At 72.1% G+C, this 115,343-nt stretch carries 60 protein-coding genes and 1 pseudogene (2 of these 61 only partly in view); 39 read left to right on the forward strand and 22 right to left on the reverse strand.

The features are described from left to right. The 3 genes in view from ACSMTC_RS02205 to ACSMTC_RS02215 are tightly spaced (at most 46 nt apart) and all read right to left on the reverse strand, a layout consistent with a single transcriptional unit that may run on beyond the window. A protein-coding gene (locus tag ACSMTC_RS02205) for an SDR family NAD(P)-dependent oxidoreductase (protein WP_436564574.1) crosses the window boundary here: on the reverse strand, positions 1-7,521 show its 5' portion. 4,257 nt of this gene lie to the left of the window's left edge; only the first 7,521 of its 11,778 coding nucleotides appear in the window; its start codon is at positions 7,519-7,521; its stop codon lies off the left edge, out of view. A 27-nt stretch (positions 7,522-7,548) separates the two neighbouring features. After that, the gene (locus ACSMTC_RS02210; RefSeq protein WP_436557912.1) at positions 7,549-17,139 is read right to left on the reverse strand and encodes a type I polyketide synthase; all 9,591 of its coding nucleotides are present in this window, start codon (positions 17,137-17,139) and stop codon (positions 7,549-7,551) included. Between the two features lie 46 nt (positions 17,140-17,185). Then, positions 17,186-27,946, reverse strand: coding sequence for a type I polyketide synthase (locus ACSMTC_RS02215; RefSeq protein WP_436557913.1), 10,761 nt, complete (start codon positions 27,944-27,946; stop codon positions 17,186-17,188). 466 nt (positions 27,947-28,412) lie between these two features. On the opposite strand from ACSMTC_RS02215, the gene ACSMTC_RS02220 reads away from it, so the two are divergent. After that, positions 28,413-29,432, forward strand: coding sequence for an ABC transporter ATP-binding protein (locus tag ACSMTC_RS02220; protein WP_436557914.1), 1,020 nt, complete (start codon positions 28,413-28,415; stop codon positions 29,430-29,432). Next, positions 29,429-30,250 (forward strand): ABC transporter permease, encoded by an 822-nt coding sequence (locus tag ACSMTC_RS02225; protein ID WP_436557915.1) that lies wholly within the window; start codon positions 29,429-29,431, stop codon positions 30,248-30,250. Before ACSMTC_RS02220 ends, ACSMTC_RS02225 begins: the two co-directional genes overlap by 4 nt. A gap of 73 nt (positions 30,251-30,323) precedes the next feature. On the opposite strand, the gene ACSMTC_RS02230 is transcribed toward ACSMTC_RS02225, so the two are convergent. Then, complete coding sequence (locus ACSMTC_RS02230) at positions 30,324-31,442, reverse strand: agmatinase family protein (protein ID WP_436557916.1); 1,119 nt, start codon at positions 31,440-31,442, stop codon at positions 30,324-30,326. 326 nt (positions 31,443-31,768) lie between these two features. Here ACSMTC_RS02230 and ACSMTC_RS02235 point away from each other — a divergent pair, with 326 nt between their 5' ends. Next, the gene (locus ACSMTC_RS02235; RefSeq protein WP_436557917.1) at positions 31,769-33,298 is read left to right on the forward strand and encodes an ArnT family glycosyltransferase; all 1,530 of its coding nucleotides are present in this window, start codon (positions 31,769-31,771) and stop codon (positions 33,296-33,298) included. A 207-nt stretch (positions 33,299-33,505) separates the two neighbouring features. Here ACSMTC_RS02235 and ACSMTC_RS02240 read toward each other — a convergent pair whose 3' ends face one another. Beyond that, positions 33,506-48,874 (reverse strand): type I polyketide synthase, encoded by a 15,369-nt coding sequence (locus tag ACSMTC_RS02240; protein ID WP_436564575.1) that lies wholly within the window; start codon positions 48,872-48,874, stop codon positions 33,506-33,508. Positions 48,875-49,535: 661 nt separating this feature from the next. On the opposite strand from ACSMTC_RS02240, the gene ACSMTC_RS02245 reads away from it, so the two are divergent. The 8 genes from ACSMTC_RS02245 to ACSMTC_RS02280 all read left to right on the forward strand — a co-directional run bounded on the left by ACSMTC_RS02245 (position 49,536) and on the right by ACSMTC_RS02280 (position 62,468). Then, on the forward strand, positions 49,536-51,473 hold the full coding sequence (locus ACSMTC_RS02245) for an ABC transporter substrate-binding protein (RefSeq protein WP_436557918.1): 1,938 nt from the start codon (positions 49,536-49,538) through the stop codon (positions 51,471-51,473). A 43-nt stretch (positions 51,474-51,516) separates the two neighbouring features. Next, positions 51,517-52,461 (forward strand): ABC transporter permease, encoded by a 945-nt coding sequence (locus tag ACSMTC_RS02250; protein WP_436557919.1) that lies wholly within the window; start codon positions 51,517-51,519, stop codon positions 52,459-52,461. Beyond that, positions 52,461-53,342: an ABC transporter permease gene (locus tag ACSMTC_RS02255; protein WP_436557920.1), complete on the forward strand. Its 882-nt coding sequence runs from the start codon at positions 52,461-52,463 to the stop codon at positions 53,340-53,342. The genes ACSMTC_RS02250 and ACSMTC_RS02255 overlap by 1 nt, the downstream gene beginning before the upstream one ends. A gap of 19 nt (positions 53,343-53,361) precedes the next feature. Beyond that, the gene (locus ACSMTC_RS02260) at positions 53,362-55,401 is read left to right on the forward strand and encodes a dipeptide ABC transporter ATP-binding protein (protein WP_436557921.1); all 2,040 of its coding nucleotides are present in this window, start codon (positions 53,362-53,364) and stop codon (positions 55,399-55,401) included. Positions 55,402-55,584: 183 nt separating this feature from the next. Next, entirely contained in the window at positions 55,585-55,986 is a 402-nt protein-coding gene (locus ACSMTC_RS02265; RefSeq protein WP_436557922.1) for a PPOX class F420-dependent oxidoreductase, read from the forward strand. A 111-nt stretch (positions 55,987-56,097) separates the two neighbouring features. Next, on the forward strand, positions 56,098-59,649 hold the full coding sequence (gene dnaE, locus ACSMTC_RS02270) for a DNA polymerase III subunit alpha (RefSeq protein ID WP_436557923.1): 3,552 nt from the start codon (positions 56,098-56,100) through the stop codon (positions 59,647-59,649). Positions 59,650-59,773: 124 nt separating this feature from the next. Then, the gene (locus tag ACSMTC_RS02275) at positions 59,774-61,417 is read left to right on the forward strand and encodes a CocE/NonD family hydrolase (protein WP_436557924.1); all 1,644 of its coding nucleotides are present in this window, start codon (positions 59,774-59,776) and stop codon (positions 61,415-61,417) included. A 661-nt stretch (positions 61,418-62,078) separates the two neighbouring features. After that, positions 62,079-62,468 (forward strand): aggregation-promoting factor C-terminal-like domain-containing protein, encoded by a 390-nt coding sequence (locus tag ACSMTC_RS02280; protein WP_436557925.1) that lies wholly within the window; start codon positions 62,079-62,081, stop codon positions 62,466-62,468. Between the two features lie 79 nt (positions 62,469-62,547). On the opposite strand, the gene ACSMTC_RS02285 is transcribed toward ACSMTC_RS02280, so the two are convergent. Next, positions 62,548-64,185, reverse strand: a complete 1,638-nt coding sequence (locus ACSMTC_RS02285; RefSeq protein WP_436557926.1) for an ATP-binding cassette domain-containing protein — start codon at positions 64,183-64,185, stop codon at positions 62,548-62,550. Positions 64,186-64,404: 219 nt separating this feature from the next. On the opposite strand from ACSMTC_RS02285, the gene ACSMTC_RS02290 reads away from it, so the two are divergent. From ACSMTC_RS02290 to ACSMTC_RS02355, 14 genes are all read left to right on the forward strand, one after another. Beyond that, positions 64,405-65,601, forward strand: a complete 1,197-nt coding sequence (locus tag ACSMTC_RS02290) for a hydroxymethylcytosylglucuronate/cytosylglucuronate synthase (RefSeq protein WP_436557927.1) — start codon at positions 64,405-64,407, stop codon at positions 65,599-65,601. Between the two features lie 40 nt (positions 65,602-65,641). Continuing rightward, a complete protein-coding gene (blsE, locus tag ACSMTC_RS02295; protein WP_436557928.1) occupies positions 65,642-66,643 on the forward strand; it encodes a cytosylglucuronate decarboxylase in 1,002 nt (333 codons plus the stop codon). Further along, positions 66,631-67,656: a CGA synthase-related protein gene (blsF, locus tag ACSMTC_RS02300; protein WP_436557929.1), complete on the forward strand. Its 1,026-nt coding sequence runs from the start codon at positions 66,631-66,633 to the stop codon at positions 67,654-67,656. Before blsE ends, blsF begins: the two co-directional genes overlap by 13 nt. A gap of 279 nt (positions 67,657-67,935) precedes the next feature. Further along, complete coding sequence (gene blsG / locus ACSMTC_RS02305; RefSeq protein WP_436557930.1) at positions 67,936-69,102, forward strand: arginine 2,3-aminomutase; 1,167 nt, start codon at positions 67,936-67,938, stop codon at positions 69,100-69,102. Next, on the forward strand, positions 69,099-70,277 hold the full coding sequence (locus ACSMTC_RS02310; RefSeq protein WP_436557931.1) for a DegT/DnrJ/EryC1/StrS family aminotransferase: 1,179 nt from the start codon (positions 69,099-69,101) through the stop codon (positions 70,275-70,277). Before blsG ends, ACSMTC_RS02310 begins: the two co-directional genes overlap by 4 nt. Further along, a complete protein-coding gene (locus ACSMTC_RS02315) occupies positions 70,274-71,521 on the forward strand; it encodes an ATP-grasp domain-containing protein (protein ID WP_436557932.1) in 1,248 nt (415 codons plus the stop codon). The genes ACSMTC_RS02310 and ACSMTC_RS02315 overlap by 4 nt, the downstream gene beginning before the upstream one ends. Then, the gene (locus ACSMTC_RS02320) at positions 71,518-72,744 is read left to right on the forward strand and encodes an MFS transporter (RefSeq protein ID WP_436557933.1); all 1,227 of its coding nucleotides are present in this window, start codon (positions 71,518-71,520) and stop codon (positions 72,742-72,744) included. The genes ACSMTC_RS02315 and ACSMTC_RS02320 overlap by 4 nt, the downstream gene beginning before the upstream one ends. A 139-nt stretch (positions 72,745-72,883) precedes the next feature. Continuing rightward, a complete protein-coding gene (locus tag ACSMTC_RS02325) occupies positions 72,884-74,749 on the forward strand; it encodes a hypothetical protein (RefSeq protein ID WP_436557934.1) in 1,866 nt (621 codons plus the stop codon). Positions 74,750-74,801: 52 nt separating this feature from the next. Beyond that, positions 74,802-75,419, forward strand: a complete 618-nt coding sequence (locus ACSMTC_RS02330) for a class I SAM-dependent methyltransferase (protein ID WP_436557935.1) — start codon at positions 74,802-74,804, stop codon at positions 75,417-75,419. A gap of 88 nt (positions 75,420-75,507) precedes the next feature. Continuing rightward, positions 75,508-76,056: a nucleoside 2-deoxyribosyltransferase gene (locus ACSMTC_RS02335; RefSeq protein ID WP_436557936.1), complete on the forward strand. Its 549-nt coding sequence runs from the start codon at positions 75,508-75,510 to the stop codon at positions 76,054-76,056. Positions 76,057-76,112: 56 nt separating this feature from the next. After that, positions 76,113-77,552, forward strand: coding sequence for a M1 family metallopeptidase (locus tag ACSMTC_RS02340; protein WP_436564576.1), 1,440 nt, complete (start codon positions 76,113-76,115; stop codon positions 77,550-77,552). Between the two features lie 112 nt (positions 77,553-77,664). Then, on the forward strand, positions 77,665-78,879 hold the full coding sequence (locus ACSMTC_RS02345; RefSeq protein WP_436557937.1) for an FAD-dependent monooxygenase: 1,215 nt from the start codon (positions 77,665-77,667) through the stop codon (positions 78,877-78,879). Positions 78,880-79,004: 125 nt separating this feature from the next. Beyond that, a complete protein-coding gene (locus ACSMTC_RS02350; RefSeq protein ID WP_436557603.1) occupies positions 79,005-79,847 on the forward strand; it encodes an IS5 family transposase in 843 nt (280 codons plus the stop codon). A gap of 115 nt (positions 79,848-79,962) precedes the next feature. Next, on the forward strand, positions 79,963-81,771 hold the full coding sequence (locus ACSMTC_RS02355; protein WP_436557938.1) for a hypothetical protein: 1,809 nt from the start codon (positions 79,963-79,965) through the stop codon (positions 81,769-81,771). Positions 81,772-81,816: 45 nt separating this feature from the next. Here ACSMTC_RS02355 and ACSMTC_RS02360 read toward each other — a convergent pair whose 3' ends face one another. Next, a complete protein-coding gene (locus tag ACSMTC_RS02360) occupies positions 81,817-83,382 on the reverse strand; it encodes a SufS family cysteine desulfurase (RefSeq protein ID WP_436557939.1) in 1,566 nt (521 codons plus the stop codon). After that, the gene (locus ACSMTC_RS02365) at positions 83,369-84,778 is read right to left on the reverse strand and encodes a family 2B encapsulin nanocompartment shell protein (protein WP_436557940.1); all 1,410 of its coding nucleotides are present in this window, start codon (positions 84,776-84,778) and stop codon (positions 83,369-83,371) included. Before ACSMTC_RS02365 ends, ACSMTC_RS02360 begins: the two co-directional genes overlap by 14 nt. Before the next feature lie 459 nt (positions 84,779-85,237). On the opposite strand from ACSMTC_RS02365, the gene ACSMTC_RS02370 reads away from it, so the two are divergent. Beyond that, entirely contained in the window at positions 85,238-86,635 is a 1,398-nt protein-coding gene (locus ACSMTC_RS02370; protein ID WP_436557941.1) for an amino acid permease, read from the forward strand. Between the two features lie 528 nt (positions 86,636-87,163). Here the strand turns inward: ACSMTC_RS02370 and ACSMTC_RS02375 are convergent. Together ACSMTC_RS02375 and ACSMTC_RS02380 are read right to left on the reverse strand one after the other, a co-directional pair. Next, positions 87,164-88,654, reverse strand: coding sequence for a purine-cytosine permease family protein (locus ACSMTC_RS02375; RefSeq protein ID WP_436557942.1), 1,491 nt, complete (start codon positions 88,652-88,654; stop codon positions 87,164-87,166). A gap of 340 nt (positions 88,655-88,994) precedes the next feature. Continuing rightward, positions 88,995-89,873, reverse strand: coding sequence for a siderophore-interacting protein (locus tag ACSMTC_RS02380; RefSeq protein ID WP_436557943.1), 879 nt, complete (start codon positions 89,871-89,873; stop codon positions 88,995-88,997). A 99-nt stretch (positions 89,874-89,972) separates the two neighbouring features. Between ACSMTC_RS02380 and ACSMTC_RS02385 the strand changes: the two genes are divergently transcribed. From ACSMTC_RS02385 to ACSMTC_RS02415, 7 genes and pseudogenes are all read left to right on the forward strand, one after another. Further along, positions 89,973-90,851: a TetR/AcrR family transcriptional regulator gene (locus tag ACSMTC_RS02385; RefSeq protein WP_436557944.1), complete on the forward strand. Its 879-nt coding sequence runs from the start codon at positions 89,973-89,975 to the stop codon at positions 90,849-90,851. 146 nt (positions 90,852-90,997) lie between these two features. Further along, a pseudogene (locus ACSMTC_RS02390) lies at positions 90,998-91,429 on the forward strand (MarR family winged helix-turn-helix transcriptional regulator); the annotation flags it as partial. A gap of 164 nt (positions 91,430-91,593) precedes the next feature. Then, positions 91,594-92,502 (forward strand): ABC transporter ATP-binding protein, encoded by a 909-nt coding sequence (locus ACSMTC_RS02395; protein ID WP_436557945.1) that lies wholly within the window; start codon positions 91,594-91,596, stop codon positions 92,500-92,502. Then, entirely contained in the window at positions 92,462-93,346 is an 885-nt protein-coding gene (locus ACSMTC_RS02400; protein WP_436557946.1) for an ABC transporter permease, read from the forward strand. The genes ACSMTC_RS02395 and ACSMTC_RS02400 overlap by 41 nt, the downstream gene beginning before the upstream one ends. A gap of 210 nt (positions 93,347-93,556) precedes the next feature. After that, positions 93,557-94,489: a signal peptidase I gene (gene lepB, locus ACSMTC_RS02405; protein WP_436557947.1), complete on the forward strand. Its 933-nt coding sequence runs from the start codon at positions 93,557-93,559 to the stop codon at positions 94,487-94,489. A gap of 589 nt (positions 94,490-95,078) precedes the next feature. Then, complete coding sequence (locus ACSMTC_RS02410) at positions 95,079-95,687, forward strand: GNAT family N-acetyltransferase (RefSeq protein ID WP_436564577.1); 609 nt, start codon at positions 95,079-95,081, stop codon at positions 95,685-95,687. 29 nt (positions 95,688-95,716) lie between these two features. Continuing rightward, the gene (locus ACSMTC_RS02415; RefSeq protein ID WP_436557948.1) at positions 95,717-96,898 is read left to right on the forward strand and encodes a PP2C family protein-serine/threonine phosphatase; all 1,182 of its coding nucleotides are present in this window, start codon (positions 95,717-95,719) and stop codon (positions 96,896-96,898) included. Between the two features lie 30 nt (positions 96,899-96,928). Here the strand turns inward: ACSMTC_RS02415 and ACSMTC_RS02420 are convergent, their stop codons facing one another. Continuing rightward, positions 96,929-97,390, reverse strand: a complete 462-nt coding sequence (locus ACSMTC_RS02420) for a MarR family winged helix-turn-helix transcriptional regulator (protein ID WP_436557949.1) — start codon at positions 97,388-97,390, stop codon at positions 96,929-96,931. Between the two features lie 89 nt (positions 97,391-97,479). On the opposite strand from ACSMTC_RS02420, the gene ACSMTC_RS02425 reads away from it, so the two are divergent. Both ACSMTC_RS02425 and ACSMTC_RS02430 read left to right on the forward strand, forming a co-directional pair. Beyond that, positions 97,480-98,334, forward strand: coding sequence for an SDR family NAD(P)-dependent oxidoreductase (locus ACSMTC_RS02425; protein WP_436557950.1), 855 nt, complete (start codon positions 97,480-97,482; stop codon positions 98,332-98,334). Positions 98,335-98,408: 74 nt separating this feature from the next. Next, positions 98,409-99,338 (forward strand): hypothetical protein, encoded by a 930-nt coding sequence (locus ACSMTC_RS02430; protein WP_436557951.1) that lies wholly within the window; start codon positions 98,409-98,411, stop codon positions 99,336-99,338. A gap of 12 nt (positions 99,339-99,350) precedes the next feature. Here the strand turns inward: ACSMTC_RS02430 and ACSMTC_RS02435 are convergent, their stop codons facing one another. From ACSMTC_RS02435 to ACSMTC_RS02445, 3 genes are all read right to left on the reverse strand, one after another. After that, positions 99,351-99,905: a SigE family RNA polymerase sigma factor gene (locus tag ACSMTC_RS02435; RefSeq protein ID WP_436557952.1), complete on the reverse strand. Its 555-nt coding sequence runs from the start codon at positions 99,903-99,905 to the stop codon at positions 99,351-99,353. Between the two features lie 124 nt (positions 99,906-100,029). Next, entirely contained in the window at positions 100,030-100,905 is an 876-nt protein-coding gene (locus ACSMTC_RS02440) for a hypothetical protein (protein ID WP_436557953.1), read from the reverse strand. Between the two features lie 85 nt (positions 100,906-100,990). Then, entirely contained in the window at positions 100,991-101,836 is an 846-nt protein-coding gene (locus tag ACSMTC_RS02445) for an MFS transporter (protein WP_436557954.1), read from the reverse strand. Here ACSMTC_RS02445 and ACSMTC_RS02450 point away from each other — a divergent pair. Next, positions 101,827-102,120 carry a hypothetical protein gene (locus ACSMTC_RS02450; protein WP_436557955.1) on the forward strand — a complete coding sequence of 98 codons (294 nt, stop codon included), beginning with the start codon at positions 101,827-101,829 and terminating at the stop codon, positions 102,118-102,120. The genes ACSMTC_RS02445 and ACSMTC_RS02450 overlap by 10 nt on opposite strands. A 73-nt stretch (positions 102,121-102,193) precedes the next feature. Here ACSMTC_RS02450 and ACSMTC_RS02455 read toward each other — a convergent pair whose 3' ends face one another. Together ACSMTC_RS02455 and ACSMTC_RS02460 are read right to left on the reverse strand one after the other, a co-directional pair. Continuing rightward, positions 102,194-103,735 carry an FAD-dependent monooxygenase gene (locus tag ACSMTC_RS02455; RefSeq protein WP_436557956.1) on the reverse strand — a complete coding sequence of 514 codons (1,542 nt, stop codon included), beginning with the start codon at positions 103,733-103,735 and terminating at the stop codon, positions 102,194-102,196. Positions 103,736-103,800: 65 nt separating this feature from the next. Continuing rightward, on the reverse strand, positions 103,801-104,448 hold the full coding sequence (locus tag ACSMTC_RS02460; RefSeq protein WP_436557957.1) for an acyl-CoA-like ligand-binding transcription factor: 648 nt from the start codon (positions 104,446-104,448) through the stop codon (positions 103,801-103,803). 397 nt (positions 104,449-104,845) lie between these two features. Between ACSMTC_RS02460 and ACSMTC_RS02465 the strand changes: the two genes are divergently transcribed. The 3 genes from ACSMTC_RS02465 (at position 104,846) to ACSMTC_RS02475 (ending at position 108,787) form a co-directional block, all read left to right on the forward strand. Then, the gene (locus ACSMTC_RS02465) at positions 104,846-106,498 is read left to right on the forward strand and encodes a phospholipase D-like domain-containing protein (protein ID WP_436557958.1); all 1,653 of its coding nucleotides are present in this window, start codon (positions 104,846-104,848) and stop codon (positions 106,496-106,498) included. A 295-nt stretch (positions 106,499-106,793) separates the two neighbouring features. Beyond that, positions 106,794-107,147 (forward strand): beta/gamma crystallin domain-containing protein, encoded by a 354-nt coding sequence (locus ACSMTC_RS02470; RefSeq protein WP_436557959.1) that lies wholly within the window; start codon positions 106,794-106,796, stop codon positions 107,145-107,147. 314 nt (positions 107,148-107,461) lie between these two features. Continuing rightward, positions 107,462-108,787, forward strand: a complete 1,326-nt coding sequence (locus ACSMTC_RS02475; RefSeq protein ID WP_436557960.1) for a ricin-type beta-trefoil lectin domain protein — start codon at positions 107,462-107,464, stop codon at positions 108,785-108,787. A gap of 73 nt (positions 108,788-108,860) precedes the next feature. On the opposite strand, the gene ACSMTC_RS02480 is transcribed toward ACSMTC_RS02475, so the two are convergent. From ACSMTC_RS02480 to ACSMTC_RS02505, 6 genes are all read right to left on the reverse strand, one after another. Beyond that, entirely contained in the window at positions 108,861-110,336 is a 1,476-nt protein-coding gene (locus ACSMTC_RS02480) for a glutamate synthase subunit beta (RefSeq protein WP_436557961.1), read from the reverse strand. Positions 110,337-110,563: 227 nt separating this feature from the next. Then, the gene (locus tag ACSMTC_RS02485; RefSeq protein ID WP_436557962.1) at positions 110,564-111,931 is read right to left on the reverse strand and encodes an amidase; all 1,368 of its coding nucleotides are present in this window, start codon (positions 111,929-111,931) and stop codon (positions 110,564-110,566) included. Positions 111,932-112,044: 113 nt separating this feature from the next. Then, positions 112,045-112,980, reverse strand: coding sequence for an oxidoreductase (locus ACSMTC_RS02490; protein WP_436557963.1), 936 nt, complete (start codon positions 112,978-112,980; stop codon positions 112,045-112,047). Positions 112,981-113,130: 150 nt separating this feature from the next. Beyond that, entirely contained in the window at positions 113,131-114,144 is a 1,014-nt protein-coding gene (locus tag ACSMTC_RS02495) for an ABC transporter substrate-binding protein (RefSeq protein WP_436557964.1), read from the reverse strand. A gap of 11 nt (positions 114,145-114,155) precedes the next feature. Further along, on the reverse strand, positions 114,156-114,932 hold the full coding sequence (locus ACSMTC_RS02500; protein WP_436557965.1) for an ABC transporter ATP-binding protein: 777 nt from the start codon (positions 114,930-114,932) through the stop codon (positions 114,156-114,158). Then, positions 114,932-115,343: the 3' end of a FecCD family ABC transporter permease gene (locus ACSMTC_RS02505; protein WP_436557966.1), read on the reverse strand. The gene runs 698 nt beyond the window's last position; only the last 412 of its 1,110 coding nucleotides appear in the window; its start codon lies beyond the right edge, outside the window — the gene reads right to left on this strand; it ends in the stop codon at positions 114,932-114,934. The genes ACSMTC_RS02500 and ACSMTC_RS02505 overlap by 1 nt, the downstream gene beginning before the upstream one ends.

The raw sequence follows: 115,343 nt of genomic DNA on the forward strand, positions 1-115,343 counted from the left end.
GTGGCTCACCGTCAGCCGCTTGGTCTTGCGACCCTGGGCCGCCAGCTGCTCCGCTGCCGCCAGCACCGCCGACTCGGCACCGGAAATCACCACCGAGGTCGGCCCGTTGACCGCCGCGATCCCCAACTCACCTGTGACGAACGGCAGAACCTCATCCTCCGAGGCCTGCACCGCCACCATCGCACCACCAACCGGCAGCGCCTGCATCAGACGGCCACGAGCGGCCACCAGAGCACCGGCGTCGCCGAGCGACAGCACACCCGCCACGTGCGCGGCGGCGATCTCACCGATCGAATGGCCGGCCAGGAAGTCCGGCCGCAGGCCCCACGCCTCGGCCAGCCGGAACAGCGCCACCTCGATCGCGAACAGCGCCGGCTGGGTGTAGGCGGTCTGATCCAGCTCCTCGCCGCCGAAGACCACCTCGCGCAGCGGACGCTCCAGATGCCGGTCCAGCTCAGCGCAGACCGCGTCGAAGGCCTCGGCGAACACCGGGAACGCCTTGTACAACTCGGCGCCCATCCCGGCCCGCTGGCTCCCCTGCCCGGTGAACAGGAACGCCGTCCGGCCGGAGCCGCCCGCCGTCAGCCCCTCCACCAGGCTGCCTGCCGACTCTCCGCGCGCCAGGGCCTCCAGGCCGCGCAGCAGCTCGACCGTGTCGTCGCCGACCACGGCGGCACGCTGTTCGAGGCCCGCGCGGGTGGTGGCCAGCGACCAGCCGATGTCGGTGGCATCGATATGACGGTAGGTCAGATACTCGTGCAGCTTGGCCGCCTGGGCGCTCAGGGCCTCCCGGGTCTTCGCGGACAGCACCCACGGCACGACGCCGGATCCGGCCTCGGCCCGGTCCTCCTCGGCCGCCTGCGCCGGCGCCTGCTCGATGATCGCGTGGGCATTGGTACCGCTGACGCCGAAGGACGACACACCCGCCCGGCGCGGACGGCCGCTCTCCGGCCAGGAGCGGGACTCGGTGAGCAGCTCCACCGCGCCCGCCGACCAGTCCACGTGCGGGGACGGCTCGCTGATGTGCAGCGTCTGCGGCAGCACACCGTGCCGCATCGCCATCACCATCTTGATCACACCCGCCGCACCGGCGGCCGCCTGCGTGTGGCCCAGATTGGACTTGATCGAACCCAGCCAGAGCGGCCGGTCCTCCGAGTGCTCCTGCCCGTAGGTGGCGAGCAGCGCCTGCGCCTCGATCGGGTCGCCGAGCGTCGTACCGGTCCCATGGGCCTCGACCGCGTCCACCTGGTCGGCCGACAGCCCGGCGTTGGCCAGGGCCTGCCGGATCACCCGCTGCTGCGACGGACCGTTCGGCGCCGTCAGACCGTTGGACGCACCGTCCTGGTTGACCGCCGTACCGCGTACGAGGGCCAGCACCGGGTGGCCGTTGCGGCGCGCGTCGGACAGCCGCTCGACCAGCAGCATGCCCACGCCCTCGGCCCAGCTGGTCCCGTCCGCGTCGGCGGAGAAGGACTTGCAGCGGCCGTCGGCGGCCAGTCCGCGCTGCCGGCTGAAGTCCACGAAGGTGTCCGGCGTGGACATCACCGTGACGCCGCCGGCCAGCGCCAGCGTGCACTCACCGGAGCGCAGCGCCTGGCTCGCCAGGTGCAGGGCGACCAGCGAGGAGGAGCAGGCGGTGTCGACCGTGACCGCCGGCCCTTCCAGGCCGAAGGTGTAGGACACCCGGCCCGAGGCCACGCTGCCGGAGCTTCCGGTGCCGAGGTAGCCCTCGACGCCCTCGGGGATGGCGGGCAGCCGGGAGACGTAGTCGTGGTACATCACGCCCGCGAAGACGCCGGTGCGGCTGCCGCGCAGGCTGGTGGGGTCGATGCCGGCCCGCTCGAACGCCTCCCAGGACGCCTCGAGCAGCAGTCGCTGCTGCGGGTCCATGGCGAGCGCCTCGCGCGGGTTGATGCCGAAGAAGGCGGGGTCGAAGGCGCTGCCGTCGTGCAGGAAGCCGCCCTGCCGCGCGTACGAGGTGCCCTGGCGCTCGGGGTCGGGGTCGTAGAGCGCGTCCAGGTTCCAGCCGCGGTCGGCGGGGAAGGCGGAGACACCGTCGCCGCCCTCGGACACCAGCCGCCACAGGTCCTCGGGCGAGGTCACTCCGCCCGGGTAGCGGCAGGCCATGCCGATGATGGCGATCGGGTCGTCCTCGTCGGTGGCCGTGGTGGCCACGGTGGCCACCGCCTCGACGGCGCCCGTCAGTTCGCCGCCCAGCTGTTCGGCCAGCGCGGCCGGGGTCGGGTAGTCGAAGACCAGCGTCGCGGGCAGCCGCAGACCGGTCGCGGCGCCCAGGCGGTTGCGCAGCTCGACGGCGGTCAGCGAGTCGAAGCCCAGTTCCTTGAAGGCCAGTTGGGGCTCGATGGCGTCCGCTCCGGCGTGGCCGAGCACTCCGGCGACGTGTGCCGTGACCAGTGCGAGCAGCGCCTTCGCCCGTTCGGCGGCCGGAACGGCGGCCAGCTGCTGGGCGAAGGAGTCATCGGTGGCCCCGGCCGCCTGTGCGCTGCGCCGGGCGGGCCCCCGGACCAGTCCCCTGAGCAGGGCGGGCAGTGCCGGGGAGGCGGCCTGGCCGCGCAGCGCGGCGAGGTCGAGCCGCATCGGGACGTAGGCCGCGCCGCCGAGGGCGGTCGCGGTGTCCAGCAGGGACAGGCCTTCGCCGGAGGTGAGCGCGGCGACACCGGCCCGGGTGATGCGGTCGAGGTCGGCGGTGTCCAGGGTGCCGGTCATGCCGCTGCGTTCGGCCCACAGCCCCCAGGCCAGCGCGGTCGCGGGCAGACCCGCGGCGCGGCGGTGGTGGGCGAGGGCGTCCAGGAAGGCGTTGGCGGCGGCATAGTTGGCCTGGCCGGGTCCGCCGAGGGTGCCGGCGGCGGCGGAGAACAGGACGAAGGCGGACAGTTCCTGATGCTTCGTCAGTTCGTGCAGGTACCAGGCCGCGTCCGCCTTCGGGCGCAGCACGGTGTTGACGCGCTCGGGGGTGAGCGAGGAGACGACTCCGTCGTCCAGGACGCCCGCGGTGTGCACGACCGCGGTCAGGCGGTGCTCGGCGAGCAGGGCCGCGAGGGCCTCACGGTCGGCGACGTCGCAGGAGGCGAGGGTCACCTCGGCACCGGACTCGGTGAGTTCGGCGACCAGCTCGCCGGCTCCCGCGGCTTCGAGGCCCCGGCGGGAGACCAGCAGCAGCTTCCGTACGCCGTGCGTGGTGACCAGGTGGCGCGCGACCAGGGCGCCGAGGGTTCCGGTGGCGCCGGTGACCAGCACCGTGCCCTGCGGGTCCGGCGCGAACGCCGGGGCCTGAGCGTCGGCGGCGGTGACCCGGGTGAGCCGGGGGACGTGGACCGCGCCGGCCCGCAGCGCGAGCTGCGGTTCGCCGTCCGCGACGGCGGCCGGGAGGGCCCGGGTGGAGAGCTCGTCGCCGTCGAGGTCCACCAGGACCAGGCGTCCCGGGTGCTCGGACTGCGCGGAGCGGACCAGGCCCCAGACGGCGGCGGCGCCGAGGTCGGCCACGTCCTCGCCGGGGGTGACGGCCATCGCGCCCCGGGTGGCCAGGACCAGGCGGGCGTCGGCGAACCGGTCGTCGGCCAGCCACTGCTGCACCAGGGCCAGTGCCCGCCGTACCGCCGTGTGCGCGGCCTCGGCGCCCTCGCCGGGCTCGGTGGGGATCACGGTCAGTACGGTGTCGACGGACGCCGCACGGTCGGTGTGGCCGGGAAGGCCGAGGCCGAGGGCGTCCTCGCCGAGCAGCGCCCAGCGGTCGAAGGAGGCGTGGGCGCCGGTGGCGGGCGCGGGCTGCCACTCCACGGTGAACAGCGACTCGTGGTGTGCCGCCCGCGCGGCCTGCACCTGGGCCGCCGAGACCGGGCGCAGCAGCAGCTTCTCTACGGTGGCGACGGGTGCGCCGGTGGTGTCCGCGACGGTGACGCTGACGGCGTCCTCACCGGCCGGGGAGAGCCGGACCCGCAGGGTGTCGGCGCCCGAGGCGTGCAGGGTGACGCCGCTCCAGGCGAACGGGAGCCGCCCGGACTCGCTGGGCCGCAGCAGGGTGCCCATGCCGACGCCGTGCAGGGCGGCGTCGAGCAGCGCGGGATGCAGGCCGAACCGGTGGGCGTCGGCCTTGGTCTGCTCGGGCAGTCGGACCTCGGCGAGGATCTCGTCGCCCGACTGCCAGGCCGCGTGCAGTCCCTGGAAGACCGGCCCGTACCCGAACCCGGCCTCGGCCAGGTAGTCGTACAGGCCCTCGGTCTCGACCGGGACGGCACCGGCCGGCGGCCAGCTGTCCGTTCCGAGCCGCTCGCCGGTGCGGTCGGCCGTGGTGGTGAGGGTTCCGGTGGCGTGCCTGGTCCAGGCGTGCTCGGTGGTGAGGGCCGCGCCGGTAGCGGTGTCCTCGGGTTCCGGGCGGGAGTGCAGGGTGAAGGTGCGGCTGCCGGTGGCGTCGGCCTCGCCGACGGCGAGCTGGAGCTGGACGGCGCCGTGCTCGGGCAGTACCAGCGGGGCCTGGAGGGTCAGCTCGGCGAGCCGGTGGCAGCCCACGTGGTCGCCGGCCCGGATGGCGAGCTCGACGAAGGCGGTACCGGGCAGCAGGACGGTGCCCATGACGGCGTGGTCGGCGAGCCAGGGGTGGGTCTGCAGCGAGAGCAGCCCGGTGAACAGGACGCCGTCGGCGTCGGCGAGCGCGAGGGCGGCGCCGAGCAGCGGGTGGTCGGCGGCACCGAGTCCGGCGGAGGTGAGGTCGCCGAGCCAGCCGGTCGGCGGCTCGGGCCAGTGGCGGCGGCGCTGGAAGGCGTAGGTGGGCAGGGCGACCCGGCTGCCGCCCCAGCCGGCGGCCACGGCCTGCCAGTCGGGCGTGGCGCCGTGGACGTGGATCCGGGCGAGCGCGGCCAGCAGGGACTGCGCCTCGGGGCGGCCGGCGCGCAGCGCGGGCACCAGGGCGGCCTCGTCCCTGTCCTCGGCGAGGCAGTGCTGGGCCATCGCGGTGAGGACGCCGTCCGGGCCGAGCTCCAGGTAGGTGGTGACGCCGCTGTCGTCGAGCCTGCGGACCGCGTCGAGGAAGCGGACGGTTTCGCGGACGTGGCGCACCCAGTAGTCGGGTGAGCCCAGTTCCTCGGTGGACAGCGAGGTGCCGGTGACGGTGGAGACGATCGGCAGGCGCGCGGGCTGGTAGTCCAGGCCCTCGGCGACCTTGCGGAAGTCGTCCAGCATGCCGTCCATCAGCGGTGAGTGGAAGGCGTGGCTGACGGTGAGGCGCCGGGTCTTGCGGCCGAGCTCCTCGAAGTGCCGGGCGGCCGCGAGGACTTCGTCCTCGGCGCCGGAGAGCACCACGGCGGTGGGCCCGTTGACCGCCGCGATCCCGAGCTGCCCGGTGAGCAGCGGCAGCACCTCGTCCTCGGTGGCCTCGACCGCCACCATCGCGCCGCCGTCGGGCAGTTGCTGCATCAGGCGGCCGCGTGCGGCGACCAGGGCGGCCGCGTCCGCGAGCGACCAGACACCGGCGACGTGGGCGGCGGCCAGTTCGCCGATGGAGTGTCCGGCCAGGAAGTCGGGGCGTACGCCCCACGACTCGGCCAGGCGGAACAGCGCCACCTCGATCGCGAACAGCGCGGGCTGGGTGTAGCCGGTCCGGTCGAGTTCCTCGCCGGTGAACACCACCTCGCGCAGCGGGCGTTCCAGGTGCGCGTCGAACTCGGCGCACACCGAGTCGAACGCGGCGGCGAAGACCGGGAAGGCCTGGTACAGCTCCTTGCCCATGCCGGCCCGCTGGCTGCCCTGCCCGGTGAACAGGACGGCGGTCCGGCCCTCGGCGGCGGCGACGCCCTGCACCAGCTGGGGGGCGCTCTCACCGGCGGCGAGGGCGTCCAGTCCGGCCAGCAGCTCGGCCCGGTCGGCGGCCAGGACCACGGCGCGGTGGTCGAGGGCGGCCCGGGTGGTGGCCAGTGAGTGGGCCAGGTCGGCCTGGGCGAGTTCGGGGACGGTGTCCAGGTGGGCGCGCAGCCGGGCGGCCTGGGCTCGCAGCGCCGCGGCGGTCCGGCCCGAGACCAGGTGCGGCAGCAGCCCGGCGGCGGGCGGCTGCTCCGGGGTGCCGGCCACGGGCGCGGGGGCCTGCTCGATGATGGTGTGGGCGTTGGTGCCGCTGACGCCGAAGGAGGAGACACCCGCGCGGCGCGGCTCTCCGGTCTCCGGCCACGGCCGGGCCTCCTCCAGCAGGGCGACGCCGCCGGCGGACCAGTCCACGTGCGGCGAGGGCTGGTCCACGTGCAGGGTCTTCGGCAGGACGCCGTGCCGCATCGCCTGCACCATCTTGATGATGCCGGCGACCCCGGCGGCGGCCTGGGTGTGGCCGAGGTTGGACTTCACCGAGCCCAGCCACAGCGGCCTCTCCTGCGGGCGCTCCAGACCGTAGGTGGCGAGCAGCGCCTGCGCCTCGATCGGGTCGCCGAGGACCGTACCGGTGCCGTGCGCCTCGACCACGTCCACCTGGGCGGGGGTCAGGCCGGCGTTGGCCAGCGCCTGGCGGATGACCCGCTGCTGGGAGGGGCCGTTGGGGGCGGTGAGGCCGTTGGAAGCGCCGTCCTGGTTGACCGCCGAGCCCCGGATCACGGCCAGCACCTCATGGCCGTTGCGCTGGGCGTCGGAGAGCCGCTCCAGCAGCAGCATGCCGACGCCCTCGCCCCAGCCGGTGCCGTCGGCGGCGGCGGCGAAGGACTTGCAGCGGCCGTCGGCGGCCAGCCCGCGCTGCCGGCTGAACTGGACGAACGCCCGGGGGCTGGACATCACCGTGACACCGCCGGCCAGTGCCAGCGAGCACTCCCGCTGGCGCAGTGCCTGCACGGCGAGGTGCAGCGCGACCAGCGAGGAGGAGCAGGCGGTGTCCACGGTGACCGCCGGGCCCTCGAGGCCGAAGGTGTAGGACACCCGGCCCGAGAGCACGGCCGCCGAGTTGCCGGTGAGGGTGTAGCCCTCCACGCCCTCGGGGACGTCGAACAGCAGATCGCCGTAGTCCTGGCCGTTGGTACCGGCGAAGACGCCGGTCCGGCTTCCCTTGAGCGAGGTCGGGTCGATCCCCGCCCGCTCCAGCACCTCCCAGGACGCCTCGAGCAGCAGTCGCTGCTGCGGGTCCATGCCGAGCGTCTCGCGCGGCGAGATGCCGAAGAACGCGGCGTCGAACTCCGGTGCGCCGTAAAGGAAGCCGCCCTGCCGGGTGTGGCTGGTGCCCTGCCGGTCCGGGTCCTCGTCGAAGAGCGAGGCGATGTCCCAGCCCCGGTCGGTGGGGAAGTCGCCGATCGCGTCCCGGCCCTCGGCCACCAGCTGCCACAGCTCCTCGGGGGAGTTCACCCCGCCCGCGAACCGGCAGCTCATCGACACCAGGGCGATCGGCTCGGAGTCCCCCGCCTCGGCCTCGCGCAGCCGCTGGCGGGTCTGGTGCAGATCCGCCGTCACGCGCTTCAGATAGTCGAGGAGCTTTTCCTGATCCACTGTTGGAACCTCACCAAAATGTCGATGACTGCGAGTAGTTGCGGGCGGAGCGATGTCCGGGTGGCCGCTGCCGGCGGCCGGTCAGGAGAGGCCCAGCTCCTGGTCGATGAAGGCGAACACCTCGTCGGCCGAGGCGGACTGCAGCTTGTCGGTGACCTCGGCCTCGGCCGCCGCCTCGCGCGGGGTACCGCTCCACCGGGCCAGCAGGGCCTGGAGCCGGGCGGCGACGTCCGCGCGGGTGTCCTCGTCCTCGGCGACCGTCGACAGCGCCGCCTCCAGGCGGTCGAGGTCGGCGAGCGAGGCCCCGCCCGGCCCGCCGTCGTCGGGCAGCAGGTCCGCCCGGAGGCGGGCGGCCAGCTCGGCCGGGGTCGGGAAGTCGAACACCAGCGTCGCCGGGAGGCGCAGTCCGGTCGCGGCGCCCAGGCGGTTGCGCAGCTCCAGGGCGGTCAGCGAGTCGAGGCCGAGCTCCTTGAAGGCCCGGCTCGCGCCCACCTCGTCCACCGTCGCATGCCCGAGCGCCGCCGCCGCGTGGGCCCGCACCAGGTCCAGCACCGTCTGCTCGCGCTCCGGTTCGGCCATCCGGGCCAGCCGCTGCCGCAGGTCCGAGGCGTCGGTGGCGGCGGGCGCGGCGGCCTCGGCGGCCACCGTGGTCCGGCGGACGGCGGGCAGCTCGTCCAGCAGCGCGGAGGCGCGGACGGCCGTGAAGCCCGGCGCGAAGCGCTCCCAGACGATGTCGGCGACCGTGATCACGGTGTCGCCCAGGTCCAGCGCCTGCTGGAGGGCGGCGATCGCCGACTCGGGGGCCATGCCCGGCAGTCCGGCGCGGTCCAGCCGGTCGCCGATCGCGCCGTGGGCGGCCATTCCGCTCTCGCCCCAGCGGCCCCAGGCGACGGAGGTCGCGGGCAGGCCCTCGGCCCTGCGGTACTCGGCGAAGGCGTCCAGGAAGGCGTTGGCGGCCGCGTAGTTGCCCTGCCCGGGGTCGCCCAGCGTACCCGCGATACCGGAGAACAGCACGAACGCGTCGAGGTCCTGATTGATCGTCAGTTCGTGCAGATTGCGCACCGCGTCCACCTTGGGACGGCAGACGGTCGCGATCCGGTCCGGGGTCAGCTGGTCGAGTACACCGTCGTCCAGGACACCGGCGGTGTGCACGACCGCGGTCAGGCGGTGCTCGGCGAGCAGTGTCGCGAGGGCGTCGCGGTCGGCCGCGTCGCAGGCGGCGATGGTGACGGCGGCACCGAGGGCGGTCAGTTCCGCGCGCAGCTCCCGCGCGCCCTCGGCGTCCGGGCCGCTCCGGCTGGTGAGCAGCAGGTGCTCGGCGCCGCTTCGGGCCAGCCAGCGGGCCACATGAGCACCCAGGGCGCCGGTGCCGCCGGTCACCAGGACGGTGCCGTTCGGCCGCCAGCTCTCCACCGGCGCGAGCCCCGAGGGCGCGTGCACCAGGCGGCGGGCGAAGGCGCCGGAGGCGCGTACGGCGAGCTGGTCCTCGGTCCCGGCTCCGGTCAGCACGGCGACCAGTCGGTCCAGTACCCGCTCGTCCGCCTGCTCGGGGAGGTCCACCAGGCCGCCCCAGCGCTGCGGCTGCTCCAGGGCGGCCACCCGGCCGAGGCCCCAGACCAGCGACTGCGTGAAGCCGGTGGGCCGCTCGCCACGGTTCACCGCCACGGCACCGCGCGTGGCGCACCACAGCGGCGCCTCGAACCCGGCGTCACCGAGCGCCTGGACCAGCGCGACGGTACCCGCCAGGCCGGACGGCAGGCCCGGGTGGTCCGGGTGCGGCCGCTCGTCCAGTGCGAGCAGCGACAGCACCCCGGCCGGCTCGACCACGTCGTCCAGCTGCTTGTGGACCAGCTCGCCCAGGGCGGCGCGGTCCAGGTCCCCGGCGGGCACGGTGAGCTTCCTGACCTCGGCGCCGCGCTGACCGAGAGTGCGGGTGAGCTGCTCCGCCCAGGCGTCCTCCGCGAGGTGCTCGGGCAGCACGACGGCCCAGGTGCCGGAGAGGGCGGGCGCGGGGAGGTCGGCCAGCGGCCGCCAGGTGACCTGGTAGCGCCAGCCGTCCACGGTGGACCGCTCACGGCGGTGCCGCCGCCACGAGGACAGCGCGGGCAGTACGTCACTCAGCGGGGCGTCGTCGGCCAGTTCCAGCGATCCCGTCAGCGCGGCCAGGTCCTCGCTCTCGACTGCCGCCCAGAACTCCGCCTCCACCGGGTCGCTGCCGTGCTCGGCCGCGAGATCGTCGGCCTGGGCCGCCTCGGGCCAGTAGCGGCGGCGCTGGAAGGCGTAGGTGGGCAGGTCAGTGTGAGCGGTACCGGTACCGGCGAAGACGGCGGCCTGCCAGTCCACCGCGACACCGCGCACCCAGGCCTCGGCGAACGAGGTGAGCAGACGGCGGGGGCCGCCTTCCTGGCGGCGGAGTGTCCCGAAGGCCACCGCGTCCCGGCTCGTCGCCTCGATGCTCTCCTGCACCGCCATCACCAGGACGGGGTGCGGGCTGACCTCGATGAAGGTGCCGTACCCGTCGGCCAGCAGGGCCTCGATGGCCTCCCGCAGCCGGACGGTCTCACGGAGGTTGGTGTACCAGTACTCGGCGTCCATACCCGAACCGTCGACCAGCTCACCGGTCACCGTGGACAGCAGCGGCACCCGACCCGCACGCGGGGTCACATCCTTCAGAACATCCAGCAGTTCGGTACGGATCGACTCCACCTGCGCCGAGTGCGAGGCGTAATCCACCGGCACCCGGCGAGCCCGGACGCCGTCCGCCTCGCACGAGGCGATCAGCTCGTCCAGCGCGGCCGGCTCACCCGAAACCACCACCGACGACGGCCCGTTCACCGCCGCGACCGAGATCCGCGCCTCACCCCACACCGTCAGCCGCTCGCGCACCGCCTCCACCGGCAGCGCGACCGACACCATCCCACCACGACCCGCAAGCCCACCGGCGATGGCCCGACTGCGCAGCGCCACCACACGCGCACCGTCCTCCAGCGACAACGCACCCGCCACCACAGCGGCCGCGATCTCACCCTGCGAGTGACCGATCACCACCGAAGGCTCAACACCAGCCGAACGCCACACCTCGGCGAGCGAGACCATCACGGCCCACAGCACCGGCTGGACCACATCCACCCGCTCCAGCCACGCCTCACCCCCCTCGCCACGCACGACATCCAGCAGCGACCAGTCCGTGTGGGACTCAAGCGCGGCCGCACACTCCCCCATCCGCTCCGCGAACACCACCGAGCTCTCCAGAAGCTCCACCGCCATCGCCGCCCACTGCGACCCCTGCCCCGGGAAGACGAACGCCACCTTCCCCGCAGCACCGGCCACACCCCGGACCACACCCGCACCCGGCTCACCGGACGCCAACTCTCCCAGCGCGAGGCCGAGTTCAGCGACGTCCCGGCCGAGCACCACGGCCCGGTCCTCCAGCACCGCACGGCCGGTCACCAGCGAACGCCCGACGCCCAGCGCATCCGGCTCCGGCCCACCGGCCACGAAGGCCCGCAGTCGGGCAGCCTGCCCGCGCAGCGCCCCTTCGCCCCGGCCCGACACCACCCACGGCACCACCGAGGCACCGACCACCGGCGCGACCGGCTCACCGACCGGCACCGCCGGCGCCTCGTCGGGCAACTCCTCCGGTGCCTGCTCGAGAATCACATGCGCGTTGGTCCCGCTGAACCCGAACGAGGACACACCCGCCCGACGCGGCCCATCCGTCTCCGGCCACGGCCGCGCCTCGGTCAGCAGCGAGACCGCACCCGCCGACCAGTCCACATGCGGCGAGGGCTCGTCGAGGTGGATGCTCTCCGGCAGGAGGCCGTGCCGCAGGGCCTCGACCATCTTGATCACACCCGCGAGCCCGGCGGCGGCCTGCGCGTGGCCGATGTTGGACTTCACCGAGCCGAGCAGCAGCGGCCGGTCCTCGGGGCGCCCCTGGCCATAGGTGGCGAGCAGGGCCTGCGCCTCGATCGGGTCGCCCAGCTTCGTCCCGGTGCCGTGCGCCTCGACCGCGTCCACCTGACTTGTCGTCAGACCGGCATCGGCCAGGGCCTGCCGGATGACGCGCTGCTGGGACGGGCCGTTCGGCGCCGTCAGACCGTTCGACGCACCGTCCTGGTTGATCGCGCTGCCACGCACCACCGCCAGCACCGGGTGCCCGTTGCGCCGCGCGTCCGACAGCCGCTCCACCAGCAGCATCCCGACGCCCTCGGACGGGGTGAACCCGTCGGCGGCGGCCGAGAACGGCTTGCAGCGCCCGTCCGAGGCGAGGCCCTGCTGCCGGCTGAACTCGATGAAGGTACCCGGTGTGGACATCACCGTGACACCGCCGGCCAGCGCCAGATCACACTCCCCGTTGCGCAGCGACTGCACGGCCAGGTGCAGCGCGACCAGGGAGGCCGAGCACGCGGTGTCCACGGTCATCGCCGGGCCTTCGAGCCCGAAGAGGTAGGAGACCCGGCCCGAGACGACGCTGGCCGCCGTACCGGTGGCGACATGGCCCTCCGCCGAGTGCGCGGCCGTGGCCAGCAGGCCCAGATAGTCCTGGCCGTTGGTGCCCGCGAAGACACCGGTACGGCTGCCGCGCAGTGCGGTGGGATCGATCCCGGCCCGCTCGACGGCCTCCCAGGAGGTCTCCAGGAGCAGCCGCTGCTGCGGGTCCATCGCCAGCGCCTCGCGCGGCGAGATACCGAAGAACGCGGCGTCGAAGCGGCTGGCGTCGTGCAGGAAGCCGCCTTCCCGGATGTAGGAGGTGCCCTGGTGGCCGGGGTCCGCGTTGAACACCGTGTCGAGGTCCCAGCCACGGTCGGCGGGGAACTCCGACAGGGCGTCACCGCCGGCGACCAGCAGCTGCCAGAGGTCCTCGGGGCTCTGGACGCCGCCGGGGAAGCGGCAGCTCATGCCGACGATCGCGATCGGCTCGTCGGCGGCCACCCGCACCACGACCGGACCGGCGACGCCGGTCGCGGCACCGGAGAGCTCCTCGTCGAGGTGGCGTACCAGCGCGAGGGAGTTGGGGTGGTCGTAGATCAGGGTGGCCGGGAGCTTGATCCCGGCTGCGGCACCGAGCCGGTTGCGCAGTTCGACGGCGGTCAGCGAGTCGAAGCCGAGCTCCTTGAACGCCCGGCCGGTGTCCACCGCCTCCGGCCCCGGGTAGCCGAGCGCGGCCGCGACGTGCGAGGTGACCAGGTCCAGCAGAACGCGCTCTCGCTCGGCGGGTGACGCTCCCGCCAGCCGCACGGCGAGCGCACCGCCGCCGGCCTCCTGGTTCTCGGCTCCACCTGCGCTCTCCAGGGCCCGTTGGGCCTCGGGGATTTCGAAGAGCAGCGGCCTGGTCCGGCCCGAGGTGAAGGCGAGCGCGAAGCGCTGCCAGTCGATGTCGGTGACGGTCAGCACCGCCTCGCCCTGGTCCAGGGCCTGCTGCAGCGCCGTGACCGCCAGGTCGGGCGCCATCTCCAGGATGCCGTGCCGGCGCATCCGGTCGCCGATGCCGCCCTCGGCCATGCCGCCCTCGCCCCACGGCCCCCAGGCCACCGAGGTGGCGGGCAGGCCGTCGGCGTGGCGCTGCTCGGCGAGGGCGTCCAGGAAGGCGTTGCCGGGCGCGTAGTTGCCCTGCCCGGGGGCACCGAAGGTGGCCGCGAAGGAGGAGAAGAGTACGAACGCCTCAAGCTTCTGATGCTTCGTCAACTCGTGCAGATGCAGGGCCGAGTCCACCTTGACCCGGAGCACCCGCTCCAGCTGGTCGACCGTCAGGGCCTGGATCACCGCGTCGTCCAGCACCGCCGCGGTGTGCATCACGGCGGTGAGCGGCCGGTCCGCCGGGATCCCGGCGAGGAGTTCCGCGAGTGCCGCTCGGTCCGACACGTCACAGGAGGTGATGGTGACGGCGGTACCGAGCGCGGTCAGCTCCGCGCGCAGCTCCTGCGCACCCTCCGCGTCCGGGCCGCTCCGGCTGGTGAGCAGCAGGTGCTCGGCGCCGCTTCGGGCCAGCCAGCGGGCCACATGAGCACCCAGGGCGCCGGTGCCGCCGGTCACCAGGACGGTGCCGTTCGGCCGCCAGCTCTCCACCGGCGCGGGCCCCGAGGGCGCGTGCACCAGGCGGCGGGCGAACACCCCGGACGGGCGTACGGCGAGCTGGTCCTCGCCGCCGGTTCCGGCGAGGACCCGGACCAGCCGCTCCAGGGCACGCTCGTCCGCCCGCTCGGGAAGGTCCACCAGGCCGCCCCAGCGCGGTGCGTCCTCCAGGGCGGCGACCCGCCCCAGACCCCAGACCAGAGACTGCGCGGGGCTCGCCAGACGCTCGGCGCGGTTCACCGCCACGGCACCGCGCGTGGCGGTCCAGACCGGGGTCTCGAACCCGGCGTCGGCCAGTGCCTGGAGCAGCAGCACCGAGCCCGCCATCCCGAACGGAACGGCCGGGTGGTCGGCGCAGCGCTGCTCGGCGAGTCCCAGCAGCGAGAGGACACCGGCGGGCGCCTCGCCCTGCTCGGTCCGCAGCCGCGCGGCCAGCGCCTCCCGGTCCAGGTCGGCGACGGCGAAGGGCAGTTGGCGGACTTCCGCGCCGTGTCGGGCGAGGGCCTGGGCGACGGCCGCCGTCCACGGGGTGTCCTCGGCCGGGACCACCAGCAGCCAGGTGCCGGAGAGGGCGGGCGCGGGGAGGTCGGCCAGCGGCTGCCAGGTGACCCGGTAGCGCCAGCCGTCCACGGTGGACTGCTCACGGCGCTGCCGCCGCCACGAGGACAGCGCGGGCAGTACGGCGCTCAGCGGGGCGTCGTCGGCCAGGTCCAGCGATCCCGCCAGAGCGGCCAGGTCCTCGCTCTCCACGGCCGCCCAGAACTCCGCCTCCACCGGGTCGAGGGCGGCGTCGCGCTCGACGGCGGGAGCGGTCGGCGCGTCCAGCCAGTAGCGGCGGCGCTGGAAGGCGTAGGTGGGCAGGTCCACGGGCGCCGCGTCGGTACCCGTGAAGACGGCGGCCTGCCAGTCCACCGCGACACCGCGCACCCAGGCCTCGGCGAAGGAGGACAGGATCCGGCGCGCGCCGCCCTCGTTGCGGCGCAGGGTCCCCACGGTCACGGCCTCGCGGCCGGCCGCCTCCACGGTCTCCTGGACGCCGGTCACCAGGACGGGGTGCGCGCTGACCTCGACGAAGGTGCCGACGCCGTGGTCCTCCAGCAGTGCGCGCGTCGCGTCCGCGAACTCCACCGTGGCACGGAGGTTGGTGTACCAGTACTCGGCGTCCATACCCGAACCGTCGACCAGCTCACCGGTCACCGTGGACAGCAGCGGCACCCGGCCCACACGCGGGGTCACGCCCTGCAGAACATCCAGCAGTTCACTGCGGATCGACTCCACCTGCGCCGAGTGCGAGGCGTAATCCACCGGCACCCGGCGGGCGCGAACACCGTCCGCCTCGCACGAGGCGATCAGCTCATCCAGCGCGGCCGGCTCACCCGAAACCACCACCGACGACGGCCCGTTCACCGCCGCGACCGAGATCCGCGCCTCACCCCACACCGTCAACCGCTCACGCACCTGCTCCACCGGCAGCGCGACGGAGACCATCCCGCCACGACCCGCAAGCCCACCGGCGATGGCCCGGCTGCGCAGCGCCACCACACGCGCGCCGTCCTCCAGCGACAACGCACCCGCCACCACAGCGGCCGCGATCTCACCCTGCGAGTGACCGACCACCACCGACGGCTCGACACCCGCAGCACGCCACACCTCGGCGAGCGAGACCATCACGGCCCACAGCACCGGCTGGACCACATCCACCCGCTCCAGCCACGCCTCACCGGCACGGCCGAGCAGCACATCCTCCAACGACCAGTCCGTGAACGGCGCCAACGCCGCAGCACACTCGGCGATCCGCGACCGGAACACCTCGGACTCATCCCACAGCCCAGCCCCCATCGCCGCCCACTGCGACCCCTGCCCCGGGAAGACGAACGCCACCTTCCCCACAGACCCGGTCGCCACGCCCTCGATCACCTCGGCCGCGACTCCACTGGCGGTCAAGGTGTCCAGCCCGCGCCGGAGTTCGTCGATGTCCCCGCCGAGCACCACGGCCCGGTTCTCCAGCACCGCACGGCCGGTCACCAGCGAACGCCCGACGCCCAGCGCATCCGGCTCCGGCGCACCGGCCACGAAGGCCCGCAGCCGGGCCGCCTGCCCGCGCAGCGCCCCCTCGCCACGGCCCGACACCACCCACGGCACCACCGAGGCACCGACCACCGGCGCGACCGGCTCACCGACCGGCACCGCCGGCGCCTCGTCGGACGCCACCTCCGGCGCCTGCTCGATGACCACATGCGCGTTGGTCCCGCTGAACCCGAACGAGGACACACCCACCCTACGCGGCTCACCCGTCTCCGGCCACGGCCGCGCCTCGGTCAGCAGCTCCACCGCACCCGCCGACCAGTCCACATGGGTGGACGGCTCGCCGACGTGCAGGGTCTGCGGCAGCACACCGTGCCGCATCGCCATCACCATCTTGATGATGCCGCCGACACCCGCCGCCGCCTGGGTGTGACCGATGTTCGACTTCAGCGAGCCCAGCCACAGCGGACGGTCGGCCGCGCGCTCCTGACCGTACGTGGCCAACAGGGCCTGCGCCTCGATCGGGTCGCCCAGCGTGGTGCCCGTGCCGTGTGCCTCGACCACGTCGATCTGACTCGGCGTCAGGGACGTTGCCGCCAGGGCCTGCCGGATGACACGCTGCTGGGACGGGCCGTTCGGCGCCGTCAGACCGTTCGACGCACCGTCCTGGTTGATCGCGCTGCCGCGCACCACCGCCAGCACCGGGTGCCCGTTGCGCCGCGCATCCGACAGCCGCTCCACCAGCAGCATCCCGACACCCTCGCCCCAGCCGGTGCCGTCCGCGTCGTCCGAGAACGCCTTGCAGCGCCCGTCCGTCGCCAGGCCGCGCTGGCGGCTGAACTCCACGAAGGTGCCCGGGGTCGCCATCACCGTGACGCCGCCGGCCAGCGCCATGGTGCACTCGCCGGAGCGCAGCGCCTGGACCGCCAGATGCAGCGCGACCAGCGAGGACGAGCAGGCGGTGTCCACCGTGACCGCCGGGCCCTCAAGGCCGAAGGTGTAGGACACCCGGCCCGAGGCCACGCTGCCGAAGCTGCCGGTGCCCAGGTGGCCCTCCACTCCTTCGGGCACCGCGCCGAGCCGGCTGGCGTACTCGTGGTACATCAGGCCGGCGAAGATGCCGGTCCGGCTGCCCTTGAGCGTGGTCGGGTCGATGCCCGCCCGCTCGAAGGCCTCCCAGGAGGTCTCCAGGAGCAGCCGCTGCTGCGGGTCCATCGCGAGCGCCTCACGCGGTGAGATCCCGAAGAACGCCGGGTCGAACTCGCTGGCGTCATGCAGGAATCCGCCCTGGTTGACATAGCTGGTGCCCTGGGCGTCCGGGTCGGCGTCGATCAGCGAGGACTCGTCCCAGCCGCGGTCGGCGGGGAAGCCGCTGATGGCGTCGCCGCCTGCCGCGACCAGCTGCCACAGCTCCTCGGGCGAGGAGACGCCGCCCGGGTAGCGGCAGGCCATGCCGACGATCGCGATCGGCTCCTGGTCGCGCTCCTCCATCTCCCGCAGGCGTCGGCGGGTGTTCCGCAGATCGGCGGTGGCGCGCTTGAGGTAGTCGCGCAGCTTGTCCTCGTTCAGCATGTCCGTCCGCTCCTTGCGGCAGAGAAATGGGGTCGCGCGTGGTCGGTCAGGAGGTTTCGAGCTCGTCATCGAGGAGGTCGAACAGCTCGTCGTCGGTGGCCGATTCGAGATCGCGGTCGTCGTCGGAGGCCCCGTCGGGAGCCACGGTCTCCCGCCACCGCGCCAGCAGGGCCTGCAGGCGCAGCGTGACCCTGGTCCCGGTCTCCTCGTCCGTCGGTGCCGCGGCGAGCGTCTCGGCCAGCCGGTCCAGCTCGGCGAAGACGTTCGGCGCGGCCGCGCCGTCCTGCGGGATCACCGTCCGCAGGTGGCCGACCAGGTCGACCGGACTCGGGTAGTCGAAGATCAGCGTGGCGGGGAGCCGCATTCCGGTGACCGCGTTCAGCCGGTTGCGCAGCTCGACGGCGGTCAGCGAGTCGAAGCCCAGGTCGCGGAAGGCGTGCGCCGGCTGGACGGCCGCCGCACCCGGGTAGCCGAGCACCGTCGCGACCTGCCCGCACACCAGCTCCAGCAGGATGCGTTCCTGCTCGTCGGCGGGAAGGCCGGTGAGCCGCTGTCGCAGCGCGGCCGCGGGGTCGGCCTCCGCCGGCGAGGCCACGGCCCGCCGGGCGGGCGGCCGGACCAGTCCGCGCAGCAGGGCCGGGACATGGCCTGACTCAGCCGCTCGGGCGCGCAGTCCGGCCAGATCCAGCCGCGCCGGCACCAGGACGGCGTCCGGCAGGGCGACCGAGGCATCGAGCAGGGCCAGGCCCTCGTCGATGGTCAGTGCCATCGCGCCGCCGCGTGCCATCCGCTGGACGTCGGCCTCGGCCAACTCCGCCGCCATACCTCCGTCTTCGGCCCACAGGCCCCAGGCGAGCGAGGTCGCCGGAAGTCCGGCCGCCCGGCGCTGCTGGGCGAGGGCGTCCAGGAAGCTGTTGGCGGCGGCGTAGTTGGCCTGACCCGCATTGCCGAAGACACCGGCCGCCGAGGAGAACAGCACGAAGGCGGTGAGGTCGTGGTCCCGGGTCAGCTCGTGCAGGTTCCAGGCCGCGTCCACCTTCGGGCGCAGCACGCTCTCCAACCGCTTCGGGGTGAGGGAGGAGATCACACCGTCGTCCAGCACACCGGCCGTGTGCACCACCGCCGTCAGACGATGCACGGCGAGCAGCGCCGCCAACGCCTCACGATCCGCGACATCACACGCCGCGAAGACCGGCTCGGCACCCAACTCGCGAAGAGCATAGACGAGTTCCTCAGCACCCTCGGCCCGAGCCCCGCGCCGCGAGACCAGCAGCAGCCTGCGCGCCCCGTACTCGGTCACCAGATGCCGGGCCACCACGCGGCCCAGCGAACCGGTTGCGCCCGTGAGCAGTACCGTGCCCTCGGGGTCCAACTCGACCGGCTCGGCCTCGGCGGCCACGGGGACCCGGGCCAGACGCGGTGCGAAAGCCGCCCCGGAGTGGATCGCCAGCTGCGGCTCACCGCTCTCGACCGCCGCCGACAGCAGACCCAGCGAGGCCGGGTCCTCATCGACATCGACCAGCACGATCCGGCCCGGGTTCTCCGACTGCGCCGAACCCAGCAGACCCCACACAGCGGCCGAGGCCAGATCAGACACCGCCCCATCGCCACCGGCCGCCACCGCACCACGCGTGACCACCACCAGCCGGGTGTCCGCCAGCAACTCCTCCGCCAACCACTCCTGCACCAACGCGAGCACACCACGCACAGCGGCATGCGTCGCAGCGGCCACATCCTCAGCCTCAGCCGACCCCGGCAGAACAGGCACCAGGATCGTCCCCGGCACACCGCCGGCCACCAGCGCGCCCAGGTCCTCGAACCGCTCGATCCCACCGACCCCGAGCACATCCGTGCCCAGGATCACCGCACGGTCGAACAAGGCGGTCGACGGCGTGGCGACCTCCGTCCACTCCGGACGGAACAGCGATTCGTGCTGACCGCCCGCACCCGCCAACTGCTCGGCGGTGAAGGGCCGCAGCACCAGCGACTCCACCGACGCGACCGGCGTACCCGCACCGTCCGCCAGGGTCAGCGACACCGCGTCATCGCCGGCCCGCGCCAGCCGTACCCGCAGCTCCGGCGCACCGGTGGCGTACAGCCGCACGCCGCTCCACGCGAACGGCAGCCGGCCCTGACCGGTGTCGGCCAGCAGGCCGCCGAGGCCGACCGCGTGCAGCGCGGCGTCCAGCAGTGCGGGGTGCAGACCGTACCGGCCCGCCTCGTCCCGGCTGCTCTCCTCCAGTGCGACCTCGGCGAACAGCTCGTCACCCAGCCGCCAGGCCGCCCGGACGCCCTGGAACACCGGACCGTAACCGAACCCGGCAGCCGCGAAGCCGTCGTACAGCCCGTCCACCGGGACGGATTCGGCGCCCACCGGCGGCCACTGCACCTGTCCGGTCGGCGTGTCCGCACCGTCCTCGGCCAGGACACCCGTCGCATGGCGCGTCCACGGATCGTCGTCCGCCGCGCCGGCGCCGCGGGCGTGCAGGCTGACGGTACGCCGGCCCGTCCCGTCGGCGGCCCCTAGGCGCAGCTGCAGCTGCATCGGCGTCTTCTCGGGCAGCACGAGCGGCGCTTCGAGGGTGAGCTCCTCCAGCAGGCCGCAGCCGACCTGCTCACCGGCCGCGAGTGCGAGATCCACGAAGGCCGTGCCGGGCAGCAGCACACTGCCCGCCACCGCGTGGTCGGCCAGCCAGGGGTGCGTCACCGTCGACAGCCGGCCCGTGAACAGGTGGCCGTCACCGTCGGCCAGGGCCACGGCGGCACCCAGCAGCGGATGACCGATCGCATCCAGCCCGGCCGAGGCGACATCGCCGACCGGGCCGGTCCCGGTCTGCGGCCAGTAACGCTCACGCTGGAAGGCGTACGTGGGCAGGTCGACCAGCCGCGCGCCGGTTCCGGCGTACAGCGCGGCCCAGTCCACCCGGGTGCCGACGACGTCCAGCCGGCCCAGTGCGGTGGCGACCGCCTCGGGCTCCGGGCGGTCCCGCCGCAGGAGCGGTACGGCCACCGCGGCCCCGGTCACGCACTCCTGCGCCATCGCGGTGAGCGTGCCGTCCGGTCCGAGCTCCAGGTAGGCCCGTACTCCCTCCCGCTCCAGGGTCTGCGCCGCGTCATGGAAACGGACGGCCTCACGGACGTGCCGCGCCCAGTAGTCGGGTGAGCACAGCTCCTCCGCCGAAGCGGTCCGGCCCGTCAGGGTGGACACGATCGGGATCCGGGGCGGAGCGAAGGACAGCCCCTCGGCGACGGTCCGGAACTCCGCGAGCATCGGCTCCATCAGCGGCGAGTGGAACGCGTGGCTGACGGCGAGCCGCTTGGTCTTGCGGCCCTGCGCCTCCCAGTCCGCGGCCAGCTCCAGCACCGAGCGCTCGTCACCCGAAACCACCAGCGAGCCGGGGCCGTTGACGGCCGCGATGCCCAACTCGTCCTCCAGGCCGATCAGCAGCGGCAGCACCTCGCCCTCGCTCGCCTGGATCGCCACCATCGCGCCACCGGAGGGCAGTTGCTGCATCAGTCGGCCGCGAGCGGCGACCAGTGCGGCCGCATCGGGGAGCGGGAGCACTCCGGCGACGTACGCGGCGGCCAGCTCGCCGATCGAGTGACCGGCCAGGAAGTCCGGCCGCAAGCCCCAGGACTCCACCAGCCTGAACAGCGCCACCTCGATGGCGAACAGCGCGGGCTGGGTGTACCTGGTCCGGTCCAGCTCCTCGCCTGTGAAGACCACCTCGCGCAGCGGTCGGTCCAGGTGCCGGTCCAGCTCGGCGCAGACCGCGTCGAAGGCGGTGGCGAACACCGGGTACGTCTCGTACAACTCCCGTCCCATGCCCGGACGCTGGCTGCCCTGCCCGGCGAAGAGGAACGCGGTCTTCGTCCCGACGCTCGCCGCGGCGTCCACCGGGGTCTCCCCGGCCGCCAGCGCGGCCAGCCCGGTGAGCAGCTCGTCGCGGTCCCGTGCCACCAGCGCGGCCCGGTGCTCGAAGGACGCCCGTGCCGTGGCCAGTGAGTAGGCGAGATCCGAGGTCTCCAACTCCGGCCGCCCCGCCAGGTGTTCGAGCAGTCGCTGCGCCTGGCCGCGCAGCGCGGCCGGAGTCCTGGCCGACAGCACCAGCGGAAGGACCTGGTTCCCCTCGGGGCGCGGGTCGGGTACGGCGGACGGCGGCTGCTCGATGATGGTGTGCGCGTTGGTGCCGCTGATACCGAAGGAGGACACGCCCGCTCGGCGCGGACGGCCGCTCTCCTGCCAGGGCCGGGCCTCGGTCAGCAGCTCCACCGCACCGGCCGTCCAGTCCACATGGGTGGACGGCTCGCCGACGTGCAGGGTCTGCGGCAGCACACCGTGCCGCATCGCCATGACCATCTTGATCACACCGGCGACACCGGCGGCGGCCTGGGTGTGGCCGAGGTTGGACTTCACCGAACCCAGCCACAGCGGACGGTCGTCCGAGTGCTCCTGACCGTAGGTCGCCAGCAGCGCCTGCGCCTCGATCGGGTCACCCAGCTTCGTCCCGGTGCCGTGCGCCTCCACCGCGTCGACCTCGTCGGCCGACAGTCCGGCCGAGGCCAGCGCCTGCCGGATCACCCGCTGCTGCGACGGCCCGTTCGGCGCCGTCAGGCCGTTGGACGCACCGTCCTGGTTGATCGCGGAGCCACGCACGATCGCCAGCACCGGATGCCCGTTGCGCCGCGCGTCCGACAGTCGCTCGACCAGCAGCATGCCCGCACCCTCGCCCCACCCGGTGCCGTCGGCGTCGTCCGAGAACGCCTTGCAGCGCCCGTCGGCGGACAGACCGCGCTGCCGGCTGAAGTCCACGAAGGTCCCCGGAGTCGCCATCACCGTGACACCACCGGCCAGGGCGAGCGAGCACTCACCGGAGCGCAGTGCCTGGATCGCCCAGTGCAGGGCGACCAGCGAGGAGGAACAGGCGGTGTCGACCGTGACGGCCGGGCCCTCCAGACCGAAGGTGTAGGACAGCCGGCCCGAGGCGATACTGCCCGCACCACCGCTGCCGAGATAGCCCTCCGCTCCGCTGGGCACGTCCTGCAGCCGGGTGGCGTAGTCGTGGTACATCACGCCGACGAACACGCCGGTACGGCTGCCGCGCAGGGAACCCGGGTCGATACCCGCCCGCTCGAACGCCTCCCAGGAGGTCTCCAGGAGCAGCCGCTGCTGCGGATCGGTGGCCAGCGCCTCACGCGGGCTGATCCCGAAGAACGTCGGGTCGAACTGGGCCGCGTCGTGCAGGAATCCGCCATGGCGGGTGTAGGAGGTGCCGGGGTGGTCCGGGTCCGGGTGGTAGAGGTTCTCGACGTCCCAGCCACGGTCCTCGGGGAAGGCGGAGACCGCGTCGCGCCCGTCCGAGACGAGCTGCCAGAGATCCTCGGGGCTCTGCACGCCGCCCGGGAACCGGCAGCTCATCGCGACGATCGCGATCGGGTCGTCGTCCGTGGACGTGTTCGCGGCGATCGCCGGCAGCTCCGGCTCCCGCCCGCCGACCAGCTCGGCGCGCAGGTGCTCGGCCAGTACCAGCGGGTTGGGGTGGTCGAACACCAGAGTCGCCGGGAGACGCAGGCCGGTGGCCGTGTTGAGGCCGTTGCGGAGTTCGAGCGCGGTGAGGGAGTCGAAGCCCAACTCGCGGAAGGCGCGGGTGGGATCGACCGACTCGGAACGGCTGTGCCCCAGGACGGCGGCCGCCTGGGTGCGGACCAGTTCCAGCAGCACCTGGTCCTGCTCGGCCCGGGACAGGACGGCGAGTCGTCGGCCGAGATCCGACCGGTCGGCGCCAGCCGCAGCGGCCGTCGCGGTGGCCCGGCGCGCGGGGATCCGGACCAGGCCGCGCAGCAGCGGGGGCAGCATCCCGGCCTCGGCCTGCCCGCGCAGACCGGCCAGGTCGAGACGGATCGGCATCAGTACGGCCTGGGCCGCACGAGCGGAAGCGTCGAACAGGCGCAGGCCCTCGGCAGCGGTCAGCGCGGCGACTCCGCCGCGTGCCATCCGCTGGAGGTCGGCCTGGTCCAACTCGCCGGCCATACCGCCGTCTTCGGCCCACAGGCCCCAGGCGAGCGAGGTCGCCGGGAGTCCGGCGGCGCGGCGCTGCTGGGCGAGGGCGTCCAGGAAGCTGTTGGCGGCCGCGTAGTTGGCCTGTCCGGCCGCGCCGAACAGGCCCGCGGCGGAGGAGAACAGCACGAAAGCGGTGAGGTCGTGGTCCCGGGTCAGCTCGTGCAGGTTCCAGGCCGCGTCCACCTTCGGGCGCAGCACGCTCTCCAGCCGCTCGGGGGTGAGGGAGGAGATGACACCGTCGTCCAGCACACCGGCCGTGTGCACGACCGCCGTCAGACGGTGCTCGGCGAGCAGCGCCGCCAACGCCTCACGATCCGCGACATCACACGCCGCGAAGACCGGATCAGCGCCCAACTCACGGAGAGCATCGGCGAGTTCCTCAGCACCCTCGGCCCGAGCCCCGCGCCGCGAGACCAGCAGCAGCCTGCGCGCACCGTACTCAGTCACCAGATGCCGGGCGAACAGCGCACCCAGCGTGCCCGTCGCACCCGTCACCAGCACCGTACCCTCCGGGTCCAGCACCAGCCGCTCGGCTTCATCGGTCGAAGGCACACGGGCCAGGCGAAGCGCGAACGCACCGCCCGTACGCAGCGCCAGCTGCGGCTCACCGCTCTCGACCGCCGCCGACAGCAGACCCAGCGAGGACGGGTCCTCATCGACATCGACCAGCACGATCCGGCCCGGGTTCTCCGACTGCGCCGAACGCAGCAGACCCCACACAGCGGCCGAGGCCAGATCCGACACCGCACCATCGCCACCGGCCGCCACCGCACCACGCGTGACCACCACCAGACGGGTGTCCGCCAGCAGCTCCTCGGCCAGCCACTCCTGCACCACCGCGAGCACACCACGCACAGCGGCATGCGTCGCAGCGGCCACATCCTCAGCCTCAGCCGGCTCCGACAGGACAGGCACCAGGATCGTCCCCGGCACCGACAGCCCGGCCGAGACCGCAGCCCGCAGCTCAGCCAGCTTCCCGAACTGCTCGGCATCGTCCAGCCCGAGATCATCCGCCCCGAGCACGGTCAGGACATCCATGGACTCGATGACCGGCAGCCCGACACCCGTCCACTCCGGACGGAAGAGCGAGTCCTCGCCGCTCGCGCCCGCCAGCTGCTCGGCGTCGAAAGCCCGCAGCACCAGCGACTCCACCAACGCGACCGGCACACCCGCACCGTCCGCCACGGACAACGACACCGCATCCGCACCAGCCCGCGACAAACGCACCCGCAACTCGCGAGCACCCGCCGCGAACAGCGACACCCCAGACCACGCGAACGGCAACCGACCCCGACCCGTGTCCTCCACCAGGCCACCCAGCGCAACCGCGTGCAACGCGGCATCCAGCAGCGCCGGATGCAGACCGAACAAGCCCGCCTCGTCCCGGCTGCTCTCGTCCAGCGCGACCTCGGCGAACACCTCACCATCACGCCGCCAAGCCGCCCGCAACCCCTGGAACACCGGACCATAACCGAACCCGGCAGCCACAAAACCGCCATACAACCCGTCAACCGACACCGGCTCGGCACCCACAGGCGGCCACTCCACCAGATCGAACGAGGCAGCCTGCTCGTCGGCCGACAGGAAGCCTGCGGCGTGCACGGTCCAGGGACGGTCGGACCGGACGGTCCCACCGTTGGCCTCGTCCAACGGGCGCGAGTAGATGCTCAGCGGGCGGCGTCCGGCGTCGTCGGGCTCCCCCACCGCGAGGCACAGTTGCGCTGCGCCCTCCGCCGGGATGACCAGCGGCGCCTCCAGCGTCAGCTCCTCCAGCTGACCGCAGCCGACCTGGTCACCGGCGGCCACGGCGAGGTCCACGAAGGCCGTACCCGGCAGCAGCACTCTGCCCGCCACCGCGTGGTCGGCCAGCCACGGGTGTGTCTCGACCGACAGGCGGGCGACGAGGAGCAGCCTGTCCGAGTCCGGCAGACCGAGGACCGCGCCGAGCAGCGGGTGCTCGACCGAACCGAGACCGGCCGCCGTGACATCACCGTTCTGCAGCGCACCGCTGTCCAGCCAGTACCGCTCCCGCTGGAACGGGTACGTGGGCAGGTCGACGAGCCGCGCACCGGTGCCCGCGAAGGCACTCCTCCAGTCGATGGCCACCCCGTGTACGTGCAGCTGGGCCAGACCTGCGACGAAGTTCTCGGCCTCGGCACGGTCGCGGCGCAGAGCCGGCACGAACACCGACTCCTCGCTCACGCACTCCTGACCCATTGCGGTGAGCGTGCCGTCCGGCCCCAACTCCAGGTAGCTACGGACGCCTTCGCGCTCCAGAGCCTGAACCGCATCGCAGAACCGGACCGCCTCGCGGACGTGCCGCACCCAGTACTCGGGAGTGCGCAGCTCCTCGGTGATCCCACCGGTAAGGGTGGAGACGATCGGGATGCGCGGCTCGTTGAAGGTCAGACCCTCGACGACCGTACGGAACTCGGCGAGCACCGGCTCCATCGACGGCGAGTGGAACGCGTGGCTTACCGTCAGCCGCTTGGTCTTGCGACCCTGCGCCGCCAACTGCTCGGCCGCCGCCAGAACGGCATCCTCGGCACCCGAGATCACCACCGAGGTCGGCCCGTTGACCGCCGCGATCCCCAACTCACCGGTGACGAACGGCAGAACCTCATCCTCCGAGGCCTGCACCGCCACCATCGCACCACCAACCGGCAGCGCCTGCATCAACCGGCCACGCGCCGCCACCAGAGCAGCCGCATCCGCCAGCGACAGCACACCCGCCACATGCGCGGCAGCGATCTCACCGATCGAATGACCAGCCAGCACATCCGGTCGCACACCCCACGACTCGACCAGACGGAACAGCGCCACCTCAACCGCGAACAGCGCCGGCTGCGTGAACCCGGTCTGATCCAGCCCCTCGCCACCGAACACCACCTCGCGCAGCGGACGATCCAGATGCGGGTCCAGCTCAGCGCAGACCGCGTCGAAGGCCTCGGCGAACACCGGGAACGCCTCGTACAACTCCCGGCCCATCCCGGCCCGCTGGCTCCCCTGCCCCGCGAACAGGAACGCCACCCGGCCAGCCGCACCAGCCGCACCGGCAACACCAGCAACACCGGCAGCACCGAGCACCGCCCGCGACGCCGGCTCACCGCTCGCCAGCGACGCCAGTCCGGCCAGGGCCTCGGACCGGTCGCGAACGACCAGTGCGGCCCGCTGCTTGAATGCCGCCCGGGAGATGGCCAGCGAGAAGGCGACATCCGCGACTTCCGCTTCCGGGTCGGCGGCCAGCCAGTCCAGCAGTCGCTGGGCCTGTGCCTGGAGCGCCTCCGCCGTCCGGCCGGACAGCACCCACGGCACCACTGCGGGGGAGCCGGCCGGCTGCTCGGCCACCGCCGCTTCGGCGGCCGGCGCCTGCTCCAGGATGGTGTGCGCGTTGGTACCGCTGACTCCGAAGGACGAGACCGCCGCCCGGCGCGGACGGCCGGTCTCCGGCCAGGGCCGGGCCTCGGTCAGCAGCTCCACCGCACCCGCCGACCAGTCCACGTTGTGCGTCGGCCGGTCCACGTGCAGGGTCTGCGGCAGCACTCCGTGCCGCATCGCCATCACCATCTTGATGATGCCGCCGACACCCGCGGCCGCCTGCGTATGGCCGATGTTGGACTTCAGCGAGCCCAGCCACAGCGGCGCGGACCCGTCGCGGTTCTGCCCGTACGTCGCCAGCAGCGCCTGGGCCTCGATCGGGTCGCCCAGCGTGGTGCCCGTACCGTGCGCCTCGACCGCGTCGATCTGACCAGCCGTCAGTCCGGCCGCCGCGAGCGCCTGCCGGATCACCCGCTGCTGCGAGGGGCCGTTCGGAGCGGTGAGCCCGCTGCTGGCGCCGTCCTGGTTGATGGCGCTGCCCCGGACGATCGCCAGCACCGGGTGGCCGTTGCGCCGCGCGTCCGACAGCCGCTCGACCAGCAGCATGCCCACGCCCTCGCCCCAGCCGGTGCCGTCGGCCGCCGCCGCGAAGGACTTGCAGCGGCCGTCCGCCGCCAGGCCGCGCTGGCGGCTGAAGTCGATGAAGGCGTTGGGGGTGGACATCACGGCGACGCCGCCGGCCAGCGCCAGCGAGCACTCGTCGGCCCGCAGCGCCTGGACCGCCCAGTGCAGTGCGACCAGCGAGGAGGAGCAGGCGGTGTCGACCGTGACCGCCGGACCCTCCAGGCCCAGCGCGTAGGCGACCCGGCCGGAGGCGACGCTGCCCGAGTTGCCGTTGCCGAGGTAGCCGGCGACCTCCTCGGGGACGTCCAGCAGGCGGGAGGCGTAGTCGTGGTACATCACCCCGGCGAAGACACCGGTCGCACTGCCGCGCACCGACCCCGGGTCGATGCCCGCCCGCTCGAAGGCCTCCCAGGAGGTCTCGAGGAGCAGCCGCTGCTGCGGGTCCATCGCCAGCGCCTCGCGCGGCGAGATGCCGAAGAAGTCGGGGTCGAACTGCGCGGCGTCGTGCAGGAAGCCGCCCTCGCGGGTGTACGAGGTGCCGGGGTGGTCGGGGTCCTCGTCATGGAGGGAGGCGAGGTCCCAGCCCCGGTCGGCGGGGAAGCCGGAGACGCCGTCGGTGCCGTCGGCCACCAGCCGCCAGAGGTCCTCGGGCGAGGTCACCCCGCCGGGGTAGCGGCAGGCCATACCGATGATGGCGATCGGTTCCGGCTCCTGCTCCTCCAGCTCGCGCAGCCGCCGGCGCGTCTCGCGCAGATCGGCGGTGGCCCGCTTGAGGTAGTCGAGGAGCTTCGCTTCGTTCTCCACGCCTTGTTCCGTCCCACCCTTGAACCGGTCGTGAGGGCCGTGCCGGCCGCTTCCGGACGTCCGAGTCGGAACACGTCGTCGGGAAGGTCGGGCATGACCGCCAATGACTCGCAATGACTCGTGTTTAATGGCCTGCGCCCACAACTCCCCGCCCGTGCGGGAGAAATCCTGCCCGGCAGTATTCGCGCGCAATTGCGGAGAAGCGATTACGGGGAATACTTGCGCCCTTTCAAGCTAGCAGCGGGCCGGGCCGGTACACATCCCCTACCCTGCCCCTATCCCCCCTGTCCCACCCAGGTGGGCGCGGCCCATGCTATACATGGTCCGGCACAGTTGACTGTTCATTTTCCCCTTTCCGTCGGCGCGCATGACGGCGTATCACGACGGCGTACCGGTATGCGTGTGAACTCCCGCCTCGCTTCCCTCGTTCCGCCGTTCCCGCGTCCCGCTCGATTCGCAGGAAGCAATGAATACAGCACGCGCACCGCAGGCCGTGGATTCCGATTCCGCCGCCGTCGTCGTCGACCGGCTGGTCAAGAGATACCGCAACCGGCCGGAGCCGGCCGTCGACGACCTCAGTTTCACGGTCCGGCCCGGCGAGGTGTTCGGCCTGCTCGGCCCCAACGGCGCCGGGAAGTCGACCACCCTCGGCATCATGACCACCCGGGTGGCTCCGACCTCAGGCCGGGTGTCCATCCTCGGGGTCGACGTGGTGGGCCGGCCGGCCGCCGCGCACCGGGTGTTCGCGGTCGTCCCGCAGCGCAACAACCTCGACCGTTCGCTGACCATCCGCCAGAACCTGGTCTTCCACGCCGGCTACCACGGCATGGGCCGGGCCGAGCGCAACCGGCTGGCCGACGAGAGCCTCGACTGGGTGGGCCTCGGCGACCGGGGGAAGGCCAGGGTGGACGAGCTGTCCGGCGGCCAGGCGCAGCGGGTGATGATCGCCCGCGCGCTGATGCACCGGCCGCGGGTGCTCTTCCTGGACGAGCCGGCCACCGGACTCGACCCCCAGTCCAGGCTGTTCATCCATGACCGGGTGGCCGAACTGAGCGGCAGGGGCGTCACCGTGGTGGTCACCACGCATGACATGGACGAGGCCGCCAAGCTCTGCGACCGGGTCGGCATCATCGACCGCGGCAAGCTGCTGGCGCTCGACTCGCCGCGGGCGCTGACCGAGTCCCTGCGCGGCACCGGCACCCTCACCTTCACCCTGCGGACCGAAGGGCGGCCGGAGAGGCCCGAACCGACCGATCTGGTACGGGTGTTGGAGAAGATCGAGACGGTGGAGCGGGTCGAGACCGTCGAGGTCGACGGCGACGGCCCCGACAAGCTGCGGCTCTACACCAGCGGCCAGCCCTCGGCGACCCTGCCCGCCGCCGTGGGCGCCCTCACCGAACTGCGCTGCGACCTGGAGGACGTGTCGCTCGGTGAACTGACCCTGGAAGACGTCTTCATCGAACTGACCGGGAGAGAACTCCGTTGAGTACGAGCGCAATCGCAACCGTTCCCCGGACCGGCTCCGGCGCCCTGGCGGCTCGGACGTTCGGCTTCATCCTCTGGCGGGACGTCTTCGTCACCGGCCGTGAGCTGGTGCCGTTCCTGGCCCAGGTGCTGGTGGAGCCGTTCTTCATCCTGTTCGTGTTCGGCAAGATCCTGTCCGGTCTCGGCTACACCGGGCACGGCTTCCAGCAGGTGCTGCTGCCCGGTGTGGTGGCGCTGAGCAGCTTCCTGGTCGCGCTGCAGAACACCGCCTTCCCGCTGATCGTCGACTTCTCCTTCACCAAGGAGATCGAGGACCGGCTGCTGTCCCCGATCCCGCTCGCCCTGGTGGCGGTCGAGAAGGTGGTGTTCGGGGCGATCCGCGGTCTGGTGGCCGCCGCCGTGATGATCCCGCTCGGGTTCCTGGTACTGGACGGTGTGCACTGGCCGGCCTCCGCCATCCTGCCGGTCACCGGGGTGCTGGCGCTCGGCTCGCTGGCCGGCGCGACCGTCGGGCTGACCATCGGCACCGCGGTGGAGTCCCGCCACATCAGCATCATGATCGCGGTCGTGCTGACCCCGCTGATGTTCACCGGCGCCACCCAGTTCCCGTGGTACGGCCTGTCCTCGGTACGGCCGTTCCAGGTGATCTGCGCGCTCAACCCGCTGACGTACGTCAGTGAGGCGATGCGCGCGGTGCTGCTGCCGGGCGGTGAGCTGAGGTCGATCCCGCTCTGGGTCGACCTTGCCGCGCTCGCGGCCGCCTGTGTGCTGTTCGGGCTGATCGGCATCCGGGGCTTCCGCAAGCGGGCGCTGGACTAGAGGCAAGTCGGCCTGACACAAGGGAGAGCGGCGGCGCATCACGGATGCGCCGCCGCTCTCCCGTCCAACGGCCTCAGCCGATCGGGAACTTGACCTGTCCGGAGACGATCGGGTTGAGGTAGTTCGGGCCGGCGATCTTCAGCCGGTTCATCGCCAGGCCGGTGAGGCCCTCGAAGATGGCGCGGCGGGCGTTCATCGTGGTGGAGTACCCGGCGTCCAGGTGCGGCGCGACCTCGACCACGTCCATGCCGATGACCTTGGTCTCGTGGCAGATCCGGCGGAACGCCGGGAACAGCTCGCGGTTGGTCAGGCCGCCGGGCTCGGGGGTGCCGGTGCCGGGGGCGTAGACGGGGTCGAGCACGTCGATGTCGAGCGAGAGGTAGACGAACTCGGCGTTCTCCTGGACCTCGGCGATCGCCTTGTCCAGGACGGCGTGGAACCCGATCCGCTCGATCTCCGCCATGAAGTGCGACTTCATGCCCTGTCGGCGCATCCAGTTGAACAGCTGGTTGTCGGGGCCGGTGACGGTCCGCAGGCCGACCTGGACGACGTTGCCCGCCGGGATCCTCTCGTCCTCGATGATCCGCCGGATCGGGGTGCTGTGGGTCGCCCGGTGGCCCAACTGCGAGTCGTGGCAGTCGGGGTGGGCGTCGAAGTGGATGACGCCGATCTTCTCCGGGCCGTAGACGTCGGCCAGCGCGCCGACGCTCGGCCACAGCAGCGAGTGGTCGCCGCCGAGCAGCACCGGGACGGCTCCGACCTCGGCGATCTGGCGGACCAGCCCGCGGATGTGGTCCATCGAGTTCGGCGTGCTGAACGCGTCCACCGCCGCGTCGCCGTAGTCCACCACCTTCAGCACGTCGAACGGGTTGATCCGGGTGCTGGCGTTGATCATCGCTTCGGGGGTGTTGAAGATGTAGCGCTCGTCGGCGCGGATCATCCGGGGGCCGTACGCCGCGCCGCGGTGGCCGATCGAGGAGTCCAGCGGAATGCCCAGCACGGCGACGTCGGCGCTCCCGGCCCTCAGGTCCTCCTGGTTGAGGCAGAGCGGGACGCCCATGAAGGTCGGGATGCCCGAGTGGGCGGGGGTCGCGTAGTACCGGCGGAGGTCGATCGGCCCCGGCTCCCGGCCGGGCGCCGCCGACCGGTCGATCTCCAGGCGGAACTCGGGCGTCTGAGGCTTGTCGTTCACACACATCTCCTCGGTGGACGTTTACGGCGCATTCCGCAGTCGGTTGGTTCACATATTTCGCTGCGGCACCAGCCTAGTGGCGCCGAAAAATCATCCGAACCCTTGTCCACCTCCTATTCGACCCCTATCCGGCGCCGACCCCACCCCTACCCCGCTGTGTGACCAACCCCCTTGTCCGGCAAGGAGACTGCCATAGGATCAAGGCGCCCGCAGCAGACCTTGACGCCCTCTGAACGGCGAGCCGAACAGGCACGGAAATCGCGGGCCCTGCGAATCCATTCGAGATTTCGACCGAAATCCGCGACGCTACCCCTCCGGAGAGAACCGTGAGCCAGACAATCGAGAACGCCGCACCGCCGACAGCCTCCGAGCAACCCGACCGACCAGATACCGCGCCGATCGCCTGGCGGCCGGTCGCGGTCATCGCGGGCGTGCTCACCCTGGCCCTGCTGCTGACCAGCGGCCGCTACGGCTACTTCGGTGACGAGCTGTACTTCCTCTCCGCCGGGAGACACCTGGACTGGGGCTACATCGACCAGCCGCCGCTGCTGCCCCTGCTCGCCCGCGCCATGGACACCGTGGCCCCCGGCAACCTGGTGGTGCTGCGCCTGCCCGCCACCCTGCTGACCGGCGCCGGGGTCGTCCTGTGCGCGCTGATCGCACGGGAGCTGGGCGGTCGGCGGCGTGCGCAGATCCTCAGCGCGGGAGCCTTCGCCGTCTCGCCGATCGTGGTGGTCTTCGGGCACCTGCTGATCACCCCGACCCTGGACGTGTTCTTCTGGACGCTGATCAGCTGGCTGCTGGTGCGCTGGATCCGGCTCCGCGAGGACCGGCTGCTGCTGTGGCTCGGGATCGCGGCGGCCCTCGCCCTCCAGGACAAGTACCTGGTCGGAGTGTTCCTGCTGGCGCTGGTCGGCGCGGTGGCCGCGGTCGGTCCGCGCGAACTGCTCACCCGGCCCGCGCTCTGGGCGGCGGCCGCGATCGCGGTGCTGGTGACGGTGCCCAGCCTGGTCTGGCAGGCCCAGCACGGCTGGCCGCAGGCGGAGATGACCGATGTCATCGCGGCCGAGGACGACGCGCTGTTCGGCGGCCGGGTGCTGTTCCTGCCGCTGGCGCTGATCCTCTCCGGCTTCCCGCTGGTGCTGCTGATGTGCGCGGGGCTGTGGCGGCTGCTGCGGATGGAGGCGCTGCGCGGATACCGCTTCCTGGGTTGGGCGGCCCTCGCCGTGACCGCGTTCTTCCTGCTCACCGACGGCCGGGCCTACTACGTCGCCGGTCTGTTCCCGATGCTCTGGGCGGCGGGCGCGGTCTCCCTCCAGCACCGTCCGGCGGCCCGCGGGTGGCGCTGGGGCTTCGGTGTTCCCGCCTTCGTGATCTGCGCGGCGGTGGCACTGGCCGGCCTCCCGGTGTACCCGGCCTCGTCGGTCGGCCGCACCCCGCAGGGCGCCAACTTCTCGACCACCGAGACGATCGGCTGGCCTCAGCTGGCGGCCACCGTGTCGCAGGCCTACCACGCGCTGCCCGCCGAGCAGCAGCACAACGCGGTGATCGTCACCGACACCTTCTGGGCACAGGGCGCCCTGGACCGCTACGGGCCCGGGCACGGGCTGCCGCAGGCCTACAGCCCCCAGCGCGGCGCCTGGTACTTCGGCGCCCCGCCGGACGACTCCGGTGCCGTGCTGTACGTCGGCGGTGACGAGGCCAAGCTGCGCGAGCGGTTCGGCAGCGTCCGCCAGGTGGCCACCGTCGACAACGGCCTGGACGTGAACAACACCAACCAGGGCAAGGCCGTCTGGCTCTGCGAAGGCCCGCACACCCCGTGGTCCCGGATCTGGCCGGACCTGCGCACCCTCTGACCTCGCCTCCACGGCCTCGGGCCCCGGGATCACTCCCGGGGCCCGAGGTCTGTCCGCTCCCCTTCCGGCGGCCGCCGGGAGGCACCGTGAACGCCGTGACCGCCGTCCGGAGAAGGGACGGTGCTCCGTCCCCGGACGGCGGTCACGGGAGCCGAGTACACCGGGGGCCTGGCGACCGGGCGGTCGTCAGGCCCCCGGCGGCACGGGTCAGGACAGGCCGAGCTCCTCGTCCAGCAGACTGAAGATCTCGTCCGCCGTGGCCGATTCGAGCTCGGTGTCGGCGGCGGGCTCGGCAGCCGGACCCTGGCTCTCGGTCCACATCGACAGCAGCGCCCGCAGTCGGGTGGTGACGCGCCGCCGCTCCTCCTCGCCGGCGTCGAGGGTGGACAGGATCGACTCCAGGCGGTCGAGTTCCGCACCGATCGGGAGCACCGGCGCGGCCGACGCCTCGTCCTGGCGGGTCTGCTCCCGCAGGTAGGCGGCCAGGGCGGCCGGGGTCGGGTAGTCGAAGATCAGCGTGACCGGCAGCCGCACCCCGGCCAGCGCCCCCAGTCGGTTGCGCAGGTCGACGGCGGTGAGCGAGTCGAAGCCGAGCTCGACGAAGCCGCGTCCCGGTTCGATCGCCTCGGCACCGGAGTACCCGAGCACCGCGGCCACCTGGGTGCGCACCTCGTCCAGCAGGAGACGGTCCCGCTCGGCGTCCGGCAGGCCGGTCAACCGCTCTGCCAGCGTGCGCTGTCCGGCCACGGCCGGGTTCGCTCCCGACACCGGTCGCCGCACCGGGACCCGGACCAGTCCACGCAGCAGGTGCGGCACCAGATCCGGATCCCCCTGCGCCCGCAGCGCGGCCACGTCCAGCCGCATCGGCGCCAGCACCGCCTCGTCCGAGGCGCCACCGATGGCCGCGTCGAAGAGCGCCAGGCCCTCCGCCGGGGACAGCGGGGCGAGACCGGCCTTGGCCATCCTGGCCACATCGGCCCCGTCCAGACCGCCGGCCATACCGCCGGGCTGAGCCCACAGACCCCAGGCGAGCGAACTCGCGGCGAGCCCCTGCGACTTGCGGTGCTGTGCCAGTGCGTCCAGGAAGGTGTTCGCGGCGGCGTAGTTGGCCTGCCCCTGACCTCCGAACACACCGGCCGCGGAGGAGAAAAGCACGAAGGCCGACAGCTTCCGACCATCGGTCAGTTCGTGCAGGTTCCAGGCCGCGTCCACCTTCGGGCGCAGCACCGCGTCGAGCCGCTCCGGCGTCATCGCCGAGACGATCCCGTCGTCGAGCACTCCCGCGGTGTGGACGACCGCTGTCAGGGGCCGCTCGAGGGGCACCGAGCCGAGGAGGGCGGCCAGCGCCTCCCGGTCGGCCGCGTCACAGGCGGCCAGCGTGACCTCGGCTCCCGACTCGGCCAGTTCGGCCCGCAGGTCCTCCGCGCCCGGCGCCTGTGCACCACGGCGGCTGGTCAGCAGCAGGTGCCGGACACCATGCTCGGCCACCAGGTGCCGGGCCACCAGTGCGCCCAGCGAGCCCGTGCCGCCGGTGATCAGGACGGTGCCGAACGGATCGAACGCCGTGGGCTCGGCGGCCTCCTCGGCAGCGGCCGGGACCCTGGCCAGCCGGAAGGCGTGCGGAACGCCCTGCCGGACGGCCAGTTGCGGCTCATCGAGGGCCAGTGCGGCCGGGAGCGCACGAGTCGAGCCGGCCTCGTCGTCCAGGTCGGCCAGAACGATCCGGCCGGGGTTCTCCCCCTGGGCCGAGCGCAGCAGGCCCCAGACCGGGGCGTGCACCAGATCGGTGATGCCGGCGTCGGCGGCGGTCGCCACCGCGCCACGGGTGAGCACCACCAGACGCGCGTCGGCGAACCGGTCCTCGGCCAGCCAGGACTGGACGAGTTCCAGGGCCCGCCGGGTCGCGGACCGGGCCTCGGCGGCGAGGTCCGTACCAGCGGTGTCCGTCCCGGAGAGGGGTACCAGCACCACCTCGGGGACGTCCCCGCTCACCGCGAGTGCCGCCAGGTCCGGGTAGGTCTCGACAGCGCGCCCGAGATCGCCCAACCGCGCGTCGGAGCCCAGCACCGCCCAGCGCCCGGCGCCATCGGCCGGACCGGCGGACAGCGCCACCCAATCGGGGCGGAACAGCGACTCATGGAACGCCCCCTGCGCCGACCGGAGTTGCTCGGCCGACACGGCCCGCAGCACCAGAGCGTCCACCGATGCCACCGCACGGCCCGTCTCATCCGCGAGCTGCAGCGACACACTGTCCGGACCGGCCGGGGCCAGCCGCACCCGCAGCGCACCGGCGCCTGCGGTGTGCAGCCGGACCCCACCCCAGGAGAACGGCAGCCGGGCCCGGCCCGCGTCCTGATCGGCGTCACGGACGAGTCCGCCCAGGCCGACCCCGTGCAGGGCGGCGTCCAGCAGCGCGGGGTGCAGCCCGTACGGCGTGCCGTCCAGGCCCGGCCCGTCCACCTCCGGTCGGATCTCCGCGAAGACCTCGCCATCGCGCCGCCAGGCCCGGCGCAGGCCCTGGAACACCGGGCCGTAGTCCAGACCGGCACCCGCCGCCCGCTCGTACAGCCCGTCCACCTCGACCGGCTCGGCACCCGCCGGGGGCCATTCGCCGAGGTCGAAGTCGGGGCCCTGCGCGCCGGGCGCCAGCAGGCCGGTCGCATGCCGGGTCCAGGGCTCCTCGGCCGGGACGTCCTCCCGGCGCGAGTGCAGGCTCAGCGCCCGGGCGCCCGACTCGTCCGCCGCCCCCAGGGTGAGGCGCAGCTGCACGCCGCCACGCTCGGGGAGCACCAGCGGTGCCTCCAGCGTGAGTTCGTCGAGCAGGTCGCAGCCCACCTCCTCGCCCGCCCGGACGGCCAGTTCGACGAAGGCCGTCCCCGGCAGCAGCACACTGCCCAGCACCGCGTGGTCGGCCAGCCACGGCTGGGTCGACAGCGCCAGCCGCCCGGTGAACACCAGCCCACCCGAGTCCGGCAGTTCGACCGCCGCACCCAGCAGCGGGTGCCCGGCCAGGTCCAGTCCCGCCGACGCCATGTCACTCGCCGACAGACCGGTATCGAGCCAGTAGCGCTCCTTCTGGAAGGCGTACGTGGGCAGTTCCACGCGCGCCGCGCCGCGACCGGCGAACACGGCCCGCCAGTCCACCGCCGCGCCACGGACGTACGCCTGCGCGAGACCGGTGGTCAGCGTCCGCACCTCCGGCCGGTCGCGTCGCAGGACCGGGGCGAACACCGCCTCCTCGGTCACGCACTCCTGGCCCATCGCGGACAGGACCCCGTCGGGGCCCAACTCCAGGAAGGTACGGACGCCTTCACGCTCCATCGCCTGGATCGCGTCGCAGAACCGCACGGCCTCGCGGACGTTACGGACCCAGTACTCGGGAGTGCACAGCTCGTCGGTGATCCCACCGGTGAGGGTGGAGACGATCGGGATCCTCGGCTCGCCGAAGGTCAGACCCTCGACGACCGTGCGGAACTCGGCCAGCATCGGCTCCATCAGCGGCGAGTGGAACGCATGGCTGACCACGAGCCGCTTGGTCTTGCGGCCCTGGGCCGCCAGCTTCTCCGCGACCGTAAGGACGGCCTGCTCGGCACCCGAGATCACCACCGACGACGGCCCGTTGACCGCTGCGATCCCCAACTCACCTGTGACGAAAGGCAGAACCTCATCCTCCGAGGCCTGCACCGCCACCATCGCACCACCCGAAGGCAGCGCCTGCATCAACCGACCACGAGCAGCCACCAGAGCGGCCGCATCCGCCAGCGACAGCACACCCGCCACATACGCGGCAGCGATCTCACCGATCGAATGCCCGGCCAGCACATCCGGCCGCAGACCCCATGCTTCGACCAGACGGAACAGCGCCACCTCGATGGCGAACAGCGCCGGCTGCGTGAACCCGGTCTGATCCAGCTCCTCGCCACCGAAGACCACCTCGCGCAGCGGACGATCCAGATGCGAGTCCAACTCCGCACACACCGCGTCGAAAGCCTCCGCGAACACCGGGAACGCCTCGTACAACTCGGCGCCCATCCCGGCCCGCTGGCTCCCCTGCCCCGTGAACAGGAACGCCAGCCGTCCCCCGGCAACCGTCCCCCGGACCACGTTCGCCGCAGCCTCACCGGCCGCCAGCGCCTCCAGGCCCCGCAGGAACTCCGCACGGCCCTCGGCGATGACCACGGCACGCTGCTCCAGCGCGGAACGCGTCGTCGCCAGCGAGTGGCCGACAGCGACCGGGCTCAGCTCGGGCTGCTCCATGGACCAGGAGTGCAGGCGTGCCGCCTGGGCCCGCAGGGCGGGCTCGCTCCTGGCCGACAGCAGCCAGGGCAGGGCGAGGTGAGCCCCGCTCGGCTCCGGCCCGCCGGCGGCCGACTCCTCCTCCGGGGACGGCGCCTGCTCAAGGATGGTGTGGGCGTTGGTGCCGCTGATACCGAACGAGGACACCGCCGCACGGCGCGGCTGACCGGTCTCCGGCCACAGCCGCGCCTCGGTGAGCAGCGAGACCGCGCCCGCCGACCAGTCCACATGCGGTGAAGGCTGGTCCACGTGCAGGGTGCGCGGCAGCACTCCGTGCCGCATCGCCATCACCATCTTGATCACACCTGCGACACCCGAGGCGGCCTGGGTGTGGCCGAGGTTGGACTTCACCGAACCGAGCCACAGCGGGCGGTCGCCGATGCGGTCCTGACCGTAGGTGGCGAGCAGCGCCTGCGCCTCGATCGGGTCGCCGAGCGTGGTGCCCGTACCGTGCGCCTCCACCGCGTCGATCTGCGCGGCCAAGAGCCCGGCGTTGGCGAGGGCCTGCCGGATCACCCGCTGCTGGGAAGGGCCGTTGGGGGCGGTCAGACCGTTGGACGCACCGTCCTGGTTGATCGCACTGCCCCGGACCACCGCCAGCACCGGGTGGCCGTTGCGCTCCGCGTCCGAGAGCCGCTCCACCAGCAGCATGCCGACGCCCTCGCCCCAGCCGGTGCCGTCCGCCGCCGCCGCGAAGGACTTGCAGCGTCCGTCCTCGGCCAGGCCGCGCTGACGGCTGAACTCGACGAAGGTGCCGGGGGTGAACATCACCGTCACACCGCCGGCCAGCGCCATGGTGCACTCGCCGTTGCGCAGCGCCTGGCTCGCCAGGTGGAGCGCCACCAGCGAGGAGGAGCAGGCGGTGTCCACGGTGACCGCCGGGCCCTCAAGGCCGAAGGTGTAGGCCACCCGGCCGGAGACGACGCTGCTGGAGCTGCCGGTGCCCAGGTAGCCCTCGACCTCGTCGGGCGCGGTCCGCAACCGGGTGCCGTAGTCGTGGTACATCACACCGGCGAAGACGCCGGTACGGCTGCCGCGCACCGTGGCCGGGTCGATACCGGCCCGCTCGAACACCTCCCAGGTGGTCTCCAGGAGCAGCCGCTGCTGCGGGTCCATGGCCAGGGCCTCGCGCGGCGAGATCCCGAAGAACGCCGGGTCGAAGTAGTTGGCGTCGTGCAGGAAACCGCCCTCGCGGGTGTACGAGGTGCCGGGGTGGTCCGGGTCCGGGTCGTACAGGGCGTCCAGGTCCCAGCCTCGGTCGGTCGGGAACAGGGAGATCCCGTCGCGTTCCCCGGCGATCAGCTGCCAGAGCCCCTCGGGGCTGGTCACCCCGCCGGGGTAGCGGCAGGCCATTCCGACGATCGCGATCGGGTCGTCGTCGGCCGCCACCGCCTGGGCCGCCGCCGATACGGTGGACTCCTGCTCGGCGCCCAGGAGTTCGGTGCGCAGATGACCTGCCAGCGTGGCCGGGTTGGGGTAGTCGAAGACGAGCGTGGCGGGCAGCCGCAGACCGGTGGCCGAGTTCAGCTGGTTGCGGAGCTCGACGGCGGTCAGCGAGTCGAAGCCCAGTTCCTTGAAGGCCCGTTCGCCGTCCACGGCTTCGGCGCCCGAGTAGCCCAGTACCGCCGCCACCTGGCCACGGACCAGGTCCAGCAGCGCACGCTCCTGTTCGGCGGCTGCCAACGGGGCGAGCCTGCGCACCAGTTCGGACTCGGATCCCGCGCCGCGCGCGGCCGCCCGGACGGCCCGCCGCACCGGGGTGCGGACCAGCCCGCGAAGCAGCGGGGGCACCAGCCCGTCTGCCGCCTGCGTCCGCAGCGCGGCCGTCCGGACGTGCATCGGGACCAGCACCTCGGCCGAGGACCTCATCGAGGCGTCGAACAGCTCCAGGCCCTCCTCCGAGGAGAGCGCGCTCAGGCCCGAACGCTCCATCCGCGCCAGGTCGTTGTCGTCCAGATGCCCACTGACTCCGCTGCTCTGCGCCCACAGGCCCCAGGCCAGCGAGGTGGCCGCCAGGCCACGGGCCGCGCGGTGGTGCGCCAGCCCGTCCAGGAAGGCGTTGGCGGCGGCGTAGTTGCCCTGCCCGGGGCCGCCGAAGACGCCGGCGGCGGAGGAGAACAGCACGAACGCCGAGAGGTCGAGGCCTGCGGTCAACTCGTGCAGGTTCCAGGCGCCTTCGGCCTTGGGCCGCAGGACGCGCTCGATCCGCTCAGGAGTCAGCGAGGACAGCACACCGTCGTCGGTGATCCCCGCGGTGTGGACGACCGCCGTCAGCGGCCGCTCGGCCGGCACCGCGGCGAGGAGGGCGGCCAGTGCCTCCCGGTCGGCCGCGTCGCAGGCGGCCAGCGTGACCTCTGCGCCCGACTCGGCCAGTTCGGCCCGCAGTTCCTCCGCGCCCGGCGCCTGCGCACCACGGCGGCTGGTCAGCAGCAGGTGCCGGACACCGTACTCGGTCACCAGGTGCCGGGCCACCAGCGAGCCCAGCGCTCCCGTACCGCCGGTGATCAGGACGGTGCCCTCAGGGCCGAAGGGCACGACGGCCTCCTCGGCGGCGACCGGCACCCGGGCGAGCCGGAGTGTGTGCGGCACGCCCTTCCGGACGGCCAACTGCGGCTCCTCAGCGCCGAGTACGGCGCTCAGTGCCCGGGCCGAGGACGCCTCGGCATCCAGGTCCACCAGGACGATCCGTCCGGGGTTCTCCGTCTGCGCCGAGCGCACCAGGCCCCAGGCGGCGGCGCCGGCCAGGTCGGTGACATCCGGGTCGGCGGCGGTCGCCACCGCGCCCCGGGTCACCAGTACCAGCTGAGCACCGGCGAACCGGTCCTCGGCCAGCCAGGACTGGACCAGGTCGAGCACCCGGTTCACGGTCGCCCGGACGGTGCCGACGGTGTCCTGCTCCTCCTGCGGGAAGAAGGGAACGAGCACCAGGTCGGGAAGGTCCCCGTCGGACGGCAGGGCCGCCAGGTCCGGGTAGCTCTCGACGCTGCGGCCGAGGTCGCCGAGCGCCTGCGCGTCGGCGCCCAGCACCGCCCAGCGCTCGCCGTCGTCGCTCGCGCCGACGGGCAGCGAAACCCACTCGGGCCGGAACAGCGACTCATGGAACGCGCCCTGTGCCGAAGGCAGTTGCTCGTCCGACGCCGCGCGCAGCACCAGCGCGGCCACCGAGGCCACCGGTTGGCCGGCCTCGTCCGCCAGCTCCAGCGATACGCCGTCCGACTCGGCCGCGGCCAGCCGCACCCGGAGGGTCGACGCGCCGACCGCGTGCAACGACACCCCGGTCCAGGAGAACGGCAGCCTGCCCTGCCAGTCGGTCCCCTCGGGGGCCGCCAACCCGAGCGCGTGCAGCGCCGAGTCGAGCAGTGCCGGGTGCAGGCCGAACAGACCGGCCTCGGCCTGCTGCTCCAGGCTCACCTCGGCGAAGACCTCGTCACCACGCCGCCAGGCCCGACGCAGGCCCTGGAACACCGGACCGTAGTCGAAGCCGATCCCCGCCAGTGCCTCGTACCGCCCGTCCAGCCCGACCTCGGTCGCACCGGTCGGCGGCCATTCGGCGAGGTCGAACCCGGACGGCCGGGCACCGGCCGACAGCAGGCCGGTCGCGTGCCGGGTCCAGGGCTCCTCGGCCGGGGCGTCCTCACGGCGCGAGTGCAGACTCAGCGCCCGGCTGCCGGACTCGTCCGCCGCGCCCAGGGTGAGGCGCAGCTGCACCCCGCCCTGCTCGGGCAGCACGAGCGGCGCCGCGAGGGTCAGCTCCTCCAGCAGGTCGCAGCCCACCTGGTCGCCGGCCCGGATGGCCATCTCCACGAAGGCCGTGCCCGGCAGCAGGACCCTGCCGAGCACCGCGTGGTCGGCCAGCCACGGGTGCGTGGACAGCGCGAGCCGCCCGGTGAACACCAGCCCGCCCGAGTCCGGCAGTTCGGCCGCCGCACCCAGCAGCGGGTGGTCCGCCGCACCGAGGCCGGCCATCGTCACATCACCCGCGCCCAGCGGCGGCACGTTCGGCCAGTAGCGCTCGCGCTGGAAGGCGTACGTCGGCAGGTCCACCCGACGAGCGCCCCGCCCCGCGAACACCGCCCGCCAGTCCACCGCCGCACCGCGCACATACGCCTGCGCCACCGCCATGGTCAGCGCCTGGGCCTCCGGACGGCCGGAACGCAGCAGCGACGCGAACACCGCGTCCCCGGTCACACACTCCTGCCCCATCGCGGAGAGCACCCCGTCCGGGCCCAACTCCACGAACGTACGGACGCCTTCGGCCTCCAACGACTGGATCGCGTCGCGGAAGCGGACCGCCTCACGGACATGCCGCACCCAGTACTCGGGAGTGCGCAGCTCCTCGGTGACCCCACCGGTGAGGGTGGACACGATCGGAATCCGAGGCTCGCCGAAGGTCAGACCCTCGACGACCGTACGGAACTCGGCCAGCATCGGCTCCATCAACGGCGAGTGGAACGCATGGCTGACCGTCAGCCGCTTCGTCTTCCGACCCTCAGCCGACAGCCGCTCCGCAACCGCCGACACCGCAGACTCGGCACCAGAAAGCACCACCGACGACGGCCCGTTGACCGCCGCGATCCCCAACTCGTCGGTGATGAACGGCAGTACCTCATCCTCCGAGGCCTGCACCGCCACCATCGCACCACCCGAAGGCAGCGCCTGCATCAACCGACCACGAGCCGCCACCAGAACAGCAGCGTCCGCCAGCGACAGCACACCCGCCACATGCGCGGCAGCGATCTCACCGATCGAATGACCAGCCAGCACATCCGGCCGCAGACCCCACGCCTCGACCAGACGGAACAGCGCCACCTCGATCGCGAACAGCGCCGGCTGCGTGAACCCGGTCTGATCCAGCCCCTCGCCCGCGAACACCACCTCCCGCAGCGGACGCTCCAGATGCTGGTCCAGGTGCGCGAACACCTCGTCCAGCGCATCCGCGAACACCGGGAACGCCTCGTACAGCTCAGCGCCCATACCGGCCCGCTGGCTCCCCTGCCCCGTGAACAGGAACGCCGTCCGGCCGAGCGTCGCCGTCCCCTCGACCAGGCCGGGTGCGTCGGTTCCGGCGGCAAGCGCGGCCAGGCCCCGGAGGTAGCCGGCCTGGTCCTCGGCCACCACGACGGCACGGCGCTCCATGGCGGAGCGGCCGGTCGCCAACGAGTAGCCCATGTCGACGGGTTCGAGACCGGGCTCGCTCTCCAGCCGCTCGTGCAGCCGCTCGGCCTGCTCCCGTAGCGCCTCCGCCGTCCGGGCGGAGAGCGGCCACGGCACCACCGGGGATCCGGCCGGCTTCTCGCCCTCGTCCGCACCGACGGCGGCGGGCGCCTGCTCAAGGATGGTGTGGGCGTTGGTGCCGCTCACACCGAAGGAGGACACCGCCGCCCGGCGCGGACGGCCGGTCTCCGGCCACGGCTGCGCCTCGGTCAGCAGCTCCACCGCACCGGCCGACCAGTCGACCTGGGGCGTGGGCTCGTCGACGTGCAGGGTCTGCGGCAGGATGCCGTGCCGCATCGCCATGACCATCTTGATCACACCGGCGACACCGGCGGCGGCCTGGGTGTGACCGATGTTGGACTTCAGCGAACCCAGCCACAGCGGACGGTCCTCCGAGCGCTCCTGGCCGTAGGTCGCGAGCAGGGCCTGCGCCTCGATCGGGTCGCCCAGGGCGGTTCCCGTACCGTGCGCCTCGACCGCGTCCACCTCGCCGGCGGACAGGCCTGCTGAGGCCAGCGCCTGCCGGATCACCCGCTGCTGCGACGGACCGTTCGGCGCGGTAAGACCGTTGGACGCGCCGTCCTGGTTGACGGCGCTTCCCCGCACGATCGCCAGCACCGGGTGGCCGTTGCGCTCCGCGTCCGAGAGCCGCTCCACCAGCAGCATGCCCACACCCTCGCCCCAGCCGGTGCCGTCCGCCGCCGCCGCGAACGCCTTGCAGCGCCCGTCGGCGGCCAGCCCGCGCTGCCGGCTGAAGTCCACGAACGCACCCGGGGTGGACATCACGGTCACTCCACCGGCCAGCGCCAGCGAGCACTCTCCCGCCCGCAGTGCCTGGATCGCCCAGTGCAGCGCGACCAGTGAGGAGGAGCAGGCGGTGTCCACGGTGACCGCCGGGCCCTCCAGGCCCAGCGCATAGGCCACCCGGCCGGACATCACACTGGCCGCGTTGCCGGTGCCCAGGAAGTTCTCGGAGCCGTCGGGCGCGCTGAGGATCAGCGGCAGGTAGTCCTGGCCGTTGGTGCCCGTGAAGACGCCGGTACGGCTGCCGCGCAGGGCGGCCGGGTCGATGCCGGCCCGCTCGAACGCCTCCCAGGACACCTCGAGCAGGAGGCGCTGCTGCGGGTCCATGCCGAGCGCCTCACGCGGAGAGATCCCGAAGAAGCCCGGGTCGAAGTGCCCGGCCTGGCCCAGGAAGCCGCCCTCGCGCACATAGGTGGTGTCGGGGTGCTCGGGATCCGGGTGGTAGACGGTCTCGAGGTCCCAGCCGCGGTCGGAGGGGAAGCCGACGAGGGCGTCCGTCCCGGCGGCCAGCAGGCGCCAGAGGTCCTCGGGCGAGCCGACCCCGCCGGGGAAGCGGCAGCTCATACCGACGATCGCGATCGGGTCGTCGTCCACGGCCTCCGTCGCCCGCACCGGCACCGGAGTGTCCGGGACGGTCGCGGGCGCGGCGCCCAGCAGCTCGGTGCACAGGTGCTCGGCGAGCGCGGTGGCACTGGGGTAGTCGAAGACCAGCGTGGCGGGCAGGCGCAGGCCGGTGAGCGCGGCCAGCAGGTTGCGCAGCTCGACGGCGGTCAGCGAGTCGAAGCCCAACTCCCGGAAGGCCCGGGACGGTTCGACGGAGTCCGGGCCCGCGTAGCCGAGCACGGCCGCGACCTGGGCGCGGACGAAGTCCAGGGCCAGCCGGCTGCGCTCGCTCTCCGAGGCGGCGGCCAGCCGCTGCCGGAGTGAGGAGGTGTCCGGCTGGGCGGCCTCCTCCGCTTCGGCCGCCGCCATCGCCTGCCGGGCCTCGGGGAGTTCGGCGAACAGGGTACTCGGGCGGATGGCGGTGTACTGGGGTGCGAAGCGGTCCCAGAGGACGTCCACCACGATCGAGAACGTCTCGTCCCGGTCCAGCGCGTGCTGCATGGCGGCGATGGCGAGGTCGGGGGCGAGCGCGGGCACGCCGCCTCGGCGCAGTCGCTCGGTGACCACCTCGTCCACCGCCATGCCGCCCTCGGCCCAGGCTCCCCAGGCCATGGTGGTGGCCGGGAGTCCGGCGGCGCGGCGCTGCTCGGCGAGCGCGTCCAGGAAGGCGTTCGCGGCGGCGTAGTTGGCCTGGCCGGGTCCGCCGAAGGTACCGGCGAAGGACGAGAACATCACGAACGCCGAGAGGTCGAGCTCCCGGGTGAGCTCGTGCAGGTTGACGGCTGCGTCCACCTTGGGACGCAGCACACCCGCCAGTCGCTGCGGTGTCAGCGCGTCCAGCACGCCGTCGTCCAGCACGCCGGCCGCGTGCACCACGGTGTTCAGCGGGTACTCGGCGGGGAGCGAGTCCAGCAGCGCGGCGAGCGCCTCGCGATCGGCGACGTCGCAGGCGGCCACGGTCACCCTGGCGCCCGACTCGGTGAGCTCCGCCTCCAGTTCGGCGACCCCCTCGGCATCCCGGCCGCGGCGGCTGGTGAGCACCAGGTGCTCGGCACCGGCCCGGGCGAGCCAGCGGGCGACATGGGCACCGAGCGCGCCCGTACCGCCGGTCACCAGCGCGGTGCCGCGCGGGGACCAGCCCTGGGCGACCGCCTCGCCCTGCGGCGCCCGCACCAGTCGGCGGGCGAGGATCCCGGAGGGGCGGACCGCCAGGTGGTCCTCGTCGCCGAGGCCGGCCAGCACGGTGACCAGCCGGTTCAGCGCGCGCTCGTCCGGGGTCTCGGGGAGGTCGATCAGGCCGCCCCAGCGCTCGGGGTACTCCTGGGCCACCACCCGGCCCAGACCCCAGACCTGAGCCTGCCTCGGGTTCTCCAGCCGGTCGGAGCGCCCGGTCGAGACCGCGCCGCGGGTGGCACACCACAGCGGTGCCTCGACACCGGCGTCGCCGAGTGCCTGAACCAGCGCCAGCGTGCCGGTGAGCGCGAGCGGTGCCGACGGGAACCCGGGGTGCGGACCGTCCTCCAGGGCGAGCAGGGAGAGTACACCGGCGATCTGCCGCCCGTCCTCGGGCAGGGCGGCGCGCAGTTGCTCGGTGAGCTCGGTACGGTCCGCCGTCGCCGGGTCGTACCCGACCTGAAGTACCCGGACGCCGCGCTGCTCCAGCGCCCTGGCCGCGGCCGGGACCCACTCGTGCCCGGCCCGGCCGGCCGGTACCACCAGCAGCCAGTCACCCGCGACCGTGGCCGACGGCGCCTCGGCGACCGGCCGCCAGCTGATCCGGTAGCGCCAGCTGTCGACCGTGGACCGGTCCCGGCTCTGCCGGCGCCACGCCGTCAGAGCGGGCAGCACGGAGCTCAGCGGCTGGTCGCCGTCCAGCTCCAGGGTCGTGGTGAGCATCTCCAGGTCGCCGCGTTCGACCGCCTCCCAGAACCGGGCGTCCACCGGGTCGCCGGCTGCGGCCGTCGAAGCGGTCTCGTCCCATGCCGCGGGCGTCGGCCAGTAGCGCTGCCGCTGGAAGGCGTACGTCGGCAGGTCCATCCGACGAGCGCCCCGCCCCGCGAACACCGCCCGCCAGTCCACCGCCGCACCGCGCACATACGCCTGCGCCACCGCCATGGTCAGCGCCTGGGCCTCCGGACGGCCGGAACGCAGCAGCGACGCGAACACCGCGTCCCCGGTCACACACTCCTGCCCCATCGCGGAGAGCACCCCGTCCGGGCCCAACTCCACGAAAGTGCGGACGCCTTCGGCCTCCAACGCCTGGATCGCGTCGCGGAAGCGGACCGCCTCACGGACATGCCGCACCCAGTACTCGGGAGTGCGCAGCTCCTCGGTGACCCCACCGGTGAGGGTGGACACGATCGGAATCCGAGGCTCGCCGAAGGTCAGACCCCCGACGACCGCACGGAACTCGGCCAGCATCGGCTCCATCAACGGCGAGTGGAACGCATGGCTCACCGTCAGCCGCTTCGTCTTACGACCCTCAGCCGACAGCCGCTCCGCAACCGCCAGCACGGCCGACTCGGCACCCGAAAGCACCACCGACGACGGACCGTTGACCGCCGCGATCCCCAACTCACCGCTGACGAACGGCAGAACCTCATCCTCCGAGGCCTGCACCGCCACCATCGCACCACCAACCGGCAGCGCCTGCATCAACCGACCACGAGCCGCCACCAGCACAGCAGCGTCCGCCAGCGACAGCACACCCGCCACATGCGCGGCAGCGATCTCACCGATCGAATGCCCCGCAAGGAACTCCGGTCGCACACCCCAGGACTCTGTGAGCCGGAACAGCGCCACCTCGACCGCGAACAACGCCGGCTGGGTGTAGCCGGTCTGATCCAGCCCCTCGCCGGTGAAGAGCACCTCACGCAGCGGACGCTCCAGGTGCGGGTCCAGCTCAGCGCAGACCGCGTCGAAAGCATCGGCGAACACCGGGAACGCCTCATACAACTCGGCGCCCATACCAGCCCGCTGACTCCCCTGCCCGGTGAACAGGAACGCCGTCCGGCCCTCGACCACCGCCCCCTGCACCACGTTCGCCGCAGCCTCACCGGCCGCCAGTGCGCCCAGGCCCCGCAGGAACTCCGCACGATCGGTGCCGAGCACCACGGCGCGGCGCTCCAGCGCCGCTCGTCCCGCCGCCAACGAGTGGCCCACGTCCAGCGGTTCGAGTTCGGGCGCGGACTCCACCCAGGAGAGCAGCCGCGCCGCCTGCCCGCGCAGTGCCGCCTCGCCCTTCCCCGAGAGCGCCCACGGGACGACGGCCTGGACCGGGGACCGCTCGGCGCCGGCTGCGGCCTCGGCCTCCTCCGGTGCCTGCTCGATGATGGTGTGCGCGTTGGTGCCGCTCATACCGAACGAGGAGATGCCGACCCGGCGCGGGTGTCCGGTCTCCGGCCACGGACGGGCCTCGGTCAGCAGCTCCACCGCTCCCGCGGACCAGTCCACGTTCCCCGTCGGCTGGTCCACGTGGAGGGTCTTCGGCAGCACTCCGTGCCGGATCGCCATGACCGTCTTGATGACTCCGGCGACACCCGCTGCGGCCTGGGTGTGCCCGAGGTTGGACTTCAGCGAACCCAGCCACAGGGGCGTGGACTCGTCCCGGTCCTGGCCATAGGTGGCGAGCAGCGCCTGCGCCTCGATCGGGTCGCCCAGCCGGGTACCGGTACCGTGCGCCTCGACCGCGTCGACCTGGTCGGGGGTGAGTCTGGCGCTGGCGAGCGCCTGGAGGATGACCCGCTGCTGCGAGGGCCCGTTGGGCGCGGTGAGACCGTTGGAGGCGCCGTCCTGGTTGACGGCGCTTCCCCGCACGATGGCCAGCACCGGGTGGCCGTTGCGCCGTGCGTCGGAGAGCCGCTCGACCAGCAGCATGCCGACGCCCTCGCTCCAGCCGGTGCCGTCGGCGGCGTCGGCGAAGGACTTGCAGCGGCCGTCGGCGGCCAGTCCGCGCTGGCGGCTGAAGTCGACGAAGGTGCCGGGGGTGTTCATCACGGTGACACCGCCGGCCAGCGCCAGCGTGCACTCGCCGTTCCGCAGTGCCTGGACCGCCAGGTGGAGAGCCACCAACGAGGAGGAGCAGGCGGTGTCCACGGTGACCGCCGGGCCCTCCAGGCCCAGGCTGTAGGCGATCCGGCCGGAGGCCACACTGGCCGCGTTGCCGGTTCCCAGGTAGCCCTCGACGTCGTCCGTCGAGCTCAGCAGGACGGCGAGGTAGTCCTGACCGCTGGTGCCGGCGAAGACGCCGGTACGGCTGCCGTGCAGTGAGAGCGGGTCGATGCCCGCGCGTTCGAACGCCTCCCAGGACGCCTCGAGGAGCAGCCGCTGCTGCGGGTCCATGGCCAGGGCCTCGCGCGGGCTGATGCCGAAGACGGCCGGGTCGAAGTGCGCGAGGTCGTGGATGAAGCCGCCCTCGCGCGTGTAGCTGGTGCCCGGGTGGTCCGGGTCCGGGTGGTAGAGGGCCTCGACGTCCCACCCCCGGTCGGCCGGGAACTCGGACATCGCGTCCCCGCCGGAGACGACCAGTTGCCACAGGTCCTCGGGCGAGCCGACCCCGCCCGGGAAGCGGCAGCTCATTCCGACAATGGCGATCGGTTCCTGGTCCTTGGCCTCCGCCTCGCGCAGCCTCAGCCGGGTCTGGTGCAGATCGGCCGTCACCCGCTTGAGGTAGCCGCGGAGTGTCTCTTCATTCGCCATTTGATGTGCCCTCTTTACGGCTTTGCAGCTGCGAGCGGGGTATCGCCCGTGCAGGAGGTTTTTCCGACCGGGCGGCGGTGTGCCGTGGGCGGCGTCTCGCCGGTGACCGCCGCATTGGCGGCCGTAAAAGCGCTGGCAGACGCTGCTCTCCCCGCGTCACGCTAGGAGCGGCGCCAACGACCCCACAACCCCTATTCGCCCCCTAGGGCCCGTGCCGCCGGTGAACTCGGATTTCGGTCCGGAAATCACCCGCCGAACGGTTCGGATTACCTGGGAACAGAATTCCGCGGATCGGTTCACACCCTGATTTCACGACCCTACCGGAAGGATCATCTGCCATCTCAAGATCCATTTCTTGATGGAAGTTTGACTAAGCGGAGCCCATCCCGAGCCTTCTCCCTGTCTGAGAAATCGGTCCTACTGGTAGCAGCAGGCGGGTGGGGCGAGCACTATGCCGCTGAGCCCGGAAACACGGCGCCCTCCCGGCGCCGCGAAAGGCACTCGCGTACTCGGTCCCGGGCATCACCATGCCCGCGTTCACGAGGCGGCGGCTCACGCAAGGGCCTCACAAGGGTCACGCACGGCACCGGCACACCCGGTGTTCACGTGAGGGGAGAGGGGCATGTCCAGGAAGACCAAACCCGTAGGTCCCAAGCCGGCAGCGGCGAAACCCGTCGCCCGCGGGCTGACGAAAGCGGTGGTGCTGGTCACGGCCATCGCGGCGGCGACGGCCTGCAGCAGCAGCCAGGGCGGCGGTACCGCCGGCAACGGCGCGGCCGGCACCCCGGTGAAGGGCGGCGTGGTGCGGGTCGCCGAGGCGCCGTCCACCTTCCCGGACGCCATCTGGCCCTTCGACACCCCGGCCCAGGTCAGCACGGTGAACACCAGCGAGTTCCAGCAGCTGTTCTACCGTCCGCTGTACTACTGGGGCCTGAACGACAAGGTGTCCCTGGACCCGGACGTCTCGCTCGCCGACGCGCCCACCTGGAGCGCCGACGGCAGGACCGTCACCGTCCAGCTCAAACCGTGGAAGTGGTCCGACGGCGAGAGCGTCACCGCCCAGGACGCGCTGTTCTGGATCAACATGGCCAAGGCCGAGACGTCCAACAGCGGTTACTACACCCCGCCCAACCCGTCGATCGGCGCCAAGTACTTCCCCGACAACGTGGCCACCGCGACCGCCTCGGGCCAGACCCTGACGATGACCCTCAACACCGCGGTCGGCCAGACCTGGTTCACCGACGACGAGCTGAGCCAGATCACCCCGATGCCGCTCGCCTGGGACGTCACCGGCCTTGGGAAGAAGGGCAGTTGCGCGAGCGACGCGTTCGGTTCGGACGCGGCCAGGAGCGACTGCACGGCGGACTACACCTACCTCAGCGCGCAGTCGACCAAGGGCGCCGACTTCGCCGGCAGCCCGCTGTGGTCCGTGGTCGACGGCCCGTGGAAACTCAAGGACTACAACGGCACCTCCGGCGCCTGGGGCATCGTCCCCAACTCCGCCTACTCGGGGCCGCAGAAGCCGTACCTCGACGAGGTCGACTTCGTCCCGTACACCTCGGACACCACCGAGTACGCCGACCTCAAGGCGGGCAGCGGCGGCGCCAACGCCATCGACGTCGGCTACCTGCCCGTCGAGGACGCCCCGACGTTCAACGCCAAGAACCCGGACGCGGGCAACCCGCTGAGCAGTGCGGGCTACTACGTCCCGGCCCCGACCTACCTGGACGAGATCTCGTACTACCAGATCAACTTCGCCAACCCGGCCGCGGGACCGCTGTTCAAGCAGCCCTACTTCACCAAGGCGGTCCAGGACACGGTGGACCAGCAGGGCATCATCGACGGCATCTGGAAGGGCTGGGGCTACCCGAGCACCGCTGCCGTGCCCAGCATCCCGGCCGGCAACCCGCTCTCCCCCAAGAGCCAGTCCGAGAAGGCGGTCTACGACCCGGCGGCGGCCAAACAGTCGCTGCGGAGCCACGGCTGGAACACCGACAGCGTCCCGGCCGTCTGCACCGACCCGGGCACCGGTCCCAACCAGTGCGGCGCGGGGATCGCGGCGGGCACCAAGGCCGCCTTCACGCTGGACTACCCGTCGGGCCAGGCCAACCTGGACACCATGGCGGCGGACATGCGCTCCGACGCGGCCAAGGCGGGCATCGCGATCACCATGGTCAGCCAGACCCAGAACACCATCGGCAACGAGGGCGTGGCCTGCACCGCCGCCCAGCCGGCCGGCTGCCAGTGGCAGGCGCTGCTCTACGGCGGCTGGGTCTACTCGCCCGACTACTACCCCACCGGTGACGCGCTGTTCGCCACCGGAGCCGGGCCGAACGTCTGGAGCTTCTCCGACCCCAAGCTGGACCAGCTGATCGTCAGGACCACCACCGGCAACGACGTCAACGACCAGTACGCGTACGAGGACTACCTCGCGGGCGACCAGCCGGTGATCTACAACCCCAACCTGCTTCCGGTCGACGAGATCACCAAGAAGCTGCACCTCGACCCCGGCGATCCGTTCCAGGGGTACGAGCCGGAGTACTGGTACTACACCAAGTGACGGCCACCGACCCCCACGCCGCCGCCCCCTTCGGGGGGCCGCGGTGACGGCCTACCTGATCCGGCGGCTGATCCAGGCCATCGTGACGGTGCTGATGGTCACCGTCATCTCCTTCGGCCTGATGCAGCTCATGCCGGGCGGCCCGGTCCGAGCGATCCTCGGCTCCCACGCCACTCCGGCCAACATCGCCCACCTGACCCGGCAGATGGGCCTGGACCGCCCCCTCTACGTGCAGTACTGGACCTGGCTGGACGGCCTGCTCCACGGCAACCTGGGCTTCGACTACATCCAGCAACGCCCGGTCGCCGACCTGCTGTTCAACGCTCTGGGCGCCTCCGCGTACATCGTCGGCGCCGCGCTGCTGCTCGCCCTGCTGATCGCGGTGCCCATGGGGCTGCTCCAGGCCACCCGTCGCAACAGCGGGCTGGACCACGCCTTCACGGTGTTCTCCTTCGTCGCCTACGGCGTACCGACCTTCTTCATCGGATTCCTGATCCAGCAGTGGTTCGAGGACGACCTGCGCTGGGTCTCGGTGCAGAACCAGGTCGCCTCCTTCGGCGACGCGCTGACCCACCCCGGCGCGGTCTGCCTGCCCGTCCTCACCCTGACCCTCACCACCGTGGCGGGCTACAGCCGCTACATGCGGTCCGGGGTGCTGGACCAGATCACCCAGGACTACGTCCGCTCCGCCCAGGCCAAGGGCGCCTCCCGGCGCCGCACCCTCTACGGGCACGTGCTGCGCAACGCCCTGATCCCCATGGTCACCCTGGTCGGCCTCTCGCTGCCCGCGCTGGTCGGCGGCGCTCTGATCGTGGAGTACGTCTTCAACATCCAGGGCATCGGCCTGCTCACCACCCGTGCGGCGCTGCAGAACGACTACGGCATCACCCTGGCGGCCACCCTGCTCACCGCCCTGGCCACCGTGATCGGTTCGCTGCTGGCCGACCTCGGCTACGCCGCGCTTGACCCGCGAGTGAGGCTCACCTGATGGCACTGACCACCGACATGACGGCCGGCCGGCCACGCTCGATGTTCCGGCGCGGCGCGGAGGTGTTCGCCGAGAACCGGCTGGCGCTGGTCGCGGTGGCGGTCCTGGTCGCCGTCACCGCCCTGTGCTTCCTCGGCCCGCTGTTCTACCACTCCGACACCTCGGTGGTGGACCTCTCCGCCGTCACCAGGCCGCCCGGCGCCGGGCACCCGCTCGGCACCGACAACGACGGCATCGACGAGCTCGGCAAGGTGATGGCCGGCGGGCAGACCAGCCTGGAGATCGGCCTGGCCGCCGGGCTGATCGCCGCCGTGGCCGGCGCGCTGTACGGCGCGGTCGCGGGCTATCTGGGCGGCTGGATCGACGCGTTGATGATGCGGGTCATCGACTCCCTGATGTCCTTCCCGCTGATCTTCCTGCTGATCTACCTCAGCACCGTCTACGGCAAGAGCAAGTCCATGCTGATCCTGGAGGTCGGCCTCACCTCCTGGTTCGGCATCACCCGCCTGGTCCGCGGCGAGGCCCTGGCGATCAAGGTGAGGGACTACGTGGCCGCGTCCCGGATGATGGGCGCCGGCGGCCCGCGGATCGTGCTGCGGCACATCCTGCCCAACACCATCGGCACCACGATCGTCAACACCACCTTCTCGATCGCCGACGCCATCTTCGCGCTGTCCACGCTCAGTTACATCGGCCTGGGACTGCAGGCGCCCGACAACGACCTGGGCGGCATGCTCGACGTCGGCACCAACTACGCCGGACAGGGCTACTGGTGGATGATCTATCCGCCCGCGGCCGTGATCATCCTGCTCATCCTGTGCTTCAACGTGATCGGCGACGCCCTGCGCGACGCCTTCGAGACCCGCCTGCAGAAGCGGTGAACCCAACGGAGGACCGGCAGTGGCACTCCTCGAAGTGACCGACCTGCGCACCGAGATCCGGCTCAAGCACTCGGTGGTGCAGGCTCTGGACGGCGTCAGCCTCACCGTGGACAGCGGCGAGACCCTCGGTATCGTCGGTGAGTCGGGCTGCGGAAAGACCATGACCGCCATGTCGATCATGCAGCTGCTGCCCAACGGCGGCAGCGTCGTCGGCGGGCGGATCCGGCTCGACGGCCGCGACCTGCTCGCCCTCGGCCCCGACGGGATGGACCGGGTGCGCGGCAACGAGATCGGCATGATCTTCCAGGACCCGACCACCTCGCTCAACCCCACCATGACCATCGGCCGGCAGATCTCCGAGTCGGTCCGGATCCACCGCCGGGCCTCCCGGAAGGAGGCGCACGAGCGCGCCGTCGAGGTCCTCTCCCTGGTCGGTATGGACAGCCCGGCCAGGCGCGCGCTGGTCTACCCGCACGAGCTCTCCGGCGGGATGCGCCAACGGGCCATGATCGCCATGGCACTGGCCAACGAGCCCAAGCTGCTGATCGCCGACGAGCCGACCACCGCCCTGGACGTCACCGTCCAGAAGCAGATCCTCGAACTCATCGACCACCTCAGGGAACGGCTCGGCATGGCCGTCATCCTGGTCACCCACGACCTCGGCGTCATCGCCGGGCGGGCCGACCGGATCGCCGTGATGTACGCCGGCAAGGTGGTCGAGACCACCGGCACCGAGGCGCTCTACGCCAACCCGCGCCATCCGTACACCGAGGCGCTGTTCGACTCACTGCCGGAACGGTTCGCCGAGACCGGCGGACGGCTCTACTCGATCCCCGGCCTGCCGCCGGACCTGGCCGCTCCCCCGCCCGGCTGCCGGTTCGCCGCACGCTGCCGCTATGCCACCGAACTCTGCCGCGCGGAGGAGCCGCCGCTGTCCGGGGAGCTCCCGGGGCACCGGTACGCCTGCTTCTTCCCGGTCGGGGCGAGCGGCATCCTCCCGGTCGGGGCGCGCGATGCGGCCCCGCACCCGGCAGAAGCGGCCCGGCCTCCCGCAGCGCCCGAGGCCGCGCAGGGCGAACCGCTGCTGCGGGTGACGGGGCTGGTCAAGCAGTACCCGGTGACCAGCGGCCTGGTCCTGCGCCGTACGGTGGGCTCGGTCAGCGCGGTGGCGGACGTGTCCCTGACGGTCCGTCAGGGCGAGACGCTCGGCCTGGTCGGCGAGTCCGGCTGCGGCAAGACCACCGTCGGCAAGCTCATCGTCGGCCTGGAGCGGCCCACCAGCGGCAGCCTGGAGTTCCAGGGCCGGGAACTGGCCTCGCTGCCGCGGGCCGAGCGCCGCAGGCTGCGCCGGGACGTCCAGCTGATGTTCCAGGACTCCTACGCGGCGATGAACCCGCGGATGCCGGTCCAGTCGATCATGCGCGAGCCGCTGGACATCCACCAGGTCGGCAGCCAGGCCGACCGCGACCGGCGGATCAGGCAGATCTTCGACCTGGTCGGCCTGCCGCACACCGCACTGGACCGCTACCCGCACGAGTTCTCCGGCGGTCAGCGCCAACGCATCGGTCTGGCCCGGGCGTTGGCGCTGCGGCCCAGGCTCGTGGTCGCCGACGAACCGGTCTCGGCACTGGACGTGTCGATCCAGTCGCAGGTGCTCAACCTGATGAGGGACCTGCAGGGCGAACTCGGGCTGTCGTACCTGTTCATCTCGCACGACCTCTCGGTGGTGCGCTACCTCTCCGACCGGATCGGGGTGATGTACCTGGGCAAGCTGGTGGAGGTCGGGCCGGCCCGGTCGGTGTACGCCCGCCCGGTGCACCACTACACCCGCGGCCTGCTGGACACCGTTCCGGTCGCCGATCCCGTGGTGGAGAGGGCCAAGAGCAGCCGCGGCATCACCGGCGAACTCCCGTCCGCGATCGACCCGCCCTCCGGCTGCCGCTTCCGCACCCGCTGCCCCGCCGCCGAGCGGCTCTGCGCCGAAGCCGAACCCCCGCTGGCCTCCTTCGGCCCGGACCACCTGGCCGCCTGCCACTTCCCGCTGCGCTCTCCCGCCTGACCGGCCGCACCGGCCCCCGGTAGACACCCACCTTCGCACCGCCCCCAGGGGTGCGGCCCTCACCGCTCCGGTCGGCGCCCGGCTCCTCGCGCCCCTGGGCGGCGCCGGGCCGGCAAACACCGACCGGCGATGGGGAGCATGGACGCCGCGGGGCCTGTCGGCGGTCGGTCTAAACTGCGCTGCATGAACGACACGCCCCAGGACCGGCTCGAACGCCTGGTCCGGCTCGCCGCCGGAAGCTACCTGCTGGTCACCACCTTCCGGAAGGACGGCACGGGCGTACCCACCCCGGTCTGGGTGGTCCGGGACGGCGACGCGCTCGGCATCTGGACGGTGGCCGACTCCTGGAAGGTGCGGCGGATCCGCAACCGCGCCGACGTCCTGGTCGGCCCGTGCGACGTCCGCGGCAACCCGACCGGCGAGCAGGTTCCGGCCACGGCCGAGATCTGCGCCCCCGAGCGCACCGCAGCGTACCGCACCCTGCTCCGCCAGAAGTACGGCCTGCTCGGCGTGCTCACCCTGCTGGGCAGCCGGCTGCGCCGCGGCGACGGCGGCACCGTCGGCATCCGTATCACCCTCACGTAGCGAGCGCACCGAGAACACCCGTTTCTCCCGTGATCGTGGCAGACCGCCTCTCCGGGCCCGTTAGGGTTGAGCAGTTCTTGTCCGGGCCGATCCGCGAGGAGCCACACCGCAGTGTCTGACACGTTCGCCCACCTGCACGTCCATACCGAGTACTCGATGCTGGACGGGGCGGCGAAGAACGGCAAGCTGTTCGCGGAGGCCGAACGGCAGGGCATGCCGGCCATCGCGATGAGCGACCACGGCAACATGTTCGGCGCCTACGAGTTCTTCCACGCCGCCGCGAAGACCGGTGTGAAGCCGATCATCGGGATCGAGGCGTACGTCGCCCCGGCCTCGCGTTTCGAGAAGAAGCAGGTCTTCTGGTCCCCCGGCGGCCAGCGGCCGGCCAACTCCGACGGCGAGGGCGGCAAGGACGTCTCCGGCGGTGGCCGTTACACCCACATGACCATGTGGGCGCAGAACGCGACCGGCCTGCGGAACCTGTTCAAGCTCTCCTCGCTCGCGTCGATGGAGGGCTACTACATGAAGCCCCGGATGGACCGCGAGCTGATCGCCGCCAACGCGACCGGGATCATCGCCACCACCGGCTGCCCCTCGGGCGAGGTCCAGACCCGGCTGCGGCTCGGCCAGTACGACGAGGCGGTCAAGGCCGCCGCCGCCTACCAGGACATCTTCGGCAAGGAGAACTACTTCCTGGAGCTGATGGACCACGGCCTGTCCATCGAGCGCGACGTCCGCGAGGACCTGCTCCGGCTGGCCAAGCAGCTGAACATCCCGCTGCTGGCCACCAACGACTCCCACTACGTGACCGCCGACCAGGCGGACGCGCACGACAGCCTGCTCTGCGTCGGCGTGGGCAAGAACAAGGACGACCCGAACCGGTTCAAGTTCCAGGGCACCGGCTACTACATCAAGACCGCCGCGGAGATGCGCGAGCTCTTCCGCGAACTGCCCGAGGCCTGCGACAACACCCTGGCGATCGCCGAGCGGGTCGAGTCGTACAAGGAGGTCTTCGACTACGTCGACCGGATGCCGCAGTTCGACGTCCCCGAGGGCGAGACCCAGGCCTCGTACCTGCGCAAGAAGATCGATGCCGGCCTCAAGCACCGCTACGGCGACAACCCGAGCCAGGAGGTGCTGGACCGGATCGAGCTGGAGATGGGCGTCATCACCCCGATGGGGTTCGACGCCTACTTCCTCGTGGTCGCGGACATCTGCCAGTACGGCCGGGACAACGGCATCCCGGTCGGCCCCGGCCGTGGTTCGGCGGCCGGCTCGATGGTGGCCTACCTGACCGGCATCACCCAGCTCGACCCGCTGGAGCACGACCTCCTCTTCGAGCGGTTCCTCAACCCCGAGCGCATCAACCCCCCGGACGTCGACATCGACTTCGACGACCGCCAGCGCGACCAGATGGTGCGCTACGTCACCGAGAAGTACGGCGCGGCCTACACCGCCCAGGTGAACACCTTCGGCACCATCAAGGCCAAGGCCGCCGTGAAGGACGCCAACCGGATCCTCGGCTATCCCTTCGCGATGGGCGACCGGATCACCAAGGCGATGCCGCCGGACGTGATGGGCAAGGGCGTCCCGCTGGCCGACCTCTTCAACGAGAAGCACCCCCGGTACAACGAGGGCACCGAGATCCGCTCGCTCTACCAGAACGAGCCGGACGTCAAGAAGATCATTGACACCGGCATGGGCATCGAGGGCCTGATCCGTGGCACCGGCGTGCACGCGGCGGCGGTCATCCTCTCCTCGACCCCGCTGCTCGACCTGATCCCGCTGCACAAGCGGGACAAGGACGGCGTGATCATCACCGGCTTCGACTACCCGTCGTGCGAAGCCATGGGCCTGATCAAGATGGACTTCCTGGGTCTGCGGAACCTGGGCATCATCGACCACTGCATCAAGATCATCAAGGCCAACCGGGGCATCGACGTCGACATCGAGAAGATCCCGATCGACGACCCGACCACCTACCAGATGCTGGCCCGCGGTGACACCCTCGGCGTCTTCCAGCTCGATGGCGGCCCGATGCGTGCCCTGCTGCGGCTGATGAAGCCCACCGAGTTCGCCGACATCTCCGCCGTCTCCGCGCTGTACCGGCCCGGCCCGATGGGCATGAACTCGCACACCAACTACGCGCTGCGCAAGAACGCCCAGCAGGAGATCCTCCCGATCCACCCGGAGCTGGAGGAGCCGCTGAAGGAGGTCCTCGGCCCCACCTACGGTCTGATCGTCTACCAGGAGCAGGTGCAGCGAGCCGCACAGGTGCTGGCCGGCTACAGCCTCGGACAGGCAGACCTGCTCCGCCGCGCGATGGGCAAGAAGAAGAAGGAGGTCCTGGAGAAGGAGTTCGTCCCCTTCCACGCCGGCTGCAAGGAGCGCGGCTACTCCGACGAGGCGATCCAGGCGGTGTGGGACGTACTGGTCCCGTTCGCCGGCTACGCGTTCAACAAGTCGCACTCCGCCGCGTACGGCCTGGTCTCGTACCAGACCGCCTACCTCAAGGCCAACTACCCGGCCGAGTACATGGCCGCGCTGCTCACCTCGGTGGCCGACGACAAGGACAAGATGGCGGTCTACCTGGCGGAGTGCCGCCAGATGGGCATCAAGATCCTCTCGCCGGACGTGAACGAGTCCGTGGTCGACTTCACCGCCGTCGGCAGCGACGTCCGCTTCGGCCTGAAGGCCGTGCGCAACGTCGGTGTCCCGGTGATCGAGTCGATGATCAAGACCCGCAAGGAGAAGGGGAAGTACGCCTCCTTCGCCGACTTCCTGGACAAGGTCGAGCTGGTCGCGTGCAACAAGCGGACCGTGGACTCGCTGATCAAGGCGGGGGCGTTCGACTCCCTCGGCCACACCCGGCTGTCGCTGACCACCGTGCACGAGAGCGCGATCGACGCGGTGACCGGCGTCAAGAAGCAGCAGGCGATCGGCCAGGACGACCTCTTCGGCGCACTCGGCGGCGACGACACCCCGACCATCGGCCTGGACTTCGAACTGACCGACCGGGAGTGGCCGCGCAAGCAACTGCTCAGCCTGGAGCGGGAGATGCTCGGCCTGTACGTCTCCGGCCACCCGCTGGACGGCGCCGAGCACCTGCTCTCACGCAACCGGGACGTCTCGATCGCCGAACTCCTGGGCTCGGGCCGCACCGAGGGCGAGGTCAAGCTCTCCGGTCTGATCACCGCGGTGGACCGCCGGATCAACAAGGCGGGCAACGCCTGGGCCATCATCACGCTGGCCGACCGTGACGGCTCGGTCGAGGTGCTGTTCTTCCCCGCGACCTACAACCTGATGGCCGACCAGATGGTCGAGGACAACGTGATCTCGGCCAAGGGCCGGCTCAACGAGCGCGACGGCTCGCTCAGCATCTTCGGCCAGGAGATCACCACGCTGGACGTCTCCTCCGCCGAACTCGGCCGGAAGCCACCGGTGCAGATCACCCTGCCGGCCGGGAAGATCAACCCCGAGCTGGTCGGCGAACTCAAGCGGTCGCTGCAGGCCCACCCGGGCGACACCCCGGTCCGCCTGCTGACCACCAACTGGGACAAGAACACCCTGTACGAGCTCGGCTTCCAGGTGAACCCGGACAACGGCCTCGCCTCGGACATCAAGACCCTGCTCGGCACCCATGCCTGGGTCGGACTGGTGTAGCGAACATTACTCGCCAGTAAGTTTGGCTGATCACCGTCTCGTCAGGGCCGGTGATCAGCCCGTACGCTCCGGATCAGTTGACCGACGGTGCCGCTGCGGCACCGTCAGATCTGATGGAGCATCAATGACGCGATCCCACCGAATCGGCGCACACCGAGCGGCAAGTACCGTGCTCGTCACGGCACTTGCCCTCGGCGGCACACTCAGCGCGGGCCCAGCCTCGGCGGCCCCGCAGACCGGATCGGTGGCGGCAACCGCGAGTTCGGCGCCGTTCCGGCTGGTGGACATACCGATGAAGGACGGCGTGGTCCTGAAGGCCGACGTCTTCACGCCCGCCCCCGGCACACCCGGCGCCGACGCGCAGGGCCGCTACCCCGTGGTCGTGCAGCCCGCCAGCTGGGGGCAGAACGACCTCGAGTACGTGGCCCAGGGCAAGCAGCTCGCCGCCGCCGGGTACGTCGCCGTGACCTACACCGTGCGCGGCTTCTGGCTCTCCGGCGGTGAGATCGACGTCGCGGGCCCGACCGACGTGGCCGACATCTCCTCGGTCATCGACTGGGCACTGGCCCACACTCCGGCCGACCCGCAGCGCATCGGCATGGTGGGACTCTCCCTGGGCGGCGGCCTCACCCTGATGGGCGCCGCCTTCGACCCGCGGATCAAGGCGGTGGCCGCGCTGAGCGGCTGGGGCGACCTGGTCGACTCGCTCTACAGCGGGCAGACCCGCCACCTGGGCGCCGCCGGACTGCTCGCCGCGATCCAGGCGCCGACCGGCCGCAAGAGCCCGGAGTTCGCCCGGATCCTGTCCGACCTGTTCGCCGACCGCGACATGCCCGAGGTCGTCCAGTGGGCGAAGACCAGGTCCCCCGCCACCTACCTGGACCGGATCAACGCCAACGGCACGGCCGTCTTCCTGGCCAGCGCCTGGAGTGACGGCATCTTCAACCCCAGCCAGATCACCTCCTTCTACCAGCGGCTGACCGGGCCCAAGCGGCTCGAACTGCGCCCCGGCGACCACGCCACCCAGGAGCTGACCAGCCTGCTGGGACTGCCCAACGCCACCTGGGCGAGCGCACGCGGCTGGCTCGACCAGCACCTCAAGAGCAGCGGCGACCGAGGAGAGTCGGTACAGCTGGAGGTCCGGCCGACCGGCGCCCAGGAGAGCTACCCGAGCTGGGAGGCGGCGAGCACCCGGACCGACCGGCTGCGGCTCGGCGCCCCGAACCGGCTCGGCACCGGGACGCTCGGCGGTCCGGCCGGCAGCGACTGGCGGGCGTCCGTCGTCGGCGGCACCGACTCGGGCGCGGACGGCGGCATCGTCGAACTGTCCGGCGGCCTCGACCAGGCCATCGGCCTGCCGCCGACCGTGGTCCTCCCGCTGCTGCCGCGCTCGGCCGGCGCCGTCTGGCAGTCCGACCCCTACCCGGAAGCGCAGCACATCCGGGGCGCCGCACGGCTGCACACCAGCATCACCGCCTCCGCACCGCAGGGCACGGCGTTCGCCTACCTCTATGACGTGGACGCCCTCGGGGTCGGGAAGCTGATCTCGCACGCTCCGCAGAGCTGGTCCGGCGAGCAGCCCGGCAAGGCCTTCCCACTCGACGTCCAGCTCTTCGCCACCGCCTACGACCTGCCCGCCGGGCACCGGCTGGCGCTGGTCATGGACACCAAGGACCCGCTGTACGGCGGTCTCACCCCGCTCGGCAGCGGCGTCTCGTTCGGCTCCAGCGCCACCGATCCCGCCGAACTGGTGCTTCCGCTGCACTGACGCCCCGAATTCGAGTGGCCCGGGTCACATGTCCACCCGATATGTGACCCGGGCCACTCGAATTCCCATGACCTGGGTCACACCATTTCCACCGGCCGCACCGCGCTTTATCCGAAGTTCTCCTTGCTTCGCAACGCCGCAAAACCTCCTAAATCGGGCAAATGGTGCAGATGCCCTTGTGATGGTGCGCACATCGGCCGAAGGGTCCACTACTCCGAATAGTGGGTCACGGCCGGGGGGTCACCGGCCGCCTGCCCGGCATACCCGCCACCCCAGGTGGCCCCGCCGGAGCCCCCTCCCCCACCTTCCGCATCCGCGCAGGTCAGAAGCGTGTTTATGGGAATCGGAGGAAAGTTCGCAGGCAAGGTTTCGGCCCTGAAGAGGGGGGTACGCGAGGGCGGACCGACGCCACCCCCAGGCCCGGGAACTACGATCCAGCCTCGTAGGTTTAGCGATTTCGACCCCTTGGAACCGGCCCCGGGGCCCGCTAACAATGGCTTCAGTCGCAACGACACACCGGTGGTCCACCGCCCCGTGTCAGACAAGTCGGCGCATCACCGCGAATGCGGCGCACCGACATCACGCCTGATGCCAGAGCCATTCATCCGGCCGCGCATCCTGCCTCGGCGTGAAGCCCTGTCCCCTGACCAAGGAGTCATTCTTGTCCACTTTCACCGCTCGCCTGCGTAAGTCCGCTGCCCTGTTCGCCGGTGCCGCCTGTGTGGCCACCATCGGTGCCGTGGTCGCCCCGACCGCCGCGTCCGCTGCCACTCCGCAGCAGATCGCCGCGAGCATCGTTCCGGCGGACCAGCTGGCCTCCTTCAGCAACATCATTTCGCACGAGAGCGGCTGGAGCGTCACCGCGACCAACCCGAGCAGCGGCTCGTACGGTCTGGGCCAGGCTCTGCCGGCCTCCAAGATGGCCTCCGAGGGCGCGGACTGGAAGACCAACCCGACCACCCAGATCAAGTGGGCCTACAAGTACATGTGCGAGCGCTACGGCAGCCCGAACGCCGCCTGGTCCTTCTGGGCCGCCCACCACTGGTACTAAGCCGACCCACGGCTCCCCACAGCCTCACCCGAAAGGGCCCGGTGCACCCGCACCGGGCCCTTCGGGGTTCCTCCGGCGGTCACCGGGCGTAGCTGACCCGTCCCTCGTCCCAGACCGGCCCGTCGCTCTCCACCACCCGGCCGTCCGACCGGAAGACCAGGTACCGGCTGAACACCTTGGCGAACCAGCGGTCGTGGGTGACGGCCACCACGGTTCCGGTGAAGCCGTCCAACGCCTGCTCCAGTGCCTCGGCGGAGATCAGGTCGAGGTTGTCGGTCGGCTCGTCCAGCAGCAGCAGGGTGGATCCGGCGAGTTCCAGCAGCAGGATCTGGAAGCGCGCCTGCTGACCGCCGGACAGCGTCTCGAAGTTCTGCCGGCCGACCCCCGCGAGCCCGTAGCGGCTCAGGGCGGACATCGCGCTCTCCAGGCCGAGCCCCTCCCGGTCGCCCTCGCCGCGGCCGAGGATGTCCACGGGGGTACGGCCGTGCCACTCGGGGTGCCGGTGGGTCTGGGCGAACAGCCCCGGCCGGACCCGTGCACCGAGGCGGCACTCGCCGGTGTGCCCGACGGTCGGCGCGGCCGCGGCTCCGGACTCGTCCAGCAGCCGGAGGAAGTGGCTCTTCCCGGAGCCGTTGGAGCCGAGTACGCACACCCGGTCACCGAAGAAGACCTCGAGATCGAACGGGCGCATAAGGCCGACGAGTTCGAGGTTCCGGCAGGTGATCGCCCGCACACCGGTACGGCCGCCGCGCAGCGCCGGTGCTACGCGCTGCACCCGCGGAGGCGCGGCCGGTGGCCCGGCCGCCTCGAACTTCGCCAGCCTGGTCTGCGCGGCGTGGTAGCGGGAGGCCATCTCGTCGCTGATCGCGGACTGCTGGCGCAGCGTGCGGACCAGCTCCCTGAGCTGCTCGTGCTTCTCCGTCCAGCGCTGCCGCAGCTCCGCCGCCCGCTTCCAGCGGGCCTCGCGCGCCCCGTGCCAGGTGCCGAACCCGCCGCCGTGGGTCCAGGTCGTACCGCCCTCCAGGGTGATCACCTGGGTCGCCGTCCGGCTCAGCACCTCGCGGTCGTGGGTGATCAGCAACACCCCCTGCCGGGTGCGGGCCAGCTGTTCCTCCAGCCAGCGCTTCCCCGGGACGTCGAGGTAGTTGTCCGGCTCGTCCAGCAGCAGCAGCTGCGCCGGGCCGCGCAGTAGCGCCTCCAGGACCAGGCGCTTCTGCTCGCCGCCGGAGAGCGTGCTGACGGTGCGGTACTGCGCGAGCCGGAACGGCAGGCCGAGCGCCGCGACCGTGACGGTGTCCCAGAGCACCTCGGCCGCATAGCCGCCGGCCTCGGCCCAGGTGGACAGGGCCTCCGCGTAACGGAGTTGGACGGCCTCGTCGTCCGTCTCCATCAGTTCCAGCTCAAGGGCGTCGACGGCGGCCGCGGCCGCCTGCTGCGCCGGGGGCGCGACGCTGAGCAGCAGGTCCCGTACCGTGCGGTCGTCACGGAGACTGCCGATGAACTGCGGCATCACGGCGACGGCCCCCTGCCTGCGCACCGAGCCGAGCTGGACGGGGAGTTCACCGGAGATCATCCGCAGCAGGGTGGTCTTGCCGGCACCGTTGTCGCCGACGAGGGCGACGGTCTCGCCGGCCGGGACGCGGAACGACACATCACTGAACAGCTCACGTCCGTCGGCGAGGGTGTGACCGAGGCCGCTGGCTTCGAGGTAGCCCATGGCCCGGAAGCCTAGCCGCCGGCCCGCTCGGGTTCGGCCCGTTTCAGCCACGTCCAAACTTTTCACACCAACCATCGATCACATCGAATATGGATATGTCCATTCTGAATATTCACTCCTGAGCCGGAAAGCCCTGTTAATCCCTTGCGCCGTTCAGCCGAACACGCAAAAGTTGTGCCCGGTCGAAGCCGATCCGCCCAGGAAGTCGAGGCAGATCCGATGCACACTGATTCAGCTGCGCAAACCGTCGCCATCGCCGGGGCGGAATTCGGCTGGGGCAGCGCGGGAAAGCTCAGTGCGGTCCTGTCCGCGCTGCGGCAGCGTTCCGGGCCCCCACTGAGATTCATCGGCCTGGCCTCGGGCCTCGGCCGGCCACTGCTCTCCGGGCACCCCGTCGACCGCTGGTACGACCTGCCGGCCGACGGCCCGCCCGACGCCCTCGCGAAGATCGTGCACTCGGAGCGGGTGCGGGCCGCACTGGTCGTGCTGGACGGCTCCACCGCCAGGGCGCTCGGCGCCCTCGGCGTTCCCACGGTGTTCGTGGACAGCCTGCCGTTCATGTGGTCGGAGGGGGATCGCCCCGCCCTGCCGCTGGACGCCGCCGTCTACTGCGCCCAGAAGTGCGTCGAGCTGCCGCCCGAGTGCTTCGATGTGCTGGCGGCCGTCCGCGCACTGCACTGGGTCGACGCGGTCATCGGCACACCTCAGGCCGCCGTCGGCCGCCGCCCGGCCCGGCCGTACCGCAGCGCCCTGGTCAGCGTGGGCGGCCTGCGGGCACCCCGGCTCGCCGACTGGACCGACTACCCCACGGTGGTCCTCCCCGCCGTGCTCGAAGCACTCGCCGCGCACGGCGTCCAGGAGGTGCACCTCGCGGGCAACCTCCCCGCCGGCCTCGCCGGGCGCCTGGTCGACTCCTCGGTCGCGCCGCCGCGGACCACCTCGGGTGCCCTCACGCACGGCGAGTTCCTCGACCGGCTCTCCGACTGCGACGTCCTGCTCACCTCCCCGGGGCTGACCACACTGCTGGAGGCGGGCAGCCTTGGCGTGCCCACCGTCTGCCTGCCCCCGCAGAACCTCAGCCAGATCTTCAACGGCCGCTTCCACAGCCAGGCGGTCGGCGCCGAGGTCCGGGTGGTCTGGCCCAAGGACGTACTCGCCGAGGAGGAGGCCCTGTCGCTGCGGTCGCAGGGCGAGGAGCGCGCCCTGGAGCTGATCTATGCCGCGATCGGCGCGGCGGCCGCGGACGGCCGGGGTACCGCCAGGGCACTGGGCGAGGGAATCCGCACCGCGCTGCGCCGCTCCACCGCCGGGGGCATCGACTGGGGCGCCCTCACCACCGCCGTCGGCACCGGCGGCGCGGCCCAGGTCGCCGACGCCCTGCTCGTCACCCTGCGAGGTGCCGCCCCACCCTCCTGACCCCCGGCCCGTCCTGTCCCTTCCCACGAACGGCGCGGATATGTCCTCCAGTGCGCACGAGCGTCCTCGCTACCTGTTCATCAGAATTCTGGAAGCCTGCAACGCCGACTGCTTCATGTGTGAGTTCGCGCTCTCCCGTGACACATTCCGGTTCTCGCGCGAGGATTTCACCGAATTGCTGCCGAGGGCCCGGGCTGCCGGGGTGGGCTATGTCCGGTTCACCGGCGGGGAGCCATTGATGCATCCGGATGTGGTGGAGCTGGTGCGCTCCGGCACGGCGGCGGGTATGAAGATGTCCCTGATCACCAATGGCTCGCTGCTGCCGAAGATGGTGGAGCGCCTGGCCGAGGCCGGGCTGGCCCAGGTGATCGTCAGCCTGGACGGCGCCTCGGCCGCGACCCATGACACCTACCGGCGTTCCCCCGGCATGTTCGACAGCGGTCTGCGCGGGCTCCGCGCGGCCGCCGCGCTCGGCATCCTGCCCAGGGTCAACACGGTGGTCGGTCCGCACAACTACGCCGAAATGCCGTCGCTGCAGCAGGTGTTGACCGAGGCCGGGGTACGGCAGTGGGAGCTGTCCGCGCTCAAGCTGGACCGCACCATCCACTACCCCGACCCCGCCCTGGTGCGCGAGGTGTGCGATCCGGTCTACGACGCCGACCCTGGCTCCCTGCTGGTCCCGATGGGCAAACGGTTCTACGGGGACACCCCCGAGGAGCAGGAGCGCTACTTCACCGAGTCGATCACGCCGCGTGCCTCGAAGCCGCTCTGCCACGTCGCGGACGACGTCATCTACATCGACGGCAAGCACGGGCGGATGTACGCGTGCAGCTGCATCCCGCACCGCGAGGACGACACCGGCCCCGGCGGTGCCCCCATCCGCGAGCAGGGCGTGATCCTGCTGGACACACCGGCCTTCCGAACACACGCCGACTACTTCCGGCGGCGCGGTCCCGAGGTGTGCAGCGGCTGTTCCACCACGGCCGCCGGGTACAGCGACGACGTCGCCCGCCTCGGGGTGGTGGCGCCGTGGCAGTACTGACTCCGGCCGACGGGGGGCCCACCGCACCGGGCCGCCGGGTCCTGCTGGTCTCCCGCGAGGAGCAGTTGGACTCACTGCTCGCCCTGCGCCGCGTCGCCGCCCATCTCGGTGACCTCCGTCCGGTCCGGTCACCGGCCGGCGGTGCACCACGCGCGTCGGCGCCGCCCGATCCGGCGGGATCCGATTCCGCACCACCCGATTCGACACCGGCCGACGCAGGGCCGCCCGACGCTGGACTGCCCGACACGGAGATGCCGGATGCGGCGCTGGTCTGCGACGACGAGGCGGCCACCGCACGGCTGCTGGAGCTGGGTATCCCGGTGGTGCACCTGAGTTCGGGCTACGGCTGCGCGCCGAGCGCCGGCCCGGGCGGGCGGACGCTGCGCCGTCTGCACCGGCCCGGCTGGCTGCCCGGCCCGGCTGGCGGTGCGCGGCCCACGGGAGCACTCGCACCCGCCCGGCTGACCAGGAACCGGGTACGCGAGGGGGCGCTGCTGCTGCTCTCCCTCTGGGACGTCCCGCCAGAGGAGACGGACGCGTTCGCCGCCGGGCCGCTGCGGGCGCTGGTCCAGGAGGCGGTACGCCGTACCGGACGGTGCGAAGTGGTCTGCGACACCCGGCTCACGCGGCTCCGCTCCGCCCTGGACGGCCTCGCCGGACCGGAGGATGTCCGGGTGAGCCGGGCCGCCGAGGTGGATGTGGACGCGCTGCACGCCGCCACCGAAGTCTTCCTGGCCTCACCGACGTTGGGCGCACTCGCGCTGGCCCACTCCCGCCGCGCGCCACTGGTGTTCCTGCCGGCGCTCGGGGCCGCCCAGCGGGAGCTGGCCGCGCGGGTGACACGGCTGGTCCCGGTGCCGTCGGCCACCGACCCCGGCGACCCGTCGCTGTGGGTGCCGCCCGAGGCCGGTACCTCCGGCCAGTGGAGCGCGCTAGACCCCGCCCTGGACGACCTGCGCGGTGCGCAGCGCGTCGCCCGCACCCTCCGTCAGCTCTCGCTCGCGCCGTTGTGACCGCCCACCCGCCCGCGACCGCCCACCCACCTGCGACCGCCCCGTCCGAACTCCCGCCGCAGCCCCGCCCTGACCGCTGACCCCCGCTGCGAGTCCCACCGTGAACCAGCCACGAACCCGTCCACCCGGTAGGCCCGTCCGCGGCACCGAACCCGTCCGCCCCCGGCCCCGTCCGCCCCGTGAACCCGTCGTGCACCCGTTGTGAAGCATCGACACCACGGCCGCGCGCCCTGGTGATCCCCCCAGAGCCATCGAAGACCTGTCGCCCCTGGAGCCGCCATGTCCGGCACACCCCGCGAAACCGGGACTACCGCAGGCCCCACGTTCATCCGACCCCGCGTCCCGGACGCACAGTGGAACGACTGGCGCTGGCACATGCGCCGACGGATCACCACCGTCGAGAAGGCCCGACAGTGGATCAACGTCAGTCCCGACGAGGAGAAGGCCATCGCCGGGGTGGCGGGAAAGTACCGCTGGAGCATCACCCCGTACTACGCGTCGCTGATGGATCCCGACGATCCGCTCTGCCCGGTCCGCCAGCAGGCCGTCCCGGCACCGGGCGAGCTGGTCGAGTTCCCCGGTGCCGAGGTCGATCCGGTCGGGGACACCATCTACCGCAAGACCAACCGGGTGGTGCACAAGTACCCGGACCGGGTGATCATGCTGATCACCGAGGCGTGCCCGGTCTACTGCCGGCACTGCACCAGGAAGTTCCACACCACGGATGTGAACGGCACCTACTTCCGTGACGACGAAGGCGGCTCGTTCGACGAGGACCTGCGGTACATCGCCGAACATCCCGAGATCCGGGACGTACTGCTCACCGGCGGGGATCCGCTCTCCTACCAGGACGGCAAGCTGGAGGAGATCGTCGCCGGCCTGCGGGCGATCCCCAGCGTCGAAATCATCCGGATCGGCACCCGCTTCCCGGTGCTGCTGCCGCAGCGGATCACCGACGAGCTGTGCGCGATGCTCTCCCGGTACCACCCGGTCTGGCTGAACACCCACTTCAACCATCCCAAGGAGATCACCGCGGACGCGGCGGCCGCGGTGGACCGCCTGCTGCGGCACGGAATCCCGGTCGGGAACCAGACCGTGCTGCTGCGCGGGATCAACGACGACGTCGCCACCATGCGCACCCTGATGACCGAGCTGCTGCGGATCCGGGTGCGGCCCTACTACCTCTACCACTGCGACAACGTCACCGGTGTCTCGCACTTCATGACCTCCGTGGAGAAGGGCTGGGAGATCATGGAGGGCCTGCAGGGCCACATCACCGGGTTCGGGGTGCCGCAGTACGTGCTCACCACGAAGATCGGCAAAATCCCCATCGCCCAGCCGTACTTCACCCCCACCCCCGACGGCCTGCTGCTCCGCAACTACCGAGGCCAGGAGATGGCCGTCGACGGCGCGGTGCACCCGATCACGGAGTCCGACACCCCATGACCCTCGACAAGCGGCTCGGCCAGCGTTTCCTCCCCTACGGTGCCAACTACCTCGCCTGGTCCGACATGGCCGAGCTGAAGGAAGTGATCGACCATCAGGTACTGTTCCGCTACCAGACGGAGACCGAGAGCATGGCCTCCCGTCTGGAGCGTCAGGTGTCCGGGCGCCTGGGTGCCGCACACGCCCTGGCCGTCCACAACTGCACCGAGGCGCTGCGCCTGGCGCTGATCTCCACCCGGCCGTCCATCGGCGACCCGGTGTACATCCCGGCGGTCACCTTCGTGGCCGTGGCCGGGGCGGTCCTGTCCTGCGGGCTGATCCCGGTCCTGGTCGACGCCGACGACTCGCTCTCGCTGGACCGCACCCTGCTGCCGTCCGACGCCCGGCGGGTGGTCGTGGCCCATATGGAGGGCGCGGTGGCCGCCCTGCCGGAGGGCGTGCCGTACCTGATCGAGGACTGCGCCCAGTCGCTCGGCGCACGGTTCGCGGACGGCCGGTCCGTCGGGACGGCGGGTTACGCCGGGACGTTCAGCTTCCACCACAACAAGGTCCTCACCTCGGGCGAGGGCGGGCTGGTCGTCACCGACGACGACGAGGCCTGGTCGACCATGCGCCGCTACCACGACCACGGCTCGGCCCGCGTACCCGGCCACTACCCGACCTGGAACCAGGACGCCCACTACGGCGAGAACTTCGTCACCAGTGAGCAGGTGGCGGCCGTCCAGTGCCAGCAGTTCCGCCATCTCGACGAACTGCTCGCCGGACTGGAGCGGATGTACACCGTCGCCATGACGGAGCTGCCGAACCGCCCCGACCTGGAGGTCCGGCCGAGGACCAAGGGCGATGTGAAGGTGAGCCTGCGCCTGTGCTGGGAGAGCCGCGAGCTGCGGGACGCGGCCGTGGCCGCCCTCACCGCCGAGGGGATCGCCAACTGGACGCTCGGCAAGTACCTGTTGCCCGAGCACCCGGTGCTCACCGGCCGGCGCTCCCTCTACGCCGACGGCTTCCCGTGGAACCACGCGCCCGAGGGGCCGCTGGCCCTCAGCCGCGACGGCTTCGCCCGCACTCGCGACCTGCTGGACCGCACCCTGTGCGTGCCGCTGTCCCCGGAGCTCCCCGAGCCGGAGCAGGTCCTCGCGGCCAAGGCCGTGCGGCGGGTCCTGGAGGCGGTGTGAACTCCCGGGGTCCGGCGCTGCTGCTGGTGGACGACCGCGCCTCGTCGTTCACCCGGTACGCGGCCCGAACGCTGCCTGACGAGCTGGTGCTGCTGCGCTTCGCCGAGTTCCGCCGGGACTTGACGGAGGACTACCTGCGGGAGACCGCGCACCTGCCGGCCTTCTGGGTGCGCGAGGGGGTGCCGCTTGCCGAGGAGGCCGGGCGCTACCGGGCCTGGGCCGCCGAACTCCCCCTTCGGCCGACCCGGTTCTGCAACCCGTCCGAACCGCGCCAGGCCGTCGCCCAGCGGTTCGCCGCGCTGGCCGGACTGCCCCATCTGACGGAGCGCCAGGTCACCTGGGTGCGCGACAAGGCCGAGATGAAGCACCGGTTCCGTGAACTCGGGCTGCGGACCGCCGAGTTCACCCGGGTGCACCGGGTGCAGGAGATCGAGCGGTTCGCCGAGAGGCACGGCTGGCCCCTGGTGCTCAAGCCGGTGGACTCCTTCGCCTGTGTGGACACCCACCGGCTCACCGGGCCGGACGCACTGACCGCGATCGACCTCGGCGCGCGGGACTGGATGGTGGAGCAGTTCCTCGGCGGCACCGAGTGGGAGGTGTGCGCCGTCATCCACCGGGGCGAGGTACTGGACGCCTGGCCGAGCGCGATGCCCTGCCGCCCCCTGGACATCGTCGACGGCGCGATGAACGCCAACATCAGTGTCGGCACCGACGAGGCCCCGCCGGTCGACCTGCGCGCCGTGCTCCAGCGGATCGTCACCGGAATGGAGATCGACCACGGCTACGCGCACATGGAGTTCTTCCTGATCGACGGCGAGGTGTACGCGGGCGAGATCGGGGTCCGGCTGGCAGGCTGCGAGATCCCCGCCAACCACGGGTACTCGCACGGCTTCGACGTCTTCGGCGCCACCCTGGACGTGTACCGCGGCCGTCGCCCCGAGCTCCGGTACCGCGAACGCCGGTGCGCGGGCGACCTGTTGCTGCCGCTGCCCGGTTCGGGGACGGTACGCCGCATCACCCCGGCGGAGGAACTGCTGCGTGTCCCCGGGGTCGTCGCGGCCGTTCTCAAGGTGGGTGCCGGCGACTCGGTGTCGGCCCGGCGGGCCTCGCACAACGCGTCGGGGCACGTCCATGTGGTGGGAGCGTCGATCGGCGAGGTGGAGCAGCGTATGCGCGAGGTACTCGACGCCTTCACCATCGAGCTGGTGCCCGCCGCGACCGCGGAACGGGGCCCGGTGCGGTGACGAACGGTCTCTCCCGCCGCGTCCTCGTCCTGCTGACACGTCGCCGGGTCGGTGCGGTGGCCTGGTGGAGCGTCGTCTCCCGGCTGCCCGTCTACCTGATGTCGCTGGCCATGGTGCTGGTGGTCCGCGAGCAGGGCGGCAGCTACGTCCAGGCGGGCCTGGCCTCCGCGCTGTACACCGCCGGTATGGCGGCCGGCGGGCCGCTGATCGCCCGGCGGCTCGACCGCCATGGACGCCGCGTGGTGCTGGCCGCGACCGGCGTCCTCTACCCGTCGGCCCTCGCCGTGCTGGTGTGGGCCACTCGGCCGGGCGGCTGGGGGCAGCCCTTGGCGGCGGTGCTCGCCGGAGTGGCGCTGCCACCCGCGAACGCCTGCATGCGGTCGCTGTGGGCCCGGCTGCCGCTCCAGGCGGAGGAGCGGGACACCGCCTACCTCTGGGAGGCGCTGCTGACCGAGGTCCTGGTGATCGGGGCGCCGCTGATGCTCGCGGTGCTGATGCTCGCCGGCTCCGCCGGGCTGGCGCTGACCACCGTCGCGGCGGTCGGCGGTGCGGGGGCGCTGGGGCTCGCCTTCGTCCGGCTGCCACCGGGCACGGAGGCGGTGGGTGCCGAGGCTGCCGGGCCACGTCATCTGCTCGGCCCGCTGCGGGACCAGGCGATGCTGGCGCTCACCGGCGTCATGGCCACCTGCGCCGTGCCCATCGGCCTGATGACACTCGCCATCCCGGCCTTCGTCGCCGCGCACGGCTCGCCGGGCAACACCGGTGCGGTGTACGCCTGCTGGGGCGTCGGCAGCGCGCTGGGCGCACTGTGGCTGGGGAGTTCGCAGTCCCGGGTTCCGGCGCATGTGCGCTTCCCGCGCCTGGTGCTCGCCTATGCCCTGGGCACCGGGCTGGCGTCGGCGGCGACCTCCGAACCGGTCCTCGGGATCGCCCTCGCGGTCGGCGGCGCGCCGATCGCGCTGGTGTCCGCGTGCGAGATGACGCTGGTCAGCGCGGTCGCGGACGGCGGCTCGCTGGCGGAGGCGTTCACCTGGGCCTCGCTGGCCACCGTTCTGGGAGACGCGGTCGGCCAGCAGACCGGCGGACTGCTGATGGACCTGATCGGCCCGCGCGGGGTCTTCGCCGCCGCCTTCGCCACCGCCCTGGCCGGGGCCGGCCTGGCCTTCGTCTGCCGGGGCCTGCTGGCCCAAAGCTCGCCCGCCCCCGCGGAGTGTCCGGCATGAACGCTCCGCTGTGCCACCGGCCGTACAGCCCCCCGCGCCCCGCCCCTGACGGGACGCCCACTCCCCTGAGCGCATCCGCTGAGCCGGGTGTGCAGCCCCCGCTCCTCCTTCCTCCTCTCCGCCAGCGAGGTAATCCTTCATGAACGCAGCCGCTCCGCTCTTCCGCCCGGTCACCTTCGGCCAACTTCCTTCGGCGGTGAAGGAGTTCCTGGAGACCGACGAGCCGGTACCCGTGCCGGTACCGGTCGAGGGCCGTGCCGACCTGGTGCGGAGCGTGGAGCTGGCGTCCGGCCTCTACACCGGTGTGCGGCGGCCGAACCCGCTCGACCTGGGAGTCGTTCTAGGTGCGGAGCGGCTCCCCGAAGGCGTGACGGAGCTGGCCCGCCCCCTGGCCCGCGAGTGGGTGGCGGAGGAGCAGCTGGCCGACATCGCGGCCTTCCACCGCCGGTACCCGGGAAGGCTCCTGCTGGTCGGCTGCTACGACCGCCTCAACCTCGACCCGGTGCGCGCTCTGCTGCTGGCGACCTACCGCAGTGACCGGCACGGACTGACCCTGCTGAGCGGCCGCGACGCCGCCTCGCTCGCCTGGAACATCGCCAAGCAGTACGCGCGGCCCGCCTCCGGCGTCGACGCGCTGGGGCTGTTCACCGACACCGACCGGCCGCCGCACCTACCGGGCGTACGGGTCTTCGACGACCGCGACTTCGAACGTGTGGACATCCGGGGCGAGATCCTGGGCACCCACTGGCGCCGGGTGGCCTTCCAGGGCCATGGCAAGGACGACAGCGTCAACCTCGGCGATTTCACCATCTGCGGGCTCAACCGGTCGGTCGCGGCCCGGCCCGGGCTGCTCGGTCCCCGGTGCGCGTACGGGCTGCCCTGCTACAAGCCGGAGGACAAGCTGGTGCCGCTCAGCCGGGTGGCCGCCGTGGAGCTGGTGCTCAGCGCGTGCAACAGCGGTCCGCTCGCCGACCTCGCGCTGTACGACCCCAAGTACCAGCTGCTGCTCAACGCGCTTGACGGCCCGGCCCGTACGGTCGTCTCCGCCGTCTCGGTGCACGACTCCGACCGGCCGGAGAACGTCGCCTGGATGCGGGCCGCGCTCACCGGCGCGGATTCTGTGGACACCCTCAACGCCAGCCTCGCGGGCTCGCACCCCTACCCGGCGTTCATGCGTTTCGGCCTGCCGGATTCACCGCAGCGCACCGGCCTGCCGGACACGGCCCAGCACACCCCGCAGCCGTCCGAGCACCGCCCGGACCCCCTGGTCATCACCGTGGGACGCCGCCTGACCGCCCTGCTCGGCTCCGATCTGCTGCCCCACAACCACTCGCAGCGCCCCCGGCTGACCAAGCTGGCCAGGAAGGTCGACCTGTGGGTGTCCCGGCCCACCCATCTCGCCGACCAGTCACCGGAGGAGATCCGCTCCTCGCTCACCGCCGATCTGCAGTCGCTCGACCATGCGATCGCCGAGCAGGTCGCGGCCAACCCCGAGACCGAGCTCATGAACTACCCGGCGCACTTCGGGGACCGCAGCCGCCTCGACCCCGAGGTGCGCGAGGTGACCTGCCACTGCGGCCGCCCCGCCCAGGAGTTCACCCGGCGCGGACTGCTTCCGCACATCCTGGACACCACCTGCGCGGTCTGCATGCGCTGCGGCGACGTCACCTTCCGGCTCCCCGAGGCGCCCGCGCTGCTCGCCCACAGCGCGGACGAGGTGGCGCAGGGCGGGGTGCTGGAGGTCCGCGCCTCGCTCACCGCCGCACGTCCGGGGCCGGTCCGGCTGGGTCTGTTCGTCCCCACCTATCTGCGCGAGGACACCAACGTGGAGCCCGCCATCACCAAGGTCCGGGCCGTGGAGCACCGGCAGGTGGACGTCGCCTTCCGGCTGCGGTTCGCCTCCGCCACGGCGCCGCAGGCCTACTACTTCACGGTCTTCGCGGTTCAGGACCTCGCCGTCTCCACGGCCCGGCGCCACTTCGGGGTCCTACCGCGCCCCAGCTGACCAGCCGACAGCCCCACCGCACCCCCAACCGATGGAATGAAGGACGGTTGCCATGGAAACGCAGGCCAAGCCAGAGATCGAACTGATCGAGTGCGACGGCGAGGTGACACTGAGCATCGGCGGCGAACAGGCCATGCAGGCCTGGGAGCGGGACCTGATGTGGGCCAGCGCCGACATGCTGTGCGAGTACGGCAAGGACTTCTACGAGGTCGGCCTCGGCCTCGGGCTGTCCGCGCTGCGCATCGCCGGCAACCCCGCCACCCGCAGCCATACGGTCCTGGAGCTCTTCGGGGAGGTCGAGGACCTCTTCCAGGCCCGGCACCCGAAGCTGCCCGACAACCTGACGATCGAGCGCGGCGACTTCTTCCAGCGCGTCTTCACCCTGCCCTCGGAGAGCATCGACGGGATGTTCTTCGACCCGGCGCTGGACATGGAGGTCTGGAAGGACGCCGACCTGTGGGCCAGGACCATGCCGGAGGTGGTCCGGGTACTGCGTCCCGGCGGGGTGTTCATCCCGTTCTTCAGCACCAAGCCCGAGCTGCGCTGGCAGTACCTGCCGCACTTCAGGTCCATCCGGGTCGAGCGCCGTCCGTACACGGCTTACGACACCACCGAGTACACGTACGGCACCAGCGGCGACGCGTACATCCAGTGCTTCCGCAAGAGCTGACCGCGGTACTGCCCCGCCAGTCCTCGACCGCCCCGTCGGTCGGCCCTCACCCGACGCCGCCATGCGGCCTCGTTCCGGAGGTACCCGTATGACCACCGAGACCAGCGCGCTCACCACCGCACCGGCCGCCGGTCCACCGGAGGACCCGAAGTCGCCGGACGTCCGGTCACTCTTCCTGGCCGGTCCCTTCATCCAGTTGCTCGACCCGGCCACCGGGGAGATGCCGGACGGTGCCCGTGCTCCGTTCGACCTCCTGATCAAGCACTTCGAGGCGCAGGGGATCTCCGTGCACAACGCCCACCGCCGGGAGGCGTGGGGCGCGCAGCTGATGCGTCCCGAGCAGTGCACCGGGCTCGACCAGGAGGAGATCCGCAAGGCCGATGTCTTCGTCGCCATTCCGGGCTTCCCGCCCTCCCCCGGCACCCACATCGAGGTGGGCTGGGCGAGCGCGTTCGACAAGCCGATCGTGCTGCTGCTGGAGCGGGGCCGGGAGTACACCTTCCTGATCCAGGGCCTGCACACCGTGGCGACCGTGGAGTACGTGGTGTACACCGACATCGCCGCGTCGCTGTCCGCCGTGGACAAGGCGGTGCACCGGGCGGTGACCCGCCATCGGGCGGCGAACCGCACGGCCTGACCTCGCACCGTCCCGGAGCCGGGCCGCCCAGCGGGCGGCCCGGCCCAGCCCGGCCCATACCTCCCGGCCCATACCTCCCGGCCCGCCCCTTCCGACCGCACCGGCGTCGACGCCCGCGCCCGCGCCCGCGCCCGCGCCGAGAGGATCCGATGCGAAGCGCCCTGGCCCTGCTCGCCACCCTCGCCGTGCTTCTCACGGCGGCCGCCACGCCCTCCCGGGCTCCCGGCCCGCAGGCCGACCCGGTCCGGACCCCTGCGGCTCCCGTCTACACCGTCCGGCTCACCGGTGACAGCGCGGGGACCGGCTGGCACGGCCATGAGAGCGTGCGCTTCACCAACGCCTCCGCCGAGCCGCTGCGCGAGGTGTACCTGCGGCTGTGGGACAACGCCCACGGCGGTTGCCCGGCATCGCCCATCACGGTGCACGGCCTCACCGGCGGCACCCCGGATGCGCCGTCGGTGGGCTGCACCGCGCTGCGGGTCGCGCTGCCCTCGCCGCTGGGCCGGGGCGCCAGTGGGGTGATCGGCTTCGATCTGGGCATCCGAGTCCCGAGTGGCGCCGACCGGTTCGGGCACGACGGGCGGTACAGCTTCCTCGGCAACGCACTGCCGGTGCTGGCGGTCCGGGACGCCGCCGGCTGGCATCTGGATCCGTACACCGACAACGGCGAGTCGTTCTACTCCCAGGCTGCGGACTTCGCCGTCACCCTCGACCACCCCTCCGACCTCCTGGTGCCCGCCACCGGCAGCTCGCACGACACGCCCGGGTCCGCCGGACGGACCGTCACCACCGCGGTGGCGAGCAAGGTGCGCGACTTCGCCTGGGCGGCGGGCCCGTTCGCCAAGATCTCCGCCACCTCCCACGCCGGGGTGCGGGTCAGCGTCTACTCGGCGGCGGGCGTCGGCCCCTCGGACGCCCGGTCGATGCTGGAGCTGGCGACCTCGGCGATCGACGCGCACGCCCGGCGGTTCGGTGCCTACCCCTACGGTGAGCTGGCGGCCGTGCTGGACGACGACTTCTGGTTCAGCGGGATGGAGTACCCGGGTTTCGTCCTCGACCGGGTCAGCACCTCGGCGCTGGTCCATGAGCTGGCGCACCAGTGGTGGTACGGCATCGTCGGTGACGACGAGTACAACGACCCCTGGCTGGACGAGGCGTTCAGCGACTACGCCACCGACCTGGCGCTCGGCAGGCTTGGCGAGGGCTGCTGGAACGCGGTCTCCTGGACGTCGGCGGACGAACGGCTGACCGGCTCGATGCGGTACTGGGATGCCCACCCGACCAGATACGGGACGGTCGTCTACGACTACGGCAAGTGCGCCCTGCACGACCTTCGCCGTCTGATCGGCGACACCGCGATGGCCGCGCTCCTTCGCGACTACGCGCGCGACCACTGGTACGGCGTCTCCACCACGGCCGAGTTCAAGTCCGCCGCACGGGCCGCCGCGGGCACCGACCTGACCGGGTTCTGGGAACTGCACCGAATCGACGGCTGAGCCTGCGACACACCGTCATACTCGTTCGGCGAGGACCGGCGAGGACCGGAGAGGACCGGAGATCGCCGGAGATCATCGGCGAGCAGAGGACCGGCGGAAAGAGGAGGCGGTTGTGCGCGGAGGACGGGTGGCCGTGGTGGGCGGGAGCATCGCGGGCTGTGCCGCCGCACTCGCGGCGGAACGGACCGGCGCGGACGAGGTGGTGGTCTTCGAGCGGGCCGCCGGACGGCTGCAGGACCGGGGCGTCGGCCTCGCACTGCACAACGACCGGTACACCGAGCTGGCGGCGGCCGGGTACCTCGACGCCGGGATGCCCTGGGTCCAACTGGCCAGGCGGCCCTGGGTGGTGCGCGAGGGAACGGTACGGGCGGGGCGGCAGATCGGCGTGCTGCCGTTCCCGTTCCGCTCGTACAACTGGGGTTCGCTGTGGCAGGAGCTGCGCAGCCGCATCCCGGACAGCGTCGACTACCGCACGGGCTCCACGGTGACCCAGGTCGTCTCCGGGGCCGACGGCGCGGTGGTGCGGCTGGCGGACGGCGACGAGCAGCGCTTCGACCTGGTCGTCGGGGCGGACGGCTACCGTTCCGTGGTGCGGGCCGCGATGTTCCCGGACGCCCTCGCCCGGTACGGCGGTTTCGTCGCCTGGCGCGGCACGCTGTCGGCGGACCGGCTGCCCGGCCCGGCCTCGGCGTTCCCGGAGCAGGACGCCTCGACGGTGGTCTTCCCCGGCGGACACATGATCGTCTATCGCATCCCCGGCCCGGGCGGCCACGGCATCGACGTCAACTGGGTCTTCTACACCAGCCCGCCGCCCGCCGACGGCCTCCGGTTCGGCGATCCGACCAACGTGCACCCCGGAGAGCTGACCGCCGAGCTTTCGGAACACCAACTGGCCCTGGTGGCAGAGCACTTCCCGCCCTACTGGCAGGAGGTCATCCACCTCACTCCGGTCGGGACCCGCTTTGTGCAGCCCATGTACGACATGGCCACCCCGCACTACGCGCGCGGCCGGCTCGCCGTGGTGGGCGACGCCGCCTCGATCGCGCGCCCGCCCACGGGCAGCGGCGCGATCAAGGCACTGCAGGACGCCGCCGCCCTGGAGCGCGCCCTGGCTTCGGCCGACAGCTGGGAGGAGGCGCTGCACTCCTACGACGCCGAGCGGGCACCCGTCGGGCGGTCCACGGTCCAGCTCGGCCAGAGCCTCGGGCGGGCCCAGGTCCAGGAGACGCCGGAGTGGGCGGCGATGGATCAGCGGGCGATCGAGCAGTGGTGGCAGGACGCGGGCGGCGGCAGCGGCTTCGGCGGGCAGGCGCTGGGCCGCCGGTGAGCTCACACGAACTCGCGACTTAGAGGCTGCGCAGATAGGCGGTTGGTGGGACCAGTCGGCGGACGAGACAGGCACAGGTTCCTTGATCATGGAGTTGCGACGCTCTGTGATCATTGGGGAGACCTGTGCCTGTGCTGCCATTCTGGCTGACCGAACCGCTCTGGGACCAATTCGCCGCCCTGCTGCCGCAGCGGCCACAGTTCGATCCAGCCCACCCGCTGGGCTGCCACCGACGCCGGATCAGCGACCGGATCGTCTTCGACAAGCTGCTCCAAGTCCTGCGGTTCGGTTGCTCCTACGAGGCGATAGCGGACTCGACCTGCTCGGCCGCCACGATCCGAGGCCGCCGCGACGAGTGGATCGGCCTGGGCCTGTTCGCCCGCCTGAAGCAGATCGCCCTCCAGGCCTATGACCGCGTCGTCGGCCTCGTCCTCGACCAGATTGCCGTGGACGGCGCCATCACCAAGGCCCCCGGCGGCGGCGAAGCGGCCGGACGCTCACCCGTCGACCGGGGCAAGCAGGGCATGAAACGGTCCGGGATGACCGATGGCTACGGCATCCCGCTCGGCCGCGTCCTGGCCGGCGCCAACCGCCACGACTCGCCGCTCCTGGCGCCAACTCTCGATCTCCTGGAGGGACTTGGGCCGTTGCCCGACGAGATCACCGTCCACCTCGACGCCGGCTACGACTCGGACAAGTCCCGTGCCGTGCTCGACGAGCGGAAGCTGTGCGGTCAGATCGCGCGCAAGGGGACCAAGGCGCCGGTCCAGGCCACCCGGCGATGGCATGTCGAGCGCACCCACGCCTGGCAGAACGCCTTCCACCGCCTCGCCCGCTGCTACGAGCGCCGCACCAGCGTCATCGAAGCCTTCTTCGACCTCGCCGACACCGTCATCACCGTCCGCAGTCTGATCCGCCGAGCCTGGACCACCCACCGCTGGGACACCCGCCCCCGACGCCGCCCATGACCAGCCGCCTATCTGCGCAGCCTCTTACTGACAGTTCGACGGATCCACTACATGATCGGCTGATCGAGGGCAGACTCAGGGGCGTAGATACGAACATCACGAACTGGGGGGAGCCATGGCGCGCACGAGACGGAGCAGGTTTCTCTGGGGGAGGCTGGCCGTCCTCGCCGTGTGGTGGCTGTGGCTGCCGGTCCTGGCGCTGCTGGTCTGGGCGGTCAAGCACTTCGTCTTCGGCGGCTTCGGCCAGCAGGACCAGAGCTACCGGCTGTTCCTCCAGTCGCAGTTCCTGCCGCACGGCGGTCCGGTGCACGCGACGGCGCTGTTCTGGATCTGGGCGACGATCGGCCTGATCGGCACCCTGGTGCTGGTGGCGGACCTGGCGTCCGAGGGCGACCTGCCGCGATGGCTCAACCGGCTGCTGGCATGGACCACTTCGCTGACCCTGCTGGCGTCCATCGGGTGCACGGTGATGGCGTTCTGGGACAACGACAAGGACGTCGGCCGGTACTACGCGCGGGCGACCGTACTGGACGTCCCGGCCGCGGCGGCCGATGCCCCGGCCTCCGCCCGCCCGCTCACCAAGAACGCCCGCAAGGGCGACGGAAGCCGCTGCGACTACCTCGGTGCGGCCGACGTCCCGGCCTGCGTCAAGGTGCGGCCCATGCCGAACTTCGACTTCGAGCCCCGCACCGCCTCCTACGCCGCGGCCGCGACCGCGCTGAAGACCGGCTCCGCACTCGCCTCCGGCGTCAGCCTGATGGGCCACAGCATCCACTACCTGCCGGGCAAGGGCCAGGGTCACGGCGTCTGGACCGGCGTACTGGACGGCTCCGGGTCCCAGCCCACCGAGGGCGTGGCGGTCTGGGACGGCACCTCCAACAGCAACGGCGCCTGCGAGTTCAAGGGCGACCACTCCTTCGACCGGGCCTTCGGCGGGAACCGGGCGAACAGCCTGCGGAACCTGCTCGCCGAGCGCTTCCCCCAACTCGTCTACCAGGACCAGGACATCTGGGGGTACTGCGACGGCGCCGACCTCGCCACCGCCAAGCCCGTCATCGTCATCGCGGTGACCAAGCAGATCGCCTGGCACAAGCGGACGGTGCTGCGTCCGGACGGTGTCCTGCTGCTGACCGGCTCGCCCAGCGGCAAGCCGGTGCTGGAGCACCGGAGCACGGTGCGCCCGGGCGAGCTGCCGGGCACGGTCTACCCGGGGTCCGTCGTCAAGGACCAGATCAGCGCGGTCCAGTGGCTGGCCGGCCGGGGCGCCAAGAACCGCGACGGCTTCGGCTTCTCCCACACCTCGACCGACACCAACGCCACCAACCCCGGTGAGTACCTGCTGCGTTCGGCCACCGACGGGCACTACTACTACGTCACCCCGCTGGTCCCGAGGAACAGCACCTCGGAGGCGATCGTCGCCTTCGCGGTGGTACGCGCCGACGAGGTGGACGCCGATCTCAACGAGCTCCATGTGTACGTGCAGAGCGATACCAGCAGGCCCGTCAACCTGACCGAGCTCTCCAGCCGGATGGTCGCCTGGATCGCCCAGCAGGCCAACATGACGGTGTCCACCGGTGACGGCGGGAACCTGCAGGAGATCATCCCGTTCGGGCAGGGGATGTGGCGCGGCTTCGTCGACATCAACGGGCAGACCCAGGACTACATCGACGTCTCGGGTGACGGCCGGACCACGCCCAGTCTGGTCAACCTCAGGCAGAGTCCACCGGGCGGCACCCAGCCCTCACCCGGCAGCGGCACCCCGTCCCCCTCACCCTCGGCCACGACCGCGCCTTCGGCGACACCGCCCGCCGCCACCGACTGCGGGGGCGATCCGGCGAAGCTGACCACCGCCCAACTGGCCCAGTGCGTCTCGGCGTTCTCCTCGGCGCTCGCGAGCAGGCTGCAGCCGACGCCGACGGGATGAGCCGGTGGGGCGGGTGCCGGTACCGGCACCCGCCCCACACCGTCTTCACCGCGCCTGGGCCTGGATCCCCTGGACCGCGGCCACCAGGGCGTCCACGTCCTGCACGGTGTTGTACACGGCGAGCGAGGCGCGGACCGCGCTCTGCAGACCGTAGGAGGCCAGCGCCGGCTGCGCGCAGTGGTGCCCGGCGCGCACCGCGATGCCCTGCTGGTCGAGCGCCCCGGCCACCGCGATCGGATCGGTTCCGGCGAGCAGGAAGGTCAGCACCCCGATCTTGCCCGGTGCGTTGCCGATCAGCTGCAGCCCGGGGACCGTCGCCAGAGCGTCCATCGCGTAGGCGGTGAGCTGCTCCTCGTGCGCGGTGGCGGCCTCCCGGTCAAGGCCGGCAAGGTACTTGAGCGCCGCCCGCAGCCCGGCGACCCCGGCGATATGGCCGGTGCCCGCCTCCAGCCGGTGCGGGATCGGGGCGTACGTGGTCTCCTCGAAACTCACCGAGTCGATCATGTTGCCGCCGCCCTGCCACGGGGGCATGGTCTCCAGCAGCTCGCGCTTGCCGAAGAGCACGCCGATCCCGGTCGGGGCGAAGATCTTGTGCCCCGAGAAGGCGTAGAAGTCGGCGTCCAGTGCGGTGACGTCCACCGGGAAGTGACTCACCGCCTGCGCGCCGTCCACCAGCACCTTGGCGCCGTACCGGTGGGCGAGCGCGGTCATCTCGGCCACCGGCGGGACGGTCCCCAGCACGTTGGAGGCGTGGGTCAGCGCCACCAGCCTGGTCCGCGAGCCGAGCAGGTCGCGGTACGCGTCCTGGTCCAACTGCCCGTCGGGGAGCAGCGGGATGGGCCTGATCCGGGCCCGGCGCTCGGCCGCGATCAGCTGCCAGGGCACCAGGTTGGAGTGGTGCTCGGCCGCCGAGACCAGGATCTCGTCGCCCACCCCAAGGTTGGCCCGGCCCCAGGTCTGCGCCACCAGGTTGACCGCCTCGGTGGTGCCCCGGACGAAGACGATCTCGCCGGTGTCCTGGGTGCCGAGCAGCTTGGCCGCCTCCTCGCGGCCCTCCTCGTACACCTGGGTGGCCTGCTTGGCGAGGCTGTGCGCACCGCGGTGGACGTTGGAGGTGCCCATCGAGTAGTGCTCGGCGACGGCCTCGGTGACCTGGCGGGGCTTGAGCGTGGTGGCGCCGTTGTCCAGCCAGACCAGCGGACGGCCGTTCACCTCGCGGTGCAGCTGCGGGAAGTCCCGCCGGACGGCCTCGACGTCGAAGCCGCTCGACGTCGGGGAGGGCGGGGGTGGCGGGCTCACGGGCTGTGTCACGGCCGGTGTCGCCGCCGGTGTCCGGACCGGCTGCTGCGGCAGCCAGTAGCGGGCACCTCCGGCCGCGTGGGCGAGCGCCGCGGGCAGCGGGCAGAGCTCCGGGGCCGGCGGCATCCCCTGCGTCGGGAGCCCCCCGGACATCCCGGTCGTCGGCGCCGTGGCACCGGTCAACCCCGCCGGGGCGGTGGAGAGTCGGCTCATCCCGGCGGTGGGTTGGCCCGGCCCGATGGCCGGTTCACCCACCGCAGCGGTGGGTCGGCTCATCCCGGTGCCGCGCCCGAATCCGTCAGGAGTAGTCATAGTAGTTCGACACCTCGACGTTCTGGAGCACCGCGATGGCGTCGTCCACCAGCGCGGCGGTGGAGAAGTAGCAGGTCGCCAGGTACGAGGTGATGGCCTGGCGGTCGACTCCCATCGGGCGGACCGACAGGCCCGGCTCCACCTCGTCCGGGACCTTGGCCGGGCGCAGGCCGACCACGCCCTGCTCGGCCTCGCCGACCCGCATCAGCAGGATGTTGGTGGTCCCGGGCGCCGAGTCGGCCGAGCCCTTGAGGTCCAGCTTGTCGGAGGGCAGCAGCGGTACGCCGCGCCAGGTCATGAACGGGCTGCCGAAGAGCTCGACGATCTGCGGCGGCACCCCGCGCCTGGTGCACTCGCGCCCGAACGCGGCGATCGCCCTGGGGTGGGCCAGGAAGAACGCGGGCTGCTTCCAGACCCGGGCGAGCAGTTCGTCCATGTCGTCCGGTGTCGGCGCGCCCTTGCGGGTGTGCACCCGCTGGCTGGGCACGACGTTGTTGAGCAGCCCGTACTCGGGGTTGTTGAGCATCTCCCACTCCTGGCGCTCGCGCAGCGCCTCGGTGGTCAGCCGCAGCTGGGCCTGGACCTGGTCGATCGAGGAGTTGTAGATGTCGGAGACCCGGGTGTGCACCTTGAGTACGGTCTGCGCGATGCTCAGCTCGTACTCGCGCGGGCTCTCCTCGTAGTCCACGAAGGTCTCCGGCAGCTGCGGCTCGCCGCTGTGGCCGGAGGTCAGGCTGATCGGGTGCTCGCGGTCGGCCGGGCCCCGGCCGTCGGCGGCGAAGGCGTCCAGCCCGGCGCGCAACGCGGGCTCGCGGTCGGCGAGTTCGGTGAGGGTGCGGCGGTCGAGGGAGAGCACGGTACACGGCGTGACCGCCTTGACCTGGTAGGGCATCGCCTCGCCGCGCACCCAGGCGCCGGCGTCGAAGAAGTCGCCGTCGCCGAGCACGGCGAGCAGGGCGTCCTCGCCGTACTGACCGGTGGCACGCTTCTCGGCACGGCCGAACGCGATGACGTGCAGCGCCTCGGTGGGGGCGCCCGCGTCGGCGATGAGCTCGCCGGGCCCGATCTCGCGCTGGACGAAGGCATTGGCCAGGGCGGTCAGCAGCGGGCTCTCCTGCTCGCGCAGGAAGGCCAGTTCGCGCAGGTCCTCGGCGATCACCCGGGAGACACCGCCGCCGTCCACATAGGTGCTGATCAGCCCGTCGCCGAGGATGAAGCCCCGGCGGCGGTTGACCCGGTAGACACCGGCCTCCAGGTCCACCCAGGGCAGCGCGCGCAGCAGGTAGCGGGGGGTGATCCCGAGCATCTGCGGCGCGGTCTTGGTGGTGGTGGCCAGGTTCCTGGCGGCGGAGGTACTGAGGCTCTGCTGGTTCTGCTGGGCGGTCTCGGTGGTCATGGCTGGTCCTGGTCCTTGTCCTCGATCCGAAGGCCTGACGGGACGTCAGAAAACGTAGTACAGGCGGAAGATCCGCTCTTCGTGCATTCGCCATCGATTGTTGCCACTCCATTGCGCGGGCGTGAGCATGTTCGATTACACCGTTTGATTCCGGTGCACAGCACTGGGCATCGACTCAATGAAACTCACGCAAAAGAGTGAATTGACCCATAAGCCGCGGTGAGATGTTCGAAAGCTGGTGTTGGGGATTACCCGCAACGCGCAGCCCATTGCCCGGACCGCAGGCGTGAAGCGGCGCAGGACGAGTACCGGTGAAGCAGCCCGGTGACCGCAAGTTTTCCGGTGCGATATCGGCCTTGCGACACAAATCCTGGTGATTTGGTAAGAGGTGTCCGCTACGCGAGCATTGAGGTTCGCTCCACAGAGCGCGAGCAGGATCAGGAAAGGCACACCCCCCTCATGCAGACCAGCCCGGCCGCACGACGGCAGGCAGCCCCGCCGAGCACGCCCGACACCGCAGACTCGGCCGCCCCGGCCCCCGGAAGGATCGGACGCTTCGGTCTGCCGACCGCCACCGCCCTGGTCATGGGCAACATCATCGGTGGCGGAATTTTCATGATCCCGGCCACCGTCGCCCCCTACGGGACGGTCAGCCTGGTCTCGTTCGCCGTGCTGACGGTGGGGGCCATCGCGCTCGCGCTGGTCTTCGGCCAGCTCGCACGGCGCAACCCGCGCACCGGCGGGCCCTACGTCTACGCCCGCGAGGCCTTCGGCGACTTCGCCGGCTTCCTGTCGGCCTGGTCCTACTGGATCACCACCCTGGTCAGCAACGCCGCGCTCGCGGTGGCCGCCGTGGGCTACCTCGACGTGCTGCTGCCGATCCAGCACTCCAAGTGGCTGACCATAGGCGCCGCACTGGCCGTCCAGTGGCTGCCCGCGCTGGCCAACCTGGCGGGCACCCGGTACGTGGGCGCGGTGCAGCTCATCTCCACCGTGCTGAAGCTCGTCCCGCTCGCGCTGGTCTCGGTCGGCGGCCTGTTCTTCTTCGACCCGGCCAAGCCCGGTCCCTTCGACGCCTCCGGACACGGCTGGGTCGGCGGGATGACCGCCGCCGCCGCGATCCTGCTCTTCAGCTACCTGGGTGTGGAGTCCGCCGCGATGAGTGCGGGCGAGGTCCGCGACCCGGAGCGCAACGTCGGCCGGGCCAGCGTCCTCGGGACGGCGGGCGCGGCAGTGGTCTACCTGCTCGGCACCCTCGCCGTGTTCGGGACGGTCGCTCACGACAAGCTGGTCCACTCCACCGCGCCGTTCTCCGACGCCGTGAACTCCATGTTCGGCGGGGCCTGGGGCGGCACCGTGATCGCCGTCGCCGCGCTGGTGTCGATGACCGGCGCGCTCAACGGCTGGACCCTGCTGGCCGCGCAGGCCCCGTACGCCGCCGCGCAGGACGGGCTCTTCCCGGCTCCCTTCGCCACCAAGCGCCGCGGGGTGCCGGTCTTCGGAGTCCTGATCAGCGTCGTGCTCGCCTCGCTGCTGACCATCCTCAACTTCACCGCGGGCGCCCAGAACGCGTTCAACATCCTGGTGCTGGTCACCACCTTCACCGCCTGCGTCCCCTACCTGCTCTCCACCGCCGCCCAGCTCTACTGGCTGGTCCGCGGCGAGAGCGGGAAGGTGGCCCCCAGCCGCCTCGCCAGGGACGCCGCCCTCGGCCTGGGCGCCTTCGCGTTCTCCCTCTGGCTGCTCGCCGGCGCCGGCTACGCGGCCGTCTACCAGGGCGTGCTGTTCCTGTTCGCCGGCATCCTGGTCTACGTCTGGATGGCCGGCCGTCGGGCCCGCGAGGCCTCGGCCTCGTAATCCGACGAACCGGAACGCCGATCGGGGCGGCAGGGGTCGACACCCTGCCGCCCCTTCGCGTTGCGGGCTCGGCGGAGCGGATGTGCACAGCGGCTGCGGACAGCGGATGCGGCCAGCGGTGTGGACCGGCCACTCGGCCGGCCGGTGTGCCCGGGATCCGGCCCTCTCCGCGCGACCGCCCCGACGGGAGCCGGAGCGCGTCAGCGTCCGTCATCCCGCCCCGCCTCCGGAGCGGCCGCACCGACGGCGAGCTCCAGTTCCCTGGCCGGCTTCGAGAACAGCGGACGCGGGCTGCTAGGCGAGACGCTGCGGAGCTGCTCGAAGCGGCGGCACGAGGCTACGAGCAGAAGCGCCACGAGGCTGCGCGCAGAAGCGCCACGGAGCTTCACGAAGTAGCGCCACGAGACTGCGCGATGAGGCGCCGCAGCGGCCCCGGAACACCGGACCGGTCCACATAAACGCAGAGGTCCCCTGCACCGTTCGCACGGCGGTGCAGGGGACCTCTCGGTGTTACGGGGTCGCGGGAGGCTAGACGGTCGCGGTCTCCAGCTCCGTGGCAGCCTCCGCGGTGGCCGGCTCGGCCTCGGTCGCCGCCGGGGCCGGGGTGTTCTCCTGCGGGGTCGGGAGAAGAGCCATGATCGCCGCCGAGATGACGATGGTGGCGGCCCAGCCGAGGCCGTACTCGCCGACCGGGGTGGAGGCGAACGGGCCGGTGAACCAGTCGCACTTGGTGAAGCAGATGCCCGCGATCAGCGCGATGCTCCAGGCGGTCATCGCCTGCCAGCAGAAGCCGCCCGAGTACCAGTAGCGGCTGGTGGGGGTGGTGTCCATCAGGCCCTCGGCGTCGTAGCGCACCTTGCGCGAGCGGCGGCGCAGCATGTCGACCGTGTAGACGCCGATCCAGGCGGAGAAGGAGACCGCGAGCAGGACCAGGAAGGTGATGAAGGAGCCGAGGAAGCTGGTGGCGACCAGCATCAGCAGCAGACCGCCGACCAGGGAGATCACCGCGTTGATGCTCACCGCCATGGCGCGCGGAAGCTTCACGCCCATGGTCTGCGCGGTGAAGCCGGCGGAGTACATCGACAGGCTGTTGATCAGCAGCATGCCCACGATCGCGGTGAGCAGGTAGGGCACGGCGAGCCAGGTCGGCAGGATGTCACCGAGGAAGGACACCGGGTCCTGCGCCTTGGCCAGGTCCGGGGTGGAGACCGCCATCACGCCGCCCATCAGCACCATCGGGACCACCACGATGCCGGCGCCGGAGACCGTCACACCGACGATCTTCTTACCGGAGGCCTTGTGCGGCAGGTAGCGCGCGAAGTCCGGGCCGGTGGGCACCCAGCTGATGCCGCCGGCCGCGATGGTGCCGATACCGGCGATCATCATCGCGGTGGTGCCGGCCGGCTTGGCGAAGACCTCGCTCCAGTGCACGTTGGCGACCAGGTAGCCGAGCACCATGATGCTGAAGACGCCGAACAGGTAGGTCGACCACTTGTTGCACACGTTCAGCGCCTTGCGGCCCATGCCGCTCACCAGGAAGGTGCTGGCGACGAACAGGAACAGCGTGACCACGATGAGCACGGTGTTGCTCTTGATGCCGAAGAGCAGGTCGAGGACGGTCAGTACGGCGTAGGCGCCGGTGACCGCGTTGATCGTCTCCCAGCCGAAGCGCGCCACCCACAGGATCGAGCCCGGGAAGAGGTTGCCTCGCACACCGAAGGTCGCCCGGGAGAGCATCGCGCCCGGCGCGCCACCCCACTTGCCGGAGACCGACAGCAGCCCGACCATGCCGAACGACGCGACCGCGGCGCAGGCGGCGACGATCAGGACCTGCCAGAAGTTCAGCTGGTTGAAGACCACCAGGGCCGCACCCATGGTGAGCAACAGCACACTGATGTTGGCCGCGACCCAGGTCGGGAAGAGCTCGCGGACGCGGCCGTGCCGCTCACTGTCCGGTACCGGCTCGATACCTCGGGTCTCGATGGCGCCGTCGGAGTCGGCGGTGGACAAGGTGTCCATATGAGAGGGGCTCCGTACGTGAATCGGGTCCGGCCACAGCGCCGGACAGGTACGGTGGGAGTCTACGCGCGTCAACGCGCTGCAACTACCCTACTTCGACCAAAATCTGACCAGTTGACGGGTTTTGTACCCCTTCGTGGCGCCTTGGGACTCCCTCGGCGGCCTGATCAAACTGGACATAGAAGCCAATAGTAGGGCAACTCGCCGGAAGCAAACCGGGATCCCTGTCCCGATCGCGGCATTTATCCGCCGATTAAGTATTACTTAACCAAACGCATACGGCCCGACACGGATGGTCCGTGCCGAGCCGTTGGCCTACCTGGGTGCGGTCCGCCGGGCGCTACTCCCGCCCGGACTCCCCGGCCTGGGCCAGACGCTCCTGCGCCTCGGCCAGGTCCTCCGGGGTCGGGGCGTCGTCCTGGGTCAGCTTCAGCCGCCAGTAACCCGCGAACTCGATCGACCGCTTCTCCAGACCCCGGTCGTCCACCAGGTGCCGACGCAGGGCCCGTACGGCGGAGGACTCGCCGGCCAGCCAGGCGGCGACCTCGCCGGAGGGGAACTCGGCCGCCCGGACGGCTTCCAGCAGCGCGTCGCTCCGCCCGGCCGGAGTGTCACCCCGGTGCAGCCAGCGCACGGCCACCTCGGCGCGGGTGTCGATGCGCTGCTCGTCGGCCGGTCCGCCGACCTCGATCCAGGCCAGCGCCCGCACTCCCGCCGGGAGCGACTCGATCAGGGTGGCGATCGCGGGCAGTGCGGTCTGGTCCCCGGCCAGCAGATACCAGTCGGCCCTGCCGAGCGGCCGGGCATAGGCGGCCGACGGACCGTAGCGGCCGATGACGTCGCCGGGCTTGGCGGTGAGCGCCCAGCGCGTCGCCGGACCGAGCCCGTCGCCGTGCGGATCCCCGTGCAGGACGAAGTCGATGTCGATCGCTCCCCGGTCCGGACGGTGCGCGCGGACGGTGTAGCTGCGCAGCCACGGCCGCTCGCTCTCGGGAATCGCCAGATAGGCCTGGTACCAACGCATCGCGTCACCGTCCGGATTCGGCTCCGGAATCCGCGGAACGGTCTGGCCGGGCCTCGGGAGGATCAGCTTCAGCTGCTGGTCCGGCCAGCTCCTGAGGCCTTCAAGTCCTGGACCGGTCAAGGTGATTCGCATCATGTGCGGCGAGAGGCGGCGGACCGCCGCCACCGTGAGGAACGAGACGAGCAGCTCTTCCATGACACTCCCCTGAAGTCATCGGCGAAGCCTGGTCGAATGGTAGTCTTTACGCCGTAAAGCGAGACGCTGAATGGACTTTACACCGTAAGGAGTTGTGCGTTGGTCGTTTTCGCCGGGAGGGGCGACGCCAGCCGTTCGATGGCTCTGCTCTGGCGCACCGCCGAACCGCGCCGCGGCTCCGGCCTGAGCGTGGACCTGATCGTGGAAGCGGCGGTCCGACTTGCCGACGCGGAGGGGATGGCCGCGCTGTCCATGCGCGCGGTGGGCGACCGGCTGGGGTGCACGGCCATGGCCCTGTACACCCATGTCGCCAACAAGAGCGAGCTGCTCGACCTGATGCACGACCGGGTGCTCGGCGAGCTCACCGGCGAGTACGGGCTCGACCAGGGCTGGCGGGCGGCGGTGACCGCCTGGGCCGGTGACGCCTGCGCGTTCTACCTGCGCCACCCCTGGGTGCTCCAGGTGTCGCAGGCCCGGCCGGTTCTCGGGCCGAACGAGTACGGCGTACTGGAGGCCGTGGTCCGCGTCCTCTACGGGACCGGTCTGCCCGCCGGGGTGCTGCGGCGCCTGGTGGGGTCGCTGTTCCACCTCGTCCGCGCCACCGCGCAGACCATCGCGGAGTCGCGCCAGGCCGCGACCGCCACCGGGGTGAGCGACGCGGAGTGGTGGTCGGCCAGGTCGGCCGTACTGCGGGAGGTCGCACCCGATTTCGCCGAGCGGTTCCCGACGGTGGTCCGGCTGGAGACCGAAGGCGCGGTCCAGCCCGCCGACGACGGCATCCCCTATCTGGAGCGGGAGGCCAAGGAGACCTTCGACATCGGGCTCACCGTCCTGCTGGACGGGGTCGAGGCGGCCATCGTCCGAGCCGGATCGGCCACGGGCGCGGCCGCTCCGGCGCCGGAAGCAACCGCCCCGACCCCGGGCAGGGCCGCGCCGGAAGAGGTCGGGGCCGCCGCGGCACCGGGCGGAGAGGCTTAGGCGCCAGGCGCGGGCGCAGCGGCACCGGGCGGAACCGGATCGGCCGGAACCGCCTGGGAGTTACCCGTGAGTCCGGCCTACTCATCCTGTCGGATTGTCTGCACGCACCCTGCCGTTAGCTCTCACTGAGAGCTAAAATCGGGAGCATGGCGCCGAGGGATCTCGCCGGCGAACTCACCGAGCAGCTGGCCGGCTTCCAACGGGTGTTGCGGCGAAGGCTCCGCAGCGGGCTCACCGCACCACGGCTGCGCGGTGCGCAGATCGAGCTGCTGCGCCTGGCCGACACCAGGCCCGGGCTCCGGGTCTCGGCCGCGGCCGCGGAGCTGTACCTGGCCGGCAACTCCGTCTCCACGCTGGTCAACCAGCTGGTCCGGGCCGGGCTGCTGCGCCGTGAACCCGACCCGCTGGACCGCCGCGCGGCGCTGCTGTACACCACGCCCGCGGCCGTGGAGCGGTTGCGGGCCTGGGACGCCCGGCGCAGCGCCCTGGTGCGGGAGCGGCTGGCCGCACTGTCCGAGGAGGACCGGGCAGCCCTCAGGGCGGCCCTCCCGGCGCTGCACAGGCTCACCGAGAGCCTGTGGCGGGACGAGATCGTATTACGGGAGGGGTGCCGCGCGGACTTCGCGCCGGCCGCGGTGCCCGATGCTCTGGAGCCCTGTGTTCCGGAGCCCCGCCTTCGGGAGCGGGTGCCTCCGCCGGGTTCCCGATGTCGAGGAGCACCGCAGTCAGAAGGGATACCGACATGACGACGGTTGCAGAGCAGGCGGAGCGCGATCGGCCTCCGGGGACCATCGGGTCGAGAGCGTTGCGCTGTACCGGACTTCGCTACTCCTTCGGCAGCACCAGGGCCGTGGACGGGGTGGACCTGGACGTGCTGCCCGGCGAGGTCTTCGGGCTGCTCGGGCCGAACGGCGCGGGGAAGACCACCGCGATCCGGGTGATCACCACGCTGCTGCCGGTGCCACCGGGGATGGTCGAGGTGTTCGGCCACGACTGTGCCCGGGAGCGGATGGCCGTACGGCGTCTACTGGGCTATGTGCCACAGCAGTTGTCGGCGGACAGCGGGCTGACCGGTCGGGAGAACGTCGCGCTCTTCGCCCGGGTCTTCGACGTACCGCGCCGCGAACGCGCCGACCGCGTCGACGCGGTGCTGGCGGCGGTCGGGCTGACCGAGCCGGCCGACCGGCTCGCCGGCACGTACTCCGGCGGTATGGTGCGCCGTCTCGAACTGGCGCAGGCCCTGGTCAGCGCACCGCGCCTGCTGATCCTGGACGAGCCGACGATCGGGCTCGACCCGATCGCGCGGACCAGTGTCTGGGAGCACATCACCCGGGTCCGGCTGGCCACCGGGATGACGGTCCTGGTCACCACCCACTACATGGACGAGGCGGAGCAGTACTGCGACCGGGTCGCCCTGATGCACCACGGCCGGATCCGGGCCGTCGGCTCCCCCGAGGAGCTGCGGACCGGGCTCGCCCGTACGGAGCGGTCGGGCGATCAGGCCGCCGAGGGCCCGTCGACAGCACCGACCCTGGAGGACGTCTTCCGGCACTACGCCGGGCGCGGCCTCGACGGCCGGGAATCCACCGAGGAGGGAGGCGACTTCCGAGATGTCCGCCGTACCCGCCACACCGCGTCCCGCGTCGGCTGACCAGGATCCGGGCGCGGCAGCGTCCGCCGCCGAGCCGTTCCCGGCGGAGCTGCTGTTGCATCCGCCGCAACCCCGCCACAGCTGGCGGATGGTGGTCAACCGGATGCTCGCCATGTGCCTGGTGGAGCTGCAGAAACTGCGCCACGACCGGACCGAGCTCTACACCCGCGCGGTCCAGCCGGCGCTCTGGCTGCTGATCTTCGGGGAGACGTTCACCCGGCTCCGGGCCATCCCCACCGGCGACGTGCCGTACCTGGACTACCTGGCGCCCGGGATCATCGCACAGTCCGCGATGTTCATCGCCATCTTCTACGGCATCATGATCATCTGGGAACGGGACTCGGGGGTGCTGACCAAGCTGCTGGTCACACCGACTCCGCGTTCCGCGCTGGTCACCGGCAAGGCTTTCGCCGCCGGGGTCAAGGCGCTGATCCAGGCGGTGGTGGTGCTGCTGATCGCCGCCGCGCTGGGTGTCTCACTCAGCTGGAACCCGCTGAACCTGGCCGGAGTCGCCCTGGTGGTGATGCTCGGCTCGGCGTTCTTCTCCTGCCTGTCGGTGTCGATCGCCGGGATCGTGCTCACCCGGGACCGGCTGATGGGCATCGGCCAGGCCATCACCATGCCGCTCTTCTTCGCCTCCAACGCGCTCTACCCGGTGGCGCTGATGCCGGGCTGGCTGCAGGCGATCAGCAAGGGCAATCCGCTCAGCTACGAGGTCGACGCGCTGCGCGGCCTGCTGCTCGGCACGCCCGCGCATCTCGGCCTCGACTTCCTGGTGCTGGCCGTCGCCGCCCTCGCCGGCATCGGTGTCGCCTCCGCCCTGCTGGGGCGGTTGGCACGCTGACCCGGTGCGGGCTCCGGCAAGGCGGGCTCCGGCAGGCCGAACGTGCCTGGTCGAACCGCGCACATACCGTGTCGCCGGCCTCCGGCGGTCGTCCAACGGCCGCCGGAGGCCGTGCTGTTCGGCCCGGCGGTGCGGGTCACGCCCTGGGGCGGCTGGGCCCGGGTCCGGGAAGCGTGCGGTGCGCGGACACCGGACTTTCCGGCCCGGCGTATGTCCGGGAACCTTCGTTCGTTACAGATCGGGGGCGTGCAGCGCGCCCCCGTAGGCACGGGTATCGACTCGGGGGACCGGATGGGCCGCAGATGGGGACGGAAAAGGACAGCGCGCGGCCGGGAGCGGGCCAAGCGTCCGATGTGGGTGGAGCTTCCGGCCATGGTCGTGATCGCGCTGGTGCTGGCCTTCGTCATCAAGACCTTCTTCGTCCAGGCCTTCTACATCCCGTCCGGGTCGATGGAGAACACCCTGCGGGTGGGCGACCGGGTCCTGGTGGACAAGCTGACACCGTGGTTCGGCTCCAAGCCCTCACGCGGTGACGTGGTGGTCTTCCACGATCCGGGCGACTGGCTGAAGGACGAGCCCACGCCGCACGTCGGCGCGGTGCAGAAGGCGCTGAGCCTGGTCGGGCTGATGCCGTCGGCCGACGAGAAGGACCTGATCAAGCGGGTCATCGCGGTCGGCGGGGACACCGTCACCTGCACGGCCGGCGCCCCGGTCTCGGTCAACGGAGTCGCGCTGAACGAGCCCTATCTCTACCCGGGTGCGACGCCCTGCGACAACGACCCGGTCGGAACGGTGACCGTGCCCAAGGGCAAGCTCTGGGTGATGGGCGACCACCGCAACGGCTCCGCCGACTCGCGCTTCCACCAACTCAGCGCCGCGGGCGACGGCTTCGTGCCGCAGGAGAACGTCATCGGACGCGCCTTCGTGGTGGCCTGGCCGGTGACGCACTGGGCCACCCTGCCGGAGCCCGACACCTTCAGCCAGCCCCGGCTCACGGCGAACGCGGCCTCCGGCGCACCGGGTGCCGAGTCCCCCGCACTGCTGGGCCTGGCCTCGGCCGTGCCGCTGACGCTCTGGCTGCGGCGCAGGCGTGCCACCTCTCCGGCTGCGGCCGGGAGCACGGCACCGCACGGGGGCGAGTAGCCCACGGCGGTACCGCGAGCCCGAAAAGCCGCAACGGCGGCCGTAGTTCGACGCCACGGCCGGCCCGAGCGCCCGGAGGCCGGCCGGGTTCGCCACGGTGGCGCCGGACTCCCGGCTTCGCCCCGTCGACCGGGCGGTGCGGCCGCGAGGCCGCTCCCCCGCGACCACGGGCAGCCCCTGCGGTCCGGTGCCCGTCGGCGCGTGAGGGCCGTGGCGGCGCTCGGTACGGTGACGGCCGCCGGGGCGGCCCGTGCGGCGGCGCCCGTACCGTAGGGGGCGCACTCGCCTTCGAAGGAGCCTGACACCTATGGACAGCAGCATCTGGGACAGCGTCGACCGCCTGGTCGGCTGGCTCGACGGAGAGAGCCGGCTCCCGGCCGGGGACGAGCGGCTGCTGCGGATCATGAAGCTCTCGGAGGAGGTCGGTGAGGTCGGGCAGGCGGTGATCGGCGCCACCGGGCAGAACCCGCGCAAGGGCGTGACGCACTCCTGGGAGGACGTGCAGCACGAACTCTGCGACGTGGTCTTCGCCGCGCTGGTGGCGCTGCGGACCCTCACCCCCGAGGCCCGCGAGGTCTTCGCCGAGCGGATGGCCCACGTCGAGGCGCGCTCACTGGCTGGCCGGCGGCCCGCGCCCGCACTCGACGTCCCGTCGACCGAGCGGCTCGACCTGCTGCCGCTGCGGGTGGAGCACGCCGAGGAGATGGCCGGGGTACTGGGCGATCCCCGGCTGCACGACTTCACCGGCGGCGAGCCGTACGATCCGCAGGCCCTGCGCGCCCGCTACCAGCGGCTGACCGCGGGCTCCCCCGAGGCCGGGGTGCTGTGGCTGAACTGGGTGCTGCGGCTGCGTGACGAGGGCCGGCTGGTCGGTACCGTCCAGGCCACCGTCGACGGTTCCACCGCCGAACTCGCCTGGGTCGTCGGCACCCCCTGGCAGGGGCGCGGCTACGCCACCGAGGCCGCCCGGGCGCTGCTCGCCCGCCTTCGCGAGCAGCCCTTCGCCGACGCGGAGCCGCTCACCGGCGTGGTGGCGCACATCCACCCCGACCACCACGCCTCGGCCGCCGTCGCCGCCGCCCTGGGCCTTCGTCCGACCGGTCCCCGGCCGGACGGCGAGATCCGCTGGCAGCTCGATCTGGACCGCACCGGGGGGATCGGCGGAGAGCAGGTCAAACCAGGCGCGGATATGCCATAAAGGAGGGGAAGAGGAGCGCGCGAGGAACGATGAACACGGCCGAGGACCGGAGCATCCCGCGTCGCGCGCCGGGCCTGCGGGCGCTGGCGCCCCCGCGCAGTGCCAAGCCGGTCATGAGTTTCCGGGGCCGGGATGTCTCCTGGGTGCTGCCGGCCGTGCTGCTGGCGGTCATCGCGCTCGGTGACTGGAACTCCTCCGGGGAGTTCCGGATCGTCACCTGGATCGTGCTGGTACCGGGCATCGCGGCGGCCATGTGCGGCCCGGTGGTCACCGCCCTGTTCGCGCTGGCGGCGGCGGTCGGCTACCCCTGGCTCGACAACGCCTGGCCGCATCCCGACCAGATGGGCCCGATGGACCACGCGCTGGTCATCGTCGGCGGCCTGGTCGCCGTTCTGGTGTCCTGGCTGCGCATCCGCGCCCAGCACCACCTGCTCCGGGTGGAGAGCGCGGCGGACGCGACCCGCCAGGTGGTGCTGCGGCCGATCCCGCCCGGAACCGGTGGTCTCGACGTGGCCGGCGTCTACCTCGCCGCGGACACCGAGGCCCGGGTGGGCGGCGACTTCTTCGAGGTGCTGGCCACCCCCTACGGCGCCCGCGCGCTGCTCGGCGATGTGCAGGGCAAGGGCATCGGCGCGGTCTCGGCGGCCTCGGCGCTGGTCGGCACCTTCCGGGAGGCGGGCTACCACGAGCCGCGGCTGGCGACCGTGGCCGAGCGCCTGGAGAGCCGGATGGTCCGCAGCAACGACTACTCGGCCGCGATGGGCCGCCCCGACGACCGTTTCGCCACCGCCGTCCTGGTGGGCTTCCCGCCGCCCCGGGACGGTCTCACCCCGGACTGGATCGAGCTGGTCAACCTCGGCCACGAAGGTCCGCTGGCCATCGGACCCGACGGCGTGCGGGTGCTCCCCGAGGGCGTCCACCCTCCGCTGGGCCTGGGCGGGCTGGTCGGCGGAGCCCCGCAGGCGATGCGGGTGCCGTTCGGCAGGGCCAACAGCCTGCTGCTGTTCACGGACGGGGTGAGCGAGGCCAGGGACCGGCAGGGAGCGTTCCTGCCGGTCCTCGCCCGGCTGTCCGGGACCGAGGCCGTGCGCGATCGGCTCGGCGTCACCGAACTGGTGGCGCTGGTCGAGCGGATGGTCCTGGACCACACCCGCGGCCGGCTCTGCGACGACACCGCGATCCTGGCACTGCGGCGGCTGCCGGGCCGGTAGCCGCCGGGCCCGCGCGATCACGGCCCCTGTTCAGGCGGTCGGCTTGCGCTTCAGCTTCGCCCACACCGTCTCCAGGGCCGCGATGTCCTCCTCGTCCAGCAGGTCGTCGAAGACCTCGGCCAGGGCCTCGCGGCGGGTGGCGTTCGCGGCGGCGAAGGCCGCGCGGCCCTCGGCGGTCAGCGCGATGCGGATCGAGCGGGCGTCGTTGGGCGCGGCGCTGCGCTCGACCAGGCCGCGGCTCTGGAGGGAGTCCACCACCCGGGAGACCTGGCTGCGGCTGAGCAGCGTCTTGGCGCCGAGATCGGAGGCCGCGACGGGTTCACACTGGCCGTTCAGCCAGAGCATCACCTCGAACCAGGACAGCGGCAGGTCGTGGGCACGGAGCAGCGCCCGGTCGACCCGTGCGCTGAGCGTGGTCCCGGCCCAGACCAGGCCGTAGAAAGCGTGGTCGCGGGCGGCTAGTTCTCCGAGAGTCAGGTCGGCGCGAGTCATGGACCGATTCTAGCGTTCAGTTGTGTGCACGCACACACACGTGTAACTATGTGTGTGCACGCACACGGATCTCCAGAATGAGGCTTCCCATGACTCCTCCCGCCGGCACACGGACCGTCCTCATCACCGGCACGTCCTCGGGCATCGGGCTGGCCGCCGCCGTCGCGGCCGCCCGGGCGGGCTGGCACACGGTCGCCACCATGCGCGATCCGGGCAGGGCCGACGCACTGCTCGCGGCCGCCGCCGAGGCGGGCGTCACCGAGCGGATCCAGGTCAAGCGCCTGGACGTGGTGGACCCCGAGAGCATCGCCGCCTGCCTGTCCGAGGTCATCGCCGAGCACGGCCGCCTGGACGCGCTGGTCAACAACGCCGGCGCCGGGAAGGTCGGCACCATCGAGCAGAGCGGCATGCAGGACGTCCGGGACACCATGGAGGTGAACTTCTTCGGCACGGTGGCCACCACCCGCGCCGCCCTCCCCCACCTGCGGGCCGCCGGAGGCCGGGTCATCACCGTCACCAGCGTCGGCGGAGTGGTCGGCCAGCCGTTCAACGAGGCCTACTGTGCGGCCAAGTTCGCCGTCGAGGGCTTCATGGAGTCGCTCGCGCCGGTCGCGGCGAGTGTCGGGGTGAGCGTCACCGTGGTCGAACCGGGCGCGGTGGCAAGCGAGTTCGTCGCCAGTCAGCAGCTGGACATCCCCGCACTGCTGACCGCGGTCGGCCCCTACGCCCCGGCCCTTCGGGCCTACATCGACCGCACGCTGAAGTCCTTCGGCGACGCCCAGTCCCCGGCCGGGGCCGCCGAGTCCGTCATCGCCGCCCTCGACGCGGACCGCCCCGCCTTCCGGATCCAGACCTCCGACCGGGCCCGCACCTTCGCCGCCACCAAGCTCTCCGACCTCGACGGCTCCGCCGTCCTCGCCCTCACCGGTGACTGGGTCCGCTGACTCCTCCCCCGGACCACCGACCGCTCCCCGAAGAGCCGACCGCCCCGCCCTCCCAGCAGAGACGAGTACCGACCATGTCCGAGACCACCACCGACGTCACCCTCGACCGGCTCCGCGCCGCCCTCACCGAGGGCTCCTTCGAACACCGCGCGCTCACCGTGGTGCACCGCTGGTACACCGGCTACGAGACCGAGCAGCACAACCTCGGCCACCACGGCGAGCTGGTCACCGAGGACTTCGCCCTGCGCCGCCCGGCCGAGAGCGGCCTGCCCGATGTGCGGGGACGCCAGGCCTACCTGGACGGCCTCGCCACCGCCTACCCGGGCCAGCGCAACGCCCACCACCTGCGTGGCGTCACCGTCGAGCACACCGGCGGGCACACCGCCCGGGCCCAGGTCACCCACGACTTCGAGACCTTCGGTCCGAGCCTGAACGGCGCCGCTCACCTGCGCTACGACCTCGAGCTGGTGCGGGACCCGGCCGAGTGGCTGCCGCGGATCAGCGCCCTCACCGAGCGGGTCCTCGGCCACCGTGAGGCGCCGTTCGCCGACGCCTACGCCGAGAACCGGGTGCTCGCCTTCGTCCACTACTGGTGCTCGCTGCTGGAGCAGGTCACCGAGAACGCCGAGCCGCTGCGCGAGCTCCTGGCCGACGACCTCGCCATGACCCTCTCGGACGGCCGGGTCCTGCACACCTTCGACGAGGTCTCGGCCTGGTACGCGGGCGCCGGCGCACTGGTCGACATCAGCGTCCACCATCTGATCGACCCCGTCATCACCCCCGGGGCGGACGGCATCCACCGGTTCACCACCGACTTCGGCTGGGTGGGCATCGGCCGCACCGGCCAGCCGATGACCGCCCGCACCCGCCATGAGTGGACCCTGGTCGAGACCGGCGAGCGCTACCTGCGCCTGCGGAGCTTCGCCGTCACCGCGCTGGACCCCTTCACCCCGGTCACGGCCGAGCGGGCGCTCGCCTACCACGACGCCCACCGGGCGCGCTGACCGCCTCCCCGGTCAGCGGGCGCCGGCCGCGATGCTCCCCAGCCTCAGGCCCCCGTCGCCGGCGGAGTCCTCGAAGAACAGCCCGCGGTCGTTGCCGAGCTGTTCGCGCAGCACGGCCAGCGCCCGCATGCTGCGCGACTTCACCAGCGAGGGGCTGACCGAGAGGATCTCGGCGGTCGTCTCCACGCTGTGGTCCTCCCAGTAGCGCAGCAGCAGGATCGCCCGGTCACGCGGGGCCAGCCGCCCGAGCGCGTCCAGCAGCGTCAGCCGTACGGCGGTGGGGTCGCTGTCGGCGGCCCGGTCCGGCAGCAGGTCGACGGCGATCTCGCTGCTGCTGCGCAGCCGGCGGTGGTCCAGGAGGGTGTTCAGCAGCACCTTGCGGGCGTAGTGGAACGGGTCCTCGGGGCCCTTGCGGCCGATCCGGTTCCAGGCGACGTACATCTTGGTGAGCGTGCTCTGAGTGAGGTCCTGGGCCAGATGCCAGTCACGGCACATCAGGTAGGCGATCTGCCGCAACCGCACCACGTTGGCCTCGGCGAAGGCAGTGAACTCGGACTCACCGCGCATGAGTTGTCCCCCCGATCTGGCCGGCTCACCGGCCTGGAAACGATATAGGCGCTGCGGCCCCCGGTGGCTTCGGGGACCGCAGCGCGGCCGGTCGGTCGCCGGACCGGATACGTCCGGCCCGGCACTACGAGAAGGTGGGCAGGTTCGGGAACCTGGCCTCGCCCGCCTGGACCACGGCCCGGTCCAGGAGCGGACCCAGGGCCGGGTTCCCGGCGATCGCGGCCGCCTGTTCGTCCGTCAGCACCCGCACTCCGGGCCGGTTGCCGCCGTCCTGGTACGCCAGGCAGGTCCCGAGATCGAGTTGTACCCCGGTACCGTCGCCGTGATCCGCCGTCACCACCGTGCTCTGTACGCAGTTGTCCGCCAGGTGGTCGATCCGCACGGTGCGGCCGGACGTGTCCGTCAGGCACTGCTGCGCTGCCCCGTCGCAGGTCAGCGCCCTCCCCCCGGCGTAGACGCTCAGCCGGATCATCCCGGTTCCGGCCGCCGTGGTCAGATATGTCTGCACCTCGCCCTCCGCCGGGTTCCCCCCGTAGTGACCGGTCTCACCGGCCGGCAGCAGCCGCAGCAGCTGCTCCAGCAGACCGGCGGGTGTGGCGGGGACCTTGAATCCGCCGGCGGCACCGGCCGGGGACTCGCTCGGGCCGGAGAACGGTGCGCCGGTCGCCCCGGCCTTCGGGACGGTGTCCGCCGGAACCGCCGGGGTGGGCGAGGCCCCCGGGGCGGTGGCGGCGCCGGACGGCCGTGCCGTGGCCGGGGCGGCCCCGGCCACGCCCAGCGCCACCGGCGCACCCCGGCCCGCCGGCTCCCGGTTCACCACCATGCCGCACAGCCCGGCCAGCACGGCGACCGCGGCGACCGACCCCGCGACGGCGGTCCACCTCCGCAGCCGCCGGGTACGCCGCCCGGCCCGGGCAGCCTCCTCGACCAGCCCGCCCAGCGCGGGCGGCGTCGGTTCGAGCGACAGCTCTCCGCTCAGCATCTGACGGAAATCGTCCATCTCACTCCCCAGTCGCGTCCTCCGACCCTCTGGTCGGGCAGCCCAGCCGACCCGCTCGGCTACGGGCCCCGGCCTTATGGACGGGTCAGGCGGCCGCTTCGGTCGCACCCGGGCCGCGGTTCTCTTCCCGGTGTCCGAGCCGGACGTCTGCCGCGCCGGCGCCGGCTGGGTGCCGCTTCACCTCCGATCGGGTACGCACGGCCCAGTACAGCAGCGCCAGCAGACTGATCCCCGCACCCAGTGCGCAGACCGCCGGCCAGCCGGCCGCCGCGTAGACGGTGGTGGAGGTCACTGCGCCGAGGCCGCTGCCGATCGAGTAGCAGACCATGTAGGCGCCGATCAGCCGGCCCACGGCCGCCGGGCGGATGCCCTGGATCAGGGTCTGGCTGGTGACGTGCACCGCCTGCACGGCGAGGTCGAGCAGGACGGCGCCGACTGCCAGGGCCCAGAGCGAGCGCCGGATGAGGGCGATCGGCAGCCAGGAGAGAGTGAGCAGGCCGAGCGCGCCGCCGGTGACCCACCGCGCATGGCCCCGATCGGTCCACCGTCCCGCGGGTACGGCGGCCAGCGCGCCCGCCGCACCGACCAGCCCGAAGGCGCCGATCCCGGTGTGCGGGAGGGAGAGCGGAGCTTCGCTCAGCGGCAGGGCGACGCTGCTCCACAGCGTGCTGAAGGCCGCGAAGATCAGCAGGGCGAGCACCGCCCGCCGCCTGAACGGCCGCTCCCGGCGGTACAGCGCCACCGTGGAGAGCAGCGACCTCCCGTACGAGAGCCCCGCTTCCGCATCCGGACGGCGCGGCGGCACCCGGTGCAGGACGCCCGCCAGCAGCAGGGTGAGCACGGCCGAGACCAGGTAGACCGACCGCCAGCCCGCGAGGTCGGCCAGGGCTCCGGACAGCGCGCGGGCCAGCAGGATGCCTGGTGACCACACCACTGGTCACCAGGCCGGTGATCCGCCCCTGTTCGCCGGGCCTGGCGGCCGAGGCCGCAAAGGCGACCATGCTCTGCACCACCACCCCGAGGCCCTCTTCCCCGTCGTGGTGGCACTGTGCCAGTGGGGAGGCGCACTTCTTCGAACCGGACGAGCCCTTCTCCGAGTTGACGGACCGCCGGGACGGTCTGCCCCTGGCCCCGCTGGAGATCCGCTCCACCGACAGCCGGCTGCTCACGCCCGCCGACACGGCGGTCCGCGAGCTGCCGGTCGCCGAGGACTGACGAGCACCGCCCGCCCCTGGGCACTCACGGCACGATCCGTCGCACCAGGCCCGCAGGGCGGGGCGGCGGCCGCTCAGACCGTGAACCAGCGCTCGACCGCCGCCCGCAGGGCGGCCAGCTCGGCCGCCTCCGGGCGCATGGAGCCGCAGGTCCAGGCCACATAGCCGTCGGGACGGATCAGCAGGCCGGTGAGGCCGACCGGGCCACCCTGTGCGACGACGGGGTCGACGGCGTTCTGACTTTCCGCCAGCACTGCCGCCAGCGAGTGGTCTTCGGTCAGGTCTATCAGCAACGGCCGGGCGCTCCTAGCGAGTTCGGCGAGACGGACCTTCCCCTCCTTCGTGGTCAGCTCCAACTCCGGTGCGAAGTAGCCGACCGCGGGATGGGGATCGGTCACGCCCATCTCGTAGCGCACGTCGGTGCCCGCGGTGAGGTCGGCGAGGTGCCGGACGACCTCCTTGCGCGCGAGCAGCTCGGTGAAGAGTTCGCGCAGCGCGGTGGTGTCGCTCCCCGGCGCGGTGAGCGCGGACTGCGCCTCGGCGTTGAGCACCATACGGCGGGCGGCCTGGCGGCGCTCGGTGTCGTAGCTGTCGAGCAGGCCGGGCGGGGCGGTGTCGCGCAGCGCGGCGGCGAGCTTCCAGCCGAGGTTGGCGGCGTCCTGCAGGCCGAGGTTCAGCCCGGGGCCTCCTCCGGAGGCGTAGACGTGGGCGGCGTCGCCGACCAGGAAGATCCGGCGGTCGCGGAACCGTTCGGCGACCCGGGTGTTGCCGCCGGCCAGCCGCCGCAGCACATGCGGGCCCGTTCCGTCCGGCGGGCCGAGCGGCAGGTCGACGCCGAGGACCCGGCGGATACTTGACTCCATCTCGGCCAGGGTCATCGGCTCGTCCGTCGCGGGCTGGTCCCACTCGGTGGTGCTGACCAGCGGCGGCAGGCCGGGGAACGGCGCGTAGGAGAAGCCGCCCCGGTCGGTGCGGTGGGGCAGGAAGGGCAGGACCGGCCCGTAGCCGGGGACGGTGAGGGCGCCGTTGACCGGGTCGACCCAGTCGGCGGGGACGGTGGCGTGGGCGCTGCGGTTGGTACGGCGGTCATAGCCGACCCCGGGGAACCCGATCCCCGAGAGCTTGCGGATCACGCTGTGCGCGCCGTCCGCGCCGACCACGTAGCGGGCGCGGAGCCGTTGCTCACCGTCGGGGCCGGTGACGTCGAGGGTGACGGCGTCCTCGTCCTGGGCCACCGCGCCGACCCGGTGCCCGCGCCGCAGGTCGACGCCGAGCGCGCGGGCCCGCTCCTCCAGGACCTGGACGATGCGGTGCTGCGGGGCGGCCAGGGCGAAGACCGGGCTGGCGTCCAGCAGGCCGAGGTCCAGACCCATGGCGGCGAACATGAAGTAGGCGGAGTTCGGCTGCGGGGGCTCCGGGCTGCCGCTGAGCGGCTCGTACAGGCCGCGGTGGTCGGCCAATCGCACCACCTGGCCGAGCAGGCCGTTGGCCTTGGGTTCGGTGCTGGGCCGCGGGAGTTGCTCCAGTACGATCGGGCGGATACCGGCCAGGCTCAGTTCACAGGCCAGCATCAGCCCGTTCGGGCCGCCTCCCACGATGATCACATCGGCTGTCACGGTCACGTCTCCTTGGTGCGAACGGGAAAGGGTGGCACCGGAAGCGAGTTGGCCGCCGCTCCTCGCTACGGGACGGGCAGGCCGGCGGCGAGCTGCTCGAAGACCTGGGCCAGGATCGCGCCGAGCGGCTCGGGTTCACCGGCGCGCAGACTGTGCTCGACGGCCACTCCGCTGCCGGCCGCGACCACGGCCGCGACCAGCTTCGGGTAGACGTCGCGTTCGGCGTCGGTGCCGGTGCGCCGCGCGACGGCCTCGGCCAACTGTCGCTGGGCGGCGGCGTTGGCCTTGACGATCTCACCGGCCAGCGCGGGTTCGGCCAGCATCAGTCGCACCCCCTCGCGCCAACGCCGGTTCTCCGGCGCCGAGTTGTCCATCCCGGAGTTCTCCGAACCGGCGAACCGGCCCAGGACGGCGTGGAGCAGCGAGTCCCAGAGCGGCTCACCGGCCGGGCGGGCGAGCAGGTCCTCGGCCACCAGGAACATCCGCTCCAGGTGGCTGGCTGCGATCGCCTCGGCCTTGCCGGCGAAGTAGTTGCGGAAGGTGCGGACGGAGACATTGGCCTCGGCGGCGATCTGATCGACCGTCACACTGTCCCAGCCGTGCAGGACGCAGAGCCGGATCGCCGCCTGGCTCAGCGCGACCCGGGTCTCCCGCTTCTTGCGCTCGCGGAGTCCGGGCTGTCCGGTGGTACGGGTCTCGCCTGCGGGTGCCATGCGAGTAGCGTAGGCAAAATATTGCCGTCACGGCAAGATTTCCGGATCGGCAAGTTTTTGAAGGACCGTCCATCAGGCCGCGCTACCGCGACACTGACAGCCCATCCGGCCGGACGCCGGCAGAGGCGACGACGGCGACGGCGACGGCGACGGCAGAAGCGACGAAGGCGGCGACGGCGACGGCAGAAGCGACGAAGGCGGAGGAAACATGGGCGGCAGGCATCACCCACCCCCGTCGAACGGCGGGCCACTCCGCCAATTCCCGCGCAGGTCCGATCAGTTGAGCAGCCGAGCGCCATGTCATGAGCCCGCCAGTCGGCGGGTACTGACTGAAGATCAACTTAGCTTAAAGTAAATGCACAGTTAACTCTCAGATCTTCCCCCGAAGGACCACATCTTGTTCCGCCATCAGCCCCGACGCCTCCGCCGCCTCACCGGGACGGTGCTGGCCGGTGCCGCCATCTTCGGCGCGATACCCGCCGCCGCCACCCCCGCCTTCGCGGATGACGCCCCGTCGGCCGCGGCCGGTTCGGCCACCCCGCACCTGGACGCCGTCGAATCGACGCTGCGCCAGGTCTCGCCCGGCCTGGAGGGTTCGGTCTGGCAGCGCACCAGCGGCAACGCACTCGACGCGCCGGCCGGGAACCCTGGCGGCTGGCTGCTGCAGACCCCGGGCTGCTGGGGCGACGCCAACTGCGCCGACCGGCCCGGGACACGGGCGCTGCTGGCCAAGATGACCGAGAACATCGCCGGGGCGACCCGTACGGTCGACATCTCCAGCCTCGCGCCGTTCCCGAACGGCGCCTTCCAGGACGCCATCGTCGCCGGCCTGAAGGCCTCGGCGGCGGCCGGGAACAAGCTGCAGGTGCGCATCCTGGTCGGGGCCGCGCCGCTGTACAACATCAACGTCCTGCCGACCTCCTACCGCGACGAGCTGGTCCGCAAGCTCGGCAGCGCCGCGCCGAACATCACCCTGACGGTGGCCTCGATGACCACCGCCAAGACCGCCTTCTCCTGGAACCACTCCAAGCTGCTGGTGGTCGACGGCCGCAGCGTGGTCACCGGCGGCATCAACGGCTGGAAGGACGACTACATCGACACCACCCACCCGGTGTCCGACGTCGACCTCGCGCTCACCGGCCCGGCCGCCACCTCGGCCGGCCGCTACCTGGACACCCTGTGGAGCTGGACCTGCCAGAACACCGGTGTGTTCTCGGCCGCCTGGTTCGCCTCCACCAACGGCGCCGCCTGCATGCCGACCATGGAGCAGGACCGCAACCCGGACGTCGCACCGGCCACCGGCAGCACCCCGGTGATCGCGGTCGGCGGCCTGGGCGTCGGCATCCGCGACAAGGACCCGCTCTCCACCTACCAGCCCGGCCCGCAGGCCTCCGGCGACACCACCTGCGGCCCGATCAACCTGCACGACAACACCAACGGCGACCGCGACTACGAGACCGTCAACCCGGAGGAGAACGCGCTGCGGGCGCTGATCGGCAGTGCCGGCAGCCACATCGAGATCTCCCAGCAGGACGTGAACGGCACCTGCCCGCCGCTCCCCCGCTACGACGTCCGCCTCTACGACACCCTCGCCGCCAAGCTGGCCGCCGGGGTCAAGGTCCGCATCGTGGTCAGCGACCCGGCCAACCGGGGCGCGGTCGGCAGCGGCGGCTACTCGCAGATCAAGTCCCTGTCGGAGATCAGCGACACCCTGCTGGCCCGGCTCGGCAAGCTGAACGGCGGCGACGCCGGAGCGGCGCGGACCACCATGTGCCAGAACCTCCAGCTGGCCTCGTTCCGCGCCGCGCCGACCGCCACCTGGGCCGACGGCAAGCCCTTCGCGCTGCACCACAAGCTGGTCTCGGTCGACGGCTCCGCCTTCTTCATCGGCTCCAAGAACCTGTACCCGGCCTGGCTGCAGGACTTCGGCTACATCGTCGAGGACAAGACCGCCGCGGCCCAGCTGGACGCCGGGCTGCTCAGCCCCGAGTGGAAGTACTCCCAGGACGCCGCCACGGTGGACTACACCAAGGGCCTCTGCAACGGCTGACCCAGTCGCTCGGGGGAGCCGCGGGCAGTGCGCGGTTCCCCCGAGCACCGGTCAGAGACTCGAACCCGTCGGCTCCCCCGGCGTGGATCCGCTCCGAATATTCGAAAACGCATTCCAGCCGGAAACTGCGGAGAAGATTTCCATGCGCAGCAGTTTTACCGGACCACCATTGCGGTAGGCACGTGGCGACGCAATGTCCGTACCGCGGGGGCCATCGAATGCCCGTTCACCACGGTGCCACCCGCGGCGGTTGCGAAGCGAACTCCCAGTTCGACATTCGAATTAAGGGGAACCCGTGATTTCGAGGACGAAGAGGGCCGCGCGTTCCGTGGCCGTGGCGTTGGCCGCAGCCGCCGCGTTCACCATGACCGTGCCGACCGGCAACGCCTACGCCATCGACCACGTCGCCTGCCGCGGCGGGGAGAACTTCCTGAAGATCTGGTCGCACAACGGCGGCTCACAGAGCGTGGACTGCTACGCAAACCGCGGGAGGACCGACTTCGGCGGATGGTGGGTCGACAAGATCTCCACCGGAAACAACGACCTGATCTACTACGACGACAACGGCGATTCGGTGAAGATCGAACGGTGGCACGAGATCACCTTCCCGAACCGTCCGCCGAAGGTCAACGCCATCGAAATCCTGTGACGAGCCGTCGGCCGATTTCCCGGGGTGGCCATTTCCACTGACCGTCCATTCCCGGATGCCGCCGCCTCCCGATCGGGAATCGGATTTCCCATAGCGTGAATCTGCTAGCGCTCGGCACTGATGCTGGCCATGCCTTTCCGGGCGTGGCCAGCATCGGCTTGTCCCGGACCTCGCACACAGGGCCTCCAGCCGACGGGGCGGGTCGCGCCGACGCCGAACTCCGCGACGCCCGGCGCGCCGGTGGCACCGGCCGGCATTGACGTGTCCCGCACCACAGGAGTTGAATCCGCGTCAGTCGATTCAGGGAGCCGCTCATGCCTTCCCGAACCATCCCCCACGCCCCGTCCCGCAAGCTGCGCCGCTGGACGGCCGGTTCGACGGTCGCCGCGCTGCTGGCCGCGCTCGCCGTCCTGGTCACCCCGGCCACGCGGGCCGAGGCGGATTCCGTGCCACCCCCGCCGGCCGGTTGGACGACCGTGTTCAGCGACGACTTCTCCGGTCCGGCCGGCAGCGCACCGTCGAGCGCCAACTGGACCTATGACACCGGTCCCGGTTCCAACTTCGGTACCGGCGAGATCGAGACCATGACCAACTCGACCGACAATGTGCACCTGGACGGCAACGGCCATCTGAACATCACCGCGCTGAACAACGGTGGAGGTTGGACGTCCGGCCGGATCCACACCCCCGGTGCGCTGGTCGGCGCACCGGCCGGCGGCAAGCTGGAGGTGACCGCCGACATCCGGCAGCCGACCGGCGGCCCCGGCTACTGGCCGGCGTTCTGGATGCTGGGCCCGGGGCAGTGGCCCGAGAACGGCGAGATCGACATCATGGAGGACGTCAACTCCCTCTCCGAGGTGGCCGGGACCATCCACTGCGGCACCTCCCCCGGCGGTGTCTGCAACGAGGGCAACGGCATCGGCAGCGGGCTGCGGGCCTGCGCCGGCTGCCAGAGCGGCTTCCACACCTACTCGATGATCCTGGACCGCACCAACACCGCTGCCGAGAACATCACCTGGTACCTGGACGGGGCCGCCTACTTCAGCGTGAACGAGAGCCAGGTCGGCACCGCGGTGTGGCAGCAGGCCTTCGACCACAACCTGTCCATCATCTTCGACCTGGCGATCGGCGGCGGATTCCCCAACGGCGTGTGCGGCTGCACCACGCCCACCTCCGCCACCGCCTCGGGCGGCACCATGAGCGTCGGCTACGTCGCCGCCTACACCACCAACGGCGGTTCCGGCAACGGCGGTTCGGGCGGCCCGGTGGTGGGCTACGGCGGGCTCTGCCTTGACGACCGCAGCGGGAGCACCGCCGACTACAACCCCGTCCAGGTCTACACCTGCAACGGCACCCCCGCCCAGCAGTGGACCTTCGTCCAGGCCGGTACCACGCTGCATGCGCTCGGCAAGTGCCTCGACATCAACGGCGGCGGCACCGCCAACGGCACCACCGTCGACCTCTACACCTGCAACAACACCGCGGCCCAGGTCTGGATCCCGCAGTCCAACGGCTCGCTCTACAACCCCCAGTCCAACAAGTGCCTGGACGACACCGGCTGGTCCACCACACCGGGCACCCAGGTGGAGATCTGGGACTGCACCGGGGGCGCCAACCAGCAGTGGAAGCTGCCGAGTTGATCCCGTAGGCGGGGGCCACTCCAGCCGGCCGGGTTGCCCCGGGGGCCCTATGGCCCTCGGGGCAGCCCGCTTTTCACCAGGCGGCGAGCGGGCGGTCCACCGGACTGACGGGTGCCGGCAGGGCGGTGGCGCCGGTCAGATAGCGGTCGACGGCGGCGGCCACCGAGCGGCCCTCGGCGATCGCCCAGACGATCAGCGACTGGCCGCGCCCGGCGTCGCCCGCGACGAACACACCGTCCGCTCCCGTCGCGAAGCAGCCGTCCCGGGCGAGGTTCCCGGCGGCGTCGAGACCCAGGCCGAGCTGGTCGAGAAGACCGGCGCCGACCTCGGGGCCCGAGAAGCCGAGTGCCAGCAGCACCAGTTCGGCCGCGATCACCTGCTCGGTGCCCGGCCGGGGATGCCTGGTCCCCGGCTCGGCCTCGGCCAGGCACACCGCGCGCACCCGCCCCTGACCGTCCCCCTCGAACCGGAGCGTGGTGGCGTCGAAGCGGCGCGGGTCGTCCGTCCCGGCGAGCTCCCGCGCCTCCTGGTGCGAGGTGGTGACCCGGTACACCTTGGGGTGCACCGGCCACGGCTGGTCCTCGGCGCGCCGCCCGGGCGGGCGCGGGTTGATGTCCAACTGGCATACCTCGCAGGCCTGTTGGCGCAATGCCGTACCCAGGCAGTCGGACGCGGTGTCGCCGCCGCCGACGATCACCACCCGCCGTCCCTCGGCCGAGATCTCCGGTCCGCCGTCGCCGGCCACCGCCCGGTTGGCCTGCGGCAGGTACTCCATGGCCTGGTGAATACCCGTCAGTTCGCTTCCTGGGACCGGGAGTTCCCTCCACGCGGTGGCCCCCACGGCGAGGATCAGCGCGTCGTAGCGGGCCCGCAGTTCGTCGGCGCGCAGTTCACCGCCGACCGTGACCCCGGTACGGAACCTGGTGCCCTCGGTCCGCATCTGTTCGATCCTGCGGTCAAGGCGGTACTTCTCCAGGCGGAAGTCCGGGATGCCGTAGCGGAGCAGTCCGCCGATCCGGTCGGCGCGCTCGAAGACGGTGGTGGTGTGACCGGCTCTGGTCAGCTGCTGTGCGGCGGCCAGCCCGGCGGGACCGGAGCCGACGACGGCCACGGTGCGCCCGGAGAGCCTCTCCGGCGGCTGCGGTTGCTCGAATCCGGCCTCCCAGGCACGGTCGGCGATGGCCAGCTCGATGTTCTTGATGGTGACGGCCTCGGAGTCGATGGCCAGTACGCAGGCGCTCTCACAGGGCGCCGGGCAGAGCCGGCCGGTGAACTCGGGGAAGTTGTTGGTCGCGTGCAGCCGGGCGCTCGCCGCCTGCCAGTCCTCGGCCGCGACCAGGGTGTTCCAGTCGGGGATCAGGTTCCCGAGCGGGCAGGCGCTGTGGCAGAACGGGATGCCGCAGTCCATGCAGCGGTCCGCCTGCCCGCCGATGATCGGCAGCAGTGCCCGCTCCCGGTAGACCTCGGCCCAGTCCCGGATCCGCTCCGCCACCGCCCGCTGTTCGCGGAGTCGGCGGGGGTTGTTCAGGAATGCCTTCGGATCGCCCATCGGTCCGCCTCCAGCGCCTGCGCGCACGACACCGGGCCCAGCCGCCTCTCCTGCCGCTGCGGGGCGGTGTACGGCGCCGTCTCGTCACCGTACGCCTCCGCCGTCCGGACGGGAAACGGTGGCGTACGACGGGGGCTGCGGCTGGCTATGGGCTTGGGCGGAGCACGCGGGCCGCACCTCCGTGGTCAGCCGCCGGTTCCGGGCCCGCCGGGCGCTGCGGGTACGGCTCAGCGCGACAGGTCCGGCGCCGTTCGCGGCCAGGGGCGGCGTTCCTCCAGCTCCGCCGCCAGCGCGAGCAGCCGCCGTTCACCGCCGGGCGGTGCCACCAGCTGGACCGAGAGCGGCAGGTGCTCGGCGAAACCGGGGTGGTGTCCGGCCGGCAGCGCGAGCGCGGGCCAGCCGGCGAGGTTCCACGGGTGGCTGAACGGCGCGTACCTGGTGTTGGCGAGGATGTTGCCGGTCCAGCCCCGGGTGTGCCAGCGGCGCGCCGGTGGCGCGGGCTGTGCCAGGGCGGGGGTGACCAGCACGTCGTGCCACGCGAAGAACTGCTCCAAGCGCCGCTGCCAGTCGGCTCGTTGGGACTGGCGGACCAGTCCGGCCCGGGTGACGGCACGGCCGAGCGTCGCATGGCGACGGGTGCGCGGAGCGAGCAGCCGCGGGTCCAGCCCGTGTGCGTCCGCGGCCGTCCCCGCCAGCCAGCGGCCGACGGAGGCGGCGCTCAGCCACCACGGATAGGGCGCCTCGGCGCGGGCCACCCGGTGCCCGGCCTCGGCGAGGTGGCGTCCGGTGTCGCGGACGGCGGCGGCCAGCTGCGGGGCGACCGGGATCCCGGCGGTGGGGCACTTCACCGAGAGGGCGACCCGCAGCGGACGTTCCTCGCCCCGGTCCTCTCCCCCCGGGTCACGGCCCGCGAGGACCTCCAGCATCAGCCGGGCGTCGGCGGCGCAGGTGGCGATCGGCCCGTTCTCCGACATACCCAGCCAGCCGTCGCGCCCGAGATCCACCGGCACCAGGCCGCGGCCCGGCTTCAGGCCCAGCACACCGCAGGCGGCGGACGGGATGCGGATCGAGCCCATGCCGTCGTTGCCGAGCGCTACCGGCACCATCGCCGCGGCCACGGCGGCGGCGCTGCCGCCGGAGGATCCGCCGGAGGTCCGGGTGAGGTCCCAGGGGCTCCGCGTGGTGCCGAAGACGCTGTCGGTGGTGCCGAAGACGCACAGCTCGGGCACGTTGGTGAGACCCACGACCACGGCTCCGGCCGCCCGCAGCCGGCGGACGGTCTCGTGGTCGGCGGCGGCGGGGGTATCAGGGGTCGCGGCCGAGCCGTTCCTGGTCGCCTCTCCTGCCACCGGCAGGTTGTCCTTGACGGCGACCGGAACACCCGCCAGCGGCAGCGCCGCCAGGTCCGCCCGGCGCGCGAGCGCGTCCGCCTCGGCGAGGGCCGACGCCGCGAGGACCTTGCGGAACGCCCCGACCCGCGGATCCACCCGCTCGATCCTGGCCAGATGCTCGGCCACCACCTCACGCGGTGCCACCGCACGCCGCCGGACCGCCTCGGCGATCTCCACAGCCGTCCGCCCGACCCAGTCCGCCACCCGCTGCTCCCCTGCTTCCGCTCCCCGGAACGTGCGGAAGCGTATCGAGAGCCCTGGAACCGGACAAGGGTTCGTGGCCGCACGGCGCCCTTGGCGAGTCCCGGCCCGGCTGGTCAGAACGCGAAGGTCACCCCGGTGATCCGCTCCGACTCCGCCCAGAGCCGGCGGCCGAGCCCGGTGTCGTAGGCCTTGCGCCGGAAGGCGACCACCCCGGGTGCTCCGCGCAGCTCGCCGGGGCCGAGCGGCCCGTAGTAGCTTCCGCCGATCGCGTAGGGGTCGGTGGCCGCGCGGAGGACGGGCAGTGCGCCGCGCTCGGCGGGCTGGCCCAGCAGGCGGGTCCCCCAGGCGGTCGGGGTCGACAGCAGGTTGCCACCGCCGAGGCTCGGGCCCTTCTCGCCCAGTTCGGTGGCGGAGAAGCCGGGGTGGGCGCCGAAACTGCCGACCGCGAGCCCGGCCGCCGCGAGCCGCCGCTGCAGCTCCAGCACGAAGACGGCGTTGGCCAGCTTGGACGCGCCGTACGCCTCCCAGGCCTGGTAGCGGTGCTCGCACTGGAGGTCGCCGAAGTCGAGCCGGCCGAACCGGTGGGCCAGGCTGCTGACCGTGACCACCCGGCTGCCGGGGCGCTCGGTGAGCAGCGGCAGCAGCTGCCCGGTGAGCGCGAAGTGGCCGAAGTGGTTGGTGCCGATCTGGAGTTCCAGGCCCTGGGCGGTGGTCTGCCGGGTCGGGACGGCCATCACTCCGGCGTTGTTGATCAGCAGGTCGAGCCCGTCGAGGGTGCCCGCGACCTTCTCGGCCGCGCTCCGTACCGAGTCGAGGTCGGCCAGGTCGATCTGGAGCAGTTCGATCCGGCCGTCCGGGACGGCGGCCCGCAGGGCGGCGAGCGCCGCCTCGCCCTTCGCGGGGTTGCGGGCGCCGAGGTACACCTGGCAGCCCCTGGCGGCCAGGCGCCGTACCTCGTGGTAGCCGATCCCGCTGTTGCCGCCGGTGACCACGGCGGTCTTCCCCGTGAGGTCGGGCAGGTCTCGCTCGTCCCAGATGCTGTTCGCCATGCGGGGAGTCTACGCCAGCGCCCCGGTCCGCCAACCGGGGCCCGGTGTAAGGGTGTTGGCGACCGGGAACGCTACGCGGACCGCTGCGAGACCGGCTGCCGCCCGGCCGACTCCTCCCATGGCTAGCCGGGGTCGACCGGCCGCTCGCTCCTACTCCGGCTGCGCCGCCACCGTCCGCAGGTACGCCCCCAGTGAGGTGATCGCCGCCGGGTTGCGCGGGCTCTCCACCAGGTCGGCGTAGCGCAGCACGAAGATCCGGTCGTTCTTGACCGCCGGGACCTCGGCCAGTGGCGGGTAGGACTTGAGGAACCGCTTCTTGGCCTCGGCGCCGGTGTCGCCGTAGTCGTTGATCACGATCACTTCGGGGCTGCGCCGGACGACCGCCTCCCAGCCGACCGTGGTCCAGGAGTCGGCGAGATCGCCGAAGATGTTGGTCCCGCCGGCCTTGGCGATGATCTCGTCCGGACCGGCGAACCGGCCCGAGGTGAACGGCTTGTCCTGGCCGCTGTCGTAGAGGAAGACGCTCGGCCTGCGACTCGGCGCCGCCGCCTCGGCCTTGGCCACCTCCGCCTTGAAGCCGGCGATCAACTCCTCGGCCCTGGGCCGGACATCGAAGATCTCGCCGAGGTTGGCGAGGTCGGTGTAGAGCGCGTCCAGCGGCGGCATCACCCCGCGCGCCTTCTCCCGCCCGTTGTGGCAGGACTCGGTGAGGGTGTAGGCGGCGATGCCCAGCTTGCCGAGGCCTTCGGGGGTGAGGCCGGAGGCCTCGTCCCAGCCGTAGCTCCAGCCGCCGAAGACGAAGTCGGCCTTGGCGTTCAGCACCACCTCCTTGGTGATCCGGTCCTTGGAGAGCCACTTGGCCTGCTGGTAGCCGTCACGCCACGGGATGCCGGACAGGTCGCCCTTCTCGTCGGGCATCGCGTAGCCGGCCATCCGGTCGGCCAGTCCCAGCGCGAACATCATCTCGGTGAGCCCGATGTCGTTGGTGACGACCCGTTCGGGCTTGTGCTGGTAACCGACCTCGCTGCCGCAGTTCTCCACCGTGACGGGGTAGTGTGCCGAGGCGGTGGCGGCGTCGGAGGTGGTGGCGACCTCGGCACCGCAGCCGGTCAGCAGGCCGAGGGCGAGCAGGACGGCGGCGGAACGGGCGGGAGCAGAACGCATCAGGACGGTCCTCACGGGTGCACGGGGTCGGTCAGGCGGTCGAAGAGCAGTTGGACGGCGCCGGTCTCCGGGTGCCGTACCGGGTGCGCGCGGACCCCGAACACCTCGGCGAGCAGCTCGGGCCGGAGCACCTCGCCCGGAGTGCCGGAGGCGACGATCCGGCCCTGCGCGATGACATGGAGCTCGTCGCAGTGCGCGGCGGCCAGGTTGAGGTCGTGCAGCGCGGTGAGCACGGTCAGCCCGCTGTCGCGGACCAGCGCCAGCACCTCCAACTGGTGGGCGATGTCGAGGTGGTTGGTCGGCTCGTCCAGCACCAGCACCCGGGGCTGCTGCGCCAGGGCACGGGCGATCAGCACCCGCTGCTTCTCGCCGCCCGACAGCTGCAGGAAGCCGCGCTGCGCCAGGTGTGCGGCCCCGACCCTGGCGAGGGCGGCCGCACAGAGCTCCTCGTCCCCGCCGCTCGCGAAGCCGCCGCGGTGCGGCAGGCGTCCCATCGCGACCACCTCGGCGACCGTGAAGTCGAACTCGGCCGAACTCTCCTGCGGCAGCGCGCCGACCCGGCGGGCGCCCTCGCGCGCCGACAGGGTGTGCAGGTCGTCCCCGTCCAGCCGGACGGCGCCCGAGGCGGGCCGCAGCGCCCGGTAGACACAGCGCAGCAGGGTGGACTTGCCGCTGCCGTTCGGCCCGACCAGCCCGAGCACCCTGCCGCTGCCCGCCCGCAGCGTCACCTCGTGGACCAGCCGGGCACCGGCGATCTCGACCGAGACCTCCTCGATGTCGACACGCATCAGCGACCTCCGAAGGAGTAGCCGCGACGGCGCATCAGCAGCAGGAAGCAGGGCACGCCGAGCACCGCGGTGATCACGCCGACCGGCAGTTCGGCGGGGGCGAGCAGCAGGCGGGAGAGGATGTCCACCCAGACCAGCAGGACGGCCCCGGCGAGCGGGGCGATCGTCAGCACCCGGCGGTGGCCCGCACCGACCAGCATCCTGACCAGGTGCGGGACCATCAGTCCGACGAAGCCGATCGCGCCGCTGACGGCCACCACCGTGCCGGTGACGGCGGCGGTGACCAGGAAGAGCTGCCGGCGCAGCCGGCCGGCGTCCACCCCGAGGGCGGCGGCGGTCTCGTCGCCCATGGCGAGGGCGTCCAGGCGGCCGGAGGAGCAGAGCAGGTAGGCGGTCCCGGCCAGCACACAG

Source organism: Kitasatospora sp. HPM-01-4 (assembly GCF_051374625.1).
Taxonomy (GTDB): domain Bacteria; phylum Actinomycetota; class Actinomycetes; order Streptomycetales; family Streptomycetaceae; genus Kitasatospora.

Excerpts from the sequence above, each read along its gene's own strand:
- ACSMTC_RS02360 (WP_436557939.1), bottom strand. The coding sequence starts at position 83,382 with ATGACTACTCCTGACGGATTCGGGCGCGGCACCGGGATGAGCCGACCC.
- blsE (WP_436557928.1), top strand. The coding sequence starts at position 65,642 with ATGTCCTCCAGTGCGCACGAGCGTCCTCGCTACCTGTTCATCAGAATT.
- ACSMTC_RS02220 (WP_436557914.1), top strand. The coding sequence starts at position 28,413 with ATGAATACAGCACGCGCACCGCAGGCCGTGGATTCCGATTCCGCCGCC.
- ACSMTC_RS02325 (WP_436557934.1), top strand. The coding sequence starts at position 72,884 with ATGAACGCAGCCGCTCCGCTCTTCCGCCCGGTCACCTTCGGCCAACTT.
- ACSMTC_RS02265 (WP_436557922.1), top strand. The coding sequence starts at position 55,585 with ATGAACGACACGCCCCAGGACCGGCTCGAACGCCTGGTCCGGCTCGCC.
- ACSMTC_RS02410 (WP_436564577.1), top strand. The coding sequence starts at position 95,079 with ATGGCCCACGTCGAGGCGCGCTCACTGGCTGGCCGGCGGCCCGCGCCC.
- ACSMTC_RS02475 (WP_436557960.1), top strand. The coding sequence starts at position 107,462 with ATGCCTTCCCGAACCATCCCCCACGCCCCGTCCCGCAAGCTGCGCCGC.
- ACSMTC_RS02480 (WP_436557961.1), bottom strand. The coding sequence starts at position 110,336 with ATGGGCGATCCGAAGGCATTCCTGAACAACCCCCGCCGACTCCGCGAA.
- ACSMTC_RS02255 (WP_436557920.1), top strand. The coding sequence starts at position 52,461 with ATGGCACTGACCACCGACATGACGGCCGGCCGGCCACGCTCGATGTTC.
- ACSMTC_RS02435 (WP_436557952.1), bottom strand. The coding sequence starts at position 99,905 with ATGCGCGGTGAGTCCGAGTTCACTGCCTTCGCCGAGGCCAACGTGGTG.
- ACSMTC_RS02495 (WP_436557964.1), bottom strand. The coding sequence starts at position 114,144 with ATGCGTTCTGCTCCCGCCCGTTCCGCCGCCGTCCTGCTCGCCCTCGGC.
- ACSMTC_RS02290 (WP_436557927.1), top strand. The coding sequence starts at position 64,405 with ATGCACACTGATTCAGCTGCGCAAACCGTCGCCATCGCCGGGGCGGAA.
- ACSMTC_RS02375 (WP_436557942.1), bottom strand. The coding sequence starts at position 88,654 with ATGGACACCTTGTCCACCGCCGACTCCGACGGCGCCATCGAGACCCGA.
- ACSMTC_RS02370 (WP_436557941.1), top strand. The coding sequence starts at position 85,238 with ATGCAGACCAGCCCGGCCGCACGACGGCAGGCAGCCCCGCCGAGCACG.
- ACSMTC_RS02460 (WP_436557957.1), bottom strand. The coding sequence starts at position 104,448 with ATGGCACCCGCAGGCGAGACCCGTACCACCGGACAGCCCGGACTCCGC.
- blsG (WP_436557930.1), top strand. The coding sequence starts at position 67,936 with ATGTCCGGCACACCCCGCGAAACCGGGACTACCGCAGGCCCCACGTTC.
- ACSMTC_RS02430 (WP_436557951.1), top strand. The coding sequence starts at position 98,409 with ATGTCCGAGACCACCACCGACGTCACCCTCGACCGGCTCCGCGCCGCC.
- ACSMTC_RS02210 (WP_436557912.1), bottom strand. The coding sequence starts at position 17,139 with ATGCTGAACGAGGACAAGCTGCGCGACTACCTCAAGCGCGCCACCGCC.
- ACSMTC_RS02500 (WP_436557965.1), bottom strand. The coding sequence starts at position 114,932 with ATGCGTGTCGACATCGAGGAGGTCTCGGTCGAGATCGCCGGTGCCCGG.
- ACSMTC_RS02380 (WP_436557943.1), bottom strand. The coding sequence starts at position 89,873 with ATGGAAGAGCTGCTCGTCTCGTTCCTCACGGTGGCGGCGGTCCGCCGC.
- ACSMTC_RS02420 (WP_436557949.1), bottom strand. The coding sequence starts at position 97,390 with ATGACTCGCGCCGACCTGACTCTCGGAGAACTAGCCGCCCGCGACCAC.
- ACSMTC_RS02310 (WP_436557931.1), top strand. The coding sequence starts at position 69,099 with ATGACCCTCGACAAGCGGCTCGGCCAGCGTTTCCTCCCCTACGGTGCC.
- ACSMTC_RS02285 (WP_436557926.1), bottom strand. The coding sequence starts at position 64,185 with ATGGGCTACCTCGAAGCCAGCGGCCTCGGTCACACCCTCGCCGACGGA.
- ACSMTC_RS02490 (WP_436557963.1), bottom strand. The coding sequence starts at position 112,980 with ATGGCGAACAGCATCTGGGACGAGCGAGACCTGCCCGACCTCACGGGG.
- ACSMTC_RS02330 (WP_436557935.1), top strand. The coding sequence starts at position 74,802 with ATGGAAACGCAGGCCAAGCCAGAGATCGAACTGATCGAGTGCGACGGC.
- ACSMTC_RS02400 (WP_436557946.1), top strand. The coding sequence starts at position 92,462 with ATGTCCGCCGTACCCGCCACACCGCGTCCCGCGTCGGCTGACCAGGAT.
- ACSMTC_RS02365 (WP_436557940.1), bottom strand. The coding sequence starts at position 84,778 with ATGACCACCGAGACCGCCCAGCAGAACCAGCAGAGCCTCAGTACCTCC.
- ACSMTC_RS02425 (WP_436557950.1), top strand. The coding sequence starts at position 97,480 with ATGACTCCTCCCGCCGGCACACGGACCGTCCTCATCACCGGCACGTCC.
- ACSMTC_RS02415 (WP_436557948.1), top strand. The coding sequence starts at position 95,717 with ATGAACACGGCCGAGGACCGGAGCATCCCGCGTCGCGCGCCGGGCCTG.
- ACSMTC_RS02440 (WP_436557953.1), bottom strand. The coding sequence starts at position 100,905 with ATGGACGATTTCCGTCAGATGCTGAGCGGAGAGCTGTCGCTCGAACCG.
- ACSMTC_RS02245 (WP_436557918.1), top strand. The coding sequence starts at position 49,536 with ATGTCCAGGAAGACCAAACCCGTAGGTCCCAAGCCGGCAGCGGCGAAA.
- ACSMTC_RS02395 (WP_436557945.1), top strand. The coding sequence starts at position 91,594 with ATGACGACGGTTGCAGAGCAGGCGGAGCGCGATCGGCCTCCGGGGACC.
- lepB (WP_436557947.1), top strand. The coding sequence starts at position 93,557 with ATGTCCGGGAACCTTCGTTCGTTACAGATCGGGGGCGTGCAGCGCGCC.
- ACSMTC_RS02275 (WP_436557924.1), top strand. The coding sequence starts at position 59,774 with ATGACGCGATCCCACCGAATCGGCGCACACCGAGCGGCAAGTACCGTG.
- ACSMTC_RS02335 (WP_436557936.1), top strand. The coding sequence starts at position 75,508 with ATGACCACCGAGACCAGCGCGCTCACCACCGCACCGGCCGCCGGTCCA.
- ACSMTC_RS02355 (WP_436557938.1), top strand. The coding sequence starts at position 79,963 with ATGGCGCGCACGAGACGGAGCAGGTTTCTCTGGGGGAGGCTGGCCGTC.